At 64.7% G+C, this 115,343-nt stretch carries 104 protein-coding genes and 1 pseudogene (2 of these 105 running past the window's edge); 74 read left to right on the top strand and 31 right to left on the bottom strand.

Going from position 1 to position 115,343, the window contains the following annotated elements:
- From hydA to IVB23_RS06790, 13 genes are all read left to right on the top strand, one after another.
- Positions 1-507, top strand: partial view of a dihydropyrimidinase gene (gene hydA / locus IVB23_RS06850; RefSeq protein WP_247803028.1) — the end only. The gene continues 963 nt to the left of window position 1, outside the view; 507 of the gene's 1,470 nt are visible here — the last part of the coding sequence; its start codon lies beyond the left edge, outside the window; it ends in the stop codon at positions 505-507.
- Positions 508-523: 16 nt separating this feature from the next.
- On the top strand, positions 524-1,498 hold the full coding sequence (locus tag IVB23_RS06845) for an NAD(P)-dependent oxidoreductase (RefSeq protein WP_247803027.1): 975 nt from the start codon (positions 524-526) through the stop codon (positions 1,496-1,498).
- Position 1,499: 1 nt separating this feature from the next.
- Entirely contained in the window at positions 1,500-2,249 is a 750-nt protein-coding gene (locus tag IVB23_RS06840; RefSeq protein ID WP_247803026.1) for an SDR family oxidoreductase, read from the top strand.
- Positions 2,246-3,682 carry an NAD(P)/FAD-dependent oxidoreductase gene (locus IVB23_RS06835; protein ID WP_247803025.1) on the top strand — a complete coding sequence of 479 codons (1,437 nt, stop codon included), beginning with the start codon at positions 2,246-2,248 and terminating at the stop codon, positions 3,680-3,682. The genes IVB23_RS06840 and IVB23_RS06835 overlap by 4 nt, the downstream gene beginning before the upstream one ends.
- 97 nt (positions 3,683-3,779) lie before the next feature.
- Positions 3,780-5,399, top strand: a complete 1,620-nt coding sequence (locus IVB23_RS06830; RefSeq protein ID WP_247803024.1) for an ABC transporter substrate-binding protein — start codon at positions 3,780-3,782, stop codon at positions 5,397-5,399.
- Positions 5,400-5,427: 28 nt separating this feature from the next.
- Positions 5,428-6,462 (top strand): ABC transporter permease, encoded by a 1,035-nt coding sequence (locus tag IVB23_RS06825; RefSeq protein WP_061883192.1) that lies wholly within the window; start codon positions 5,428-5,430, stop codon positions 6,460-6,462.
- Entirely contained in the window at positions 6,459-7,307 is an 849-nt protein-coding gene (locus tag IVB23_RS06820; RefSeq protein WP_131870041.1) for an ABC transporter permease, read from the top strand. The genes IVB23_RS06825 and IVB23_RS06820 overlap by 4 nt, the downstream gene beginning before the upstream one ends.
- Positions 7,304-8,974, top strand: coding sequence for an ABC transporter ATP-binding protein (locus IVB23_RS06815; protein WP_061883190.1), 1,671 nt, complete (start codon positions 7,304-7,306; stop codon positions 8,972-8,974). The genes IVB23_RS06820 and IVB23_RS06815 overlap by 4 nt, the downstream gene beginning before the upstream one ends.
- Positions 8,975-9,114: 140 nt before the next feature.
- On the top strand, positions 9,115-10,719 hold the full coding sequence (locus IVB23_RS06810; RefSeq protein WP_247803023.1) for an ABC transporter substrate-binding protein: 1,605 nt from the start codon (positions 9,115-9,117) through the stop codon (positions 10,717-10,719).
- A 17-nt stretch (positions 10,720-10,736) separates the two neighbouring features.
- A complete protein-coding gene (locus IVB23_RS06805; protein ID WP_061883188.1) occupies positions 10,737-11,678 on the top strand; it encodes an ABC transporter permease in 942 nt (313 codons plus the stop codon).
- Positions 11,675-12,598 carry an ABC transporter permease gene (locus tag IVB23_RS06800; RefSeq protein WP_197968251.1) on the top strand — a complete coding sequence of 308 codons (924 nt, stop codon included), beginning with the start codon at positions 11,675-11,677 and terminating at the stop codon, positions 12,596-12,598. Before IVB23_RS06805 ends, IVB23_RS06800 begins: the two co-directional genes overlap by 4 nt.
- A gap of 49 nt (positions 12,599-12,647) precedes the next feature.
- Complete coding sequence (locus IVB23_RS06795; protein ID WP_247803022.1) at positions 12,648-13,637, top strand: ABC transporter ATP-binding protein; 990 nt, start codon at positions 12,648-12,650, stop codon at positions 13,635-13,637.
- The gene (locus tag IVB23_RS06790) at positions 13,634-14,626 is read left to right on the top strand and encodes an oligopeptide/dipeptide ABC transporter ATP-binding protein (protein ID WP_247803021.1); all 993 of its coding nucleotides are present in this window, start codon (positions 13,634-13,636) and stop codon (positions 14,624-14,626) included. Before IVB23_RS06795 ends, IVB23_RS06790 begins: the two co-directional genes overlap by 4 nt.
- Positions 14,627-15,054: 428 nt before the next feature.
- Here the strand turns inward: IVB23_RS06790 and IVB23_RS06785 are convergent, their stop codons facing one another.
- The 11 genes from IVB23_RS06785 to IVB23_RS06735 all read right to left on the bottom strand — a co-directional run bounded on the left by IVB23_RS06785 (position 15,055) and on the right by IVB23_RS06735 (position 25,939).
- Positions 15,055-15,342 (bottom strand): YciI family protein, encoded by a 288-nt coding sequence (locus IVB23_RS06785; RefSeq protein ID WP_247803020.1) that lies wholly within the window; start codon positions 15,340-15,342, stop codon positions 15,055-15,057.
- 76 nt (positions 15,343-15,418) lie between these two features.
- Positions 15,419-16,393, bottom strand: coding sequence for a sugar ABC transporter substrate-binding protein (locus IVB23_RS06780; protein ID WP_061883183.1), 975 nt, complete (start codon positions 16,391-16,393; stop codon positions 15,419-15,421).
- A 42-nt stretch (positions 16,394-16,435) separates the two neighbouring features.
- The gene (locus tag IVB23_RS06775) at positions 16,436-17,413 is read right to left on the bottom strand and encodes an ABC transporter permease (protein ID WP_197968247.1); all 978 of its coding nucleotides are present in this window, start codon (positions 17,411-17,413) and stop codon (positions 16,436-16,438) included.
- The gene (locus tag IVB23_RS06770) at positions 17,410-18,360 is read right to left on the bottom strand and encodes an ABC transporter permease (protein ID WP_247803019.1); all 951 of its coding nucleotides are present in this window, start codon (positions 18,358-18,360) and stop codon (positions 17,410-17,412) included. The genes IVB23_RS06775 and IVB23_RS06770 overlap by 4 nt, the downstream gene beginning before the upstream one ends.
- Positions 18,353-19,876 (bottom strand): sugar ABC transporter ATP-binding protein, encoded by a 1,524-nt coding sequence (locus tag IVB23_RS06765; protein WP_247803018.1) that lies wholly within the window; start codon positions 19,874-19,876, stop codon positions 18,353-18,355. The genes IVB23_RS06770 and IVB23_RS06765 overlap by 8 nt, the downstream gene beginning before the upstream one ends.
- 10 nt (positions 19,877-19,886) lie before the next feature.
- Entirely contained in the window at positions 19,887-21,281 is a 1,395-nt protein-coding gene (locus tag IVB23_RS06760; protein WP_247803017.1) for an FAD-linked oxidase C-terminal domain-containing protein, read from the bottom strand.
- 55 nt (positions 21,282-21,336) lie between these two features.
- Positions 21,337-22,221: an intradiol ring-cleavage dioxygenase gene (locus IVB23_RS06755; protein WP_247803016.1), complete on the bottom strand. Its 885-nt coding sequence runs from the start codon at positions 22,219-22,221 to the stop codon at positions 21,337-21,339.
- 15 nt (positions 22,222-22,236) lie between these two features.
- Entirely contained in the window at positions 22,237-23,139 is a 903-nt protein-coding gene (locus tag IVB23_RS06750) for an NAD(P)-dependent oxidoreductase (protein ID WP_247803015.1), read from the bottom strand.
- Between the two features lie 21 nt (positions 23,140-23,160).
- Positions 23,161-24,534, bottom strand: a complete 1,374-nt coding sequence (locus tag IVB23_RS06745; RefSeq protein ID WP_247803014.1) for an amidohydrolase family protein — start codon at positions 24,532-24,534, stop codon at positions 23,161-23,163.
- 5 nt (positions 24,535-24,539) lie between these two features.
- Positions 24,540-25,619: a maleylacetate reductase gene (locus IVB23_RS06740; protein ID WP_247803013.1), complete on the bottom strand. Its 1,080-nt coding sequence runs from the start codon at positions 25,617-25,619 to the stop codon at positions 24,540-24,542.
- On the bottom strand, positions 25,616-25,939 hold the full coding sequence (locus IVB23_RS06735; RefSeq protein WP_197968239.1) for a Dabb family protein: 324 nt from the start codon (positions 25,937-25,939) through the stop codon (positions 25,616-25,618). Before IVB23_RS06735 ends, IVB23_RS06740 begins: the two co-directional genes overlap by 4 nt.
- A gap of 107 nt (positions 25,940-26,046) precedes the next feature.
- On the opposite strand from IVB23_RS06735, the gene IVB23_RS06730 reads away from it, so the two are divergent.
- Positions 26,047-26,970, top strand: coding sequence for a LysR family transcriptional regulator (locus IVB23_RS06730; RefSeq protein ID WP_197968238.1), 924 nt, complete (start codon positions 26,047-26,049; stop codon positions 26,968-26,970).
- Positions 26,971-27,025: 55 nt separating this feature from the next.
- Here the strand turns inward: IVB23_RS06730 and IVB23_RS06725 are convergent, their stop codons facing one another.
- The 3 genes from IVB23_RS06725 to IVB23_RS06715 all read right to left on the bottom strand — a co-directional run bounded on the left by IVB23_RS06725 (position 27,026) and on the right by IVB23_RS06715 (position 31,348).
- Positions 27,026-28,558: a hypothetical protein gene (locus IVB23_RS06725; protein ID WP_247803012.1), complete on the bottom strand. Its 1,533-nt coding sequence runs from the start codon at positions 28,556-28,558 to the stop codon at positions 27,026-27,028.
- A gap of 29 nt (positions 28,559-28,587) precedes the next feature.
- On the bottom strand, positions 28,588-29,763 hold the full coding sequence (locus IVB23_RS06720; RefSeq protein WP_247803011.1) for a glycosyltransferase family 4 protein: 1,176 nt from the start codon (positions 29,761-29,763) through the stop codon (positions 28,588-28,590).
- Between the two features lie 238 nt (positions 29,764-30,001).
- On the bottom strand, positions 30,002-31,348 hold the full coding sequence (locus IVB23_RS06715; protein ID WP_247803010.1) for a polysaccharide biosynthesis C-terminal domain-containing protein: 1,347 nt from the start codon (positions 31,346-31,348) through the stop codon (positions 30,002-30,004).
- 464 nt (positions 31,349-31,812) lie between these two features.
- Between IVB23_RS06715 and IVB23_RS06710 the strand changes: the two genes are divergently transcribed.
- On the top strand, positions 31,813-33,036 hold the full coding sequence (locus IVB23_RS06710) for an NAD(P)/FAD-dependent oxidoreductase (RefSeq protein ID WP_247803009.1): 1,224 nt from the start codon (positions 31,813-31,815) through the stop codon (positions 33,034-33,036).
- 24 nt (positions 33,037-33,060) lie between these two features.
- Here the strand turns inward: IVB23_RS06710 and IVB23_RS06705 are convergent, their stop codons facing one another.
- On the bottom strand, positions 33,061-34,197 hold the full coding sequence (locus IVB23_RS06705) for a GNAT family N-acetyltransferase (protein WP_197968233.1): 1,137 nt from the start codon (positions 34,195-34,197) through the stop codon (positions 33,061-33,063).
- 655 nt (positions 34,198-34,852) lie between these two features.
- Between IVB23_RS06705 and IVB23_RS06700 the strand changes: the two genes are divergently transcribed.
- From IVB23_RS06700 to IVB23_RS06650, 11 genes are all read left to right on the top strand, one after another.
- Entirely contained in the window at positions 34,853-36,013 is a 1,161-nt protein-coding gene (locus IVB23_RS06700) for a transporter substrate-binding domain-containing protein (protein ID WP_061883168.1), read from the top strand.
- Positions 36,010-36,675, top strand: a complete 666-nt coding sequence (locus IVB23_RS06695; RefSeq protein WP_061883167.1) for an ANTAR domain-containing protein — start codon at positions 36,010-36,012, stop codon at positions 36,673-36,675. Before IVB23_RS06700 ends, IVB23_RS06695 begins: the two co-directional genes overlap by 4 nt.
- Positions 36,676-36,685: 10 nt before the next feature.
- Positions 36,686-37,939 carry an urea ABC transporter substrate-binding protein gene (locus IVB23_RS06690; RefSeq protein WP_247803008.1) on the top strand — a complete coding sequence of 418 codons (1,254 nt, stop codon included), beginning with the start codon at positions 36,686-36,688 and terminating at the stop codon, positions 37,937-37,939.
- A 93-nt stretch (positions 37,940-38,032) separates the two neighbouring features.
- Entirely contained in the window at positions 38,033-38,905 is an 873-nt protein-coding gene (locus IVB23_RS06685) for a branched-chain amino acid ABC transporter permease (RefSeq protein WP_061883165.1), read from the top strand.
- A 15-nt stretch (positions 38,906-38,920) separates the two neighbouring features.
- Positions 38,921-39,985, top strand: coding sequence for a branched-chain amino acid ABC transporter permease (locus tag IVB23_RS06680; protein ID WP_061883164.1), 1,065 nt, complete (start codon positions 38,921-38,923; stop codon positions 39,983-39,985).
- Complete coding sequence (locus IVB23_RS06675) at positions 39,985-40,701, top strand: ABC transporter ATP-binding protein (protein ID WP_061883163.1); 717 nt, start codon at positions 39,985-39,987, stop codon at positions 40,699-40,701. Before IVB23_RS06680 ends, IVB23_RS06675 begins: the two co-directional genes overlap by 1 nt.
- On the top strand, positions 40,694-41,422 hold the full coding sequence (locus tag IVB23_RS06670; protein ID WP_061883162.1) for an ABC transporter ATP-binding protein: 729 nt from the start codon (positions 40,694-40,696) through the stop codon (positions 41,420-41,422). The genes IVB23_RS06675 and IVB23_RS06670 overlap by 8 nt, the downstream gene beginning before the upstream one ends.
- Positions 41,423-41,455: 33 nt before the next feature.
- Complete coding sequence (locus tag IVB23_RS06665) at positions 41,456-42,445, top strand: acetamidase/formamidase family protein (RefSeq protein WP_061883161.1); 990 nt, start codon at positions 41,456-41,458, stop codon at positions 42,443-42,445.
- Positions 42,446-42,458: 13 nt separating this feature from the next.
- The gene (locus tag IVB23_RS06660) at positions 42,459-44,198 is read left to right on the top strand and encodes a nitrilase-related carbon-nitrogen hydrolase (protein ID WP_247803007.1); all 1,740 of its coding nucleotides are present in this window, start codon (positions 42,459-42,461) and stop codon (positions 44,196-44,198) included.
- A gap of 33 nt (positions 44,199-44,231) precedes the next feature.
- Positions 44,232-44,993 carry an SDR family NAD(P)-dependent oxidoreductase gene (locus IVB23_RS06655; protein WP_247803006.1) on the top strand — a complete coding sequence of 254 codons (762 nt, stop codon included), beginning with the start codon at positions 44,232-44,234 and terminating at the stop codon, positions 44,991-44,993.
- Between the two features lie 172 nt (positions 44,994-45,165).
- Positions 45,166-46,161: a tripartite tricarboxylate transporter substrate binding protein gene (locus IVB23_RS06650; protein ID WP_247803005.1), complete on the top strand. Its 996-nt coding sequence runs from the start codon at positions 45,166-45,168 to the stop codon at positions 46,159-46,161.
- Positions 46,162-46,410: 249 nt separating this feature from the next.
- Here IVB23_RS06650 and IVB23_RS06645 read toward each other — a convergent pair whose 3' ends face one another.
- The gene (locus IVB23_RS06645; RefSeq protein ID WP_247803004.1) at positions 46,411-46,647 is read right to left on the bottom strand and encodes a hypothetical protein; all 237 of its coding nucleotides are present in this window, start codon (positions 46,645-46,647) and stop codon (positions 46,411-46,413) included.
- Positions 46,648-47,076: 429 nt separating this feature from the next.
- Between IVB23_RS06645 and IVB23_RS06640 the strand changes: the two genes are divergently transcribed.
- Positions 47,077-48,432 carry a c-type cytochrome gene (locus IVB23_RS06640; protein ID WP_247803003.1) on the top strand — a complete coding sequence of 452 codons (1,356 nt, stop codon included), beginning with the start codon at positions 47,077-47,079 and terminating at the stop codon, positions 48,430-48,432.
- 210 nt (positions 48,433-48,642) lie between these two features.
- On the top strand, positions 48,643-49,995 hold the full coding sequence (locus IVB23_RS06635; protein ID WP_247800268.1) for a transposase: 1,353 nt from the start codon (positions 48,643-48,645) through the stop codon (positions 49,993-49,995).
- A 108-nt stretch (positions 49,996-50,103) separates the two neighbouring features.
- Here the strand turns inward: IVB23_RS06635 and IVB23_RS06630 are convergent, their stop codons facing one another.
- A complete protein-coding gene (locus tag IVB23_RS06630) occupies positions 50,104-52,074 on the bottom strand; it encodes a 4Fe-4S binding protein (protein ID WP_247803002.1) in 1,971 nt (656 codons plus the stop codon).
- 197 nt (positions 52,075-52,271) lie between these two features.
- Here IVB23_RS06630 and IVB23_RS06625 point away from each other — a divergent pair, with 197 nt between their 5' ends.
- From IVB23_RS06625 to IVB23_RS06580, 10 genes are all read left to right on the top strand, one after another.
- On the top strand, positions 52,272-52,979 hold the full coding sequence (locus IVB23_RS06625; RefSeq protein ID WP_247803001.1) for a biotin/lipoate--protein ligase family protein: 708 nt from the start codon (positions 52,272-52,274) through the stop codon (positions 52,977-52,979).
- The gene (locus IVB23_RS06620) at positions 52,976-53,515 is read left to right on the top strand and encodes a DUF6505 family protein (RefSeq protein WP_247803000.1); all 540 of its coding nucleotides are present in this window, start codon (positions 52,976-52,978) and stop codon (positions 53,513-53,515) included. The genes IVB23_RS06625 and IVB23_RS06620 overlap by 4 nt, the downstream gene beginning before the upstream one ends.
- Positions 53,512-54,519 (top strand): DUF6352 family protein, encoded by a 1,008-nt coding sequence (locus tag IVB23_RS06615; RefSeq protein ID WP_247802999.1) that lies wholly within the window; start codon positions 53,512-53,514, stop codon positions 54,517-54,519. Before IVB23_RS06620 ends, IVB23_RS06615 begins: the two co-directional genes overlap by 4 nt.
- Positions 54,516-55,034: a DUF3305 domain-containing protein gene (locus IVB23_RS06610; RefSeq protein WP_061882041.1), complete on the top strand. Its 519-nt coding sequence runs from the start codon at positions 54,516-54,518 to the stop codon at positions 55,032-55,034. The genes IVB23_RS06615 and IVB23_RS06610 overlap by 4 nt, the downstream gene beginning before the upstream one ends.
- On the top strand, positions 55,031-55,642 hold the full coding sequence (locus IVB23_RS06605; protein ID WP_247802998.1) for a DUF3306 domain-containing protein: 612 nt from the start codon (positions 55,031-55,033) through the stop codon (positions 55,640-55,642). The genes IVB23_RS06610 and IVB23_RS06605 overlap by 4 nt, the downstream gene beginning before the upstream one ends.
- Before the next feature lie 129 nt (positions 55,643-55,771).
- Positions 55,772-56,551 carry a molecular chaperone TorD family protein gene (locus tag IVB23_RS06600; RefSeq protein ID WP_061882043.1) on the top strand — a complete coding sequence of 260 codons (780 nt, stop codon included), beginning with the start codon at positions 55,772-55,774 and terminating at the stop codon, positions 56,549-56,551.
- Positions 56,552-56,580: 29 nt separating this feature from the next.
- Positions 56,581-56,790, top strand: coding sequence for a twin-arginine translocation signal domain-containing protein (locus IVB23_RS06595; RefSeq protein ID WP_061882044.1), 210 nt, complete (start codon positions 56,581-56,583; stop codon positions 56,788-56,790).
- Positions 56,791-56,803: 13 nt separating this feature from the next.
- The gene (locus tag IVB23_RS06590; RefSeq protein ID WP_197965454.1) at positions 56,804-59,746 is read left to right on the top strand and encodes a formate dehydrogenase subunit alpha; all 2,943 of its coding nucleotides are present in this window, start codon (positions 56,804-56,806) and stop codon (positions 59,744-59,746) included.
- 13 nt (positions 59,747-59,759) lie between these two features.
- Positions 59,760-60,356, top strand: a complete 597-nt coding sequence (gene fdh3B, locus IVB23_RS06585) for a formate dehydrogenase FDH3 subunit beta (RefSeq protein WP_027571966.1) — start codon at positions 59,760-59,762, stop codon at positions 60,354-60,356.
- A gap of 40 nt (positions 60,357-60,396) precedes the next feature.
- The gene (locus tag IVB23_RS06580; protein ID WP_247802997.1) at positions 60,397-61,398 is read left to right on the top strand and encodes a formate dehydrogenase subunit gamma; all 1,002 of its coding nucleotides are present in this window, start codon (positions 60,397-60,399) and stop codon (positions 61,396-61,398) included.
- A gap of 26 nt (positions 61,399-61,424) precedes the next feature.
- On the opposite strand, the gene IVB23_RS06575 is transcribed toward IVB23_RS06580, so the two are convergent.
- A complete protein-coding gene (locus IVB23_RS06575) occupies positions 61,425-61,628 on the bottom strand; it encodes a hypothetical protein (RefSeq protein ID WP_245312161.1) in 204 nt (67 codons plus the stop codon).
- A 490-nt stretch (positions 61,629-62,118) separates the two neighbouring features.
- On the opposite strand from IVB23_RS06575, the gene IVB23_RS06570 reads away from it, so the two are divergent.
- Positions 62,119-64,431 carry a TonB-dependent receptor gene (locus tag IVB23_RS06570; RefSeq protein ID WP_247802996.1) on the top strand — a complete coding sequence of 771 codons (2,313 nt, stop codon included), beginning with the start codon at positions 62,119-62,121 and terminating at the stop codon, positions 64,429-64,431.
- A gap of 34 nt (positions 64,432-64,465) precedes the next feature.
- On the opposite strand, the gene IVB23_RS06565 is transcribed toward IVB23_RS06570, so the two are convergent.
- The 4 genes from IVB23_RS06565 to IVB23_RS06550 all read right to left on the bottom strand — a co-directional run bounded on the left by IVB23_RS06565 (position 64,466) and on the right by IVB23_RS06550 (position 68,518).
- Positions 64,466-65,476: a patatin-like phospholipase family protein gene (locus IVB23_RS06565; RefSeq protein WP_247802995.1), complete on the bottom strand. Its 1,011-nt coding sequence runs from the start codon at positions 65,474-65,476 to the stop codon at positions 64,466-64,468.
- Positions 65,477-65,512: 36 nt separating this feature from the next.
- A complete protein-coding gene (locus IVB23_RS06560) occupies positions 65,513-65,746 on the bottom strand; it encodes a DUF3551 domain-containing protein (protein WP_061882049.1) in 234 nt (77 codons plus the stop codon).
- A gap of 232 nt (positions 65,747-65,978) precedes the next feature.
- Positions 65,979-68,216, bottom strand: a complete 2,238-nt coding sequence (gene glgX / locus IVB23_RS06555) for a glycogen debranching protein GlgX (RefSeq protein WP_247802994.1) — start codon at positions 68,214-68,216, stop codon at positions 65,979-65,981.
- Between the two features lie 20 nt (positions 68,217-68,236).
- Entirely contained in the window at positions 68,237-68,518 is a 282-nt protein-coding gene (locus IVB23_RS06550) for a DUF3606 domain-containing protein (protein WP_061882051.1), read from the bottom strand.
- 184 nt (positions 68,519-68,702) lie between these two features.
- On the opposite strand from IVB23_RS06550, the gene treZ reads away from it, so the two are divergent.
- Positions 68,703-70,562, top strand: a complete 1,860-nt coding sequence (treZ, locus tag IVB23_RS06545; protein ID WP_247802993.1) for a malto-oligosyltrehalose trehalohydrolase — start codon at positions 68,703-68,705, stop codon at positions 70,560-70,562.
- Here the strand turns inward: treZ and IVB23_RS06540 are convergent.
- Entirely contained in the window at positions 70,559-71,977 is a 1,419-nt protein-coding gene (locus IVB23_RS06540) for a cytosine permease (RefSeq protein ID WP_247802992.1), read from the bottom strand. The two genes, treZ and IVB23_RS06540, sit on opposite strands and share 4 nt — an antisense overlap.
- A gap of 265 nt (positions 71,978-72,242) precedes the next feature.
- Complete coding sequence (locus IVB23_RS06535; protein ID WP_247802991.1) at positions 72,243-72,737, bottom strand: MarR family transcriptional regulator; 495 nt, start codon at positions 72,735-72,737, stop codon at positions 72,243-72,245.
- Positions 72,738-72,920: 183 nt separating this feature from the next.
- Here IVB23_RS06535 and IVB23_RS06530 point away from each other — a divergent pair, with 183 nt between their 5' ends.
- The 10 genes from IVB23_RS06530 (at position 72,921) to IVB23_RS06485 (ending at position 83,834) form a co-directional block, all read left to right on the top strand.
- Positions 72,921-74,198 (top strand): amidohydrolase/deacetylase family metallohydrolase, encoded by a 1,278-nt coding sequence (locus IVB23_RS06530; RefSeq protein ID WP_247802990.1) that lies wholly within the window; start codon positions 72,921-72,923, stop codon positions 74,196-74,198.
- A 9-nt stretch (positions 74,199-74,207) separates the two neighbouring features.
- On the top strand, positions 74,208-76,601 hold the full coding sequence (locus IVB23_RS06525) for a xanthine dehydrogenase family protein molybdopterin-binding subunit (RefSeq protein ID WP_247802989.1): 2,394 nt from the start codon (positions 74,208-74,210) through the stop codon (positions 76,599-76,601).
- Positions 76,598-77,434: an FAD binding domain-containing protein gene (locus IVB23_RS06520; protein WP_197965462.1), complete on the top strand. Its 837-nt coding sequence runs from the start codon at positions 76,598-76,600 to the stop codon at positions 77,432-77,434. Before IVB23_RS06525 ends, IVB23_RS06520 begins: the two co-directional genes overlap by 4 nt.
- Positions 77,431-78,618 carry a 2Fe-2S iron-sulfur cluster-binding protein gene (locus IVB23_RS06515; RefSeq protein ID WP_247802988.1) on the top strand — a complete coding sequence of 396 codons (1,188 nt, stop codon included), beginning with the start codon at positions 77,431-77,433 and terminating at the stop codon, positions 78,616-78,618. Before IVB23_RS06520 ends, IVB23_RS06515 begins: the two co-directional genes overlap by 4 nt.
- Positions 78,619-78,692: 74 nt before the next feature.
- Positions 78,693-79,847 carry an ABC transporter substrate-binding protein gene (locus IVB23_RS06510; RefSeq protein WP_247802987.1) on the top strand — a complete coding sequence of 385 codons (1,155 nt, stop codon included), beginning with the start codon at positions 78,693-78,695 and terminating at the stop codon, positions 79,845-79,847.
- 270 nt (positions 79,848-80,117) lie between these two features.
- A complete protein-coding gene (locus IVB23_RS06505) occupies positions 80,118-80,990 on the top strand; it encodes a branched-chain amino acid ABC transporter permease (protein WP_061882058.1) in 873 nt (290 codons plus the stop codon).
- Entirely contained in the window at positions 80,987-82,030 is a 1,044-nt protein-coding gene (locus tag IVB23_RS06500) for a branched-chain amino acid ABC transporter permease (RefSeq protein WP_061882059.1), read from the top strand. The genes IVB23_RS06505 and IVB23_RS06500 overlap by 4 nt, the downstream gene beginning before the upstream one ends.
- A complete protein-coding gene (locus IVB23_RS06495) occupies positions 82,030-82,812 on the top strand; it encodes an ABC transporter ATP-binding protein (RefSeq protein ID WP_061882060.1) in 783 nt (260 codons plus the stop codon). Before IVB23_RS06500 ends, IVB23_RS06495 begins: the two co-directional genes overlap by 1 nt.
- Positions 82,805-83,509 carry an ABC transporter ATP-binding protein gene (locus tag IVB23_RS06490; protein ID WP_061882302.1) on the top strand — a complete coding sequence of 235 codons (705 nt, stop codon included), beginning with the start codon at positions 82,805-82,807 and terminating at the stop codon, positions 83,507-83,509. The genes IVB23_RS06495 and IVB23_RS06490 overlap by 8 nt, the downstream gene beginning before the upstream one ends.
- Positions 83,481-83,834, top strand: a complete 354-nt coding sequence (locus tag IVB23_RS06485) for a Rieske (2Fe-2S) protein (RefSeq protein WP_061882061.1) — start codon at positions 83,481-83,483, stop codon at positions 83,832-83,834. The genes IVB23_RS06490 and IVB23_RS06485 overlap by 29 nt, the downstream gene beginning before the upstream one ends.
- A 123-nt stretch (positions 83,835-83,957) precedes the next feature.
- On the opposite strand, the gene IVB23_RS06480 is transcribed toward IVB23_RS06485, so the two are convergent.
- A complete protein-coding gene (locus IVB23_RS06480) occupies positions 83,958-84,818 on the bottom strand; it encodes an alpha/beta hydrolase (RefSeq protein WP_247802986.1) in 861 nt (286 codons plus the stop codon).
- Between the two features lie 323 nt (positions 84,819-85,141).
- On the opposite strand from IVB23_RS06480, the gene IVB23_RS06475 reads away from it, so the two are divergent.
- From IVB23_RS06475 to IVB23_RS06450, 6 genes are all read left to right on the top strand, one after another.
- Entirely contained in the window at positions 85,142-86,374 is a 1,233-nt protein-coding gene (locus tag IVB23_RS06475) for a branched-chain amino acid ABC transporter substrate-binding protein (RefSeq protein ID WP_061882063.1), read from the top strand.
- A 109-nt stretch (positions 86,375-86,483) separates the two neighbouring features.
- Positions 86,484-87,431, top strand: coding sequence for a branched-chain amino acid ABC transporter permease (locus IVB23_RS06470; RefSeq protein ID WP_247802985.1), 948 nt, complete (start codon positions 86,484-86,486; stop codon positions 87,429-87,431).
- Positions 87,428-88,726: a branched-chain amino acid ABC transporter permease gene (locus IVB23_RS06465; RefSeq protein ID WP_247802984.1), complete on the top strand. Its 1,299-nt coding sequence runs from the start codon at positions 87,428-87,430 to the stop codon at positions 88,724-88,726. Before IVB23_RS06470 ends, IVB23_RS06465 begins: the two co-directional genes overlap by 4 nt.
- On the top strand, positions 88,723-89,472 hold the full coding sequence (locus tag IVB23_RS06460; RefSeq protein WP_061882066.1) for an ABC transporter ATP-binding protein: 750 nt from the start codon (positions 88,723-88,725) through the stop codon (positions 89,470-89,472). The genes IVB23_RS06465 and IVB23_RS06460 overlap by 4 nt, the downstream gene beginning before the upstream one ends.
- Entirely contained in the window at positions 89,472-90,167 is a 696-nt protein-coding gene (locus tag IVB23_RS06455; protein WP_247802983.1) for an ABC transporter ATP-binding protein, read from the top strand. Before IVB23_RS06460 ends, IVB23_RS06455 begins: the two co-directional genes overlap by 1 nt.
- A gap of 96 nt (positions 90,168-90,263) precedes the next feature.
- Positions 90,264-92,318 (top strand): acetoacetate--CoA ligase, encoded by a 2,055-nt coding sequence (locus tag IVB23_RS06450; protein ID WP_247802982.1) that lies wholly within the window; start codon positions 90,264-90,266, stop codon positions 92,316-92,318.
- A 151-nt stretch (positions 92,319-92,469) separates the two neighbouring features.
- Here IVB23_RS06450 and IVB23_RS06445 read toward each other — a convergent pair whose 3' ends face one another.
- Together IVB23_RS06445 and IVB23_RS06440 are read right to left on the bottom strand one after the other, a co-directional pair.
- Positions 92,470-92,856 carry a hypothetical protein gene (locus IVB23_RS06445; RefSeq protein WP_247802981.1) on the bottom strand — a complete coding sequence of 129 codons (387 nt, stop codon included), beginning with the start codon at positions 92,854-92,856 and terminating at the stop codon, positions 92,470-92,472.
- Positions 92,857-93,124: 268 nt separating this feature from the next.
- Positions 93,125-93,370 carry a hypothetical protein gene (locus IVB23_RS06440; RefSeq protein ID WP_131869978.1) on the bottom strand — a complete coding sequence of 82 codons (246 nt, stop codon included), beginning with the start codon at positions 93,368-93,370 and terminating at the stop codon, positions 93,125-93,127.
- 230 nt (positions 93,371-93,600) lie between these two features.
- Between IVB23_RS06440 and IVB23_RS06435 the strand changes: the two genes are divergently transcribed.
- From IVB23_RS06435 to IVB23_RS06410, 6 genes are all read left to right on the top strand, one after another.
- Entirely contained in the window at positions 93,601-93,780 is a 180-nt protein-coding gene (locus tag IVB23_RS06435) for a hypothetical protein (protein WP_247802980.1), read from the top strand.
- Positions 93,781-93,854: 74 nt separating this feature from the next.
- Complete coding sequence (locus tag IVB23_RS06430) at positions 93,855-94,532, top strand: response regulator transcription factor (RefSeq protein WP_061882070.1); 678 nt, start codon at positions 93,855-93,857, stop codon at positions 94,530-94,532.
- Between the two features lie 16 nt (positions 94,533-94,548).
- On the top strand, positions 94,549-95,973 hold the full coding sequence (locus IVB23_RS06425; RefSeq protein ID WP_247802979.1) for an ATP-binding protein: 1,425 nt from the start codon (positions 94,549-94,551) through the stop codon (positions 95,971-95,973).
- 151 nt (positions 95,974-96,124) lie between these two features.
- Positions 96,125-97,093, top strand: coding sequence for an RNA polymerase sigma factor RpoH (gene rpoH, locus IVB23_RS06420; protein WP_247804781.1), 969 nt, complete (start codon positions 96,125-96,127; stop codon positions 97,091-97,093).
- Between the two features lie 119 nt (positions 97,094-97,212).
- Positions 97,213-100,395, top strand: a complete 3,183-nt coding sequence (locus IVB23_RS06415) for an efflux RND transporter permease subunit (protein ID WP_247802978.1) — start codon at positions 97,213-97,215, stop codon at positions 100,393-100,395.
- Complete coding sequence (locus IVB23_RS06410; RefSeq protein WP_247802977.1) at positions 100,392-101,678, top strand: efflux RND transporter periplasmic adaptor subunit; 1,287 nt, start codon at positions 100,392-100,394, stop codon at positions 101,676-101,678. Before IVB23_RS06415 ends, IVB23_RS06410 begins: the two co-directional genes overlap by 4 nt.
- On the opposite strand, the gene IVB23_RS06405 is transcribed toward IVB23_RS06410, so the two are convergent.
- The 3 genes from IVB23_RS06405 to IVB23_RS06395 form a co-directional block, all read right to left on the bottom strand.
- Complete coding sequence (locus IVB23_RS06405) at positions 101,635-102,276, bottom strand: hypothetical protein (RefSeq protein ID WP_247802976.1); 642 nt, start codon at positions 102,274-102,276, stop codon at positions 101,635-101,637. The two genes, IVB23_RS06410 and IVB23_RS06405, sit on opposite strands and share 44 nt — an antisense overlap.
- A gap of 423 nt (positions 102,277-102,699) precedes the next feature.
- Positions 102,700-102,933 (bottom strand): hypothetical protein, encoded by a 234-nt coding sequence (locus IVB23_RS06400; protein WP_082822188.1) that lies wholly within the window; start codon positions 102,931-102,933, stop codon positions 102,700-102,702.
- A 232-nt stretch (positions 102,934-103,165) separates the two neighbouring features.
- A complete protein-coding gene (locus IVB23_RS06395; RefSeq protein WP_061882075.1) occupies positions 103,166-103,408 on the bottom strand; it encodes a hypothetical protein in 243 nt (80 codons plus the stop codon).
- 416 nt (positions 103,409-103,824) lie between these two features.
- Between IVB23_RS06395 and IVB23_RS06390 the strand changes: the two genes are divergently transcribed.
- From IVB23_RS06390 to cydB, 12 genes and pseudogenes are all read left to right on the top strand, one after another.
- The gene (locus IVB23_RS06390; RefSeq protein WP_247802975.1) at positions 103,825-104,877 is read left to right on the top strand and encodes a catalase family peroxidase; all 1,053 of its coding nucleotides are present in this window, start codon (positions 103,825-103,827) and stop codon (positions 104,875-104,877) included.
- A complete protein-coding gene (locus tag IVB23_RS06385; RefSeq protein WP_247802974.1) occupies positions 104,874-105,437 on the top strand; it encodes a cytochrome b/b6 domain-containing protein in 564 nt (187 codons plus the stop codon). Before IVB23_RS06390 ends, IVB23_RS06385 begins: the two co-directional genes overlap by 4 nt.
- Positions 105,438-105,546: 109 nt before the next feature.
- Positions 105,547-106,047: a DNA starvation/stationary phase protection protein gene (locus IVB23_RS06380; protein WP_061882077.1), complete on the top strand. Its 501-nt coding sequence runs from the start codon at positions 105,547-105,549 to the stop codon at positions 106,045-106,047.
- A gap of 35 nt (positions 106,048-106,082) precedes the next feature.
- Positions 106,083-106,709 (top strand): histidine kinase dimerization/phosphoacceptor domain -containing protein, encoded by a 627-nt coding sequence (locus tag IVB23_RS06375; protein ID WP_061882078.1) that lies wholly within the window; start codon positions 106,083-106,085, stop codon positions 106,707-106,709.
- A gap of 183 nt (positions 106,710-106,892) precedes the next feature.
- A pseudogene (locus tag IVB23_RS06370) lies at positions 106,893-107,491 on the top strand (HdeD family acid-resistance protein).
- 3 nt (positions 107,492-107,494) lie between these two features.
- Positions 107,495-108,331 carry a formate dehydrogenase accessory sulfurtransferase FdhD gene (fdhD, locus tag IVB23_RS06365; protein ID WP_247802973.1) on the top strand — a complete coding sequence of 279 codons (837 nt, stop codon included), beginning with the start codon at positions 107,495-107,497 and terminating at the stop codon, positions 108,329-108,331.
- A gap of 105 nt (positions 108,332-108,436) precedes the next feature.
- The gene (locus tag IVB23_RS06360; protein WP_247802972.1) at positions 108,437-109,030 is read left to right on the top strand and encodes a YoaK family protein; all 594 of its coding nucleotides are present in this window, start codon (positions 108,437-108,439) and stop codon (positions 109,028-109,030) included.
- A 143-nt stretch (positions 109,031-109,173) separates the two neighbouring features.
- Positions 109,174-110,625, top strand: a complete 1,452-nt coding sequence (gene fumC / locus IVB23_RS06355; protein ID WP_247802971.1) for a class II fumarate hydratase — start codon at positions 109,174-109,176, stop codon at positions 110,623-110,625.
- Positions 110,622-111,026, top strand: a complete 405-nt coding sequence (locus tag IVB23_RS06350) for a hypothetical protein (RefSeq protein ID WP_247802970.1) — start codon at positions 110,622-110,624, stop codon at positions 111,024-111,026. Before fumC ends, IVB23_RS06350 begins: the two co-directional genes overlap by 4 nt.
- 41 nt (positions 111,027-111,067) lie before the next feature.
- On the top strand, positions 111,068-112,609 hold the full coding sequence (gene mqo, locus IVB23_RS06345; RefSeq protein ID WP_197965484.1) for a malate dehydrogenase (quinone): 1,542 nt from the start codon (positions 111,068-111,070) through the stop codon (positions 112,607-112,609).
- A gap of 19 nt (positions 112,610-112,628) precedes the next feature.
- The gene (locus IVB23_RS06340; RefSeq protein WP_247802969.1) at positions 112,629-114,029 is read left to right on the top strand and encodes a cytochrome ubiquinol oxidase subunit I; all 1,401 of its coding nucleotides are present in this window, start codon (positions 112,629-112,631) and stop codon (positions 114,027-114,029) included.
- 2 nt (positions 114,030-114,031) lie between these two features.
- Entirely contained in the window at positions 114,032-115,018 is a 987-nt protein-coding gene (gene cydB, locus IVB23_RS06335) for a cytochrome d ubiquinol oxidase subunit II (protein ID WP_197965485.1), read from the top strand.
- Positions 115,019-115,120: 102 nt separating this feature from the next.
- Here cydB and IVB23_RS06330 read toward each other — a convergent pair whose 3' ends face one another.
- On the bottom strand, positions 115,121-115,343 hold the 3' portion of the coding sequence (locus IVB23_RS06330) for a cupin domain-containing protein (RefSeq protein WP_061882086.1). Its footprint extends 1,025 nt past the window's final position; 223 of the gene's 1,248 nt are visible here — the last part of the coding sequence; its start codon lies beyond the right edge, outside the window — the gene reads right to left on this strand; its stop codon occupies positions 115,121-115,123.

The raw sequence follows: 115,343 nt of genomic DNA, 5'->3' as shown, positions 1-115,343 counted from the left end.
CCGTATCGCTATGACGAGACCGGCAAGCTCCGCGCCGGTCCCAATCCGAACTTCAAGCAGGTCGCCAACGGCCTGCCGGGACTGGAGCTGCGGCTGCCGCTGTTGTTCGACGCGATGGTGTCGAAGGGACGCTTGGGCCTCGAAAAGTTCGTCGAGCTGACCGCGACGGCGCCGGCAAAGATCTACAATCTGCATCCGCGCAAGGGCTCGATCGCCGTCGGCGCCGATGCCGACATCGCGATCTGGGATCCGAACCGCGAGGTCACGATCGCGGACGAGATGATGCATGACCTCACCGGCTACACGCCGTTCGCGGGCCGCAAGCTGAGGGGCTGGCCGGTGTCGGTATTATCGCGCGGTCGCGTGATCATCGAGGGCAACAAGTGTCTCGCGAGCGCGGGCAGCGGAAGATTCCTGGCGCGCAGCGGCGGCGAGGCGGCGAAGCCGACCGGCCGGCTCGTCGCCGACATGGATCCGGAACGGAACTTTGGGGCAAAACTGCTGTGATGGCGGATCGCGCGCGATGAAGATCGTCATCTTCGGCGGCACCGGCTTTGTCGGCCTCAACCTGGCGGAGGCGTTGCTCGCGCGCGGCCACGACGTGACGCTGTATGATCGTTCGCCGCTGCCGCCGGCCGCGCAGCGATCCCTGCTGGATTTTCGGGAGCGGCTCCGAATCGTTCAAGGCGATATCACCGACGCGGCCGGTATCGATGCCCTCATCGCTGAAGGCTGGGACGCAATCGTGCTGGGGGCGGCCATCACCGCCGGGGATGATCTCGAGAGGGCGTCGCCCGCGCGCGTTCTCGAGATCAACGTCATGGCGCAGATCCCGATCCTGCAAGCGGCGATCCGTCACGGCGTTCGCCGGGTCGTCAATCTGTCCTCGGCGTCCGCCTATGGCGCCGCAGGCCAGCGTCATCAAGTCCTGGACGAGGAAACGGCCTGCGATCCCGTCTCGTTCTACGCCATCAGCAAATTCACCTCGGAGCGCTCCGTCGCGCGCCATGCCGAGCTCTTTGGCGGCGATTTCCTCAGCGTGCGGCTGAGCGCCGTGTTTGGCCCGTGGGAGCGGGCCGGCGCTGTGCGCGATACGCCCAGCCTCCAATTCCAGATCCTGGCGGCGTTCGCCCGCGGCGAGCCGGCGATCATGCCGGGACCAGGCCTTAAAGATTGGACCTACGCGGTCGACGCGGCCGAGGCCGTGGCTGTGCTGATCGAGGCCGAGCGGCCACGCCATCGTCTCTACAACATCTCCAGCGGCGCGGCCTGGTCGGCGCTGCAATGGGGCGAGGCCTTTGCGGCACTTCATCCCGGCCTGCACTGCCGGCTGGCGGTGCCCGGAGAAAGCACGGTTATCAAGCTCCACGGGGGCGATCGTGCGCCGCTCTCGGTTGCACGGATGTCCGACGAATTCGGTTGGCGCGCGCGGTTCGGCTGCGCGGAGTCCGCTGCCGCGATGAGCGCCTGGTGGGTGCAGCACAAGGAGGGGATCTGACATGCGGCTGCAGGGACGCACCGCCATCATCACCGGCGCGGGCTCGGGCATTGGCCGCGCCAGCGCAAAACTGTTTGCAGAAGAAGGAGCGCGTCTCGCTCTGGTCGATCGCGATGCCGCGGGGCTCCAGGAAACGCTTCGCCTGCTGGGCGAAGCAACGACGCATGTCGGCGACGTCGGCGATGCCGCATTCGCCGAGACGGTCGTCGGTGACGTCGTGGCCCGGCACGGCCAGCTCGATATCCTGATGACGGCCGCGGGCTTCTCCTGCGGCGGCACGGTGCTGACGACGAGCCCGGAAGACTGGGATGCGGTGTTCCGCGCCAATGTCGGCGGCACATGGCTGTGGGCGCGGGCGGCGGTGCCGCAGATGCAGCGGCAGAACAGCGGCTCGATCATCACGCTGGCATCGCAGCTCGCGATCGCCGGCGGCAGGGGCAACAGCGCCTATATCGCTGCCAAGGGCGCGATCGTCAGCCTGACCCGGACGATGGCGGTGGATTTCGCAACGGACGGCATCCGCGTCAACGCCATCGCGCCGGGCGCGATCGATACGCCGATGCTTCGCCGCAGCTTCGCCCGTCACGCCAATTCAGAGGAAGTGCGCGAGGCCTCGCGCAACCGGCACGCCATGAAGCGGTTCGGTCAGGCGGAGGAGATCGCCCAGACCGCGCTGCATCTCGCCAGCGATGCGTCCTCGTTCACGACCGGCACCGTGATGGTGGTCGACGGAGGCTGGCTCGCGGCATGAGTGAGGCGCTCACCCAGCTCGAAGCGGACGTGCGCGCCGATCTCGCTCGGATCGCGCATCCCGGTGCCGCATGGCTCGAACCGAAGACCGGGCCGGACGGCAATCCTGCGCTGGATGTGCTCATCATCGGCGCCGGCCAATCCGGCATCGCCATCGGCTTCGGCCTGATGCGCTCCCGCGTCAGCAACATCCTGCTGATCGACAAGGCCGAGGAGGGCAAGGAGGGCCCGTGGCTCACCTATGCCCGGATGCCGACGCTGCGCAGCCCGAAGGATTACACCGGGCCCGATCTCGACATCCCGAGCCTCACCTACCAGTCCTGGCACGAAGCCCGGTTCGGCAAGGAGAGCTGGCAGACGCTCGATCTGATTCCGCGCGCGCACTGGGCCGAGTACCTGCTCTGGCTGAGGCGCACGATCGGCTTGCCGGTATGCAACGGCTGTGAGCTCCTGGAGATTGCGCCAGCGGCCGACGGCCTGCTCGCCGCGCGCGTGAAGCATGCCGAAGGGACGGAGACGCTTTATGCGCGCAAGATCGTGCTGGCGACGGGGCAGGAGGGTATGGGCGGCTGGATGATCCCGGAGCAGCTAGCGCATCTGCCGGCGAGTTCGGTCGCGACCGTCGCCGACGCCATCGATTTCGAAAGCTTGCGCGGCAAGCGCGTGGCCGTGATCGGCGCCGGCGCCTCCGCCTTCGACAATGCGGCCACCGCGTTGGAGGCGGGTGCTGCCGAGGTGCACCTGCTGTGCCGCCGCGCGCAGATCCAGGTGATCCAACCCTATCGCTGGCTGACCTTCCGCGGCTTCCTGCGCCATCTCAGCGATCTCGACGATGCCTGGCGTTGGCGCTTCATGCGCAAGGTCCTCGAGATGCGGGAAGGATTTCCGCAACCAACCTATGACCGCTGCGCGCGTCACGCCAATTTCACCTTGCACGAGGGTGCGCCGATCGAAGCGGCGCACCAGACAGGCAAAGCCATTGAATTGCAGACGCCGCGGGGCGTCATCATTGCCGATTTCGTCATCTGCGGCGCAGGCATCGAGATGGACTTTGCCGGCCGCGGCGAGCTCTCGAGATTTGCCGGCAATATCGCCACCTGGGCCGACCGCTACCAGCCGCCGGACGACGAACGCAACGAGCGGCTCGGCCGCTTTCCCTATCTCGCCGATGACTACGCCTTCACCGAGCGCGTGCGCGGCAAGACGCCGTGGATCTCGGACATCCATCTCTTCGCCATCGCCTCGACCATGAGTTTTGGTCCATCGGGATCGTCGATCAACGCGATGACCACCGCAGTGCCCAAGCTCGTGAATGGGCTGACGCGCGGCCTGTTCCGCGCCGATGTCGAGCGGCACTGGGCTTCGCTCAGCGCCTACGACGTGCCGCAGGCGGTGGTTGCGCGGCCGGCGCGAAAGACGGAGGAGCAGCGATGATCATCCATGCCCCGCCGCAGCGAAGATTGGCGCGCAACTTGCTTCTTTCTTGACCAGCCTTGGCGACCTTCCTGTTCGACAATTCAAGGGAAAACGAATGCGTTTTGTGTCTTTCAGATCCGCGACCACGATCCTCGCCACCACCGCGCTGTTGCTGATCGCGACCGCGCCGTCGCATGCGCAATCCAGGGCGGAAACGCTGCGCTATGTGACCGGCGCATCGGTCAACACGCTCGATCCAAACATCCCCGGCGCGACCCGCGAGTCCTTCGGGCTCAGCATGAGCACTTACGATCGGCTGGTGTCGTTCGGTCGCAAGCAGCTCAACGGCAAATGGGTGTTCGATCTCGACACTATCAACGGCGAGCTCGCCGAATCCTACGACGTCAGCCCCGATGGCCTGAAGATCACCTTCCGCCTGCGCAAGGACGCCAAGTTCCAGGACGGCTCGCCCGTGACGGCGGACGACGTGAAGTGGTCGCTCGACCGCTGCGTCACCGCGCCGATCCTAGGCAAGGCGCAGCTGCTGACGGGATCGCTCACCTCGGCCGACCAGTTCAAGGTGATCGATCCCCTGACAATCGAGGTGACGCTGCCGAAGCCCGACAAGCTGGCGCTGCCGAATCTCGCCACTGTCTATCCGATGATCATCAACTCGAAGCTGGCCAAGGAGCATGCGACGGCGGACGATCCGTGGGCGATGGCCTGGCTGAAGGAACACACCGCCGGCAGCGGCGCCTATGTGATCGAGAGTTTCAAGCCCGGCGAGCAGGTGACCCTCAAGCGCAACGAGGCCTGGAATCGCGGTTCTCCCGACCGGCCCGCCTTCTTCAAGCGCATCATCGTGCAATCGGTGCCGGAGCCGGCGACCCGCGCCAATCTGGTCGAACGCGGCGATGCCGATATCGTACTCGATCTGCAGGCGAGCGACGTCCAGTCGCTCGAAGCCAAGGGCAAGCTGAAGGTGGTCTCGACGCCGCAATACAACGCGATCACCTACGTCTCGATGAACAACCAGATACCCCCCTTCGACAACGTCAACGTCCGCCGCGCCATCGCGTTCGCGCTGCCCTACGAGGACATGTTCAAGGCTGCCTTGTTCGGCCGCGGCATGCCGCTGTACGGCGCCAGCTGGCCGGACGGCAAACCGCTGAACGGAATCTATCCGTTCCAGCAGCCGGTCAAGCTCGACCTCGACAAGGCAAAGGAATATCTCAAGACCGCCGGATTCCCGGAGGGCTTCTCGACCACTTTCAGCTTCAATGTCGGGTGGGCCTCCCAGGCGGAGCCGATGGCGGCGCTGATCAAGGAGTCGCTCGGCAAGATCGGGATCAAGGTCGACATCCAGAAGCTGCCTGACGCGCAGATGTCGACGCTGATCAACGAGAAGAAGCTGCCCTTCTTCACCGAAGGCATCGTCGCTTGGCTGCCTTCGACGGACTACTTCTACCGCAACTTCTATACCGGCAATCAGCGCTGGAACTACTCGTCGATCAACAATCCCGACCTGGTCGCGATCGCGCAGGGAGCCCGCTTCGAGCCGGACAAGGCCAAGTACGAGGAGGCCGGCCGCAAGCTCAATGCGATGCATTTCGACCTGATGCCGCAGATCATGCTGTGGCAGCCAAATCAGGATGCGGTGATGGCGGCCACCGTCGAAGGCTACACTTACGAGTTCCACCGCCAGGTCGACTATCGCAACCTGAGCCGCAAGTAGCTTCCGAAAGCAGGAGAGGTGCCGAAAAGTGAAGACCGGTCTTGGTGCAACGATAGTGAGAGCGGGCAGGCGGCTTCTGTCGTCGCTGCCGGCATTGTTCGGTGTGCTGGTCTTCACCTTTCTCCTGATGCGCGTCCTGCCCGGCGACCCCGCGGTATTCTTCGCCTCGGGGCCCAATGCCGGCAAGGAGGAGATCGAGCAGATCCGCAGGCAGATGGGGCTCAACAAGTCGGTGCCGGAGCAGCTCGTGTTTTATCTCTCCGACATCGGCCACGGCAATCTCGGCCGCTCCATGATGACGGGACAGCCCGTGCTCAAGGACCTGCGCGAGCGGCTGCCGGCCTCGCTGGAGCTCACCTTTACCGCGCTCCTGATCGCGCTGATCGCGGCGGTGCCGCTCGGCGTGGTCGCGGCCTTGCGGCCCGGATCGATCGTCGACCATGGCGTGCGGCTGTTCTGCGCGCTCGGTGTCTGCGTGCCGACCTTCGTCTCGGGACTGCTGCTGATCTACGTCTTCTACTATCTGCTCGGGCTCGCGCCTGATCCGACCGGGCGGATCGACGTCTTCACCTCGCTGCCGCCGCAGCACACCGGTTTTCTCTCCATCGATTTCCTGCTCGCGGGCGATTTCGAGGGCTGGTGGGCGGCCTGCAAGCAGTTGGTTCTGCCGGCGGTGAGCATGGCCCTGTTCGTGATTGCGCCGCTGGCGCGGATCACGCGCGCGTCGATGCTGGTCTCGCTCGGCAGCGATTTCGTGCGCACCGCGCGCTCGGTCGGATTGTCCTGGCGCAAGGTGGTCGTGACCTACGCGCTGCGCAATGCGATCCTTCCCGTCATCACCATCGCCGGCATCGTGTTCTCGACCATGCTGGGTGCCAACGTGCTGGTGGAGAAGGTGTTCTCCTGGCCGGGCGTCGCCTCCTACGCGCTCGATGCGCTGCTGTCCTCCGACTATGCGCCGGTGCAGGGCTTCGTGCTGCTGATGGCCAGCCTGTTCGTGCTGGTCAATCTCGTGGTCGATATCTGCTACGGCATCGCCGATCCCAGGGTGTCGATCGAATGACCAGTGCAACCCTTCGCCACTCGGTCTGGATCCTGCGCGGCAATCCGCTCACGGCCGTCGCTGCGGCCGGGGTGACGCTGTTCGTCCTGGTCGCGATCTTCGGACCGTGGATCGTGCCTTACGATCCCGTAGCCTCGAACGTCTCGGAGGCGTTGCAGCCGCCGAGCGCGACGCACATTGCCGGTACGGACCAGCTCGGGCGCGACGTGTTCAGCCGTCTCATCATCGCCGCGCGGCTCGACCTTGCCATCGCGGTCTCCGCGGTCGGAATCTCCTTCGTGATCGGGGCCGTCGTCGGCGCATTCTGCGGCTATGCCGGCGGCCGGCTCGATCGCGCCGTCGGCCGTTTCGTCGATGTGATGATGGCGTTCCCGCTGTTCGTGCTGGCGATGGCGATGGTGGCTGCGCTCGGCAACCGGATCGAGAACATCGTGATCGCGACCGCGATCATCAATCTTCCCTTCTACATCCGCTTTGCACGGGCCGAGGTCAACGTCAGGCGCAATGTCGGCTGGGTCGAGGCCGCACGCGCCTGCGGCGAGAGTCATTTTTCCGTGGTGCTGCGCTTCCTGCTGCCGAACATCCTGCCGGCGATGGCGGTGCAGATCTCGCTCAATCTCGGCTGGGCGATTCTGAACGCGGCGGGCCTGTCCTTCATCGGCCTCGGCGTCAAGCCGCCGACGCCGGAATGGGGCATCATGGTCGCCGAAGGCGCGCGCTTCATCTCGACCGGACGGTGGTGGCTGGTGGCCTTTCCGGGCCTCGCGCTGATGATGGCGGTGCTGTGCTTCAATCTCCTCGGCGACGGGATGCGGGACATTCTCGATCCCCGGATGCGCACATGAGCGAGGACCTGCTCAGGATCGACGACCTCCACGTCGCCTTCTCAACGCGGCGCGGAATGGTCGAGGCTGTGCGCGGCGTGACGCTGACCGTCAAGGCCGGCGAGATGCTCGGCCTCGTCGGCGAGAGCGGCTCGGGCAAGTCGGTCACCGGCTTTGCGACGACGCGGCTGCTCGATGCCGCCGGGCGCGTCACCGGGGGCAAGATCCTGTTTCGCGGGCAGGACGTCACAAAGCTCAGGGGCGATGACCTCCGCCAGCTCCAGGGCGCCGCGATGTCGATGATCTTCCAGAACCCGCGGGCGGCGCTCAATCCGATCCGCGCCATCGGATTGCAGATTGCGGATGCGATCCTCACGCACAAGCGCATCTCGAAGGAGGCCGCGCGCGCCGAGGCGCTGGACCTGCTGCGCGCGGTCCAGATCCGCGATCCCGAGCAGCGGATGAACGCCTATCCGCACGAGCTCTCGGGCGGCATGTGCCAGCGCGTCATGATCGCGATTGCGATCTCCTGCAATCCTGCTCTGCTGATCGCCGACGAGCCGACGACCGGGCTCGACGTGACCACGCAGAAGGTGGTGATGGATCTCCTGGCGGACATTGCCGCCGCGCGAGGCATGGCGACGATCTTGATCACGCATGACCTCGGCCTCGCCGCGCGCTATTGCCGCCGCATCGCCGTGATGGAGCGTGGCCGCATCGTCGAGGAGGCGAGCCCCGGCAAGCTCTTCAGCGCGCCGCAGCACGCCTATACGAGGCGCCTGGTCGCGGCATCGCCGACGGCGACGTCACGGATCGAAGACCTCGTGACTGAGGAGGAGAGAGAGCGTTACAACGCCGTTCTCGACAAGCCACGGCCGGTGCTGCCACATGGCACACCGCCGCTGCTGGAAGTGCGGAAGCTCGCGAAGCGCTTCGACCAGGGCTCCGCCGCGGTTGCCGACTTCTCGATGACCATGGCCGGCGGCGAGAGCGTCGGTCTGGTCGGCGAGTCCGGCTCCGGCAAAAGCACGACGTCGCGGATGATCTGTCGCCTGATCGACCCGAGCGAAGGCGACATCGTGTTCGACGGGCAATCGATCGGCCACGTGGCGTCGCGTGATTTTCACCGCTCGCCGCTCCGCAAAGACATCCAGATGGTCTTTCAGGATCCGAACGAGAGTCTCAACCCGCGCTTCACGGCGTTCGATTGTATTGCCCATCCCTTGATGCGGCTCGACGGAATGCGCACGGGTGAGGCGCTGCGTCAGCGTGTGGAAGAATGCGCGCAACGGGTTGGACTGCCGCTTGATCTGCTGCCGCGGTTTCCGCATCAGCTCTCCGGCGGGCAGAAAGCCCGTGTCGGTATCGCTCGCGCCATCGCCTGCCGGCCGCGGCTCCTGGTGCTGGACGAGCCGACCGCCGCGCTCGACGTTTCCGTGCAGGCCGTGGTGTTGCAGCTGCTCGACCGCCTCAGGCGCGAGAACGACATCGCGCTGCTGTTCGTCAGCCACGATCTCAACGTGGTGCGCATGCTCTGCGACCGCACCATCGTGCTGCGCAATGGCGGCATCGTCGAGCAGGGCGAAAGCCGGGCGCTGTTCGACAATCCGAAGACCGACTACACGCGCAAACTGGTCGAGGCGATCCCGCACATCGAGACCGGACCGACGCTGGCGGCCGCTCTTTGAAGCCTGGACCGGCCAAAAAGAGCGATGTGATCCGACTGGCGAGGCCCATTAGTGGCATACCATTTGCTTGCAAATGGGCTCGGTTTCACTTGCCCTTTGCCAATGAATAGCTGGCATCACGGCGTTTCTGGGAGGACTTCATGGATCGCAGGACGGTATTGAAGGGACTGGCGGGCGCGGGCGGTCTGGCATTGACGGGAGGCCTGTCGGCCCCGGCGATCGCCCAAGGCGCGGCGGCACGCACCCTGCGTTTCGTGCCGCAGGCCAATCTCGCCAATTTCGACCCGATCTGGGGCACGCAATATGTCGTGCGCAATGCCGCTGCGATGGTCTGGGACACGCTCTACGGCATCGATTCCTCGTTCCAGCCGCAGCGGCAGATGGTCGAGTCCGAGGAAGTGACCGACGACGGCACGACCTGGACGTTCAAGCTGCGGCCCGGCCTCAAGTTCCACGATGGCGAGCCGGTGCTCAGCAAGGACGTCGTGGCAAGCCTGACGCGCTGGTCGGCGCGCGATCCGATGGGCCTGATGATCAAGGCGCTCCAGCAGGAGCTCACGGCCGTCGACGACCGCACGTTCAAGTGGGTGCTGAAGCAGCCCTTCCCGAAATTGCTCTACGCGTTGGGCAAGAACAATTCGCCTTGCGGCTTCATCATGCCGGAGCGCATCGCGCAGACCGATCCATTCAAGCAGATTTCTGAATATATCGGCTCCGGTCCGCTGAAGTTCGCCAAGAGCGAGTGGGTCCCCGGTGCGAAGGCCGTGTTCGAGAAATTCGCCGACTATTCACCGCGGCAGGAGAAGTCGTCATGGCTGGCCGGTGGCAAGCAGGTGATGGTCGACCGCGTCGAGTGGGTGATCATGCCGGATCCGGCAACCGCGGCGGCCGCGTTGCAGAACGGCGAGATCGACTGGTGGGAGAACCCGATCGCGGATCTCGTTCCAGTTCTGAAGAAGAACAAGAATATCAGCGTCGATATCGGCGATCCCCTCGGCAATATCGGCTCGTTCCGCATGAACTTCCTCTATCCGCCGTTCAACGACGTCAAGGCGCGGCGCGCGGTGCTGATGGCGCTCAGCCAGGAAGACTACATGCGCGCGATCGTCGGCGACGACAATTCGCTGTGGAAGCCGCTGCCCGGCTACTTCACGCCGGATACGCCGCTCTACACCGAAGTGGGCGGCGATATCCTGAAGGGCAAGCGCGATCTGGACGCGGCCAAGAAGCTGCTCGCCGAGAGCGGCTATTCCGGTCAGCCGGTGACGTGCCTGGTGGCCCAGGACCAGCCGATTACCAAGGCACAGGGCGACGTCACCGCGGATCTGCTGAAGAAGCTCGGCATGAATGTCGACTTCGTCGCAACCGATTGGGGTACGGTCGGCTCCCGCCGCGCGCAGAAGACGCCTCCGGGACAGGGCGGCTGGAACATGTTCCACACCTGGCACGCAGGCGCGGATTGCGTCAATCCGGCTCCCTACACCGCCATTCGTGCTAACGGCGACAAGGCCTGGTTCGGCTGGCCCACCAGCGCGGCCACCGAAAAGGAGGTCGCCTCGTGGTTCGAGGCCAAGAACCTCGACGAGGAGAAGGCCGCCATCGGCCGCCTCAACAAGGCGGCGATCGATGACGTCGTCTACGCGCCGACCGGTTTCTTCCTGAGCTACACCGCGTGGCGCAAGAACGTCTCCGGCGTTGCCAAGGGACCGCTGCCGTTCTTCTGGAGCGTGTCGAAGTCCGCATGATCGTGCGCTGAGGCCAGATGCTCTCCTACATCCTCCGTCGCATCGTCGCGACCTTGCCAGTCATGGCGATCGTCGCGCTGTTCGTGTTCAGCCTGCTCTACATCGCGCCGGGCGATCCGGCCGTGGTGATCGCGGGCGACCAGGCGAGTCCGGAGGATGTGGAGCGCATCCGGCAGAGCCTCGGCCTCAACCGGCCGTTCCTGGTCCAGTTCGGAAGCTGGGTCTGGCGCATCCTGCACGGCGATCTCGGTACCTCTATCTTCACCAATCTGCCGGTCTCGGCGATGATCGGGCAGCGTCTCGGTCCGACGCTGTCGCTGATGATCGTCACGCTGCTGCTCACGATCGTGGTGGCGGTGCCGCTCGGCGTGGTGGCGGCGTGGAAGGCCGGCAGCCTGATCGACCGCGTCATCATGGGCTTTGCCGTGTTCGGATTCTCGCTGCCCGTGTTCGTGGTCGGTTACATGCTCGCCTACGTCTTCGCGCTGGAGCTCGAATGGCTGCCGGTGCAGGGCTATACGCCGCTCGCGCAGGGCTTCTGGCCGTGGCTCGAGAACCTGATCCTGCCGGCGATCGCGCTCGGCTGCGTCTATATCGCGCTGGTCGCACGCATCACGCGGGCAGCCATGCTCGAAGTGCTGCAGCAGGACTATGTCCGCACCGCCAAGGCCAAGGGACTCGGGCAGGGCGGCATCCTGTTCATTCATGCGCTGAAGAACGCGGCGGTGCCGATCGTGACCGTGATCGGGATCGGCATCGCGCTCCTGATCGGCGGCGCGGTCGTGACCGAAAGCGTGTTCGCGATCCCCGGCCTCGGCCGCCTCACCATCGATGCGATCCTGCGCCGCGACTATCCGGTGATCCAGGGCATCGTGCTGCTGTTCAGCTTCGTCTACGTCCTCGTCAATCTGATGATCGACGTCGTCTACACGCTCGTTGACCCGAGGATCCGCTATTGACCGATACCACCGTCAATCCGCAATCGCTTCCGGCCGGTCTCGTCGTCGCGCCGCAGCTGCCCGAGATCCTGCGGCCGGTCGTAATCCGGCGCGGCCTCGTCGGCCTCCTGCGCGGCCATCCGACGGTCGCGATCGGCGGCGCGCTGCTGCTGACGCTCGTGCTGATCGCGGTCTTCGCGCCTTATCTCGGCACGGTCGACCCGACCGCGCTCGCGCCCGCCAAGCGCACCCGGGCGCCGTCGGCCGATTTCTGGTTCGGCACCGACGTGCTCGGCCGCGACATCTATTCCCGCGTGCTGTTTGGCGCGCGCGTTTCGCTCACGGTCGGCCTGTCGGTCGCGATCTTCGCATCTGCGGCGGGTCTCGCCATCGGCATGATCGCCGGATTCATCCGCTGGGCCGACGGCATCCTGATGCGGTTCATGGATGGCCTGATGTCGATCCCGCCGATCCTGCTCGCGATCGCGCTGATGGCGCTGACGCGCGGCAGCGTCGGCAACGTCATCCTGGCGATCACCGTTGCCGAAATCCCGCGTGTCTCGCGCCTCGTGCGCAGTGTGGTGCTGTCGCTTCGCGAGCAACCCTATGTGGATGCGGCCGTGGCCTGCGGCACGCGCTCTCCAATGATTATCCTCCGCCATATCCTGCCCAATACGGTTGCGCCGATGCTGGTGCAGGCGACCTATATCTGCGCCAGCGCCATGATCACCGAGGCGATCCTGTCCTTCATCGGTGCCGGAACGCCGCCGACCATCCCGTCCTGGGGCAACATCATGGCCGAGGGCCGCGCACTGTGGCAGGTGAAGCCCTACATCGTGTTCTTCCCGGCGGCGTTCCTGTCGGTCACCGTTCTCGCGGTGAATTTGCTCGGCGACGGCCTTCGCGATGCGCTCGACCCGCGCATGGCCAAGAGTCTGTGATGTTGCAAGAGTCTGTGATGTTGCCTGTGATGGATCGAGGCTGATCGCGATGGCTTTGCTCGAAGTCGAGAACCTCCAGACCCATTTCCGCACCCCCAGCGGCGTCAACCGCGCGGTCGACGGGGTGTCCTTCCATGTCAATGAGGGCGAGACGCTCGCCATCGTCGGCGAGTCCGGCTGCGGCAAGTCGGTGACCTCGATGTCGCTGATGCGACTGATCCCGGAGCCCCCGGGCAGGATCGCAGGCAGCATCCGCTTTGCGGGCAGGGATCTGCTGCAGCTGTCCGATCGCGAGATGCGCGCGATCCGCGGCAATGACATTTCGATGATCTTTCAGGAACCGATGACCAGCCTCAATCCGGTCCTGACCGTCGGCCGCCAGATCCGCGAGACCTTGATGATCCATCAGGGTCTCGACAAGCAGGCGGCGGAGGCGCACGCGGTCGAGATGCTGACGCTGGTCGGCATTCCCGAGCCGAAACGCCGCGTGCGCGAATATCCGCATCAGCTGTCCGGCGGCATGCGTCAGCGCGTCATGATCGCGATCGCGCTCGCCTGCAATCCGAAGCTTCTCATTGCGGACGAGCCGACAACCGCGCTCGACGTCACGATCCAGGCGCAGATCCTGAAGCTGATGCTGGACCTGAAGCGCCGGGTCGGTGCTGCGATCATCCTCATCACCCACGATCTCGGCGTCGTCGCCGAGATCGCCGAGCGTGTCATGGTGATGTATGCCGGCCGCAAGGTCGAGGAGGCGCCGGTGGCCGAGCTGTTCCGTTCGCCGCGTCATCCCTACACACAAGGTTTGCTTGGCGCGGTGCCGCGGCTCGGCTCCTCGCTGACGGGCACGGCAAGACGGCTCGCCGAGATTCCCGGGCAGGTGCCGGATCTCCGCAAGCCGATCACCGGCTGCGTCTTCGCCGGCCGCTGCGCGCTCGCGACCGATCTCTGCCGGCAATATGCGCCGGGGCTGGAGGAGAAGGGCCCCCGCCACGTCGCCGCCTGTCATTACGCCGCCAAGGGAGCCATCGCGGCATGAGTCCTCCGCTGCTCCAGGTCAACGACCTCAAGAAGCACTTTCCGGTCAAGAGCGGCCTGTTCGGCCGCAAGTCCGAATTCGTCTATGCGGTCGACGGCGTGTCGTTCGAGATCGCGCGAGGCGAGACCCTGTCGCTGGTCGGGGAGTCCGGCTGCGGCAAATCAACGGTCGGCCGCGCCATCCTGCGGCTGTTCGAGATCACCTCGGGGCAGGTCATCCTCGACGGCCAGAGGATCGACGACGCCGCGCCGAGCACGATGCGCCAGATGCGCCGGCGCGTGCAGGTGGTGTTCCAGGATCCGTTCTCGAGCCTCAATCCGCGCATGCGCGTGCGCGACATTCTCGCCGAGCCGATCCGCAATTTCGGCCTCGCCAAATCTGCGGAGGATCTCGAGGTTCGCGTCACGTCGCTGATGGACACCGTGCGCCTGCCGCGCGAGGCGCTGAACCGCAGGCCGCACGAATTCTCCGGCGGCCAGCGTCAGCGCATCGGCATTGCGCGCGCGCTTGCGGCCGAACCTGAGCTGATCGTGTGCGACGAGGCGGTTTCCGCGCTCGACGTTTCGGTCAAGGCGCAGATCGTCAATCTGCTGCAGGATCTCCAGAGCGAGTTCGGCCTCGCGCTGCTGTTCATCAGCCACGATCTCGCGATCGTCGAGCACATGACCCATCGCGTTGCGGTCATGTATCTCGGCAAGATCGTGGAAGTGGCGCCGCGCCGGGAGATCTTTGCCGCGCCAAGGCATCCCTACACCAAGGCGCTGCTCTCGGCGGTGCCGCTGCCGGAGCCGGGGGCGCAGCGCAATCCCATCATCCTCAAGGGCGACGTGCCGAGCCCGATCAACCCGCCGAACGGATGCCGCTTTCACACCCGTTGCCCGTTCGTCTTCGACCGCTGCCGGACAGAGGAGCCGATGCTGCGTTCGACCGGAGCCGAGCAGTGGGTGGCGTGCCATCTCGAAGAGGCCGCGCCGGCCATGAGCAGTTGAGGGATCTGAAGCCAGTTCGCGTCGAGTTAGTCGCGCCAACGCTTGGGATCGCCTGTGGCCGTCCTTCGAGACGCCCGCCAACGGCGGGCCCTCAGAATGAGGACCGAGTGCGTTGCTCTAGTTTCAACGAGCACCGATGCCGCTTAGCCTCATCCTGAGGGCCCGCCGGAGGCGGGCGTCTCGAAGGACGAGGCGCGCGCTCAGCTCGCGCAAAGCACCATATGCGATTGCTCTGACGGAGGACGGGACTGACATCGGGTGATGATGGCATTATGCTCCTGTTTTGCCCGACGAGTCAAAATCACCGCCGATCCGGGGCGGTATCGGCCTCGGATGCGAGGCCGCGCGATGCATCGGAAATTCGTAAGCGAAAACAAGCCCCGCTCTACTGTGCATGGGGTTGTTTTCGCACTTTGTCGTCGCGGGCCTCAACCCTGCCGGCGCAGGAAGCCGGTGATCGTCACCTTGTCCCAGATCCCGGCCGCGGCAAACGGATCGGCGCGATTGAAGGCCTCGACCTCGGCCCGGCCCGGCGCCTCGATCAGGAACAGGCTGCCGATCATGGCCTGGCCGTCATCGGAGACCAGCGGTCCCGACATCACGATCTTGACGCCGAAGCGCGAGGTATCGCTCAGGAAGGCCTTGTGCGCGTCGTAATTGGCAAGCCGCGTGGGCAGCGCACCGGTGCGGTCGAGGGCGTGAATGGCGAACAGCATGATGGTCTCCGTTTCTTGCTTCAGTTCTTGGGACGGCCGCGGGGGCGGCCGTCCGGACTCGACGTGATCGGGTGGTCTACTTCGCGCCGAGCTTGCCGGCGTCCTCGAAGGTCGGACAGGTCCGCTGCTCCAGCGGGACGTCGAACGGCTGGTAATTGGCCTTGGTGATGACGGTCGGCTTCAGCACGATCTCGCTGATGACGGGCTGATTGCGCAAGGAGCGGATCGCCATCATGGTGCCGAGACAACCTTGCGCAAAGCCGTTGTAGTCGCCGCTCGCCAGCAGCTTGCCGGACTTGATCGCGTCGATCGCCTCCTTGGTGCCGTTGATGCCGATCACCTGGGCCTTGCGATTGGCCCCGTCGAGCGCCTCGATCGCGCCGACCGCCATGGCGTCGTTGGCGGCGAGCACGCCGTCGATCTGCGAGTTCGACTGCATCAGGTTCTCCATCACCTGGAGCGCCTGGAGCCGCTGATAGTTGCCGGGCTGGGAGGCCAGCAGCTTGGCGCCCGGATTCTCCTTCAGCGCGTCGTTGAAGCCGCGGACGCGGTCGACATTGGTCAGCGAGCCCTTGACGCCCTCGATGATGACGATGTTGCCCTTGCCGCCCAGCGTCTTCAGCAGGAAGCGCGCGGTCTCCAGCCCGAGGCTGTAGTCGTCGGCGCCGACGAAGGACAGGAACTTGCCGCCGGCTGAGCGGTCGGTGATGTTGACGACCGGGATCTTGGCTTCGTTGATCTTCTCGACGCCCGGGACCATCGCCTTGTAGTCGACCGGCGTGAACACGATCGCGCTCGGCTTCTTCACCACGACGTCCTCGATCTGGCTGAGCTGCTCGGGGATCGAGTCCGGCTTGGTCGGGATGTACTGAAGCGTCTTCGCGTTCAGCGTCTTCGCCATGTTGTCGGCGCCGACCCGCACCGTCTGGAAGAACGGATTGGTCTGGTTCTTGGTGAAGACGGCGATGGTCTCGCCGTCGGCGCGCGCCCCGGTGGTGAACGCGGCCGCCATCAGCAGCGGCAGCGTCAGATAGCCAAGTTTCTGTTTCATGTTGCCTCCATCCCTCGTTGTGCTTGTTGGAACTTCAAGAACTCATTGCGCGCGGCGGCGGGTCTTCATGTCGAGCCAGACCGCGAGAATGACGATGACGCCGGTGACGAGCGGCTGCCAGTTGGCGCTGACCGAGAGCAGGTTCATGCCGTTCAGCACCAGGGTGAGGATCAGCGCGCCGATGAAGGTGCCGAACACGGTGCCGACGCCGCCGAACAGCGAGGTGCCGCCGATCAGCACGGCCGCGATCGCGGGCAGCGTCAGGCTCTCGCCGATGTCGGCCTCGGCCGAATTGAGCCGCGACAGGAAGATGATCGAGGCGAGCCCGGCCATAGTGCCCGAGACCGCATAGACCAGCAGCAAGCGCCGCGCGACCGGGATGCCTGAGAGCCGCGCCGCGACCGGATTGGCGCCGATCGCATAGATCTCCTGGCCCCAGATCGTGCGTTGCGCGAAGAACGTCCCGATCCCGAGGAAGACCAGCAGCAGATAGACCGGGATGGGCAGGCCGAACAGATAGCCGCTGCCGATCTGGCGGAAGCCGGCCGGGAAGCCGTGCAGGGTCTCGCCCGCCATGTACCAGTAGGTGAGGCCGTTCAGCACCCAGAGCATGCCGTAGGTGGCGATGAAGGAGGGGATGCGGAGCGCAGTGACCATGATGCCGTTGAGCAGGCCGACGATGCCGCCGCAGGCAAGGCCGGTGAGGATGCCGAGCGCCGGCGAGCCGGTCGTGTGGATCACGGTCCCGGCGATACAAGCGGACAGCGCGACATTGGCGCCGACGGACAGATCGAGGCCGGCGGTCAGCACCACCAGCGTCAGGCCGGAGGCGATGAAGAAGGTCAGGCTCGCCTGCCTGAGCACGTTGAGGATGTTGCCGAGGCTCAGGAAGGAATCGCTGAGCACGGCGAGCACCGCGCAGATCAGGAGCGCGGCGAGCAGGCGGTAAAACACCTGGATCGCATCCTGCGAGAGGAACGAGCGGGGCGGCGCGATGGCGTCCTTGGTGATGTCGGTCATGTACGGCTCCTGAGGCCGTCGAGGAACAGGGCAACGATGACGAGCACGCCGACACTTGCGACCTGCACGGAGGACGGCAGCGAGATCAGGTTGAGCCCGTTGCGCAACACGCCGACCGAGAGGACGCCGAGCAGCGTGCCGAGCAGCCAGCCATTGCCGCGCTCGAACGAGGTGCCGCCGACGGCGACGGCCGCGATGGCATCGAATTCGAGGCCGAGGCCGGCGGTGGGGTGACCGGAGTTCATCCGCGCGGTCATCAAGAGACCGGCGATGCCCGCCATGGCGCCGCCGATCGCGTACACCGCGATCAGGAGCCGGTTTGGCGAGAGACCGGCATAGCGCAGCGCCTCGCGGTTGCCGCCGAGGGCGAAGATGTAGGTGCCGAACCTCGTATGATAGAGCAGCACGTGGAAGACCGCGTAGGTCACGAGCGCCATCACGATCGGAACGGGGATGCCGAGAAGCGTCGCCGAATAGATGTCGCGCACGCTGTGGGGAATGCCGACGACGCTCTGGCCGTCGCTGACGATCAGCGACAGTCCCTGCGCCATGCCGAGCGTGCCCAGCGTCGCGACGAAGGGCGGAATGCCAACGATCGCGACCAGCCAGCCATTGGCGAGGCCGAAGGCCGTGCCGACCATCAGGCCGGCCCCGAGGCCGAGCAGCATCGACTTGGTCGCGAGCGACACGATGGCGACGCAGAGCGAGGTCAGCGTCAGCACCGCGCCCATCGACAGGTCGAGCCCCTCGGTCATGATGATCAAGGTCATCGGCAGCGCGAGCATGGTCAGGATGGTCGACTGCACCAGCACGTTGGAGAGATTGGCGACCGACAGGAAGCCGGGCGCGATCACGCTGAACAGCGCGATCAGCAACACCAGCACCATGGCAACGCCGGGAATACGTTGCAGCGGATTGGGCTCCGAGACGATCGCGGCTTCACGCATGATGCATCCCCAGTCGCACGATATTCTCCTCCGTCAGTTCGCTGCGCGTCAGGTGCCCGGCAATGCGCCCCTCGCGCATCACATAGGCGCGGTCGCAGACATGGCAGATCTCGACCTGCTCGGACGAGATCATCAGGGCCGCCGCGCCTTCCGCGACGAGGCGGTCGATCAACGCAAAGATCTCGGACTTGGCGCCGATGTCGATGCCTCGCGTCGGCTCGTCGAAGATGAACAGCTTTGAGCCGGCCGCGAGCCACTTGCCGATCACGACCTTCTGCTGATTGCCGCCCGAGAGCAGGCCGACGGTCTGGCGCGCGCTCGGGGTTGCGATGCGGAGCTGGCGGATCAGCCCGTCGGCGGTGCGCTGTGCTCTGCGCTGGTCGAACAGCCCGCTCGGGAACAGCCTGCGCAGCGCCGACACCACCAGATTGTCGCTCACCGAGCGCAGCAGCGCCAGGCCCTCGCTCTTGCGGCTCTCCGGGATCAACGCGATGCCGCGGCGGGCGGCGAGGTCCGGCTCGCCGGAAATGGTCTTGCCGTCGAAGATGATCTCACCTGACGTCACGGGATCGGCGCCGAAGATGGCGCGCGCGACCTCGCTGCGGCCGGAGCCGACCAGCCCGCACAGGCCGACGATCTCGCCCCGGCGCACCTCGATATTGATGTCCGAGATGCCGGTTGGCGCGGTCAGACCCTTGACCTCGAGCAGGAGGTCGCCGGGCTTGTCGGCAAAATGCCGCGGATAGGTCATGTCGACGTTGCGGCCGACCATCATGCGGACGAGCTGGTCCGGCGTGACGTCAGCGGGACGGACGCCGTCGATGCGGCGGCCGTCGCGCAGCACGGTGATGCGATCGCCGAGCGCGAACACCTCGGCCATGCGGTGCGAGATATAGACGATGGAGACGCCGTCCGCCTTCAGCCGAGCAATCAGCGCAAACAAGAGCTCGGTCTCGCGGTCGGAGAGCGCCGCGGTCGGCTCGTCCATGACCAGGATACGGGCGTTCTGGCTGATCGCTTTCGCGATCTCGACCATCTGCTGCTGCGCCACGCCGAGCTTGTCGACGGTGGTGGAGGGATCGATGTCGAAGCCGATCGAGTCGAGCACGCGCCTCGCATCAGCCAGGATCTTGCGGCGGTCGATGGTACCGGGGATGCGGCCCTTCGGCTCGCGTCCCAGGAAGATGTTCTGGGCGATGTCGAGATGGGGGACCAGCGAGAATTCCTGGAAGATCACGGCAATGCCGAGCTTCTGCGCGTCCGCGGTGGAGTTGATCGCGACCGTCTCGCCCTTGTAATAGAACTCACCGGCGTCGGCGCGGTAGGCGCCGCAGAGCACCTTCATCAGGCTCGATTTGCCGGCGCCGTTCTCGCCCAGCAGCATGTGGACTTCGCCGGGGTAGACGGCAAAGGACACGTCATCCAGCGCCTTGACGCCAGGAAACTCCTTGCTGATGCCGCGCAGCTCCAGCAGCGGCGTGGGTGAGGTGACCTCGATCGGGAGCGCGTCGCTCATGACTTTGCACTCATGCCTTGGCTCCGCCTGAAAAGATCTTTCCAGGGTTCATCAGTCCATTCGGATCGAGCGCGGTCTTGATCGACCGCATCACGTCGACGGCCTCGCCGAGTTCGTCGGCGAGATAATCGATCTTGCCGAGCCCGATGCCGTGCTCGCCGGTGCAGGTGCCGTCCATGGCGATGGCGCGGGCGACCATGCGGGCCTGCAGCGCCTTGGCGCCTTCGGTCTCTTCTGGTTTTGTCGGGTCGATCAGGATCAGCATGTGGAAGTTGCCGTCGCCGACATGGCCGACGATGGGAGCGGTGAAGCCCTGCTCGTCCGCGTCGCGCCGCGTCTCGGTGAGGCATGCCGCCAGATTCGAGATCGGCACGCAGACATCGGTGATCACCGCGCGTGCGCCGGGACGCAGGCCGAGGCCGGCATAGAGCGTGTTGTCGCGTGCGTGCCAAAGCCGGCTGCGATCTTCCGGCGCCTTCGCCCAGGCAAAGCCATGGCCGGCATGATCGGCGGCGATGGCCTGCGCCGCTTCGGCCTGCTCGGCGACGGAGGTCTCCGAGCCGTGGAATTCGAAGAACAGGGTGGGCGCCTCGCGATAGCCGAGCTTGGCGTAGGCATTGATGCCCCGCATCATGACGTCGTCGAGCAGCTCGATGCGCGCCACGGGGATCGCGGACTGGATCACCGAGATCGCGGTATCGACGGCATCGTGCAGGGTGTCGAAGCTGCACACCGCGGCCGAGATGGCCTGCGGCACCGGATGCACTTTCAGCGTGATCTCGGTGATGACGCCGAGCGTGCCTTCGGCGCCGACGAACATGCGCGTCAGATCATAGCCGGCGGCCGACTTGCGCGCGCGCCGGGCGGTGCGGATCACGCGGCCATCGGCCAGCACGACCTCAAGCGCCATGACATTGTCTTTCATGGTGCCGTAGCGCACTGCCATGGTGCCGGAGGCGCGCGTCGAGGTCATGCCGCCGATCGAGGCGTCGGCGCCGGGGTCGATCGGGAAGAACAGGCCGGTATTGCGCAGCTCGGCATTGAGCTGCTTGCGCGTGATGCCGGGCTGTACGACGACATCCATGTCGCTGTCGTGCACTGCGAGAACCTTGTTCATGCGCGCGAAGTCGAAGCAGACGCCACCGGCGACCGCGGCCGCGTTGCCTTCGAGCGAGGTGCCGGCGCCGAACGGAACCATCGGCATGCCCGCGCCGGCGCAGAGCTTGACGATGTCCGCGACCTCCTGCGTGGTCTCAGGGAAGACGACGATATCGGGCGGCAGGCTCCGATAATGCGATTCGCTCTGCCCGTGCTGATCGAGCACGCCGCGCGCAACGCTCGCACGCTGGCCGATCATGCCGGTGAGGCGCTCGGCCAATATATCCGTGCTGACCCGCGGTCCCATCCTTAAGCTCCCGTCTGCTCCCTGCTGCCGGACTCTTGTTGGTCCGTAGCCCAGCTTAAGCGGCTCTCGCGTTGCTCGCGACCTGCTTTAGGCCGAAATCGTAGTTGAGATGAAAATACTCGGTGTCCACCATGCGACCATCCGGCGCACGGCCGGCGGGGCGGCGGACGAATTCCCGGATCAGGCTGTCCTTGACGCCGAACACCACGTCGCTGTCGAGATATTGGTCGCCGGCAACGAAGACGTGCGTCACCAGCTGCTCGAAACCTGGCGCTGAGATCATGAAGTGCACGTGCGCCGGGCGCCAGGGATGGCGTCCCTGCACCTCGAGCATCTCGCCGACCGGTCCGTCATGCGGAATCGGATAGGCCGCCGGCTTGATCGACCAGAAATGGAAGCGGCCGTTGGCATCTGTATGGAAGCGGGCGCGCATCGCGAGATCGCCGATCTTGTCGAGCTGCTGCACGTCGTAATAGCCGTCATCGTCCGAATGCCAGACGTCGACCACGGCGCCCGCGAGCGGCTTTCCGTCGGCGGTCGAGACGGAGCCGGTGACCAACATTGGATCGCCTTCCATAGGGCCGGAGATATCCGCGCCGCTGTCTTTTTCCGGGGCTGCCTGAACGAAGAACGGGCCGAGCACCGTGGTCTCGGTCGCGCCCTCCGGCACCGGATGGTTGATGGCATCGACCAGCATGGAGACGCCGAGCGTGTCCGACAGCAGGATGAACTCCTGGCGCTTGTCGTCGCACATGTGCCCGGTGCGGGTCAGGAAGTCGATGCCGTATTCCCACTCCTTCTGGGTGGGCCGCACCTCGCGGACGAAGGCGTGAAGGTGGCGCACCAGCGCTTCGCTGACTTGCTTGATCCGCGGGTCGGTTGCGCCGGCGATCCGCTCCAGCACCGCATCCGTGATCGTGTTTTCGTTGAAGTTACGCATGCAGGCCTCCGTTGATCACAGCTTCGGCTCGCCGAGGCCGGACAGCCGTTCGAGATGCTTGACGGTCGCGATGAAGTCGGTGTCGCCGTCGCCCTGTGCGACCAGCGAGCCATAAGTCTCGCGCACTTGGGCGGCTAGCTGGAGCGGCACGCCGACAGCGTGGCCGGCGCCGAGGATGAGGTCGAGATCCTTGGCCATCTGCTTGCAGGAGAATGTGGACTCGAAATCGCGGGTCCGCAGCGGCGCTGTCTTGTACTTCACCATCGGCGAGGCAATCGCGCTGTCGTCGAGCACCTTCAGGATGTCCTGCCAGGCGATGCCGCCCTTGCGCGCCAGCGCCAGGCTCTCCGCCATCATCGCGGCCGACACCGCGATCATCAGGTTGACGGATAGTTTTGCGTAGCGGGCTTCCTCTGCCGGCCCCAGATAGGTCTGGGCGCGGGTGAAGGCGGCGAACAGCGGCTTCGCGCTTTCGAAGGCGTCCTTCGGCCCCGACACGAAGCAGGTCAGCGCGCCGGTGTGGACGATGCTGGCATTGCCGGAGACCGGCGAACGGAGATAGGAAATACCGCGCGCCTGCGCCGCGGCCGCAACTTCGGTCGACGCCTCGACGCTGACGGTGCTGGTCTCGATCAAGACGGCTTCGGGCGTCATCGCGGCGATGAGGCCGGAGGGGCCGAGCAATGCGCCGCGTAACGCCGCGTCATCGGGCAGGGACGTGACAACGGCCGGCTTGCCGCTCACGGCGGCGGCCGGCGAAGCTGCAACCGATACGCCGAGTGCGCGTGCCTCGTCGAGCCGTGCGGCACTCTGATCGAAAGCGGTCACGGCATACCCGGCCTTGATAACGAGCGCCGACATCGGCAGACCCATCTTGCCGATCCCGATGAAAGCAACATTCCTGGAAGCGTTAGTCATTGTTCTTGTCCAATGGCGCTGCTAGGCAGCGCGTCCCTGTCGTTCGATGTCCTGCACCAGCCGCCGGCCGGATTGCGCCAGCTGCTCCTTCTTCGTCTCCAGTCCCTCGGCCAGCAACCGGCCGTTACGTTTCTTCCAGGCGCCGCCGATCATCACGGCCTCGATGTTGGCGAGGCCCGTCTGCATCACGACGGTGGCGATGGGATCATGCACCGGGACAAGATTGAGATCGGAGGCGTTGATGATGACGAGGTCGGCGAGCTTGCCCGGCGTCAGCGAACCGATCTGCCTCTCGCGGCCGAGCATGCGCGCGCCTTCCATCGTGATCCAGCGGAGCGCTTCACGCACGGGGATCGTGGTCGTTGCCGGAATGGTGCCGCTCGTTTGTCGCGACGCCGCATTGTCGAGCGCCCGCTGCATCGAGAGCGCAACGCGGGCGGCAGAGAAGAGATCGCCTGCCAGCACGGATTCGAGATCAATCCCGATCGTCGGCCGAACGCCGCGCTTGAGGAGGCGTCCGGTGATCGGGAAGCCGTGGCCCTGGATCATCTCGTTCTCAGGCGTCACCGAGAAGGACACGCCGAGATCGATCATCCGGTCCAGGAGTTCATCGGGCAGATCGTTGCCATGGACGATGTTGACGCCCGCGCCGACGAGGCCGGCCTCGATCAGCTTCTCCCAGCCGCCCGGCGTCTTGGCCGGACCGCCGCCCTGATGCATCGATGCGATCAGGTTCAGCTCCCGCGCCAGGCGGAAATCGTGCATGGCGACGTCGAGCGTCGAATAATGCGGACCCAGGATCGCGAGCCCGAGCGTGACGAGGCCGTCGCGGTCGGCGAGGGGACCTGCGAGCAGCCGCTCGACCTCACGGCGCGGATGCGGGATCTCCGAGAAATGCGGCTCGCCCGGTTTCGGCTCTGGCTTGGGCGAGCCGTGGAAGAAGGCGGCACGGATGCCGCTCTCGATCAGGCCGCGCACGGCGGCATCGGTGTGAGCAGGCGTCGGATTGTTGTGGCACCAGTCGACCAGCGTGGTGACGCCGTGGTGGATCTGGTTCAGCGCGCCGACCAGTGTCGCGCTATGGATGTCTTCGGGCCGGAACACGGTCGCGAGCCCGGCATGCATGCGGCGGAAATATTCGAGCAGCGTCCAGTTCGCGGCATAGCCGCGCAAGCCCGTCTGCCAGGTGTGCATGTGCGCGTTGATCAGGCCGGGGATGACGATGCGCCCGGCGCCGTCGACGATTTCGGTCTCGCCGGCACCACTGCCGAGGTCGATCGACGGGCGCACGTCGACGATCCGGCTACCTTCGACCAGCACATCGCCGCTCGAAAGGTCGCCGATCGCGTCATCCATGCTGATGACGGTGGCCGATTTGATCAATGTGCGCCGCATCGCTTTCACGCCGCCGCTTTTGCAGTGCCCGGCGGCTCGCCGGCCCAGGCGCGTGCAATCAGGTCGCGGATGGCGTTTCGCTCGAGCGGCCGCGGATTCCAGTAGGCATTGGTGACGGCGAGGTCGGCCGCCTTGTCGATGCCGCTTTGGGGCATGCCGATATCACGCAGTGCGACCTTCGCACCCAGCCGCTTCGCAAGTTCGAAAAGCCCCTGCGACGGGTCTGCAGCGCCGATCGCGCGCGAGATGCGCGCCATCGCGTTGGGCACGGCCGGTGCATTGTAGGCCAGCGCGTGCGGCAGCACGATCGTGTGCGTTTCGGCGTGCGGCAGGTCAAAAGTGCCGCCGAGCGTGTGGCAGAGCTTGTGATGCAGCGCCATGCCGACGGTGCCAAGGCAGACGCCGCACAGCCACGCGCCGTAGAGCGCCTCGGTGCGGGCCTCGCGATCGTCGCTTTTCGCGGCAATGGCGGGCAGGGCTCGCGCCAGCGCGCGGATGCCTTCTTCCGCCATCAGCGACGTCACGGGATTGGCATCGCGCGCGTAGAGCGCCTCGACCGCATGCGCGATCGCGTTGATGCCGGAGGTTGCGGCGAGGCTCGCCGGCAGCGTCAGCGTCAGCTCGACGTCGTAGATCACCGTCTCCGGCAGCACGGCCGCATCGCGGACCGTGGTCTTCAGGCCGTTCTCGGTCTGCCCGACGATCGGTGTCATCTCGGAGCCGGCATAGGTGGTGGGGATGCAGAGCTGGTTGATGCCGGTGCGCAAGGCCAGCGCCTTGCCGAGGCCGGTGGTCGAGCCGCCGCCGAGCGAGACGACGCAATCCGCCTCGCACGCCTTCAGCGCCGCGAGCGCCCGTTCCGTGACCTCGACCGGCGTGTGCATGGTCGCGCCGGAAAACAGGCCGGCATAGAGCGGGCCGAGCGCGGCGCCCAAGCTCTTGCCTTGCGCCTCCTGCTGCGCCGTCGTCAGCACCAGCGCGCGTCTGCCGCCGAGCCGCTCGACCTCGGCCCTGGCGGAAGCCAGCGTTCCGCTGCCGAACACGACGCGGCAGGGCAGGTTTTCGTAGGTGAACGAGCCGATCATGCGCCGGTCTCTTTGATGGGATAATCGACCTGGAAGCGCCCGATCCGCAAGTCGCCCAGCGCCTCGCGGACGCGCAGATGTTCCGGATGGTTGGCGTAGGCGGCAAGCGCCGCCTGGTCGGTGAATTCGGAGAACAGCACGACGTCGCAGGCGTAGTCGACAGCGCTGACATCCATGCCGACTTCGATATGGGTGAGGCCATCGATCCGGCCCTTGAGGCCCTCGAACAGGGACTTGACCTTGACCCGCGCCGCGGTGCGCTCCTCGGGGGTGTCCCCGCGCAGCCGCCACATCACGATGTGCCTGATCGGGCCCGACATTTCCTGATTTCCTCGCCTGCAATTGTGCTTTGTTGGTGCCATTTTGCCTTGCAGAAAGCGGAAATAAAGGTCAAAATTTGTAAGTCTCTTTTCCTTATTTCGCAAAAATGGACCGGCTGCTCCAACTCGAGGTCTTCTCCAAAACCGCTGAGCTCGGCAGCCTTTCCAAAGCTGCCGAAATCCTTCGGATGTCGAACGCGGCCGCGAGCCGTCATCTCAGTGCGCTGGAGGAGCGGCTTGCGGTGCGGCTGATCGAGCGCAACACGCGCCGGCAATGGCTGACCGAAGCAGGACAGGAGCTGCTGCAGCGTTGCAGCACGCTCCTGAACGAGCTCGCCGAGGCCGAGGACGCGGTTTCCGACCGTGCGCTGTCGCCGAAGGGCATGCTGCGCGTGACGAGCTCGCTGTCCTTCGCGATGATCTACCTCGCGCCGATGCTGCCTGCCTTCCGCGCGCTCTATCCTGATCTCAGCGTGCAGATCATCAGCGCAAACCGCTATCTGGACTTCATCGAGGCCGGCATCGACGTCGCGATCCGCACGCGCGAGCACGAGCCGGATTCAAACATCGTCGTCCGCCGCATCGGCCAGATGCACCGCGTGCTCGCGGCGTCGCCGGCCTATCTGGAGAAGCATGGCCGGCCGGAGCACCCGGCCGATCTCGCACGCCACAATATGCTGATCTACAATCTCGCCAACGATCCCTATTCGCTGCGGCTCAGCCAGGGCAGCACGACGCAGACCATTCGGATCGCGCCGACGCTCGACAGTAATGACGGCCAGATCATCTGTGGCGCAGCCCGTGCCGGGTTAGGCATCCTGATCCAGCCGCTCTATATCGTGCAGAGCGATATCGCGGCCGGTCGGCTGGTGCCGGTCCTGATGGGCTGGGAGCTGCCTCTGCTCACCATGAACATCGCCTATCAAAACCGCGTCAGGCTGCCCGCCAAGATCAGGGTCTTTTCCGACTTCCTGGTCAGCCACATCCGCGAGCATTCGCAGCCCGGCATCTGGATCGACGCGGCGAAGTGAGCGGGCAACCCGAGAATTCGGGTCGCCGTGGGCGGATCGGCGAGCGAAACGCAGATCAAACAGCCGAACTCGGGCTGGTTCGCGCAGACACGAGCGTCGACGGAAAGTGACTCGCGAACGCGCGCGTCTTGGGTTGGACGCGCGATCCGTCGATCACTTCGAGCCGGCCGCAGCGGTTCAAGGTATGCAACTTCCTGCCGGGCCATAGCGGTCCGGGCTTCAGAGAGTGGCGGACGATCTGCTTGAACGCCGTCGGCGACAGTTCGACCACCTCTGCCAGAGCGAGCGCTGCGCCGTATCCGTCGGCACAATCCTGGACCGGTCGCCACAATTTGCCATTGAGGGTGACGAAATTCCCCGCCGGCCGCGTGCTTGCGCGGTCGATCAAGACCGGATTGCTGGCGTGGGGCAACCAGGGCCCCAAGAGGCGGTCGGCGTAGTAGATCGCCAGCGAATCCGAATAGCCACCCGCTCCGTCGCGCCAGGCGCCGAACAGATAGTGCAGGCCGTTGTGCCGCGTGATCGTGGCGTCGGCCAGCTCGAGGCCGGAAAGGAGCGTCGCATATCGCTCCCATATGTCCGGAAACCGAACGCATTTGTAGAGGGCGACGTCCCCGCGCGTCGAACTCTCCGGGATCATCCATAGCTCGCCATCGTCTTCGATCAGAAACGGATAGGAGAGGTGCCAGGGCTCCTCCAGCACGGGCATCACCTCGCCGACCGGCCCCGCGTCACTGAACTCGATCGCCGAAATGATGCCTTTTCCGACGCGGTGATCGAGATCCTCGAAGAAGACGAACGTGCGTCCCTGCCACGTGATCGGAAACGGATCGGCGTAGAAATGGTTTCCAGGATCTCCCAGCACGTTCCAGCCTGGGCCGGACAGATCTCCGGTCTGCCAGACGCCTCCGCCGTCATTGAAGCGCCATCCGATATGCCAATGCGGGGCATAGCAGCAGAGGCGATAGATCTCCTTGGCGATCGATGCGGCAAGGCCGCGAGCGACATAGCCGACGGGTTCGCGGCGCAAGCCATTCCCGGCGGGGCGCGCCAGTTGCGGCACAATTCGCGGTCTTCCCGACAGGACCGCCGCCACCATGGTCAGGGTTCGCGCCATGACGGTTTCGAGCGCGCCGCTGAGGCCCGCGGCAATCTCTCCGGATGGGTGGCCGCGGTCGAGGACCGAACCATCGACCTCGTTGACGATGTCGATCACGGGCAGGTCGCCGGCGAGAATGGCGGCGAGGGCGGCATTTTCGCCCGCAACCCCGTTGAACAGCGGACGCAGATACAGCCGGGCAGAGCAGTCCGGATCCCGCTCGGCGCCCGTAAAATCGACGATCACGTCGGCTGCGCTGCAAGCCTGCGCCCCTTCGGGAACGATCTTCAGCCTGTCTGCGCCGCCATGTTTGCCTTTGCGCAGCACCGCGCGTTCGAGCTCGAACAGGGCGTCGAGGCCTGCGGGCCGCGGCTCCGCCGTTGGCGCCCATACGATTTGAACCGGCACGTCCCGGCCGTCGATCGACAGCGTCTCGCGGGCCATCCATTGCCGCGCGTACTCGCGTTCACAGCGAAACTCGATGATCATGTCGAGCCAATCTGTTTCAACGGATCATGTCAAATGACCTGCTCGAGAATACGAACGTATTCGTCAACCATCGCATCTACCGAATAGCGCAGTCGCAGGCCTTTGGCGTTTTGTCGCAGTTCGTCGCTCAGGTGCTTGTCCGTCAACAGCGTGGAGACGGCTGCGGAGAGCTTCGCATGATCGGAGGCATCGACGAAAAGCGCAGTCGGTCTCCCTTCGTAGGACAACACTTCGCGCAGGACGGGAAGATCGGTCACGACCGAGGGAACACCGGCATTCGCGGCCTCGACAGCGGCCAGACCGAAGGTTTCGGCCTGTGTCGGAAAGACGAACACGTCCAGGCAGGCCAGGAAGTCCGCCATCCGGCTGGGAGGAATCTCCCCGAGCCAATGCAGTCGGTCCGAGACGCGCAAGTCGCTCGCGAGCTGTCTCAGTCGGGCCTCGTCGGCGCCCTGGCCGGCAAGCGCAAGGCGCCAGGATGGCTGATCCGGCAACAGGCGTATCGCCAGATCGAGCCGCTTGTGCGGATGCAGCCTTGCTGCGCAGCCAAGCAGGACGCAGTCCGGCGGCAGGTTGAACCTCTGTCGTGCAGCCTCCTTCGACAGCGTGAGGGCCTTGTCGTCGAAGCCGTGCGGCACATGCACCATGCGCGACCGGTAGGCCGCGGGGTAGCGCGAATATTCGCGCTGCATGTCCTTCGAATTGAGCGTGATGCAGTCGAAGAAGCCGAGGCTGCCCATGACGATGTCGGCGGTGCGGACCGGCCAGCTCATCGACATTGCGGATGAAACCTGATTTGCGACAACCGGTGCACGGCTGACGAGGCGCGTCACGCCACCGCCGATGACGTTGCCGAAATGCTGGAAGGTCAGGACTGCGTCGGGCCTCGTGGCCCTGATATGGCGGCCGAGCGTCCGCAGCATCTGCAGCAGCGCTACCGGATTGCCCGGCCGGCTCTGCGCGCAGTAGAGCGTATCCGGCGGTTCATCGAAAGAGTCCGATTTGCGGAAGAAGAATAGATTGGTGACCCGGTAGCCGCGAGCGGTGAGCCCGGCGCCGAGAAGCCGCGAGATTTCCTGCGCACCGGCGTTCTCGGCCTGGGTTTGCGCGAGAAGCACGTGCGGTTTCGGCCCGCCGTGGCCTGACCGCGCCAAAGCCGTCGCGCTCGTCTCGCCCAATTCCTTGTTCGGCTGATAGTGGAGCACGAATCCCGACCTGCTAAAGAAACGAAATCTTCACCTTCTTAACTCCGTACCTATCATGCGGGTATCGCCCGGACATCGGCTAGCGACAAACGGAGTTAATGCGAGGCCTTTGCAACCACATCGTTCGCTCGGCATTTCAGCTGTTTCCCCGACGGTGCCCGGCGAGTGCGTTAACCAATCGGTCTTGCACGCTGCCGGCGCGTGCCTGCGGATTCCCCGAGCCGCGGCCTGATGACATCTAATCGCTCGAGTCCGCGCCGCGAACTGCATAGTTGCTGCGACTCGAAGCAGAGAAGCGCAAGAGCACGAGGACCGAAGGATCCACCCCGGATCGCCGGCGGCAGAGGATATTCAGGGCAATGGTCGCGAGCGCGAGCGACACCGTCGCCGAAATCGCCGCGCCAAGCACCCCGAGCCAGGGAATGAGGACGATAAATCCCACGAGCCGCAGCGCGACGTTGGCCGCAACAACCGGCACATAGATTCGTTCATGGCCGGTCAGCTGCAGGATCGCAGCAGACGGGCCGCCTGCCGCCTGGATGGCGGTTCCGATCGCGAGCACGATCAAGACCGAATGCTGCGCGGTGAAATGAGGTCCGAACAGGTTGAGGAGATAGGGGCCGCCGATCCAGATGGTGACGAGGCCGGCGATCACGCAAAGTGCGGTCACTTCCGCCATCAACCGCAAGGTCCGCTCGAACTCCCGGTGGTTCTTGCTGAAATACAGCGACGGCAGCCGGCGCGCGCCGAAAGTGTACAGCGCTGCGGACAGCATGGCGAAGATGTTGGCAAGGCGCGAAGCGGCAAAGTAGATTCCTGCAGTCGCCGGATCCAGCATCCAGTAGACCAGAATGACGTCGAAATACTGATTGGCGGCTTCAAGGATGGATGCGAGCCAGAAGTGAAGGGCGCTCGATCGCCAGCGGGACGTCTCGGTGCGCGCCGGCGTACCGCGCAAATCCGGCAGCACTCGCGCGATCGAAATGATCTGCGCCGCCAGGCCCACCGACATCGCCATTGTCATCACCGCGAACAACTCGGCGGGATCGAGCTGCCGATGGCCGAGCAGCATGGCGAGCAGGAACAGGACGACGATGACACGCCAGAAGAACTCGCGATTTCCTTCGCCCATGAGAATGCTGACCAGCGAGCGAGCGATCTGGCTCCCAAGCATCACCGCGGCGTTGACGGCCGTGTAGGCCGACACCGCGAGGATCAGCAGCCACCAGTCGCCTCTCATGCTTGCCGCGATGGCGATCCCGGCGATCACGATCAGCATTGCGACCGAGGCAATCTTGAAGCTCGATAGGAGGACACCTTTGGTGAGGTCCGGCCTCTCGCTGACCTGATACTCGTTGAGGAAGCGCACCAGCAGGGATTCCTGGCCGACCAGCCCCAGGACGGCTGCGATCTGGGCGACCGAGAGCCAGGTCGCAAAGATGCCGAAGCCGTCGGGCGACATCGTCCGTGCCGCCAGCGAGAACAATGCAAACGCGAGCACGCCGCTGCCAACCTTGAGAAGGATGGTCCCGGCAACTCCGCGCGTGACATCGCGCCGCATGAATTGGAGGATGGCTTCGATCATGGAGGTTTAAGGGGGTGCGCTCCCCTGAAGAGACGAGTTCCGATACCGGCGACAACCTAGCATGCTGCAACGGCGCGAGTGTTAATGGACGAGATGCAGGATCTCGCCGGCCGCGACGATATCGCGGCTACGTCGGCTGCTTCACTCTGGAACATCGTCGTCCTCATTGTCCCGGTTGGTGCAAAGTCCCGCTCGACCGACTGACGGCTTGGCCCCGCATCGACGACCGAAGAAGACGAGATCGGCCTTTCGAGTGCGGAATGGCGCGCGAGATCGGTCGCCGGGATGTCGGAACCCGGAATCTACGGAGCATATCGAGCAAGACGCGTGCCGGAACGGCAACAGCGCGCCCGCCGCTTCCGGTCATTAACCTCAATCTTCGGAAATGATCGCACTTGGCTCCGCGATGCGACATCAGGCTGGAGAGTTGCACTGGAACCGCCGTTAACCTGGGAGCCGAAGCCATGACGACGGATGGAGCCGTGACCGAGCCAATCGATGAGGGCGAGACGGCAACGATCGTCTCCGACATCGTCGTTGTCGGCGGTGGCCTTGCGGGATCGCTTGCGGCGGCCGTGCTGGCGCGGGGAGGGCATCGCGTTGCTCTCGTCGACAAGCGCGCGATCTATCCGGACGAATTCAGGGTCGAAAAGATCGGCGGCCATCAGCTGGAGCTGTTTCGCAAGCTGGGCTTTCTCAACGCGCTCGAGGACGTCGCCTGTCGATATGACCAGGTGCTCAATATCCGGGAGGGCAAGGTGGTCGATGTCAGCGTCGGCCAGGCCTACGGATTCCCCTATGCGGATCTCGTCGCCATGGCGCGTCGCCAGATCCCCGATCCATCCCACCTGATCGTCGACGAGGTCACTGCGATCAGCAGCAGCGACGATGTCCAGCATCTCGAGCTGGCCTCCGGACGGCGCGTCACCGCACGCCTCGTTGTTCTGGCCACGGGCATGGCGGGAGTTCTCGGTTACAAGCTCGGCATCAGGCGGCGCGTGCTGGCCGAGCGCCATTCGGTTTCGTTCGGCTTCACGATTGCCCGCCACGACGGCACTCCGTTCGATTTCGAGGCGCTGACCTGCTACGGCGAACGTACGGCGGATGGCATCGACTATCTCAGCCTGTTTCCGGTCCGTGCCGGCATGCGGGCCAATCTCTTCATGTTCCGCGATCCGACCGCCCCGATCATGCGCGAGTTGCGTCGCGAGCCGGAGGCGACGCTCTTGCGCCTGCTGCCGGGATTGCGGGACTACCTCGGCGATTTCCGCGTGATCGACCGGGTCCAGAACTGGGTGATGGATCTGACTGTCGTCGAGGGGCATCTCCAGCCCGGCGTCGTGCTCATCGGCGATGCGTTCCAGACCAACTGTCCCGCCGCCGGCACGGGTGTCGCCCGCCTGCTGGTGGACATCGACCGTCTTTGCACCGAGTACGCGCCGCGGTGGCTCATGACCCCAGGCATGGGCCTGGAGAAGATCTCGCAGTTCTATTCCGATCGCGACAAGATCGCGGCTGACCAGCAGTCGCTGAAGATGGCGCGCTTCCGCGAGGCTCTGACGTCCCGCAGCGACATCGGCTGGGACGTACGGCGACGGTTGCACTTCCTGCGGCGCAGTCTGACACATCGCGTCGATCAGATGCGCCCGGGTTGGCTCGGGCGTGTCCGCGGCGCGTTGCGCGCCTAGTTCTGCCCCTTCGTCTGCCGTCGGTCAACGCGTGGGAGTGGGGGTGCGCGCGGGCTGGAGCCTCAAATCCGATAGCCGCTTGGCCGCCAGCTTGAGCCAGGGAGCCTGCTTCAGCGCGAAGAGGGCGATGGCGCCTGCAGCGCTGCCGGCCTGCGTGACCGCCCACATCGGCGAGGGCTGCCCGCCGAACAATTTCTTGTATGGCTCGTCGCCAATGGTGAAATCGAGCGTCTGATCTCCGCGCTCGATACAGTCCCGCGCCACCTGCTCGAACATCAGCGCGCCGAGGGACTGGCTCTTGTAGCCGGCGATGTCGAAGGCGCTCATGATGACGAGGAAGTCGCCCCGATGGCATAGGCCGAGCACGGCGGCAATCACCTCGCCGTCCATCTTCATGGCGTAGAGGCGGACAAAGGAGCCGAGGCCGCCAAGCGCGACGGCGGAATAGAAGTCGTAATATTCGGAGCGCTGCAGCAGGTCTCCGTCGCCCTGTGCGCGAAAGCGCGGACCCCGGAACTTCCTCATGATGTCCAGCGCCTCGAGCACGGACGCGCTGTCGGCGCAGCACGAGAAGCTCAGCGCGCCCTTCTTCTCGAGTTGACGGCGTTTCTTTGCGAGCTCCTTCTGATAGGAGCGATCGAGCGTGCTGGCCCGCCATTGCTCGAACGGCGCGACGAGAACCGTCGCGTAGGCATTGGTGTCCATCGCTACGCGGCGGGATGCAGCCAGGAGGTCTTCGATCGGAAGCCGTCCGTCGGGCAGCTTGACCATTCGGAGCAGATCGAAAGGACGGACAAGGCGCCGAATCTGCGCGCACGCAGCCGCGTCGTCGAGCAGTTGCGAGAACACGTCCGGGCTGCAAACCGGCGCCAAATAGTCGGAAACGCGGAGGTCGGCGAACTCGACGGTTCGTAACGGACCGCGCCGGATCCGGAGCAGGGGCAGCACCATCGCAAGGGCGCCCGTCGCGCGGTGGCGGACCACGACGATCAGAGGGGTTGCGCCCGTTTCCGGCGCGAGCCTGGTGTAGAGGCCATGCAGCCAGACCGGATGCTGGAACGCAGTGGCGGCCGAGCGATCAAACAGCTCTGCATATTCCGGAGACAGAAAGTCGAACGACTGCTCGACGACGATGTCGAACGTATTGCTAAGCTTGTTCATGAGCAATCAATGAAACCAGGTCGATTTCGCGAGCGTCGATCGCGCCTGGCCGGGCTTATAGCAAGGTCGTTACGGGGCAGACACCGGCAGCGTGCGATTTGCATTAATGCGTTCAGCGACGTTCGTATCGTTACCAAATTCTTAAAATGCCGGAGGTGCATGGGCCCGGGCTGAGGATGAGATCGTGCGCGGCCGGCTCGATGCCAGATGACGCTCAGCCGGCCGGAATTCACACCCGGCGAATTCGAGCGCCGGCAGAGATGCCTGTCGCCCGTAGCGGGAAGTGCCGACGACTTGGCTTGGCACGGATCCATCGGCAGCTTCGACCGTGCAACCTTCGATAGCGCACGTCAGGCCTGAAAGCAGGACGTCGGGCGTGCCGTCATGTCGACGGCGCATCGACGCGTGGGCTCGGATCGGATGCACAGTTTTGCTGCACCACGATACGAATCGTAGCAGCTTTCGCTGCAATAACGCGCTTGACTTCGTAACTGATCTCAACGACCGTGCTAGACAAGCGTTGGGCAGTTCAGCCCGTCAACGCAGCGAGTTTCAACCATTTCCAACATCGCGCGGATTTTCGCGTGCTCGGTTGGCGGCGAGGGCGCCCTCGGCTTAACGGCCGATGGGCGCCTTTTTCATTTCGGGACGAGTGATGGCGCGGACGACATACCGGATCGGCGTAATGCTCTCGACGACGGGGTCCTATAGCGTCGTCGCGCGATCGATGCTAAATGGGGCGCTGCTCGCCTTTCGCGAGATCAATGCGAGCGGTGGCGATATTGCGCTCGAGCCGGTGGTCGTGAATCCGTCCGGCGACCTCGCGAGCTATCGCTCGCTCAGCCTCGAGCTGCTCGGCTCCGGCGTCCGACATGTGGTCGGCTGCTACACCTCGTCGAGCCGCAAGGAGGTGATCCCGTGCTTCGAGAAGCTCGACGGACTGCTGTGGTATCCCTCTCACTACGAGGGATTCGAGAGCTCCGATAATGTCATCTACACCGGCGCCGCGCCGAACCAGCACGTGCTGCCACTCGTCGACTACCTGGCATCCCGCCTCGGTTCGCGTGCCTTCTGCGTCGGCTCGAATTACATCTGGGCCTGGGAAAACAACCGCATCTTCCGGGAGGCACTGACTGCGCGCGGTGGCACCGTGCTCGCCGAACGCTATCTCTCCGTCGGCGACACCGAGGTCGATCAGGTGATCGCCGCAATCATCGACCAACGCCCCGGCTTCGTCTTCAACAATCTGATCGGCACCAGCGCCTATGCGTTCTTCCGGGCGTTCCGGGCCGCCTGCCGCGCGCGCGGCATCGATCAGGCCGCGGAAATCCCGGTCGCGAGCTGCACGCTGTCGGAGCCGGAATTGCCGGAGATCGGCCCGGATGCGATCGATGGGCATCTATCCTCGAGTGTCTATTTTTCTTCGCTGAACTCGGCGGAAAACGGCGCCTTCATTCGCGCCTATGCGACGTCCTTTCCGGACGGACCGGCCTCGTCGGCGGATGCCGAAGCGTCCTACATCGCCGTCAAGCTGCTCGGAGCCGCCTTGTCGCAGGCCGGCACCGACGACGCCCGGACGGTCCGCGCCGCCGTGGCGGACCAGCGGCTACATGCGCCGCAAGGCGAGGTCCGCATCGATCGCCAGACCTTCCATGCCTGGCTCACGCCTCGGATCGGCCGGTCGACAGCCAACGGACAGTTCGAAGTGCTGCTGGAATCGCGCGAGCCGATTGCGCCGGATCCCTATCTCGTTCAGTCGTCGCCGCGCTTTGCCAGCGCAATGCGCTCTCCACATTTGAAGGTGGTGCAATCATGAGCTCTCGACTGCTGCAGAACTTCAAGGGCGGCCGTGCCATCGTCGTCACCAGGCGAGGAGGGTGGGAGAGCGCGCTCGAAACGACACTGGCCAAGCTCGGCGTTTCCACGGAGTACCCGGAGATCATCGACGGTCGCGCCCAGATCGATGTTGCGAGTCTGCAGGCCGACCGTGACATCCTGTTCATCGACGGCGATCTCGAAGGCGCCGTCGCCATCGAGGTCAATCCTGCCTCGCGATTGCCGCCGGCGCCGGTGATCGGCCTCGTTGGCGTCGAAGCGCCGAGCCGGCTCAAGGCGCTGGTCAATCTGGGCGCGACTTCATTCCTGCGCAAGCCGGTGCATGGCGGCGCGGTCTACACGTCCCTGTTCATGGGCATCAACCAGTTCCTGCTGCGCGCCGAGATGTATGAGCGCTTGCAGGGTCTCGAGGAGCGCCGCCGCGGCCGCCGCGCGGTGATCCGGGCCGTCATCCTGCTGATGCGACAGGAGGGCCTCGACGAGGAGGGTGCTTATTCCCAGCTCCGCCGCGAGAGCATGCGCGCGCGGCAGAACATGGAACTCTATTGCGAGGAGTTTCTGAGCAGGCGGGCGAAGCCGCCCGACACGTCCAGCCGCACGACCGGCATTACGCTGCAAGGCGGCAACAAGCAGGCCATCTAGGAGAAGCAAAATGAGCAAGTCTGTATTGCGGGGGCTGCGCGCCGCAGCCCTCACGGGGACGCTTGTCCTCGGATCACCCCTTGGATCACACCTGGCGCTCGCGGCAGAAAACCCGATCAAACTCGGCGTGCTCGAGGATCAGTCCGGCGACTTCGCAGCGGCCACGATCGGCAAGGTTCACGCCATCCAGCTCGCCGCCGAGGAGATCAACAAGGCCGGCGGCATCATGGGCAGGCCGCTGGAGCTCGTCGCTTACGACACGCAGTCCGACAACACCCGCTACCAGGAGTTCATGCGGCGAGTGCTCCAGCGCGACAAGGTCGATGTCGTCTTCGCGGGCTTCTCTTCGGCCTCGCGCGAGGCGTACCGCCCGATCGTCGATCAGTTCAACGGCTTTGCCTTCTACAACAACCAGTACGAAGGCGGTGTTTGCGACGGCCACATGATCGTCACCGGTGCCGTGCCCGAACAGCAGTTCTCGACGCTCATTCCGTACATGATGGAGAAGTACGGCAAGAACGTCTACACGCTCGCCGCCGACTACAATTTCGGCCAGATCTCGGCGGAGTGGGTCCGCAAGATCGTCAAGGAGAACGGCGGCAAGATGGCCGGCGAGGAGTTCATCCCGCTCGGCGTGTCGCAATTCTCGCAGAGCATCCAGAACATCCAGAAGGCCAAGCCGGACTTCGTGGTGACGCTGCTGGTCGGCACCGCGCAGGCCTCCTACTACGAGCAGGCGGCCTCCGCCAACGTCAACCTGCCGATGGCCTCTTCGGTGAACGTCGGGCAGGGCTACGAGCACAAGCGCTTCAAGCCGCCGAGCCTGAAGGACATGTTCGTCACCACCAACTACATCGAGGAGATCGACTCGCCCAAGAGCAAGGAGTTCTACGCCAAGTTCAAGGCCAAATTCCCGAGCGAGCCTTATGTGAACCAGGAGGCGGAGAACTCCTATCTTGCCGTCTATCTCTACAAGCAGATGGTGGAGCGCGCGAAGTCGACCAAGCGCGAGGAGATCCGCAAGGTGATCGCGCTGGGCGACGTCTGCATGGATGCGCCGGAAGGCAAGGTCTGCATCGACCCGAAGAGCCAGCACATGTCGCACACAATCTATCTCGCCAAGGTCGGCGCCGATCACTCGATCTCCTTCCCGAAGGTCTGGGAGGACATCAAGCCGTACTGGCTGGGTGACGCCGGCTGCGATCTCACCAAGAAGGATCCGATGGCCCAGTACACGCCATCGAATCCGCCGCCGAAGCCCTGACCGGCGGCTGATCGCCCCGGCGCTTGCGGCGCGCTGGGGCGGTCACGGACATCTGCGCGGCGACGCCGCATCCTCCCACATCCTGGTTGATTCATGGACATCGCGACCCACGTATTCTCGGCGCTCTATCAATTCGGCGACGCCTTCGCATTCCTGGTGCTCTCGGCCTGCGGGCTCGCGGTGATCTTCGGTATGATGGGCGTGATCAATCTTGCCCATGGCGAGTTCATCATGTGCGGCGCCTACGTCACCGCCGCGACCGTGCATGCGGGCCTGCCGCTGCCGCTGGGAATATTGGCCGGCACGCTCGTCTCGGCTCTGGTTGGGGTCGTGGTGGAGCTCGCGGTCATCCGTCATCTCTACGACCGGCCGCTCGACACCATCGTCGCCACCTGGGGGTTGAGCCTGATCGCCACGCAGGGCACGCTGATCATGGTCGGCTCGACCATGGCGGGCGTCGGTACGCCGTTCGGCAGCTTTCAGGTCGGCGACTACTCATATTCGATCTATCGCATCGTGCTGTTCTGTGCCGCACTCGGCGTACTCGCCGCCCTCTATGCGCTGTTCAACTGGACGCGGTTCGGCGTGCTGGCACGCGCCACCATCCAGGTGCCGCATATGGCGGCCGCGCTCGGCGTCGACACGCGCCTGGTCTACAGCCTCACTTTCGCCTGCGGGGCAGGGCTCGCCGGACTTGCCGGTGGCCTCTATGCGCCGACCATGACGCTGGTGCCGACCATGGGCGCCACCTTCATCATGGAGGCCTTCGTCACCGTGGTGATCGGCGGCGCCGACGTCTTCCTCGGCACCGCACCGGCCGGCGGCGTGCTTGCGGTGGTGAAGTCGGTGATGACGTCCTGGCAGGGACAGCTGTTCGGCCAGATCGGTCTCTTGGTCGCCGTCATCATCGTCGTCCGGGTGTTGCCGAAAGGCATTTCCGGCTTCGTGCTGCGCGAGCGCACCTGACGGAGTGATGGCGTCGTGACCGGTCTCCTTGCAATGTTCCGCCGTCTCGAAGGCCCGCAGACCGTCGGTCGCGGTCCGGCCTTCTGGGGCCTGTTCGCACTCGTGCTCGCTGCCGCACTCGCCTATCCGCTGTTCAGCGACGGCTACACGGTTGGCAACACCGTCTACTTCTTCGTCTGGGTCTTCATCGCGCTCAGCCTGTGCCTGATCTGGGGCTATGGCGGCTCGCTCTCCTTCGGCCAGACCGCCTTCTTCGGGATCGCGGGTTATGGCTATGGCGTCCTTACCATCAATTTCGGCTCCGCCTACGGCTTCACGCTGCTGGCGCTGGTGATGGCGGTGGCGATCGCCGCGCTGTTCGCGGTCCTGCTCGGCTATTTCATGTTCTTCGGCCGCATCGCCGGCGTGTTCCTCGGCATCGTCACGCTCGCGGTGACCCTGATGCTGGAGCGCTTCATGGCACAGACCGCGGGGCCGGAATGGCACATCGGCAGCGCGCGGCTCAACGGCTTCAACGGCATGAGCGCGATGCCGCCGCTGACCATCCCCTGGCCGGGTGAGCCGATCGTGCTGTTCGCCGATGTCGGGCTCTACTACCTCGTTCTCGGCCTTCTCGTCTTCGTCTATCTGGCCTTGCGGATCCTGATGAATTCGTCTTTCGGCAACGTCATCGTCGCGATCCGCGAGAACCCGGAAAGGGCGGAGATGCTGGGTTACGACATCCGCAAGTACCAGCTCATCACCTTCGTCATCGGCGCCGCGCTCGCAGGGCTCTCCGGCGTGCTCTACACGGTGTGGGGCCAGTACATCACGCCGTCGAGCATGGGCATGACGGCCGCGGCGCTACCGCTGATCTGGGTCGCGGTCGGCGGCCGCAGCGACCTGACGTCGACGGTGATCGGCACGCTGGTGGTGCTCGCAGCGTTCCAGGCGCTCACGATCTATGGCAGCCAGTACGCGCTGGTCTTCATGGGTGTGCTGCTGGTGCTCACGGTCCTGATCGCCCCGAACGGTCTCGTGCTCGGGGTGATGAACTGGCTCGGCCGCATCGCCGCCCGCTTCACGCAGAGGGCCGGCTGATGTCGCTGCTCGAACTGCGTCAGCTGAACAAGCATTTCGGCGGCCTGCACGTCACCAATTCCGTGGATCTCACGCTGCAGGCCGGCGAGATCCATTGCCTGATCGGCCCGAACGGCGCCGGCAAGAGCACGCTGTTCCGCCTGATCCTCGGCGAGCATCATCCCGGCAGCGGCGACATTCTCTTCGCCGGCGAGAACATCACGGCGCTGAAATCCTTTGCGCGGATTCACCGCGGTCTCTCGGTCAAGTTCCAGGTGCCCGGCGTCTTCAAGGGCCTGTCGGTCCGCCAGAACCTCGAGATCGCCCTGCAGAGCCGGCATCGCGGCGCTGAGCTCGAAGCGGAGATCGGCCGGCTGCTGACCTTCCTCGGGCTGCAATCGGAGCAGGCGCAGATCGCCGGCAATCTCAGCCATGGCCAGAAGCAATGGCTCGAGATCGGCATGGCGGTCAGCCTGAAGCCGCGCCTTCTTCTGCTGGACGAGCCCACCGCCGGCATGTCGCCCGAGGAAACCCATATGACCGGCGAGATGGTGCAGCGGCTCAATGCCGACGGCATGACGGTGCTGGCGATCGAGCACGACATGGCGTTCGTCCGGCAGGTCGCGCACCGCGTCACCGTGCTGCATCTCGGGCAGGTCTTCGCGCAAGGCTCGATCGACGAGATCGTGGCCGACGAACGCGTGGCGGCGATCTATCTGGGGCAGGCCCATGCTTGATCAGCCGCGCAAGGAAGTCATCCTGTCGACCCTGGGCTTGCGCGCCGGCTATGGCGGCAAGCCAGTGCTCCAGGGCCTCGAGATCGAGGTGCGGGAAGGGGAGATCGTCGCCGTCATCGGCCGCAACGGCGTCGGCAAGTCCACGCTGATGAAGAGCCTTATCGGGCTCGTGCCGGCGATGAGCGGCTCGATCGTCTATCGCGGCGAGGCGGTGGAGCTTCTTCCCGCGCACAAGCGGGCGCGCCTCGGCATGGGCTATGTGCCGCAGGGGCGCGACGTGTTTCCGCGGCTGACCGTCGGCGAGAACGTCGCGGTCGGCGCAGCGATCAAGGGCGGCGGCATTCCGGAAGCCGGCCGGCGCAAGATCGTCGAAGCCTTTCCGATCCTCGAAGAGCGTTGGCATCAGCGCGCCGGCACCATGTCCGGCGGCCAGCAGCAGCAACTCGCGATCGGACGGGTCCTGATCGCCGACCCGAACCTCATCCTGCTCGATGAGCCCTCGGAGGGCATCCAGCCCAACATCGTCCAGGACATCGCGCGCAACATGGTCGAGCTCAACCGCAGGACCGGGGTGACTATCATCCTGGTCGAGCAGAATCTCGACATGATCCGCGCCATGGCGCAGCGCTGCTACGTCATGGACAAGGGACGCATCGTCGCCAACCTCGATCGCGCGGCGCTCGACGATGCGGCCGAGATGCGCCGTCACCTCGCGGTTTGAAGACCTACGCCAACGACAGAAGGAGAAAAGCAAATGTCCTGGCAGAAAGACTCCATCATGGCCCGCAAGGGCGTCGCCAAGGGCGAGCGCGGCACCGGCTACACGATCACGGAAAGCGAGCAGGGCAAGTACCACTATGTCTACGGCCCCTATGTGAAGCCGGTGCTGACGGTCGATCCCGGCGCCGTCGTCTCAGCGGAGACCCATGACGCGTTCGAGGGCGCCATCAAGAACGAGACCGACAGCCCGTCGAAGATCCTCAACTTCCCGTTCCTCAATCCGCAGAACGGGCCGATCCACGTCAACGGCGCCGAGAAGGGCGATACGCTCGCGGTCTATATCGAGAGCATCGTGCCGCGCGGGCCGCAGCCGCGTGGCACCACGGTGATCATGCCGGAATTCGGTGGGCTGGTCAGTACGGGCAACACGGCGCTGCTCAATCCGGCGCTGCCCGAGCGCGTCAAGAAGCTGGAGATCGACGCCAAGACCGGCACCAAATGGAACGACAAGATCACGCTGCCCTATGAGCCGTTCATCGGCACCATCGGCACCTCGCCGGAGATCGAGGCGATCTCGTCGCTGGTCCCGGATTACTATGGCGGCAACATGGATCTGCCCGACGTCGGCGTCGGCGCCATCATCTACCTGCCCGTCAACACAAAGGGCGCGCTGCTCTATCTCGGCGACTGCCATGCGGCGCAGGGCGACGGCGAGCTCTGCGGCGTCGCCATCGAGCATCCGACCGTGACCACGGTGCAGGTCGACCTGATCAAGGGCTGGACCATCGCCTGGCCGCGGCTGGAGACCAAGGACTTCATCATGACCATCGGCTCGGCCCGTCCGATGGAAGATGCAGCCCGCATCGCCTATCGTGAGCTCTGCCGCTGGATGGCGGCGGACTACGGTTTCGACGAGATCGATGCCTACATGCTGCTGACCCAAGCCGGCCGGGTGCGTCTCGGCAACATGGTCGATCCGAAATATACGCTCGGCGCTTCCATCAAGAAGTCCTATCTCGGTTGAGGCCAGCCAGCTCATGTCCACCGTGCACAAGGTCGCCACCGTCCAGTTCGAGCCGATCATGTTCGAGAAGGAGCGCAACATCGCGCGCCTGCTCGAGCTCTGTGAGCAGGCGGCGGCGGCCGGCGCGAAGCTCATCGTCACGCCGGAAATGGGAACCACGGGCTATTGCTGGTTCGACCGTGCCGAGGTTCGGCCCTTTGTCGAGCGGATTCCGGGGCCGACCACCGACCGGTTTGCGGCGCTGGCACGCAAGCATGACTGCTACATCGTGGTCGGCATGCCTGAAGTCGACGAGGACGACATCTATTTCAACTCGGCCGTGCTCGTCGGGCCCGATGGCATCGTCGGCCGCCATCGCAAGACGCATCCCTATATCTCCGAACCGAAATGGGCGGCGGCGGGCGACCTGCACAATCAGGTCTTCGACACGCCGATCGGACGGATCGCGCTCCTCATATGCATGGACATCCATTTTGTGGAGACCGCGCGGCTGATGGCGCTGGGGGGCGCGGACGTCATCTGCCATATCTCCAACTGGCTCGCGGAGCGAACGCCGGCGCCTTACTGGATCAGCCGCGCGTTCGAGAACGGCTGCTACGTGATCGAGAGCAACCGCTGGGGTCTCGAGCGCACCGTCCAGTTCAGCGGCGGGAGCTGCGTGATCGCGCCGGATGGCCAGGTGATCACGGTCCTCGACAAGGGCGACGGGGTCGCACTGGCCGAGATCGATCTCGATATCGCGCGTGCGCGCCGCGTGCTGGGCGAGCCTGTCTTCCGTCAACGCCGGCCCGAGCTCTATCCGGAACTGCTCACCGACACCTTCAGCTGGAATCCGCGCGATTTCTTCGGCCTTTACGGCCACGAGCCCTGGCCTGAAGGCGTGCGCTCGCGCATTGCCGCGGCCCAATTCGCACCCAGTGCCGATGGTGCGCGAAATCTCGAGGCGATCGCGAATCTTGCGCGGCAGGCCAAGGCGGACGGCGCGGCGCTCGTCGTATTCCCGGAACTCGCGGTCACCGGCCTCGCAGATCCCGTGAGATCGGCGCAGCCGATACCGGGCCCGGCCACGGAGAGCCTGCACGCGCTCGCTGCGCAGCTCCAGATCCACATCGTCTGTGGGATGGCCGAGCGCGCGGGCGAGGCCGTCTATAACAGCGCCTGCCTGATCGCGCCGGATGGAGAGATTACGCTCTATCGCAAGACGCATTTGACGGAAGAGGAGCGGAGCTGGGCTGCGGCGGGCGACGACTGGGCCGTGGTCGACACGCCGATCGGGCGAGTAGGCCTCTTGATCGGCCACGATGCGGCGTTTCCGGAAGCGGGGAGGGTGCTCGCACTTCGCGGCTGCGACATCATCGCGTGCTGCGCGGCGGTCAAGGGTCCCTTCGGTTCGCCGCATCCGGGGACATCCGTTGCGCAACCGGCCCCGATCCCGACCGGCGCCGATCCGCATCATTGGCACCACTTCCGGGTCCGCGCCGGCGAGAACAACGTGTTCCTGGCGTTTGCCAATGTCTTCGATCCCGAACACGGCTATCCCGGCCTGAGCGGCGTGTTCGGCCCCGATACGTTCGAATTCCCGCGCCGCGAAGCGATTGCAGCGGACGGCACGAACCTTGCTATTGCTCTGGTCGACACCACCAATCTCGACAGCGTCTATCCGACCAACGTGGTGCGACGAAAGGACCTCGTTTCGATGCGGATGCCTCACAGCTATCGAGGGTTGGTCAGGGCAACGGTAACTAACCATTGAACGTGTGAATCTACTGGGAAGAAGGAGCCGATCATGGATCTAGGACTTGCGGGCGCCAAGGTTCTCGTCACCGGCAGCACCAAGGGGATTGGCCGTGCGATCGCGGAGACCTTTGCCGCCGAGGGCGCAAGTCTCGGCATCTGTGCGCGCAATCAGGCGGACGTCGACAGCACCGTTGCAACGCTCAAGAGCAAAGGCGTCGCGGCCTTCGGCGCTGCGGTCGACGTTTCCGATGGTGCAGCGCTGAAGACCTGGGTGGTCGACATGGCGACCAAGCTGGACGGAATTGACGTCGTCGTGGCCAATGTGAGCGCGCTCGCCATCGGGCAGGACGATGAAAGCTGGGCCAAGGAATTCTCGACCGACATGATGGGCACGGTCCGGCTGGTGAACGCGGCCATGCCTTATCTGGAGAAGAGCCGTGCCGGTGCGATCGTCGCCATCTCCAGCGTCTCCGGGCGCGAGGTCGATTTCGCGGCCGGTCCCTACGGCACGTTCAAAGCCGCCATCATCCACTACACGCAGGGTCTCGCCAATCAGCTCGCACACAAGGGCATCCGCGCCAACACGGTTTCGCCGGGCAACACCTATTTCGAAGGCGGTGTCTGGAACACCATCAAGGACAACAACCCCGAGCTCTACAAGGCGGCGCTTGCGCTCAATCCCACCGGCCGGATGGGGACGCCGCAGGAGATGGCAAACGCGGTCGTATTTCTCGCAAGTGGCGCCGCCAGCTTCATCACAGGAACGAACCTCGTCGTCGACGGTGCCCTGACGCGCGGTGTGCAATTCTGAAGGCGCGAGCGCTGAAACGCAAATCTGTCACCCGTGTCATGATTGACCGTGTGATCGCAGGGCCGGCGCGGCCACTGCTGCCCGCATTGTGCAGGGCAGCGATCTCTCCGCGTGGATTTTCGGGACCTCTCATTCGTGCAAGATAGCGAGCTCGGTCCCGAATACGCAGACGATGTCCCTTCTCTCACGGCGAGAATTGCTCGATGCGGCGGCGCGTCTCACGGCGCTGGCTGCCTGGCCCGGCGGTGCGACCGCCGACGACTATCCCTCCCGCTCCATCAAGCTGATCATTCCCTATACGGCTGGCGCCGCGGGTGATCTGATCGGCCGTCCCTGGGCCGACAAGGTCGCGCCGCTGCTCGGCCCGGTCCATGTCGAGAATATCGGGGGCGCCGGCGGTGCGATCGGCTCCGCCGCGGTGGCGCAGAGCGCTCCCGACGGCTACTCGCTTCTGCTCGGCAATGGCAGCACGAAGGTGACGATTCCGTTGTCCTCGGCGCAGCCTGCCTACGACACGATTCGCGATTTCCGTGCCATCTATCGGCTGATTACCAGCACGCTCGCATTCGCGGTTCATCCGTCCCTGCCGGTGAAGGACCTGCGGGAGCTGGCAGCGTTCGCCAAGGCGAATCCGGGCGGGCTTTCCTATGGCACTCCGGGGGTCGGCACTGGCAATCATCTCGTCGGAGAGATGTTCAGGCAGCAATCGGGTCTTGCGGCGGATTTGATCCACGTCCCTTACCGGGGCATGGCGGCCGCCACCAACGACCTCGTCAGTGGCCAGATCAACTCGGTCATTGCGGTGGTCTCGAGCCAGAACCTGCAATTGCACTTTGCGGGCAAGCTGCGGCTGATCGCCGTGACGAGCGACCGGCGGCTGAGCGGTGCGCCGGAAGTTCCGACTGTGATCGAATCCGGCATGCCCGGCCTCAGATATGCCGGCTGGTTTGGCCTGTTTGCTCCGAAAGCAACCCCGGATGTGATCGTGGCGCGGATCGCCGCGGCGACCCGCACGGCAATGGCTGATCCTCAATTGCAGGAAAGCTATCGTTCGCAGGGTCTGGAGCCGGACATCGATTCGGGCCCCGACAAATTCCAGCGCCTCGTCGAGGACGAGCTCGTCCGCCTGGCTCCCATCGTCAAGTCGATCGGGCTCAAGCGCGACTGAGCGCATCTCAGAGTCGTACCGCGGACGTAGCAAACGCCTGAGCGACGGGCTCCTGGACTCGATTCAGGATCTCCATTCCCGCAATCGCGATGACCAGAGCCGCGACGCAGCCAAGTAAAAAAGCCTTCATCCTCAGCCTCCCCGATTTGGAACATCAAGCCATCTATACGACGCTACATATCGCGAGCAAGCGCGTCGATCGCGCCAAGGCATCCGTGGCAAGGCATCCGTGGCAAGGCATCCGCGATCCTATGGGCTCTTGAACACGGGATCGGCGGAAAACGCACTGCCCATCAAGCCAAGGGACTGAAGCCCGGCGCTGTTCGAATCGACTTCCAGGATTGCGAGCAGCAGCGCGAGCACGACGGCAACGAGGAGGAGGAAACGGGAGGCTTCTCGCGCGGCGGGATCTTGCAGGCCATCAATGCCGCCAAGAACGCGTAGCCGCGCAATCATCCGCAGAATTGGCCCCGTTCGCCCCTGCATGCGGTCTTCCTTGACGTGAGCAGGCAGAGTCTAGTGTTCGGCCTGTCGGCATTCAAGCGGCGGACGTACGAGGTGGGCTGTTGCGGTGCACGGTTCGGAACGGAAGCAGGCCTTGCAAGTTTCTTGCAAGCCTGGTGAGCGTATCGGAGGACCCTGCGTGACATTATCGAGAGCGATTTTGTGCTTCGCAGCACTTTGCCTTGTTGAAAGCGCCATGGCCCAGCCTGCGCAAACCAACTCACCGGCGAGGCAAACTCCACCCGAAGACAAGGGCCAGGCACAGCCGCAAGGTTGGACGGGCCCAATCAATACAGGTTCGGGTGGTGCGCCGGCGGAAAGTCCCCAAGGCCAGAGTCCGCCTGGAATGCAGGCCGCGCCGGCGGGATCCTCCAAGACCACCACGGAACCGGCCAAGTAGACCGGTCCGGGATGTTCATTTCGGCCGCCTGTTCTGGCAGTCTTGAGAATGCGAACGTCAAGCAGGGCCGGCCGGAAATGAACAGATCACCTTTGTGCGCGAAGGTGGCCGTAGCGTTGTGGGCCATCTTTGCCGGATCATCCGTGCACGCCGACATGGTCGGACACGGTGGCCCAATTCGGGCTCTTGCCGTTTCCCCGGATGGGGAGGACCTTCTCTCCGGCAGCTTCGACACGGCAGTCATTCGCTGGTCGCTCAAGACGGATACTGCAGAGCAAGTGCTGCGGTATCATGCCGGTGGCGTCAATGCCGTTGCCTTTCTGAAGGACCGCCGCCTGATCACGGCCGGCGCCGACGCACGCATTGCGGTATGGACGGCGGGCCGGGTGGAGCCGGACCGGGTGCTGGAGGGACATATCGCTCCGATCGCGGCGCTTGCTGTGTCGCCCGACGGGGCGCTGCTCGCATCGGCGTCATGGGACCGGACGGTGCGGCTCTGGTCGCTGTCGGACGGCACGTCGCGCGTGCTCGAGGGGCATACGCAGAACGTCAACGGCGTCGCTTTCGCGCCGGACGGCGGGCTTGTCAGCGTTGGCTACGATCTTGCGCTGCGCATCTGGCGTTTGCCGGATGGCCAGCCTGAAATCGTGACTTTGCCGGCGCCGCTGAACGCCGTGGCGGTGGCGCCGGATGGTGAAATCGTCACAGGCGCGGTCGATGGCAGGCTGCGCATGCTGACCAAGGACGGCAAGGTCAGCGGTGAGGTCGCGGCCAGCCCGACACCGGTGGTGGCCTTGACGATGTCGGGGGACGGCGCGTTGATCGCTGCGGCCGGCATCGGCGGCACAGTGGCGATCATCGATCGCAAGTCGCGCAACCTGCTGCGCACGCTGGTCGGGCCGGGGCCGCCGGTGTGGTCGGTCGTCTTCCTTTCGGATCGCGAGACATTGATGACGGGTGGTGCGGACGGCAGGATCAGGCGCTGGAATGCGCGCACCGGCGATCCCATCGGCTTAGGTCTGATCGGCACACCCGCCGATCCGCTCGCCGCCTATGCCGGCGATCATGGCGCCGATGTCTTTCGGGCGTGTGTTGCCTGTCACACGCTGTCGGACAAGGAGGTGCAGCGTGCGGGTCCGACACTTGCGGGACTCTACGGCCGCAGGATCGCTTCGCTACCGGGATATCGCTTCTCCGATGCGTTGAAGACGATGGACATCGTCTGGACGCCGGAAACGGTCGCAAGACTGTTCGAAATCGGGCCGAATGCCTACACCCCCGGAACCAAGATGCCGGAGCAGCGCATCGGCTCGGCCGAGGACCGACGCGCGTTGACCGACTTCTTGGGCCGCGCAACATCGCGATAGTTGCCCCTTCTGCCCTTGGAAGATATTCGCTTCGTCTAGGGCATGTACTCATTAGTCGGCTGTCGGCCTGACGTCCGGTTTACGGCCAGCATCGGCCGAAGAGCGGATGGCCTCCGAGGTCGCAGATGGGCCGATTCTGTTGAAAAAGGCAGCGGTTGCGACGCAGAGGTATCAGTGATTCAGTCTGTCTAATTGGCAGGACTGAAGATCATGATGGGGCATCGGCAAGTCGAACAGGCTGCGTTGTTCTATGAGTTCTCACTCGAAAGGCACATCCCCGCCGACCACTTGCTCCGGTCGATCGATAGATTTGTCGACCTTGAACAGATTAGGCAGGACCTGGCGCCCTTCTACAGCAGTATCGGTCGACCTTCGATCGATCCCGAGCTGATGATCCGGATGCTCCTGATCGGCTACTGCTTCGGCATCCGGTCGGAGCGGCGCCTGTGCGATGAGGTTCACCTCAATTTGGCCTACCGATGGTTCTGCCGGCTCGGTCTGGATGGGGCGGTGCCGGATCATTCGACCTTCTCCAAGAATAGGCATGGCCGCTTCCGGCAGAGCGATCTCTTCCGTCGCGTGTTCGAGAGCGTGTTGGGCCGCTGCATCAAGGAACGACTGGTCGGCGGCGAAGGATTTGCCGTCGACGCGAGCCTAATCAAGGCCGATGCCAATCGGCAGAAGGGGATCGAAGGCGACAGGGGACTTCCGCCGGAGGCTGCCGGCCGAGCGATCGATGAGTATCTGGCTGTCCTCGATGATGCCGCTTTCGGAGCTGCGACCGAGGTCACGCCGAAGTTCGTGTCGCCCTCCGACCCGGCGGCACGCTGGACGGGGGCGCATGGTGGCCAAGCCTTCTTCGCCTACTCGACGAACTACCTGATCGACGTCGAGAACGCGATCATCGTCGATGTCGAGGCGACGACGGCAATCCGGCAGGCGGAGGTGTTGGCCGCCAAACGCATGATTGAGCGCTCGCTCAAACGGTTCGATCTCTATCCGAACCGGCTCCTCGGTGACAGCGGCTACGGCTCGGCCGAGATGCTTGCCTGGCTGGTCTATGAGCACGGCATCGAGCCGCATGTTACAGTCTTCGACAAGTCCGCCCGCACAGACGGGATATTCTCGCGCGATGACTTCACCTATGACCATGCCGGGGACCTCTACCGTTGTCCCAGCGGTAAAGTTCTTACCACGACTGGAACGCTGGTGAATGATGGCGCCACCATGCTTTACCTCGCCAGCAAGCATGATTGTGATCGCTGCGCATTGAAGTCCCGGTGTTGCCCTAAGCAGCCTTCACGGAGGGTGCCGCGCTCGATCTACGAGGGCGCTCGCGACATGGCGCGCCAGATCGCAAGATCATTGGAGGGCCGCACTTCGCGCCGGCTCCGCAAAAAGATCGAGATGCTGTTCGCGCACCTCAAGCGCATTCTCAAGCTCGACCGTTTACGTCTACGAGGCCCAAACGGCGCGCGCGACGAGTTCATCCTCGCAGCCACCGCTCAGAACCTTCGAAAGATGGCCAAGCTGATCCCGATACCCACCCCGAGGCTCGCATAGAGGCCGGTAGAGCGGTTCGGCCACATCGCGACGGAGCCATTACAACGAAATACTGCCGGCCTTTTTCAACGGAATCCGTTGGTGAGCCGACATCTATGAGTACATGCGCTAGTCCTTGCCCTCGCGCTGGCGCAGATAGTCATCCGTCGTCCGCGGCGGCGTTCGTTCCGGAACGCCCTTGAACGGATCGAATTGCTGTTCGCTCATGACGATGACGCGGCAGTCCGCGCACATCCTGAGCGCCTCGATCCGCCGGTCGCCGGCCGGGTACATCCAGTGCCGGCCCTCGAGCTTGGCAGCGATGCGGTCGATCGTGCTCTTGACGCCGAAGGGCGTGCCGCAGCGGACGCAGAGTGCGGGCTCCTCTTCCTTGATGATCGCCGCGGGAGCGCGCGCCGCGCGGAAATCGATCTGCGGCTTGAGGCTGATGACTTTTTCCGGACAGGTGCTCTCGCACAGGCCGCACTGCACGCAGGCATCCTCGACGAATTTCAGCACGGGCCGCTCGGGATCGTCCCGCAGCGCGCCGGTCGGGCAGGCCGAGACGCAGGAGAGGCACAGCGTGCAGCCATTGGTGTCGACGGTGATTGCGCCGACCGGCGCACCCTGCGGCAAGGCGATCACGTCGACCGGCTGCGGCGCCAGCCGATGCAGCTCGCTCAGGGCGAACCGCAAGAGGTCGCGCCGCTTGCCGACGGTCCTGAAGGTCGCCGGCGTCGCGACCGCAGTGAGCGTGCCGATGTCAGTCAAATGCTCGCCCAGCGCATCGGGGTCGTCGGTTTCGATGGTGGCGAGGCGACGGCCCGCAAATCCAAGGCCGCCGAGGATCGCTTCGGCCATCGCGATCGTCTGCGACAGTCCGGTCACATCGTGGCGCGGCTTGGCACGGAGCAGGAAGCGCACAGCCGATACGCCATGGGCGAAGGCGCCGACGATCGCTTCCAGCCCCAGCTGTGTGAGCTCGTTGACCGCAAAGGGAAGCACGTTCGCCGGCAGGCCGTCGCCATGCCGCGCGAGGGCGTCGATCAGGGGCGTGCCGTGCGGGCTGTCATGAAAGAGCAGCACCGCATTCGCGCCACCGGCCTCGCGATAGGCGAGCAGCATGGCGCGGATTTTCTGGAGCTGCGCATCGGCTGGAGGCAGCGTGTAGGATACCGCACTGGTGGGGCAGGCAGCCGCGCATTGGCCGCAGCCCGCGCAGATGTTCGGATCGATTGCGACATGATCGCCGACGGGGGTGATCGCCCCGGTCGGGCAGAGATCGAGGCAGCGATGGCAGCCGGTGCGCTTCGAGCGCGAATGTGCGCAAAGCGCGGGCGCGACGTCGACATATTTCGGCTTGTCGAAGCTGCCGACGAGATCGCGCGCGGTCAGCACGGCGCGGAGCACTGCGGCGGGATCTTTCGTGTCGGCGCGCAGATAGCCGTCGCGCAGGTCGTGAGCGGGAAACAGCGGCAGATCGCCGGAAAGATCGAGGATGACATCGCAGCGCGAGGTGACTCCGCTTCGCGGCGGGTCCAGCACGAAGCGATCGCGCGAGGAGGGACGGGGACGCGCATAGTCGTCGATCACAAGCTCGAACGCGCCGAAATGTCCCGTCGCGGAGCGGATCGTGCCCTTCACGACCGGAAAGACCGTTGCAGTTGGCAACACCGTGTCGTCGAGCTGCTTCAGCATCACCGTGACGTCGAGGTGATCGGCAAGCAGGCGGCCGGCCTCGATCGCGGCCTCATCGCGCCCGTAGATCAGGATCACGCCCTCGCTCGACAGGGTGACGAGCGGATAGTCCGGGGCCGGGATGGCGGCGGACGCGAGCAGGGCGGCCATTTTCGCACCGGCGCGCGCGCCGTCGCGGGACCAGCCGGCCGTTTCGCGGATGTTGACGAAACTGATCGCATCAGCCCGTTCACCGGCCTCGTCCGAGAACTGCGCTGCCTGCTGCGTGCAGGCGACCGTCAACACGCCGTCTGCCGCGGCGGTCTTGCGGAAGTGATCGAGCTCCGCGCCGCAGAGGTGGCGAAAGCCCTTGACCTCGCTGTTCGGGCATCCGCGCCGGATCGCAGCCACGTCGAGGGACATCGTGTCTTCGCACGAGCAGATCAGGACGGTCTTCGACGGCTGCTCCAGGTTAACCCCTCCGCCATTCGGACGCCGACGACGGACTCGCGCCGGCCCTTCGCCTCGTATAGACATTATCCATCGGGAAGAAAAGGAAAGCGGAGGACGGCCTGTCGTCGACCCCAGTCAACCATGTTTCCCTGGCGGAACCTATTCACTTGCCGCCGCCGTTCACGTTGGTGCGATTGCGCGAGAGCGGAGATGCCTTTGCCCATGCATGCCGCATCGCACCGGAGGCCGGTGCCGGCACGCTGGTCTATGTCGGGCGCTTCGACCTCGCAGAGTTCGCCGTGGTGCTGGAGCCGGCCGAGCCGTTGCGCAGCGCGCGCCGCGCCTTTTACGCCGGCATGGTCGCTCTCACCGATGCCCTTAGTGCCTATGCGCCGCCGAGCAAGCCGATCACGATCAATTGGCCGGACGCGGTCAGGATCGACGGGGGCCTGGTCGGCGGCGGACGGTTGGGTTGGCTTACCGGAGCTGACGAGGACGCGCCGCCGCCCTGGCTGGTGTTCGGCGCCATGATCCGGACGGTTGCCATGAACGATGACGATCCGGGCGTCCACCCGCTGGCCTCGGCACTCGACCAGGAAGGTTTTGGCGAGGCCGGCGCGGCGCAGATCACGGAGAGCTTTGCCCGGCACCTGATGCTGGCGCTGGATGGCTGGCGGGTCGACGGCTTTGACAGCGTCGCGCGCGACTATCTCGCTCGGATGCCGCGCGAAAGGCAGACGGTTCAGCGCATTGACGATCGCGGCGATGTCCTGACGCGCCGCATCGGGACGGATCGGGTTCAGCGAAGTGATCTCGTGCAGGCGCTCGCGACGCCGTCCTGGCTCGATCCGGCCCTCGGAGGACCGCGCCTGTGAAACTCCTGCGCACCATCGCGCTCGATCCCTCCGACACCTTCGTGTTCGACGTGGCGGCGGAACCGGGCGAATGGGCCGTCTCAGGCGCTTTCCGCTTCTGGGATCACGACGCTGCCAGGCTCGAGGGCAAGGCGCGCGCGGCGTTTCGCGGCGGTTTCCTCGGGGTGCAGTCCTGGGGCTGGTCGACGCTGGCGCAAATCGTTCCGGCAACCGAAGACGATCGTCGCGGCCTGGTCGATCTCCTTGCCAGGCAACTCGTCGATCGCTTCGGTGCTCCGGACATCGCGGCGGCGAAGACGGCCGCGGAAGAGGAGGTCGCGTTCGCGCAGTCGCTCTGCAGCCATCCGATCAGCTCGCTCATTGCAGTGCACCGCACCTCGAGCGACGGCGACGTCCGCGAGTCGTTCCGCCGGCTGCAGCTCCGGGAAGGGCAGGGGCATAGCAAGGCATTCTCGTTCATGGAAATCGAGGACGAGGACCAGCCTGACGGCGATCTCAGGATTGCGGATCTGGGGCGGGAGCCGACCGTCCGATGAACGATTTCTGGATCGCCTGTGGTCATCACCTGCTCGATCGCGACGAGGGCGGCGGGCTCCGTGTCACGGACGAGTTCCTGAAGGCCTATTTTGCCCGCCCCGAGCTGATGCCGCCCGAGGACGCGTGCCCGGTCGAACGCCGGCTGCACCGCGAATTGCTCGCCGACCCGCGCCAGGCGGTCAGCGCCGGCGAAATCGCCGGGATCGTCGATGCCGATGCCCGGGAGAATTGGCAGTTCGTGCTGGCGTTCCGCGATCTTCTGTTGCGGCATCCGACGCTCGAAGCCGCCTATCTTGCATCGGTGAGATCGGGCGCGAACGATTTGCCGCCGCTGTTCGTCAACCAGCTCGTTCACGTCATCCTGCGGAATGCGCTCGATGGCTGCGACGACCCGTTCGTGCTGCGCGCGGCCGAATTGTTCTTCCGGACCCAGCGCATCCTGCCGCATGAGCAGGCCCTGTTGCTCGGAGACGAGGAGGTCGTTGGAGGCCGGAGCCCGACCCCGGTACTCTCTCTGATGTCGATGCTGGGCGCCACCACCGATGCCGTGGTCGAGGTGTTGGGCGAGGAAAATGCCGAGGCCTATTGGCAGCGCAGCGACCAGTTCGACATGGCCCTTGACCTTACGGCCGGCGGCCGCGGGCCGGTTGCCCTGGCGCAGGCGATGACGCGCTGGGTCTACCATCTGCTCGGTATCGACGTCGTGATCGAGCCGCTGCGCGCGCTGCACGAGGCAAGGCTCACCTGGTATGTCGGGCTCGATGCCGACGCCACGAGGCTCGGCGACCGGCTGTGGCACGGCGAAGAACTCGGCGAGCGCGACGCCGATCGCGTCCTCGCGCTGTTCCGCCTGACGTTTGCGGATTCAGGCAGCGCTCTTGACGATGTCGGGGGTGAACCGGTCTACCTGATCCTGTCGATGACGGCGGATCAGAAGCTCCGGATGAAGCCACAGAATCTGCTGACCGGGCTGCCGGTTAAGCACCTGGAGATGGCGACATGAGCCCTGCGGCGTTGCCCACCCTCTCGATTGCCGTCGGCGTCGTGGTCGAGCGGCGCTCGGCTGACTCGCCGTGGGTCGATTTCATCTGGCGCGGAATTGCCGTCCTGCCGGACAAGCCGGTGATGACACCGCCGTGGACCGTGCTTCGCGAGCAGGACGGCACGACGCTGTTTTATGCCGGAAGCGCGACCGTCGATCTCTATCCCTCCGAGACGGCGCGCTATCGCGACAATCTCGCCTCCGGCAGTCCGAGCGTCTGGATCGTGCTGTCGCCCTCGGACGGCGCCTGGCCCTATGCCGTCACCGCGGTGACCGCCGACCCCGCCGAGGGCGAAGGCTTCACCGAAGCCGCCGACAATCTCGTCGAGGCCGTGCCGATGCCGGAGGTGCTGCGCGAAGCGATTGAAAGCTTCGTGGCCGAGCACCATGTCGAGCGGGAATTCGTCAAGCGCAAGCGGCGCCGCGCCGACCCGGAGGCACTGGCACGGCGCGAGCATGAAGGCGGACAGGAATGAGTGAGGAGGAGTTCCTTGCACGTTGGTCCCGCCGCAAGCGCGAATCGCGAGCGGAGCCGGCGAAGCCTGCCGCGGCGCAGCCCGCGCCGCCGTCCGAGGTCACGGAGGACGAGGCTGAGTTCGATCTATCGAGTCTGCCGTCGATCGACGAGATCAATGCTGCGACCGACATCACGGCCTTCCTCGGCAAGAGGATTCCTCGGGACTTGAGCCGTGCGGCCCTTCGCCGCGCCTGGGCGACCGATCCCGCCATTCGCGACTTTGTGGGGCTTGCGGAGAATGCATGGGACTTCAACGATCCGACTGCGATGCCGGGTTTTGGCCCGCTGGATTGCTCCTCGGAGGAGTTGGCCGCATTGGTCGATCGCATTGTCGGCGGAGTGCGGGAGGCGGCCCAGTCCCTTGCCGAGGCATCGATTGAAAGCGGGGATTCTCCGGCGGATTCGCAACAAGCCGATGTGGCACTTGTTTCCAATGTCGTTGAGCCGCCCGATGAGACGCAGCAGCCGACAATCCCTGCTGCAGTGCAACCGACAGTGGGCGAAAGACCTGCGGATTCCGCGGAGCCGGTGAGGTCCCGCACGCATGGTGGTGCACTGCCGCGGTGAACCACGACCAAAGACTATAGGTACAGGCTATGGCAGGCGATTGACCGGCGCTGGAACCGGGATTACGCTGTCTACTGCTTTGTAACAAAAGCGATAATCAAGCAGACGGGACTTGGATGGGAGGTCCACGTGCGTGATGACGGGCTTGATCGCGCGATCGACGCCGCAGGCGGCATCGCTCAACTTGCGCGCAAAATAGGCATCAGTCAGCCCTCCGTGTCGAATTGGACTCGCGTGCCCGCACAACGGGTGGTTGCAGTCGAGACTGCCACCGGCGTTTCCCGGAATGATCTGCGGCCAGATCTCTACAATGAGCAAGCCGTCCCAGCGAACCTCATCGATCCCGTCGATGCTGCGCGCGCGCAGGAATATGCGCTGCTGGCAACGTTGCTGTCCGCGCCGCCGTCGAAACGCCTGCTCGATCAGCTCGCCGCGCTCAGCGGTGACGCGACGCCGCTCGGGCGCGCGCATGAGGCGCTGGCCGATGCGGCTTCGAGCGCCGTCGCAGCGCAGGTCGAGCGCGAGTATTTCGATCTGTTCGTCGGGCTCGGCCGCGGCGAATTGCTGCCCTATGCCTCCTATTATCTCACGGGCTTCCTCAACGAACGGCCCTTGTCGCGCCTGCGCGGCGACCTTGCGACGCTCGGTATCGCGCGGGTAGCCGACAATTCCGAACCCGAAGATCACGCCGCCATCCTGTGCGAGATCATGTCCGGCCTTGCCGACGGCCGCTTCGATGCCTCGCCCGAGGCGCAGCGCGCCTTCTTCGAAAAACATGTGTCGCCCTGGATGGGGCGGCTGTTCGCCGACATCGAGAGCGCCGGGGACGCCCGTTTCTATCGAGCGGTCGGCGCGCTCGGCCGCACCTTTATCGAAATCGAGACGGAAGCATTCACATTCGCCAACTGACCGAGGCGCCTTGGTCCGGGAGAGCTGCGATGAGTGACGAGACGAAAGCAAAGGTCGGACGCCGCGATTTCCTTCGCAGGGTCGGCTTGGGCACGGCCGGTGTCGGCGCGACGCTGGCGACACCGCTGGTCGGGTCCGCGCAGGCGGACAGCGAGAGCAACGATGAGAAGCGCAAGGCGCGCTACAAGGAATCCGAACACGTGAAGACGTTCTACCGCGTCAATCGTTATCCGGCCTGAGAGGGAGGCTGCCGTGCTTATCAAGCGAACACACCAGCGTTCCGATCGCCGAGGCTCCGTAGCCGAATCCCTTGCGGGCCATGCCGCGGGACTTGATCGCCGCACCTTCCTGCGCAAATCCGGTCTGGCGGGCGGCGCTCTCGCAGCGCTCGGGGCCATGCCGGTCGTCAGCGTGCGCAAGGCGGAAGCGGCCGCTGCCGGCCCGCTCGCGGCCGGCGCCATCGCCAAGAAGAGCATCTGCACGCATTGTGCAGTCGGCTGCACCGTGACGGCGGAAGTGCTCAACGGAGTCTGGATCGGGCAGGAGCCGAGCTGGGATTCGCCGATCAACCGCGGCTCGCATTGCGCCAAGGGCGCTTCGGTGCGCGAGCTCGTGCACAGCGATCGCCGCCTGCGTTATCCGATGAAGCTGGTGAACGGGCAATGGACGCGTGTGTCGTGGGACATTGCGGTGAACGAGATCGGCGACAAGCTGCTCCAGGTTCGCGAGAAGTCGGGCAGCGATTCCGTCTACTGGCTCGGCTCGGCCAAGATGACCAACGAAGGAGCCTACCTGTTCCGCAAGCTCGGTGCGTTCTGGGGCACCAACAACACTGATCACCAGGCGCGGATCTGCCACTCCACCACCGTCACCGGCGTCGCCAACACCTGGGGCTACGGCGCGATGACGAACAGCATCAACGACATGCGCAACTCCAAGACGATGCTGTTCATCGGCAGCAACGCCGCGGAAGCACATCCCGTCAGCATGCAGCACCTGCTGGAATCCAAGGAGCTCAACAAGGCGAACTTCATCGTCTTCGATCCGCGCCTGACCCGCACCGCGGCGCACGCCACCGAATATGTCCGGATCCGTCCCGGCACCGACATTCCCGTGCTCTACGGCATGATGTGGCACATCCTCAAGAACGGCTGGGAGGACAAGGAATTCATCGCCCAGCGCGTCTACGGCTTCGACGACCTGCGCAAGGAGGTCGAGAAGTGGAACCCGCAAGAGGTCGAGCGCGTCACCGGTGTGCCCGCCGCGCAGCTCGAGCGCGTCGCCAAGACGTTCGCGACGGTCAAGCCCGCGACCATCATCTGGTGCATGGGCCAGACCCAGCACACGGTCGGCACCGCCAACGTGCGGGCGAGCTGCATCGCGCTGCTGATGACCGGCAACGTCGGAAAAGCCGGGGCCGGCGCCAACATCCTGCGCGGCCATGACAACGTGCAGGGCGCGACCGACGTCGGCCTCGATATCGTGACGTTGCCGTTCTACTACGGCCTTGCGGAGGGCGCCTGGAAGCACTGGTCTCGGGTCTGGGAGGTCGACTACGACTATCTCGTCTCCCGCTTCGACGAGAAGAAGCTGATGGAGACGCCAGGCATCCCACTGACGCGATGGTTCGATGCTGCGCTGTTGCCGAAGGCCGATGTCGCGCAGAAGGACAACGTCAAGGCCGTATTCGTGCAAGGCCACGCCAGCAACAGCATCACGCGCATTCCGGAGTCGCTGAAGGGCCTGAAGGCGCTGGAGCTGTTGGTGATCGCCGACCCGCACCCGACCACCTGGGCATCCCTGGCGGTCGAGGCGGGACGCAAGGATGGCGTCTACATCCTGCCCGTGGCCACGCAGTTCGAATGCACGGGATCGCGCGTCGCCTCCAATCGCTCGATGCAGTGGGGCGAGCAGATCGTCAAGCCGATCTTCGAATCCAAGGACGACCTCGAGATCATCTATTTGCTGGCGAAGAAGTTCGGCTTCGCCGACAAGATGTTCAAGAACATCAAGGTCGAGAACAATCTTCCGGTCGCCGAGGACGTGCTGCGCGAGATCAACCGCGGAAGCTGGTCGACCGGCTACTGCGGGCAGTCGCCGGAGCGCATCAAGGCGCACATGAAGAACCAGCACAAGTTCGACCTGGTGACGCTACGTGCGCCCAAGGACGATCCGGAGGTCGGCGGCGATTATTACGGCCTGCCTTGGCCGTGCTGGGGCTCGCCCGAGGTGAAGCATCCCGGCTCGCCGCTGCTCTACAACAACAATCTGCACGTGATGGACGGCGGCGGCGCGTTCCGTCCGCGCTTCGGCATCGAACGCGAGGAGAAGCTGCCGGACGGCACGACGCGGAAGGTGAGCCTGCTCGCCGACAAATCCTTCTCCAGGGGCTCGGAGATCGAGGACGGCTATCCCGAGTTCACGCTGGCAAGCCTGAAGAAGCTCGGCTGGGACAAGGATCTCACCGAGGCCGAGATGGCGACGATCCAGAGGGTCAACCCGGCCAATCCGGATGCGGTGTCCTGGGCGGTCGACCTTTCCGGCGGCATCCAGCGCGTCGCGCTGAAGCACGGTTGCGTGCCCTTCGGCAACGGCAAGGCGCGCATGAATGCGTTCGGCCTGCCGGACCCGATCCCGGTACATCGCGAACCGATCTACACGCCGCGCGTCGATCTCGTCGAGAAATATCCGACCCTGCCCGACGCCAAGCAGTTCCGCCTGCCCAATATCGGCTTCTCGGTGCAGAAGGCGGCGGTGGAAAAGGGGATCGCAAAGCAGTTCCCGCTGATCCTTTCCTCGGGACGCCTCGTCGAATACGAGGGCGGCGGCGAGGAAACCCGCACCAATCCATGGCTCGCCGAATTGCAACAGGACATGTTCATCGAGATCAGCCCGGCTGATGCCGCCGATCGCGGCATCAAGGACGGCGGCTGGGTCTGGGTGAGCGGTGCCGAGAACAATTCACGTGCCAGGATGAAGGCGCTGGTGACCGAACGCGTCGGCAAGGGCGTCGCCTGGATGCCGTTCCATTTCGGCGGCTGGCTCGGCGGCAACGACCTGCGCAAAAATTATCCCGCCGGCACCGATCCGATCGTGCTGGGCGAAAGCGCCAACACGATCACGAGCTACGGCTACGATCCTGCGACGGGCATGCAGGAGCCGAAAGTCACGCTTTGTCAGATCGTCGCAGCCTGAGAGGAGCACGCACATGGCTCGGATGAAATTTCTCTGCGACGCCGATCGCTGCATCGAGTGCAACGCTTGCGTCACCGCCTGCAAGAACGAGCACGAGGTGCCCTGGGGCATCAACCGGCGGCGTGTCGTCACCATCAACGACGGCAAGCCGGGCGAGCGCTCGATCTCGATGGCCTGCATGCACTGCACGGACGCGCCCTGTGCGGCCGTTTGCCCGGTGAACTGCTTCTACACCACCGCCGATGCCGTGGTGCTGCACTCCAAGGACCTCTGCATCGGTTGCGGCTATTGCTTCTACGCCTGCCCGTTCGGCGCGCCGCAATATCCGAAGGTCGGGAACTTCGGCTCACGCGGCAAGATGGACAAATGCACCTATTGCGCCGGCGGTCCGGAGGCCGACGGCAGCAAGGAGGAATACGAGAAATACGGTGCGAACCGGCTGGCCGAAGGCAAGCTGCCGCTGTGTGCTGAAATGTGCTCGACCAAGTCGTTGCTTGCGGGCGACGGCGAGATCATTGCGCAGATCTACAAGGAGCGCGTCATGAAGCGCGGCTATGGCTCGGGTGCGTGGGGCTGGAAGACCGCATATCGCGAGACAATCGAGTCCTGACGTGGGCAGCCGAAGGGCGCGCAAGACCGGGGAGGACGTGATGGCGTCGTTTGGAAGGTTCATTCGTCTGGCGTTCGGCGTCTGGGCGCTGCTTCTTTTGGTGACGGCGGTGCCCGCGAGTGCTCAGCAGGTCAACCCGACCGCGAGCGCGGTCAAGGAGCAGCAGCTTCTGCAGGAGCTCAACCGCATTCAGGGCCGCGTCAGCATTCCCGATCAGCGCTCCGGCGTTCTCGAGCAGCCGCAGGGACGGGAATGGCGGGAATTCCGCAATGTGACGCTGCCCTGGATCGGTGGCATTGCGATCCTCGGCATGACCGCGGCCATCGTGATCTTCTATCTCACCGTCGGGATGGTGCGTCTCGAAGCCGGACGGTCCGGCCGGACCATCGTACGCTTCAACGCCTTCGAGCGGTTCGTGCACTGGCTGACGGCGACCTGCTTCATCGTGCTGGCCATTTCCGGGTTGAACATCACGTTCGGCCGGCCATTGCTGCTGCCGCTGATCGGTTTCGAGGCTTTCTCGGAATGGTCGCAATGGGCCAAATACGCGCACAACTATCTGAGCTTCCCGTTCACCATCGGCGTCGTCCTGATCTTCCTGATGTGGATCGGAGGCAATATCCCGAGCAAGGTGGATATCGAATGGGCGAAGCGCGGCGGCGGCCTGATCGGACATGACCATCCGCCGGCCTACCGCTTCAATGGCGGCCAGAAGATGATCTACTGGATCGTCGTGATCGGCGGCGGACTCGTCGCAGCGTCCGGCTACGCGCTGATGTTCCCGTTCTACGGCACGGGGATCGAGGGCATGCAAATGGCCCAGATCGTCCACTCGATCGTCGCGGTCCTGTTCGTCGCGGCGATGATCGGGCACATCTATATCGGCACCATCGGCATGGAAGGCGCGTTCGAGGCCATGGGCTCGGGCGAAGTCGACGTCAACTGGGCTCGCGAGCACCACAGCCTCTGGCTCGACGAGCAGAAGGCGCGAACCGGACCGAACGACGGGCAACCGCGCCCCGCAACGGCCGCGGCCGAATAAGCGGAGTCCGACGCGGGCGCTTCAGCCTACTGAGCCGGCTCTTTCGCAAACAAGACGGAGCGGTCCTGCAGCTCCTGCTCGGGCAGCTTGTTCGCCTGGCCTGTCTGCATGTCTTGAATGGACGCCATGCCGTGCTGACCGAACTGGAGAACTGCATGCGACCTGAACAGGTTGCTGGCCGCACCGGCGAGAAGCATGGCTGCAATGAGGGAAAGCATGAGGGGTTTCATGCGCATCTCCGTCTGCCATCTCCACCCGGCACGACGAATACATCCGGATTGTCCAGCCGCATGTGATCCACTTCACAGCGATCGGTTCCACGACCGTTGAAACGGACCTGTTCTGGAGGCGGCCGCACTTGCGGCATCAACATGCAATCCATCCTCAGATCGGATGGTGCGGCGGGCATGTCCGTGAGCCCCTGCCAGCCGTCAACTTGCTCGTCAGGGTGGATATCAGCTTGCCAATAGAAGCGCTCCGTCCCGCCCCGGCGTGGTCAAGGGCCGGCGCGGAATTCCTCCATGAGAGCAGCCATTTGGCTTCCGTTCTCGTCGGCGTTCGGCCGTGAGGTCGAAAGTGGTCCGGCTCTTGCTCTTGTCAGTATGAGAAAGTTTGATAAACGTCATACTGTGAAGGCGGGGCTGATGGAGCGAGTGGCGAGGCGGAATTTGCGGGCGGTCGAGCCTGGGACTGCCGGGACGAAGGTTTTGGAATGCGCCGATGCGATTGAGACGGCCTAAGTCCGGCCGTCGTGGCGGCGCGCTGACGGCACTCTCGGCCCTGGCGCTGCTCGCGGATGACGGCCGCGCCCTTGCGCAGAGCAATAGCGCCGCACGCGAGCTGCCGCCGGTCCAGGTCAGTGTCAGCGAGACGCCGGGGCGCAAGAGGCCGGCCGCATCGCGCCGCACCGGCAGGCCGGCTGCGGCCAGTCACCGCATCATCCTGTATCCTGCACCGACGCAGGCGTCGGATGCGCGCAGTGCCGGCTCGGGTGCAAAGGGCGAGCCCGGCATGGCCAGCGAGATCACTGTCTCCGGCGATGAGATCAACGCGCGCCCGGTCTCGCGGCCGGGTGAGGTGCTCGAAGCCGTCCCGGGTCTGATCGTCACGCAGCATTCCGGCGAGGGCAAAGCCAACCAGTATTTCCTACGTGGCTATAATCTCGACCACGGCACGGATCTTGCGATCACGGTCGACGGCGTCCCCGTCAACATGCGCACCCACGCGCACGGCCAGGGTTATGCCGATCTCAACTGGCTGATCCCGGAAACCATCGCCGCCATGGACGTGCGCAAGGGGCCTTACTTCGCGGACGAAGGCGACTTCGCCTCGGTCGGAAGCGTTCATATCGGCCTGATCGACCGCACCAGGAGACTCGCGCAGGTGACGGTCGGCAGTTTCGGCTATCGCCGCCTGCTCGGCATGGACTCCGCAAAAGTCGGTGACGGTTCGCTGCTGGTGGCTGGCGAAGTTGGGACCTACAACGGCCCGTGGGACAATCCGGACAATGTGCGAAAGCTCAACGGCCTCGTGCGCTACAGCCAGGGCACCGCGACCGACGGCCTGTCCGTCACCGGCATGGCCTACGTCAACAGATGGAATTCGACCGACCAGGTGCCGCAGCGCGCGATTACGGGTGGCTTGCTCGACCGCTTCGGCTCGGAGGATCCGACCGACGGCGGCAACACCAACCGTTTTGCACTGTCGGGCCGCATCGCGCAGAGCGACGATCTCGGGTCGTGGAAGGCCAATGCCTATGTGGTGAAGAGCCAGCTCGACCTCTTCAACAACTTCACTTACTTCCTCGACGATCCCGTGCTCGGCGACCAGTTTCACCAGCACGACGACCGCCTGATGGCCGGCGCCAACGTCTCGCGTACGCTGAACGGTTCATTCGCGGGCCTGCCGACGCAGACCACGGTCGGCCTGCAATCGCGTTATGATGCGATCGACCTCGCGCTGACCGACACTTTCCAGCGCGGCTTTCTCTCCAATGTCCGCAGCGACAAGGTCGGCGAGGGCAGCGTCGGGGTCTATGCCGAAAACACGGTGCGCTGGACCGATTGGCTCAGGACGACGCTGGGCTGGCGCGGCGACTATTATGCCGCTGATGTCACCTCGCTGTTCAACACCGCCAATTCCGGCCGCGCCGACGCCGCGCTCGGCAGCCCGAAATTCAGGATGGTGCTTGGTCCGTTCAACCAGACCGAATTCTTCCTCGGTGCCGGCTACGGCATGCATTCGAACGACGCCCGCGGCGCGACCACGACGGAAGATCCGACCGATCCCGCGACAAGGCTCACGCCGTCGCCGCTGCTGGTGCGCACCAGAGGCGCGGAGGTCGGCGTCCGCAGCAGGATCGTTGCGGGCCTCGACACCTCGCTCAGCCTCTTCATCCTGGATCAGGATTCGGAGATCCTGTTCTCCGGCGATGCCGGCGATACCTCGGCAACCCGCGCCAGCCGCCGCTACGGCTTCGAGTGGACCAACCATTACCGACCAAGGTCCTGGATCGACATCGACGCCGATCTTGCAATGACGCATGCGCGGTTTCGCGGCTATGACAGCGAGCAGGCGGAGGTCTATGCCTCGCTTGCCGGCTATCCCGAGGCGCAGATCGGCAATGCCCCAGGCAACTACATCCCGAACGCACCGGCGATGGTGGCGTCAGCCGGCGTCACGCTGGGCGAGAAGACCGGCTGGTTCGGAACCGTGCGTTGGCGCTACCTGGCCTCGAGCCCGCTGACCGAAGACAATGCGTTCCGCTCCTCTGCGACCAGCCTCTTCAACGGCCGCCTCGGCTATCGCATCGACAATGGCTGGCGCATCCAGCTCGACGTGCTCAACCTCTTCAACACGAAGGCGAACCAGATCACCTATGCCTATGGGTCGCTGCTCAAGACCGACTCGCTCTACAATCTCTGCACATCGGGCACAGCGCCGACGGCAGTCTGTCAGAACGGCGTGATGGATTACGTGCTGCACCCGGTGGAGCCGCTGACGTTCAGGGTCACTGTGGCGGGGACGTTCTAAGAGCAGCTCGCTCCCTGCCCGTTGAGAGACATCGCTATGGCCGCCGCACGCTGCAGATTCCGTTCGGGATCGGGGCGAGGCTTGCGGCATATTGCATGTCCAGAAAGCCGGCCCGCCAGCGCTGCGCCATGGCTGCCTCCGACAGATCGAACGACTTTTCGGGACCAGCTTCCTCGCGGCCCGGGCGATAGCTCAGGAGATAGACCTCGTCGTCGTAATCAAGGTCCTGAAGCTCGGCGCGGAGCCGACGGGCTTCCAGGGCGTAGCCAAGGCGCTGGAAGGTCTGGTTGCCGAAGGTCAGGTCGCTCTTGCGTTCGGCCGCAGCCTCGAGCCCGTCCGGGACCTTGCCGTCGCGCGGAAAGAGATCGATGACATACAGGCGGAGTGGGCCCGCAGTTTCCAGGATCGGGTCGAAAGGCGCGTTCAGCGCGAACCCGCCATCGCCGAGCCACCGGCCGGCGATCTGCACCGGAGCGAATTCAGGGAGGAATCCGCAGCTGGCCAGGATATGGTCCATTTCGATCCGCTGCGACGACGAGTCGAACAGCACGGCATCGCCGCTTTCGAGGTCCGTGGCGCAGATCGTGATGCGCGGATCGCCGCCGTTCAGGCGTCCGAAATCGATCAGCTGGTGGAGGCGTTCGCGGGTCGGGCCGAGATCGTAAAGGCCGCCGAAGTGAGATGCCGGGATCGGGAGGCGGGGATGGAAGAAACCGGCATGACCGAGGAGGCGAGTGTTGATCGAGCTGAACCAGGCGAAGAGATGGCGGCCGGCGTTCGGTATCGCAGGCGCGCGATCCGTCCCGTGCCAGTAGCTCCGCAGGTTACGCAGCCGATCGCCGCTCGGGCTTCCCGCGATCAGTGCCGCCGTGATGGCACCTGCCGATGAACCGGTCACCCAGTCGATCGGCGATCGAAGAGAGCTGAGCGCTTCAAACACGCCGGCATGATACGCACCGAGGCCGAGACCACCGGAGAAGGCGACAGCGGTGAGCGGAAGCTCGGCTGCCATTGCGCCGCCCGGCTCGGCGCCACGATCAGGCAAAACCGCCTCCGCTTGCCAGCCTGGACGTCAGGCTGATCACCGGTATCCTCTGTAGTGGCGCGCATAGGCGTAGCGGGGATTGATGCCGCAATAGGCGTTCGTTCCCGATGCGGTTGCCATGCACTGCGCGTAACTGGCGAACTGGCAGTTGCCCGGATAGCCCCAGATCCGGCCCTGGAGGCAGTAGCGGTCTTGCGCCACCGCGGCGGTCGAAAAGCCGAAGCTCGTCAGGATCGACAGCGCGGCGGCAGCTATCAACAAAGGTCTCATCGAAACCTCCAATTTCGACAATGAACGCGGCCCGTGACCGGGTGTTCCAAGCTGATCAGTCCTCCGCCTCGGAGGCTTCACCATGCCTGGTCCCAGCACCCCGCAGTCCATGGCGTGCTGCGGACGACAGTCTAAAGCATAATCGGGAAAAGTGCGCAGCGGTTTTCCGAAAAGATCGTGCTTGAACAACAACCTGGAGCGTGATGACGATTCATCCTCATCGCATCGCGCTTCAGCCCGGAAGAGGTGTGTCGGCGATGTCCAGCAGGGCGCCGAGACCCTGCCGCAGGCGGCGCGTCGCGATGTTATCGTTGGCAAGGCCCAACGTCAGCAGGGATCGCCCGGTCACCGCGTAGGCGTGCCCGAACTCGAATTCGGCCATGGGCGCGTCAGGCCGATTGGTGTCGATCAGGCCCAGCCAGCTGCGGCCGTCGGTGACCTCCGGCAGGGTGAAGTTCACGACGTCGTGGTGCGCGTTGTAGACCAGCAGCATGGTCGCATCCGAGCCCCGGCGCTTGATCCCGGTCTCCTGCGCGCGGCCGTCGAGCAGCATCCCGAAGCATTTGGCATTGCCGTCCTGCCACTGCTCCGTCGTCATCTCCTCGCCGGAGGGCGAGAGCCAGGTGACGTCCTTGACGTCGAGCTCCTCGTTGTGCGAGCCGACCAGGAAGCGGCTGCGGTAGAGGATGGGAAAGGCCTTGCGGGTGGCAATCAGCTTGCGCACGAACTCGCGCAGGCTGCGGCCGTTCGCGGTGATGCCCATCCAGCTGAGCCAGGTGGTCTCGTTGTCCTGGGCGTAAGCATTGTTGTTGCCGTTCTGGGTGTGCCCGAACTCGTCGCCGGCGAGCAGCATGGGCGTGCCGTGCGACAGCAGCATCGTCGCCAGCAGATTCCGCTTCTGGCGCTCGCGCAAGCCGGTGATCTCCGGATCGTCGGTCGGCCCTTCGACACCACAGTTCCAGGAATGGTTGTTGCTGTGACCGTCGCGATTGTCCTCGCCATTCGCCTCGTTGTGCTTGTCGTTGTAGGAGACGAGATCGTTCAGGTTGAAACCGTCATGGGCCGTGACGAAGTTGACACTGGCCCAGGGCCGCCGCCCGCGCTTGTTGAAGAGGTCGCCGGATCCCGATACGCGCTTGGCAAAGTCGGCCAGCGTGCCCGGGTCGCCCTTCCAGAAGGCGCGCACCGTGTCCCTGAACTTGTCGTTCCACTCGGCCCAGCCGGGCGGAAACTGGCCGACCTGGTAGCCTCCGGGACCGATGTCCCAGGGCTCCGCGATCAGCTTGACGCTGGAGAGCACGGGATCCTGGCGGCAGGCATCGAGGAAGCCGCCGCCTTCATCGAAGCCATAGGGTTCGCGCGCAAGGATGGTGGCGAGATCGAAACGGAAGCCGTCGACCCGCATCTCAGTGGCCCAGTAGCGCAGGGAATCGGCGACGAGCTGAAGCACGCGCTGATGCGAAAGATTGACGGTGTTCCCCGTGCCGGTGTCGTTGATGTAGTAGCGCTTCTGGTCGGGCAGCAGGCGGTAGTAGCTGGCATTGTCGATGCCCTTGAACGACAGGGTCGGGCCGAGCTCGTTGCCTTCCGCGGTGTGATTGTAGACGACGTCGAGAATGATCTCGATACCATGGGCGTGAAACTGGTTGACCATGGCCTTGAACTCGTTCGCGGCCGGCGTCTTGAGGTAACGCGGATCAGGCGCGAAGAAGGCGATGGAATTGTAGCCCCAGTAGTTGCGCAGGCCTTTCTCGACGAGATAGCTGTCGTCGACGAAGGCGTGGATCGGCAGCAACTCGGCGCTGGTGATGCCCAGCGAGCGCAAGTAAGCCGGGACTTCCGAATGTGCCAGGCCCGAGAACGTGCCGCGGTCGGCTTCCGGCACCAGCGGATGCAGCTGGGTAAACCCCTTGACGTGCATCTCGTAGACGATCGTCCGCTCCCAAGGCACTTCCGGCTTGCGCGATGCGCCCCAGGTGAAGGCGGGATCGATCACGCGGCACTTCTGCATCAACGGCGCGCTGTCGCGTTCGTCGTAGGAGAGATCCTTGTCGGCATCGTCGAGCCGGTAGCCGAACAGCTCCGGTCCCCAGCGGAGCTGGCCGACCAGCTGCCTGGCGTAGGGATCGAGCACGAGCTTGTTGGGATTGAAGCGGTGGCCGGCGTCGGGCTCGTAAGGGCCATGGACTCGGTAGCCGTAGACCGTCCCGGGGCGGGCGGAAGGCAGATAACCGTGCCAGACTTCGTCGGTATATTCGGGAAGCTCGATACGCTCGAGCTCAGTTTCACCGGTGTCGTCGAACAGGCAGAGCTCGACCTTGGCGGCGTGAGCCGAAAACAGCGCGAAATTGACGCCGAGCCCATCCCAGGTGGCGCCCAGCGGGAATGGTCTGCCCTCGGTGATCCGGGTGCGGCGCAGGCTCGAGGCCGCCCGCGTCAGGGCATCGTCCGACTGTACTGTTTGATCCATCCTTCCCCCCGAATAGCCCGTCAGGACGTCGTCACGGTTGCCGCGACCTCGGTCGTGACCGGCTCGCCGGCGCTGGCCGAAGTGATCAACGCGGCGGCAGGCACAGCGACCGGCTTGGTCAGCACCTTGGCCCTTTGCAGAGCTGCCTCCTTGCTGATGGCCGGGATCGAATTGCCGATCCGCCCGACGATCGCGGTGAGCTCTGCGTCCGATAGTCCAAGGCGCTTCTTGAGCAGGCGCACCTGGGCGCGGTCGGTCACGTCGAGCTTGTTACGGATGGTCTGCGGTCTCGGGCGGCGCATGGCGGCGGCTCCTGTCTGGAACGCTAACCGTTGCGCCAGTGATTCCGTTCCCTGCATGCTGCAAATGTCCGGCGTCGCCGCCACCGAGGAACGAACGCTCATGGCTCCGCTTTGTCGCCCCGACGCTTGCAAGCGATCTTGAAGCATGCCGAGGCGCAGGGCATGCAGGCGAAAGGGGACGGGCTTGAGGCAAACACTGGGAACGGCCGAGCAGAGCCGGCGCCACGGCCCACAGGTCCTCGATCATGGGGTCTCGTTCAACCTGTGGGCGCCTACGGCCCGATCGGTCGAACTGCTCGAAGTCGGCCAGCCGCCCCGCGGGATGCCGCGCGACGACGACGGCTGGTATCAACTGCTGAGCCCGACCGCGCGTGCCGGCACGCGCTATCAGTTCAGGATCAACGAAGGTCTCGTCGTTCCCGATCCCGCCTCGTTCTTCCAGCCGGACGACGTCGGTGCGCCCAGCGAGGTGATCGATACGGCTGCGCTGAGGGACCCGGTTCTCTACCCGGGCCGTCCCTGGGCGGAGGCCGTGATCTACGAGCTGCATGTCGGCACCTTCAGCGAGGAGGGCACCTATGCCGGCGTCGAGAAGAGGCTGTCTTATCTGCGCGATCTCGGCATCACCGCCATCGAGCTGATGCCGCTCAACGACGTCCCCGGCCGGCACAATTGGGGCTATGACGGCGTGCTCCTGAACGCGCCGAATGCCCGCTACGGCCGGCCCGAGGATCTCAAGCGGCTGCTGCGGGCCGCGCATGCCCTCGACATCATGGTTTATCTCGATGTCGTCTATAACCATTTCGGGCCGCAGCTGAACTATCTGCATCTTTATGCGGAGAACTTCTTCACGGCGCGCCACACCACGGGCTGGGGGCCTGCCGTCAATCTCGAAGGACCCGACGGCGCTTTCGTGCGCGGGTTTCTGATCGAGAATGCGTTGATGTGGCTGCGCGATTATGGCTTTGACGGGCTGCGGTTCGATGCGGTCCACGCGCTGAAGGACGATTCCGAGCGGCATTTCCTGATCGAGCTGGCCGAGACCGTGCGCAGTCAGCTCGGGGGCCGGCACGTCTATCTGATGCTGGAGAACGAGGCCAATCAGGCGCACCTGCTCGCGCGTTCGCAGGGACGGGCGAGGTATTACGACGCGCAGTGGGGCGACGATTTTCACAACGCGCTCCACGTCCTGCTCACGGGCGAGGACGAAGGCTATTACCGGGCGTTCGCAGACAAGCCGCTCGAACATCTCGCGCGATCCCTGACCGAGGGCTTTGCCTATCAGGGCGAAGTCTTTCCTCTGCACCAGGAGCCGCGCGGCGAGCCGAGTGCTGATCTGCCGCCCGAAGCGACCATCTTCTTCGCCCAGAACCACGACCAGGTCGGCAACCGCGCCTTCGGGGAACGGCTGTCCCGATTGGTCGATCCGGACAGGCTGGAGCTCGCGCTGGCCCTGGTGCTGCTGAGCCCGCATATTCCGATGCTGTTCATGGGTGAGGAAGCCGCCGCCGACACGCCCTTCCTGTTCTTTGCGGACTGGACGGGCGAAGCTGCCGAATTGACGCGGGAAGGCCGGCGCAAGGAGTTTTCGCATTTCAAGGCTTTCGCAACTCCCGAAACGCGCGCCAGAATTCCGGACCCGTGCGACGAAGGAACCTTCCTGGCCTCAAAGCTGGACTGGACCAGCATCGAGCAATCGCCTTCCGGCACCAGGTTCCGGGCGCTGACGGCGCAGTTGTTGACGGTGCGGCGCGAGAAGATCGTGCCGCTGATCAAACGTGGGTTCGTTTCGGCGCAGCGACAATTGTTCGGCACGGATCCCCGCATGGGCGGCGTGGATGTGCGCTGGCACACGGAGCAGGGCGACGTTTTGCAGATCGCCGCCAATTTCGCCGACCACGAGCTCCCCATGCCGCCGCTGGTCGAGGGCGAAAGCCTGTGGCGATTGCGCCCTCATGTCGCCGGAGGACTTGGGCCCGGCGACATGATCGTGCGGTTGGCCGCAAGCGCTGACGAAGAGACGAGGTCAGCGCTCTGCGGCTAGCTGCCGGCACGGCTCGCGACCGCCGGTGTGGGCGAGGTCGCGAACTTGCCGAGCCCGAGATAGACCAGGCCCGCCACACCGATCCCGAACAGCCAGCTCAGATCGGCGCCGCCGAGAAGATTGATCGAGATCGGCCCCTGCAGCGCGCTGACGAGGCCGTCCTGCACCAGCCATCCGGAAACGAGGCCGGCGAAGAACGCGATCATGCCGGCCCAGTTGATGTCGCCATAGGCGCTGCTCTCCGGCGACCGGTAGAGCTCGGCCACCTCGATCTTGCCCTTGCGCTTGATGAAGAAGTCGGCGAGCACCACGCCGGCCCACGGGCTCATCCACAACAGCAGGCTGATCATCCAATGGTCGAACGCCTTCGCGAACGACGGCGCGAAGATGAAGTAGAGGGTAACCAGATAGCCGGCGACGCCGACGATGACGGTGAGCCAGAAGCGCGAGAGTTTCAGCCCCGCGCTCAGGGCCGCCAGCGCCGCCGAATAGACGTTGAGAATGTTGGTGGCGATCGGGCCGTGCAGCACCATCAACAGGACCAGGATGCTGACGGGACCGCCGAACACCGCGCTGACCATCTTGGCAGGGTCGGTGTCCAGCGTCGTCGAGGCAATGGTCGCGCCGAGAATGCCGAGCCAGACTGTCGGCACGAACATGCCGACATAGCTGTACCAGAACACGGCCTTCGATGGCGTGGAGCGCGGCACGAAGCGCGAATAGTCGGAGGCCCAGGTGACCCAGGAAATCCCCCAGCCGACGCCGATTGCGGTCATGAGCATCGTCAGCATCGCAAGATGCGCGCCGGGCGGCAGCGAGGTGGTCAGGCTCCAGTTGACGACGCCGGGCCGCGTCCAGGCCAGCACGCTCATCAGCACCATGATGGCGATGGTCGGCGGCACCGTGTACTTCTCGAAGGTGCGGATCGCGTAGAAGCCGTAGACGCCGATCATCACCTGCACCGCCATCACCAGCGTGATGACGACGAGCTCGATCAGCCAGGTGTCGGGAATACCGAACTGGCCGAGGATGCCCATCGAGACCTTGACCGGGAAATAGGTGTTCACGCCGATCCAGCCCAGCGTCATCAGGAACATCAGGATGCTCGGCAGGTAGGCGCCGCGGACGCCGAAGGCGGACCGGCTCAGCACCATCTGGTTGACGCCGGTCTTGTGTCCCATCACGGTGAAAGTCGCGAAGATCGCGCAGCCGACGATGTTGCCGAGCACGATGACCGCGATCGTCTCCATCAGGCCGAGCTTGAGGATGATGCCGAGCGCGCCGAGCGCCCAGTTCACCGGCGCGATGTTGGCGCCGGCCCAGATCCACATCTGCTGCGGCCCGCTGGAGTCCCGGTCCGCGTCGGGAATTGGCTCGATGCTGTGAATATCAGCGCGAAGTTCGGAATCCGTCATGACATCCCCCAATACGAAGCACGCTTCGCATCACCGCAGCATAAATCGTGCCATGGAATTGCGGGGCGGCCGAGCGGGCGGGCGTCGATGCCGGGGGTCATGCGCGTCGCGCCGGATGCGATTGCGTTTTCAAGCGTTGGCCGATCTTGCGCGAGCGTACGCTTCGGCATGTCTGCCGCGCCGGCGAGAGGCGGGCGATGTTGCTCGGCCGGGCAGCGGTACGATGATAAATTGAGCAGCCGAACTCAAAAGCGCAGCACTGTTCCTAATCGAATACGGCAGCAGCGCTGTCGCGACTGGGATGGCCGGCCACGATGCGCTGCATCATGTCGATGAAAAGCGCCTGCTCCCGCTGGCTCAAATCGCCGAGCGTCGCACGATGCGCCTGTCGCGCTGCGCCCTCGATCTTGACCAGCAGCGCGGCTCCGGCCGGTGTCAGTCGGCACAGCCGGGCCCGGCGATCGTCCTTGTTCACCGCGCGCTCGACGAGGTTTCGGGCGGCGAGCCGCTTCAAGGCGCCGGTCGTCGTGGTGCGATCGAGGGCGATATCGGCCGCCAAAGTGGTCTGATCGGCGGTTTCACGCACCGCCAGCGCCGAAAGCAGGCTGTATTGCAGCGGCGTGACCTCGAATTCGCCGCAGGCCTCCTGAAACAGCGCGACGTGGATCTGGTGCAGCCGGCGGATCAGATAGCCGGGCCGTTCCGACAAGGGCCAGGGGCGGTGCCTCGTCCCGCCGCGACGTGTCTTCGCCTGCCGCAATGCACACTCTCCCAAGCCGAAACCCTGCCGCGCTTAGCTCGATTCGAGTGCGCCTGCCACATCAGGATCATGGCACGATGCTTGCTTTTGTCAAAATGCGAAGCATGCTTCGTAATGTCAAAATACGAAGCATGCTTCGTAATTCGGGCGAAGCCGTCGCCCGCGCGAGAAGAGGAGAGCATCATGTCCGTCACTGCCAGCTTCGACCTTCTGCTGCGATGTGGTCGCGTGATTTGTCCGGCCTCCGGCGTCGATGGCATCAAGGACGTCGCCATCCGCAACGGCAAGATTGCTGCGGTCGCGTCCGACATTCTGCCGACCAGCGCCAGGGAGGTCGTCGACGTCGGCGGCAAGCTGGTGCTGCCCGGGCTGATCGACACGCACGCCCATGTCTATCAATATGTCTCCGGCCGCTTCGGCATGAATCCCGACATGGTCGGCGTGCAATCGGGTGTGACGACGCTGGTCGATCAGGGCGGTCCGTCCTGCATGACGCTGCCGGGCTTTCGCCATTTCATCGCGGAAGCCTCGGCCTCGCGCGTCTATGCATTTATCTCCGCCTATCTCGTCGGCGGCCTTGAGGGACACTTCTATCCGCAGCTCTACAGCCCCGATGGCGTCGACATCGACGCGACCGTGAAGGCGGCGACGGCCAATCTCGACATCGTGCGCGGCATCAAGGCGCATGCCGAGATCGGCGGCTTCGCGCGCTGGGGCATTCGCGTCATCGAGATGGCGGCGGAGATCGGCAAGCGCGCCGATCTGCCGGTCTATGTGCATTTCGGCCAGCTCTGGGGCCTGCCCGAGAGCGGCGCCAATGGCGAGGATGCCGACACGATCCTGACGCGCGTGATTCCGCTCCTGCGCGAGGGCGACATTCTCGCCCATCCCTTCACGCGCCATCCCGGCGGCTTCGTCAATCGCGAGGGCGAGGTGCACCCGGTGATTAGGGCCGCGCTCGACCGCGGCCTGAAGGTCGACGTCGGTCACGGCAGCCATTTCTCCTACCGGCTGGCAAAGAAGGCAATCGCCGCCGGCATCGTTCCGACTACGCTCGGCGCCGACATCCACGGCTACAACACCCATGTGCCCGCGCCGGCGGGAACGCCGGACCAGCATGAGGATGAGGAGAATCATCCCTTCGCCGGACAGGCCAAGTTCAGCCTTGTCCAGGCGATGAGCTCGATGATGGCGCTCGGCCTGTCGCTGGAGCAGGTGGTGCCGATGGTCACCTCCAATCCCGCCAGGATGCTCGGCCGCAGCGGGGAGATCGGTGCGCTCAAGGTCGGCATGGATGCCGATGTCTCCGTGCTCTCGGAGCAGAACGGCCGCTTCGTCCTCACGGACAACGAGAAGAACGAGGTGATCGCCGAGCGCCTGCTGCAGCCGGCGTTCTGCCTGCGTGCCGGCACGCGCTTCGACGCGGTCGCGCCGATCCTGCCTCAAGCTGTCGCGGCATAAGGGCGGGCGGTGAAGGAGAACGCCGGCGTGCGCAACGAGCGAGAATTTCCTTCGGGCAAGTCCGGGCAGGGCGTGGGCGCGCGGCTGCCTCGGAAGGAGGACGACCGCCTGATGCGCGGCCGCGGCCAGTATGTCGCCGATATCAGGCTCGCCGGCCTTCAGGACGTCGCCTTCGTGCGCAGCCCGCTGGCGCATGCACGCATCCGCGGAATTCATGTGCCGGAACGCCATCGCTGCAGCGTGTTCACGGCGGCCGATCTCGACGGCATCAAGCCCATCCGCGCGGTCTCGGGGCTTCCCGGCTTCAAGATTTCCGAGCAGCCGGTGCTCGCAACCGGCAAGGTGCGGCAGGTCGGTGAGCTCGTCGCGATGTGCCTCGCGCCGACACGCGCCGAAGCGGAGGACATCGCGGCGTCCGTGACGTTGGATCTCGAAGAGCTGCCGGCGGTCTACGACATGCTGAAGGCGCGCGAGCCCGGTTCGGCGCTGGTGCACGAGCATTGGGGCGACAATGTCTTCCTCGAAACCAACTATGAGGTCGACATCTCGGCTGCGCTGGATGCGCCGATCAAGGTGACGCGCGAGATCTCAACCGCGCGGCAGTGCATGTCGCCGCTCGAAGGCCGCGGCGTGGTCGCGACGTTCGACCGGCGGCTCGATCAGCTCACGCTGCATTCCGCGGCGCAGATGCCGCACATCACGCGCAGTGGTCTTGCCGAATGCCTCGGCATGGAGGAGGGCCAGATCCGCGTCATCTCGCCCGACGTCGGCGGCGGTTTCGGCCACAAGGGCATTTTGCTGCCCGAAGAGGTCTGCCTGTCCTGGCTGACGATGCAGCGCGGCCATCCGGTGCGCTGGATCGAGGATCGCCGTGAGCATCTCGTCGCCAGCTCCAATTGCCGCGAGCACCATTACAGGATCACGGTCTATGCCGACCGCGACGGCACGCTGCGCGGCATCGATTGCGAGGCGACCGTGGATTCCGGCGCCTACTCGTCCTATCCGTTCTCGGCCTGCCTCGAGGCCGCCCAGGTCGCGAGCATCCTGCCGGGTCCTTACAAGATGCCGGCCTATCGCTGCCGCACCTTCTCGGTCGCCACCAACAAGTGTCCGATCCTGCCCTATCGCGGCGTGGCGCGCACCGGCGTCTGCTTCGCGCTGGAATTGATGCTCGACCTCGTGGCGGCGGAGGCCGGGCTCGAGCCCGGCGAGGTCCGGCTGCGCAATCTGGTGCGGCCGGAGCAGATGCCGTTCGACAACATCACCAGGAAGCATTTTGACAGCGGCGACTATCCGGAGGCGATGCGGCGCGCGCTCGCCGCAATCGACTTCGACGCCATCCGCGCGAAGCAAGGCCGAGGCGAGGCCGACGGCCGCCGTCTCGGCGTCGGCGTCTCCATCTATTGCGAGCAGGCCGCGCACGGCACCTCAGTCTATTCCGGGTGGGGCATCCCGATGGTGCCGGGCCATGAGCAGGCCTCGGCCCGGCTGACGCCCGATGGCGGCCTCGAATTGCGCGTCGGCGTGCATTCGCACGGGCAAGGCATGGAGACCACGCTCGCCCAGGTCGCGCATGAGATCCTCGGGGTGGATGTCGCGAAGATCCGCATCATCCTCGGCGATACCGCGATGACGCCCTATTCGACCGGCACCTGGGGCTCGCGCTCGATGGTGATGGCGGGCGGCGCGGTGGCCACCGCCTGCCGCGAGCTCGGCGAACGTGCCCGGCGCATCGGCGCCAAGCTGTTGCAGCATGATCCGGCCTCGGTGGTGTTACAGAACGGCGAGGTGCGCGGCGTCAACGGCAGCGTCAGCCTGAAGGCGATCGCCCATACCTGGTATCGCCGCCCGCAGGATTTACCTGCCGACGTCGATCCAGGCGGGCTTGAGGTGACGCAAGGCTACAAGCCGGTGCGCGACAGCGGCACCTTCAGCTACGCCGCGCATGCGGCGGTGGTCGCGGTCGATCCTGATCTCGGCGAGGTCGAGATCCTCGACTACGTGATCGTCGAGGACGGCGGCGTGCTGGTCAATCCGCTCGTCGTCGACGGCCAGATCTATGGCGGCCTCGCGCAAGGGATCGGTACCGCGCTGTACGAAGAAATGCCGTTCGACGCCTCCGGTCAGCCGTTGGCGACGACGCTCGCCGATTATCTGCTGCCGGGCCCGACCGAGGTCCCGGCCGCGCGTCTCGACCACATGGAGACGCCGTCGCCCTATACCCAGTTCGGTGTGAAGGGCATCGGCGAGGGTGGGGCGATCGCGCCGCCGGCCGCGATCGCCAACGCCGTCAACGACGCGCTGCGCCCGCTCGGCGTCGAGCTGATGCAATCGCCGATCACGCCGCACCGGATCGTCGCGGCCGTGCTGGCCGCACGTGCGGCCGAAAGGAGTGCGGCATGAAGCCCGCTCCCTTCGCCTATGAACGCCCACGCGATCTCACCACCGCGCTCTCGATGCTGGCAGCCGGCAGCGGCTCGGCGAAAATCATCGCCGGCGGCCAGTCGCTCGGGCCGATGCTCAATCTGCGGCTGGTGCAGCCGGAGCTGATCGTGGATATTTCCGGCTTGGCCGAACTCAAAAGCGCGGAGATTTCCGGCGGCGAGCTCGTGCTCGGGGCCCTTGTCACCCATGCCGATATCGAAGACGGGCGGGCGGCCGACGTGACCCGCGGCGCCATGCGCGGCGTCGCCGCCAACATCGCCTATCGCGCCGTGCGCAACCGCGGCACGATCGGCGGCTCGCTCAGCCATGCCGATCCCGCCGCGGACTGGATTTCGGCACTTGCCGCTTTGGGCGCACGCGTGACGCTGCGCAGTCTTGCCGGTGTGCGCGCGATGCCTGTCGAGACGTTTGTGGTAGGTGCGCTGGAATCTGCGCTGCACACGGGCGAGATCGTCGAGGCGGTCCATGTGCCGACGCGATCGGCCTCGGCGCATTGGGGCTATGCCAAGAGCTGCCGCAAGACCGGCGAGTTCGCCCATGCCATCGGCGCGGTCCTGATCGATCCCGCCGCGGCTTCGGCGCGCATCGTGATCGGCGCGATCGACACGACCCCCATTGTCATCACCGACGCTGGCGAGCTGTTCGGCGGCCGCGTCACAGCCGACTACAAGCCGCGCTTCGATGTCCGCGTTGCCGACGCCCTTCTGGCCAAGGCCGGCATCGACGATGCCGCGCAACGCCATATCCATGTCAGCGTGCTGAGGCGCGCCGTCCAGGAGGCCGCGGCATGAGCACGATCGCGCTTCACGTCAATCGCCGCGCTGTGGAGCTGTCGGCCGAGCCACGCACCAGCCTTGCCGATTTCGTCCGCGACAAGCTCGACCTGACCGGCACCCATCTCGGCTGCGAGCATGGCGTCTGCGGCGCCTGCACCGTGCTGCTCGACGGCGTGCCGGCGCGCTCCTGCATCACCTATGCGGCGGCCTGCGAGGGCGCCGACGTCACCACGATCGAGGGTCTCGACGAGGACGAGGTCACGACCGAGCTGCGCGCCGCCTTCACCCGCGAGCATGCACTGCAATGCGGTTATTGCACACCGGGGATGCTGGTCTCCGCCCGCGACCTGGTGCTGCGTCTGCCCGATGCCGACGAGCGGCGCATTCGCGTCGGTCTCAGCGGCAATCTCTGCCGCTGTACCGGCTATGTCGGCATCGTGCGCGCGGTGCAGTCCGTGATCGAGGCGAGGCGTGCGCGTAATGTCGCGCCGCTCGCCGACGGTGGCAGGACCGTCCTCGGTCCGGCCGGCTCGGGGCGAGCTGAATCCGGCCGCTACGACCCGCAGCCTGCGCACACGGTGGCGGCTCCGGCGTCCGAGGGCGTCGCGCGCGGCACCATTCCCGATTTCACCCCGGCGACCGTTCTCGACCAGCGCTTCACGCTGCCGCACGCCCCGGCGAAGGTGTTCGCGATGTTCGACGATATCGCGGGCATCGCCGCCTGCCTTCCCGGCGTGTCGCTGACATCGCCGCCGCGGCCGGAGCGCGTGGAAGGATCGATCCGCGTTAAGCTCGGGCCGATCGCCGCGGCCTTCGAGGGGGCTGCGCGCGTCGCGCGCGATCCCGCGACGCTCTCCGGGCGCATCGTCGGCATCGGCACCGACCACCGCAGCCATTCGGCGACGCAAGGCGAGATCCGTTATCGCCTGCTGCCGCTCGAAGGCGGTGCGGCGACCGCGGTCGAGCTGTCGATCGGCTACGCGCTCACGGGAATGCTGGCCCAGATCGGCCGTCCCGGCCTGGTGCGGGATCTCGCCCGGCGCCTGGTCGCGGAGTTCGCCGCCAATCTCGATCGCCACATGTCCGGCGTGCCGTTAGGGCCGGGGACGCCGGCGGAGCTGAGCTTCTGGTCGATTGCGTCGGACGTTTTGCGCGCACGGATCGCCCGCATCTTTGGCCGCCGGAGCGAGGCGGGGTGACGGTGTGCTCGCACACCGGAAGTGACGAAGCCTGGACTGCATAGACATCAACAGCGTTGGATTGGAGAGACAACATGACACGAGCACTCGGACTGGTTCAGACAATCGCGCTGGCGACGGCCTTGTTCGGTGGCGCCGCGGAGGCGCAGACCATCAAGATCGGCGTCAACGAGCCGCTCACCGGCGCGTTCGCGGCGTCAGGCACTTACGTCGTCAACGGCGCCAAGATCGCCGCCGACGAGATCAACGCCAAGGGCGGCATCCTCGGCAAGAAGATCGAGCTCGTGATCGAGGACAACAAGAGCAACCCGACCGAAGCTGCCGCCGTCGCCGAAAAGCTGATCACCAGCGACAAGGTGCCGGTGCTGATGGGCGCCTGGGGCTCGAGCCTGACGCTCGCGGTGATGCCGAAGCTGATGGAATACGAGACCCCGATGGTGGTCGAGACCTCGTCCTCGGGCAAGATCACGACGACGGGCAATCCCTTCATCTTCCGCATCTCGCCGCCCTCGGCGGTGGAAGCTGCGGCGTTCAAGGGCATCGTCGACAAGCTGGCGCTGAAGAAGGTCGATTTCCTCGTCATCAACAATGACTGGGGCCGCGGCACCGCCGAGGACTTCAGCAAGATGATGAAGGAGAAGGGGATCAGCATCGGCCTGGTCGAGACCATGGACCAGGGTGCGCAGGACATGAGCGCGCAGCTCTCCAAGATCAAGAGCTCGGATTCCGAGACGGTCATCGTCACGACCGCGGTCGACCAGCTCACCCTGATCTTCAAGCAGGCCGCGGCGCTGGGCCTGAAGAAGCGGATCATCACCACCGGCGGCTCGCAGAATCCGGATCAGATCATCGCCCAGGCGGGAGCTGCCGCCAACGGCACCATGCATCTGACGACCTTCCTGCCCTGGTTCCCGGACAAGACGCCGAATCCGGAAGCGACCAACTACTTCATCACGGAATGGAAGAAGCGCGGCTTCGACTTCGCCGGCTGCACCGAGAGCTTCCGCGGCTATGACGGCATCCGCACCGCGGCGGCCGCGATCGAGAAGGCCGGCAAGGCCGAGCCCGCCGCGATCAAGGCCGCGCTCTGGCAGATCAACATCAAGGGCCTTAACGGCGACATCGTGTTCCGCAAGTCCGGCCCCGAGGGCAAGGAGAGCGGGCAGAGCCAGCCGAACGTCTATCTCATCGAGATCAACGACGGCAAAGTCGGGATGAAGACGCTTTAAGTCACCGGCAGGGCAATCGCATATGGTGATGTCTCCCATACGGCGCATCCTTCGAGACGCCCGCCTCCGGCGGGCCCTCAGGATGAGGGCGGAGTGTGTGGCGGCTGTTTTGGCGGGCACCGGTACCGCTTAGCCTCATCCTGAGGGACCGCGTAAGCGGTCGTCTCGAAGGACGAGGCGCGCGCCCGGTCTTTCAAGAACGCCATATGCGATAGCCAATAAAATCACTGGGGCGGCCCTCGCCGCCATCCAGAACAGACGGGAACAGCCTTGAGCGAATTTCTCCAGCATCTGATCAACATGCTCGTGCTCGGCGGCACCTATGCGCTGCTGGGCATCGGGTTGACCTTGATCTTCGGCATCATGAACGTCGTGAACTTCACGCATGGTGTGCTCTACACGTTCGGGGCCTACATCATGTTCATCGTGGTGCAGCAGCTCGGGCTGAACTTCTTTCTCGCGCTGCCCGTGGCCGTGCTGGCCGGATGGCTGCTCGGGGCGGCCATCGAGCTGACATTGCTACGACCGCTGCGCGGCTCCGACATCGACACCACGATGCTGGTCATGATCGGCGCCTGGATCGCAATGCAGTCCGGCACGCTGTGGATCTGGGGCGGCGTCGCCAAATCAGTGGCAACGCCGTTTCCGGAGGCGCCGCTGGTGCTCGGTCCGGTGTCGGTGTCCTGGCTGCGGCTGTTCGTGCTCGCCGCCGCGGCGCTTCTGATCCTCGTGACGTATCTGCTGATCAACAAGACCAGCCTCGGTCGCGCGATGCGGGCGACATTCCAGGATCACGACACGGCCTCGCTGATGGGTGTCAACGTGGACATGATCTACACCTCGACCTTCGCGATCGGCTCCAGCCTTGCGGCCGCGGCGGGCGCGCTGCTCGGGCCGGTCTACGTCATCTTCCCGCAGATGGGAGACCTCGCCGCCGTCAAGGCCTTCGCCATCGTCATCCTCGGCGGCCTCGGCAACATCACCGGCGCCGTGATCGGAGGCTTCATCCTCGCCCTGGCCGAAGAGCTCGGCGCCGGCTACGTCTCGTCGGGCTATCGCGATGCCATGGGCTTCCTGATCATCATTGCGGTGCTGATCTTCCGGCCGACGGGCCTGTTCGCGCGCGCGGAGCGCGTCGGATGAGGATTGCCATCACCATTCTCGCCGTTGCAGCGCTTGCCTCGGTCCCGCTCTGGCTACGCGATCCTTATCTGCTGAATGCGCTGATCACGACCGGGATCTTCGTCATCGGTGCGATGAGCCTCAATTTGCTGCTCGGATTCACCGGCCAGCTCAGCCTCGGTCACATCGCCTTCTTCGGCATCGGCGCCTATGTCAGCGCGCTGACGTCGCTCGGCTTCGATGTCGGCCTGCCCGGAGACGTGCGCCTGGTCCACGCGCCCTGGCCGCCGATCGTGGGCTTCGTGCTGGCGATCATCATTGCTGGATTGTGCGGCTATTTCGTCGGGCTGCTCTCGTTCCGCGTTCGCGGCGCCTATTTCGTCATCGTGACGATTTCCTTCGCCGAGGTCGTCCGGCTGGTTGCGCTGAACTGGGTCGAGCTGACGCAGGGGCCGCTGGCGCTGACCAACATTCCCTCGATCGCGCTGCCTTTGCCGGGCTTTGGCGAGCTGACGCTGCGCACCAAGCTGCAGAACTACTATCTCGTGCTGGTCGTCGCGCTCATCGCCTATCTCCTGATCGCGCGCCTCGTTCACTCGCATTTCGGCCGCGCGATGCGCGGGTTGATGGAGAACGAGACGCTGGCGGTCTCCGTCGGCATCGACGTGACCAGGACGCTGACGATCGCAGCCGTGATCTCGGCCGCGATCGCAGGCGCAGCCGGCAGCCTCTATGCCCACTACATCCGGATCATCGACCCCGAAGTGTTCGCCTTCATCAACACCGTCACCATGGTGATCATGGTCATCACCGGCGGCAAAGGCTCCCTGGCCGGGCCCGTCGTCGGCGGACTCATCTTCGGAATGCTGCCGGTCGCGCTCCGTCCGGTGATGGCGCCGGAAGCGCAATGGATTGCCTATGGCGGCGTGCTGATCGCCATCCTGTTCGTGCTGCCGCAGGGCATCGTGCCGTCACTCGCACTGCGTTTGGCGAAGCGGCGACGGCGCCGGTCGCCGGCGCCGGTGACTCTCGCGGAAACCGCTGCCAAGGAACCAGCGTGATGACGGCGCGCAGCATTGCCATGACCATCGACCAGGTCGCCGTCCGCTTCGGCGGGCTGGTTGCGATATCCGACATGAGTTTCACCGTAGGCGAGGGCGAGATCGTCAGCCTGATCGGGCCGAACGGCGCCGGCAAGACCACCGCCTTCAACGTCATGACCGGCTTCCTGACGCCGAGCGCCGGCCGCGTGACCTATCGCGACACTGCGCTCGCCGGTTTGAAGCCGCACCAGATCGCCGATCTCGGCCTGATCCGCACCTTCCAGCGCACCAGTGTATTCCCCAACGACACCGTCCACGACAATCTCCTGATCGGGCTGCATCGACAGGGCCGCGTCCGGCTGATCGACGCCATTCTCGGCCTGCCCGGCGCGCGCGTCTCGGAGCGCCGGCTGCGGCAGCGGGCGGGTGAGCTGCTGGAATGGGTTGGGCTCGAACGCCGCGCGCACGATGCCGCGGGCTCACTGTCCTACGGCGAGCAGCGTCTCGTCGGCGTCGCACTGGCGCTTGCGGCAGAACCGTCGATGCTGCTGCTCGATGAGCCGGTGTCCGGCATGAATGCCTCGGAAACCCATCGCTTCGTCGAATTGATCCGCAGCATCCGCGACCGCGGCATCACCATCCTCCTGGTCGAGCACGACATGCCGATGGTGATGACGGTCTCTGACCGCATCGTCGTGCTCAACTATGGCCGCATCATCGCGGAAGGGACGCCCGATGTGATCCGCAACGATCCGGCGGTCATCGAGGCCTATCTCGGACATGGAGCGGGACGTGCTTGAGATTCGCGAGATGGTTTGTGGCTATGGCGGCGTCACCGCGCTGCGCGGCATCTCGCTGGACGTGAAGGCCGGCCAGCTGGTCGCGCTGATCGGTGCCAACGGCGCCGGCAAGAGCACGACGTTGCGTGCGATCTCCGGGCTGGTGCCGCCGCGCTCCGGCCAGATGCGGTTCGAGGGCATCGACATCACCGGGGCGAGGCCCCCGCGCGTGTTGGCGAGCGGAATCGCGCATTGTCCGGAAGGGCGGCGCGTGTTTCCGCACATGACCGTCGAGGAGAATCTCGACATGGGGGCTTACCTCCGTCGCGGTTCGGGCGAGATCGCGGCCGACCGCGACCGCATCTATACGGAATTCCCGCGGCTTGCCGAGCGACGCCGGCAGGCGGCGGGCACGTTGTCCGGCGGCGAGCAGCAGATGCTCGCGATCGGGCGTGCGCTGATGTCGCGACCGCGGCTGATCATGTTCGACGAGCCATCGCTCGGGCTTGCGCCCAACATCGTCGAGCGCACCTTTGCGATCATCCGGGCCATCCGCGATGCCGGCACCACGGTGCTGCTGGTCGAGCAAAACGCCTTCGCCGCGCTGGAGATGTGCGATCATGCTTATCTGCTCGAGAACGGCCGCATCGTGCTGTCCGGCGCCGGCAGCGAGCTGATCGCGAACGAGCATGTGCGCAAGGCCTATCTCGGTGGGTGATGGCGCCGGGTGGATTGACGTCTGCGATCTCGACCGGCTGAAGGCGGAGGTGATCGTCCGCGTCGCCGGGCGCGACCTGCTCGTGATCTGGAACGAGGGCAATGTCGTTGCCTGCGAACGTGCGTGCCCGCACGAACAGGCGGATCTGGCCTTGGGGCAGGTGAGCACGGGGCGGCTGTATTGCCCGCGTCACGCGGCATCGTTCGATTTGCGCGATGGGGCAATCACCGCGGGATGGCCGAGCCCGCCGCTGCGGCTTTATCCGGTGCGGATCACGGGCGAGCGAATCTGGATTGAGATGCAGGGGCGGCAGCCGGGGCGATGATGACATCATGCCCCTGTTTTGCCCGACGAGTCAAAGCGATCACGACGGTGTCGATTGGTCTTCGAAAAAATTGCCTTTGAAAACAACGGGGTCTCTACTGTGCATGGGGTTGTTTTCGTAGCTTTAATCCAGCAATCGCCGAACAGCGTCCACGAGTATGCCGTCCGGCCGGCGCAGTGCCTCGAGAATGGTGAAATGGTCGGCGCCTTCGACCGAGATGAGCTTGCCCGGCGCTCCCGCCGCCACGCGCTTGTCGGAGAGATCGATTGAATCACAGACGAGCGCCGGCAGCTCGTTACTGCCATAGGCGATGTCGAGGCGCTTCTGGGTGACGGGCAGGCGCAGCGGCGACAGCGTGGCGATCTCCTGGTCCGTCAGCTTCAGCGCGTCGTTCAACCCCGTATCGCGGATCGGCGCGAGATCGTAGACGCCGGAGAGCGCGAGCCCCGCATGGACACGCGGATGATCCAGCGCCATCGCAGCAAGGTGGGCGCCGGCGGACCAGCCCGACAGCACGACCGGCCCGGCAACGCCGTAGGACGCACCATGTGCGGCGAGCCAGTCGAGCGCGCGCGGGATCTCGCCGACGATATCGGTCAGCGACACCTCGGGCGCCAGTGAATAGCCGGGGATGGCAACCGACCAGCCATGCGCAGCGACGCCTTCGACCAGCATGGCGAATAATTCGCGCGAATTGCGCTGCCAATAGCCGCCGTGCAGGAACACCAGGCAGGGCGCATCCGGCTTGGCGGCGGGGTAGAGGTCGATCTTGTTGTTGGCCCGCTCGCCATAGGGCAGGTCGAGGTGGGACTTCAGCGTGCCCCGCAGCCGGCTGGAGGCTTCGTTGCGCTCGGCGATCAGGGCCACGCTGTTCTTGACCGCCGCGTTGTTGTCATAGGCGGCATTGCGTTCTGCCTGCGACAGCTCGGACCATTTGTCACGGGGGTCGAGCGACCGAATCGTCGAACGCGCGTTCTCAGCCATGAAACTCTCCGTTGCGGCCCTGGACGACACTCTTGTCGATTTGGCCCGGCCAGTCACCCTCTATTGAGCTGTTGGATCAACCGTGTCCAGCCTTGGACAAGACGGCTCGGCATGCCGGCTGCGGGGCAGGTCGGGCGCGCGACGACCGGGAACATTTGGTCATGGGGCTACCCGTGCTTTTACATTTTGTCGTACCTGCGGCCGCAGCTATGTCGGAGCGAGCTTGTCAGCCCGAGTTTATTCTGCTCAGTGTCCGTCCAAACCGTGCATGCGATCCACGCATGCATGCATCGACTAAAGTCGACAATCAGTGAGGAAACATTATGCGTAGACTGATTTTGGCCGCCGCCGTGATCGCCCCGATGCTCGGCCATGCGGCACGGGCGGAGGATACCGTCAAGATCGGCTACATCGATCCACTCTCCGGTGGCGGCGCCAGCGTGGGTGAGGGGGGTCTGAAGACATTCCAGTACCTGGCTGACGAGCTCAACGCCAAGGGCGGCATCCTGGGCCGTAAGGTCGAGATCGTGCCCTTCGACAACAAGACCAATCCGCAGGAGGCCCTGGTGCAAGCCCAGAAGGCGATCGACGCCGGGGTTCGCTACATCACCCAGGGCAATGGTTCGTCCGTCGGCCTGGCGCTCGAGGATTTCGTCACGAAGTACAACACGCGCAATCCCGGCAAGGAAGTGCTCTACTTCAACTATGCGGCCGTCGATCCGGCCATGACCAACGAGAAGTGCAGCTACTGGCACTTCCGCTGGGATGCCAGCTCCGACATCAAGATGGAGGCGCTGACGAACTACATCAAGGACGTCGCTTCGATCAAGAAGGTGTACCTGATCAACCAGGACTATTCGTTTGGTCAGTCGGTACGCAGCGATGCGCGCAAGATGTTGACGGCGAAGCGGCCTGATGTCCAGATTGTCGGCGACGAACTGCATCCGCTGCTCAAGGTCACGGACTTCTCGCCCTACATCGCCAAGATCAAGGCTTCCGGTGCCGACAGCGTCATCACGGGCAACTGGGGTCAGGACATCGCGCTGCTGCTCAAGGCCGCCGCTGATGCTGGTCTGAAGGTCAATTGGTACACTTACTATGCGGGTGGCGCCGGTGGGCCGACCGCGATCAAGCAGACGGGTCTCGACCATCAGGTATTCCAGCTGACGGAAGGTTTTGCCAATTCGGGCCACCAGCCCGCGATGGATTACGAGAAGGCCTTCCGTGCCAAGGTCAACATGTCGCTTTGGTATCCGCGTGCGGTCAACGAGATGCGCATGTTCAAGGCCGCGGCCGAGAAGGCCAACTCGGTTGAGCCCGTGAAGGTGGCGGCGGCGCTCGAGGACCTGAAGTTCGAGGTCCTGGATGGCGGTACCGGCTTCATGCGCAAGGACGACCATCAGTTCTTCCAGCCAATCTACATCTCCTCCTTCGGCAAGCTTGCCGCGAACGAGCCGTTCGACGAGGAGAACACCGGCTGGGGCTGGCACCTGGTCAGCAAGGTCGATACCCCGCAGGCCATGGTCACCACGACCTGCAAGATGACGCGACCGTAAGGGCCATACACGCCGCCGGCCCGCGGCACTCTCGTCGCGGGCAGGTGGCGGCCGAAATGCTTCCTGGATGGAAACCGGGGCCCTGCCCCGGATAGTTCACGAGTACGCTGTGCTAGAACTCATTGTCATTTCGACCCTGAACGGTGTGCTGTTCGGCATGCTGCTGTTTCTGCTGTCGAGCGGGCTGACGGTCATCTTCAGCATGATGGGCGTGCTCAACTTCGCCCATGCCAGCTTCTACATGCTCGGCGCCTTCTTCGGCTTTCAATTGACGAAATGGATCGGGTTCTGGCCGGCTTTCGTGCTCGCCCCGCTCCTGGTCGGCGCGATCGGCATGGCGGTCGAGCGCTACGGACTGCGCAACACGCACAAGCATGGACATGTCGCGGAATTGCTGCTGACCTTTGGCCTCGCATTCGCGATCGAAGAGGTCGTCGCAATGATCTGGGGCAGGAGCCCGGTCGACTATCGCGTGCCGGCGCTGCTTGACTTCCCAGCCTTCACGATCTTCTCCACCAATTATCCCGCCTACAAGATCTTCATGCTCGCAGTATCGGTGGTCATCTTCGTCGCGCTTCTGCTGGTGCTGAGGCGTACCAGGGTCGGCCTGATCGTGCAGGCGGCGCTGACGCATCCTCACATGGTCGGACACCTCGGCCACAATGTGGGGCGCGTGTTCATGGTGGTGTTTGGTGTGGGCAGCGCGCTCGCAGGCCTTGCCGGTGTCATCGCGGGACCGGCGCTGGTGACGCAGTCCGACATGGCGGCCGCGCTCGGGCCGATCCTGTTCGTGGTCATCGTGTTCGGCGGCCTCGGCTCCTTGCCCGGCGCCTTCGTCGCCTCGCTCGTCATTGGCCTGGTGCAGACTTTTGCAGTGGCGTTGAATGGCTCGCTGGCCAGCGTCTTCGGTCCGCTCGATTCGGCGGGAGGACCTTCCGCTCTTTCCGACATCTGGAACGTCACAATCGCACAGGTCGCGCCGATCATTCCTTATCTTCTGCTGGTCATCATCCTGATCGTTCGCCCCATGGGCCTGATGGGGACGCGCGAATCATGACTACGGCAACGACATCGGTATCGGGACCCGCAGCGAACGCGGCCGGCGAGAACCTGCGCTTCTACGGCGTCTGGCTGGCCGGCGTGATCGTCCTCATCGTGCTGCCGCTGGTGTTCTCGTCCGGCGGCTCCCTCACGTCCTTCAGCCTGATCGGGATCGCGATCGTGTTCGCGCTCTCTTACAACGTCCTGCTTGGACAGACCGGATTGTTGTCGTTCGGCCATGCCGTGCACTACGGTCTCGGCGGCTTCACGGCCTGCCATGTGATGAACGCGATCGTCTCCCACGGCTGGCCGATCCCGCTTCCGTTCATCCCATTGTTCGGCGGCCTCGGTGGCCTCGGGTTCGCTATCCTCGTCGGCTGGCTCATGACCAAGCGTGCCGGCACCGTGTTCGCCATGATCTCGCTGGGCATCGGCGAGCTGGTGGCGTCTTCGTCTCTGATCCTCCGGTCGGTCTTCGGCGGCGAAGCCGGCATCACGACGGACCGCACAGCGCTGCCGCGCATGTTCGGCTGGACGTTCGGGCCGCAGATCCAGGTCTATTATCTGATCGCGTTCTGGCTGGTGGTCTCGGCGATCGCGATGTACGCACTCACCCGAACCCCGCTGGGGCGGATCAGCAATGCCGTCCGTGACAATCCGGAACGAGTCCAGTTCATCGGCTACGATCCTCACGTGGTTCGTTATCTAGCCTATTGCTTTGCAGGATTCTTCGCCGGCATCGCCGGGGGGCTTGCCGCGATCAGCTTCGAAATCGCGAATTCGGCCTATCTCGGCGCGATCCAGTCCGGCCTGGTGCTGTTCGCAACCTTCATCGGCGGTACCGCCTATTTCTTCGGACCCATTCTCGGCGCGATCCTGGTGACCTATCTGCAGCTCGGGCTGACCAGCGTTACCAGCGTCTGGCAGCTCTATTTCGGCATCATCTTCATCGGCATCGTGATGTTCTCGCCCGGCGGCATCGCCGGGCTCGTGATGATGCACCGGCCGCTCCTTCGCGCCGAATCGTTATGGACGGTGATTCCGTCCTATCTCGTCGCGATCGTGCCGACCGTGGCGCTCGCTTGCGGCGTCATTCTGGTGATCGAGACGATCGCGCGTCATTCCGGCGGGGAGGCCAGTGCGATCAACCTGTTCGGCATCGCCTTCAATCCCAAGTCTCCGGCCACCTGGATTGCCGCAGCGGTTCTCGTGGCCGGTGGTTTCGTCATCGCGCGATTGACGTGGCGGCGGGTTGGCGAAGCGTGGGATCGGGCGGCCACGGTCGCGCGTGATCGGGGGTATCTGGCATGACTGCAGCCATCGAAGTCCGCGCCGTCGAGAAGCGCTTCGGCAACGTTGGCATCATTCGCGACCTGAACCTCAGCATCGCGCAGGGCGAACGGCACGCCATCATCGGTCCGAACGGCGCGGGGAAGTCGACGACGTTCAATTTGATCAGTGGGCATATCAAGCCGACTTCGGGTGAGGTCCGGCTCAATGGCGACGTGATCTCCGGCCTGCAGCCGTTCGAGATCAACCGGCGGGGGCTGTCGCGCTCGTTCCAGGTCACCAACGTGTTTGCCCGCATGACGGTCTGGGAAAACGTCCGCTCCGCCGTGCTGTGGGCCACCGGGCATCGCTACGCGTTCTGGAAGAACGTGGACAGCCTGCCTGAGGTGCGCGAGCGGACGGCGCGGATTCTCGAAGACATTCACCTCACGCATCGCCGCGACGTTCCGGCCGGCCTGTTGACATATGCCGAGCAGCGCGAGCTGGAGATCGGCATCACGATCGCAGGGGGCGCTACCGTCGTCATGCTCGATGAGCCGACCGCTGGAATGAGCCACGCCGAGACGGAGCGCGCGGTGTCGTTGATCCGGCGCCTGACCGAAGGGCGAACGCTGGTCATCGTCGAACACGACATGAGCGTCGTGTTTGGCCTTGCCGACCGCATCTCGGTGCTGGTTTACGGTCATATCATCGCCTCGGGCACTCCCGAGGAGATCCGGCGCGATCCGAAGGTCAGGGAAGCCTATCTTGGCGAGGAGGCACACTGATGCTCGAAGTCAGGAACCTCCACGCCTATTACGGCAAGAGCCACATTCTCCAGGGCGTTGACCTCGATGTCGCCGCTGGCGAAGTGGTGAGCCTGCTCGGCCGCAACGGAGTCGGGCGTTCGACCACGGTCAAGGCGATCATGGGCGAGGTCGTTCCGCAGGGCACGATCCGCTTCAAGGGCAAGGACATTGCGGGCCTGCCGAGCTACAAGATCGCGCGCCTCGGGCTCGGCTACGTTCCCGAGCATCGCGACATCTTTCCGAGCTTGACGGTGCGACAGAATCTTTTGCTCGGCATCAAGGACACGCGACGACCGGGCAAATGGCGGCTGCAGGACATGCTCGACATGTTTCCCAACCTCGCCGCGCGCGCCGACGCGCCTGCTGGGGTCCTCTCGGGCGGCGAGAAGCAGATGTTGACGACATGCCGCACGTTGATGGGTGATCCTGATCTCATCATGATCGACGAGCCGACGGAGGGGCTCGCGCCGCTGATCGTGCAACAGGTGGGAGACCTCCTCGTCCGCATCGCGCAAGCCGGGGTCGCGATCCTGCTCGTCGAGCAGAAGCTATCGATCGCGATGCGCATCTCGAAGCGCGTCTACATCATGGGACACGGTCGCGTGGTTTTTGAAGGCACGCCGGACCAACTCAGGGCGAACGCGGCGGTTCGCCAGGAGTGGCTCGAGGTTTGAACCTATTGTGAGACGGATCGTTCAACGGGTGCAACAGCGCACACGTCCCGAGTTCGGCTGCAGCTCTCGCAATCCATGAACCTTCGGAATTTGATGATGGCAGCTCCCTACGTTCCTCAAATGGCCCTGTATCGTCAATGGCTCGGGGATACGCGCGGCCTTGTCTTCTCGAGCTACGAAGAGATGCGGCAATGGTCGGTGCGCGATCTCGACGGGTTCTGGCGCAGCATTTGGGACTATTACGATCTGCAATCTCCGACGCCGTTTGCCGCCGTGATTGCCGAGCGCAAAATGCCGAATGCGGTGTGGTTTCCCGGCGCGCAGGTGAATTACGCCAGGCAGGTGTTCCGGCATGTCGCGGCAGCAGACGCAGCCGGGCTGCCCGCCATCGTCAGCGGCGGTGAGGACGGCAGTCTCACGGAGACGAGCTGGCCGGAGCTGCGGCGCAAGGCAGCGGCGCTCGCGCTCGATCTGAAGGACAAGGGCGTGTGCCCCGGCGACCGCGTCGCGGCCTATCTGCCGAATATCCCCGAGACCATCGTTGCGTTCCTGGCGACAGCCAGCATCGGCGCAATCTGGAGCGTCTGTGCGCCCGACATGGCGGCGCCTGCGGTGATCGACCGCTTCAAGCAGATCGAACCGAAGGTGCTGATCGCCTGCGACGCCGTCACTTATGCCGGCCGGCGGCATGACCGTCGCGACGTCGTCGGCGAGCTCAGGCGGTCCCTGCCGACCGTCGAGCACGTCATCCTGCACAGCGAAGCCGGCGCAGCTGCGGCACCGGACGCGCTGCTCTCCGACATTCTCGCCAGAACGGGCGCGGCCATCGATGCCTTCGAGCCGATCTGGCTGCCGTTCGATCATCCGCTCTGGATCGTCTATTCCAGCGGCACGACCGGCCTGCCGAAGCCGATCGTGCACGGCCATGGCGGCATCATCATCGTGGTGCTCGCGCTTCTGGGGCTGCACAACGACATCGGTTGCTCCTATCACCAGAATTCCTTCGGCGAACGCTATCACTGGTACAGCTCGACCGGCTGGATCATGTGGAACAGCCAGGTCGGCGGCCTGCTCAGCGGGACCACCTGCTGCATCTTCGACGGCAGCCCGGCCGGCGCGAAGGACAAGCCGGACTGGACCACGCTGTGGCGCTTCGTCGCGCAATCGAAGTCGACCTTCTTCGGGGCGGGCGCGGCGTTTTTCGCGAACTGCGCCAAGGCCGAGATCGACCTTGCTGCCGCCGGCGATCTTTCGCAGCTGCGTTGCCTCGGCTCGACCGGCTCGCCCCTTAGCGCCGACACGCAGGCCTGGTTCAACGCGCGCTTCGCTGCGTTGTCGAAGACGAACGGCAGCAAGGCGCAGGCTGACATCTGGTGGGCGAACATTTCGGGAGGGACCGATTTCGCCGGCGCCTTCATCGGCGGCAACCGCGAGCTGCCGCAGACGCCGGGCGCCATGCAGTGCCGGCTGCTGGGCGCGGCCGTGGAGGCTTTCAACGAACAGGGGCACGCCGTCATCGACGAGGTCGGCGAGCTCGTCTGTACCGAGCCGATGCCGTCGATGCCGCTCTATTTCTGGAATGACGAGGGTGGGGCGCGCTATCGCGCGAGCTATTTCGAAACCTATCCGGACGATTTCGACGGCAGCGGGCGCGGTCCGGCGTGGCGACACGGCGACTGGCTCAAGGTCAATCCGGATGGCTCCTGTATCATCTATGGCCGCAGTGATGCCACCATCAACCGGCACGGCCTGCGCATGGGTACGAGTGAGCTCTATTCCGCAATCGAGTCGCTGCCCGAGGTGCTCGACTCCCTCGTCGTGGATCTCGAATATCTCGGCCGCGACAGTTACATGCCGCTGTTCGTTGTGTTGCGCGACGGCATTGCGCTCGATGCGGCGATGCAGGCGAAGATCAACAAGGCGATCGAGTCCAGCCTGTCACGGCGCTTTCTGCCGAACGAGATTTTCGCCGTCGCCGAGATTCCGCGGACGCTGTCCGGCAAGAAGCAGGAACTGCCGATCAAGAAGCTGCTGCTCGGCCAGCCCGTGCAGAAGGTCATCAACAGGGAAGCGATGGCCAATCCCGGCTGTCTGGATTGGTATCTCGATTTCGCAGCGATGCACCTGAAGAGGGTCGCAGGAGCGGCTTGACCGCGATGGGTACGGCATCTGCGACCACTGCGCAGGCACGCCGAGGAGTGGTTCCACCCGTAGGGTGCTGTGTGGACTTCGCGCGCGCAGTTCGAGCGATCCGGGCCGCGAGCTTGCGTGGTCCGGACCGATCGGCGCGGTGCACGCGGACCTAGCTGCAGCTCAGCGGCAAGGGTTGGGCCGGATGCAGCTCGTACCAGTCATAGCAATCCGGATAGCCGTAGAATCCATATCCGGACCGGAAGCGGTCAAGACGGTGAAACGCGTGCTGCCGGAAGCCGCCGGCTGCGACATGATGGCCGAAGCCGAGGTGCTCGCCGCCGAATCGGGCTCCGCCGCCGAATCCGCCGGCATGTCCCATGCCGCCGAAATGCGCGCCGCCACCGAAGCCCATGTGGCCGCCGCCAAAGCCCATATGTCCGCCTCCGAAGCCACCGCCGCCGTGGCCACCGCCACCGCCGCCATGTGCCTCGGCCGTTCCGACCGCCAGTGCTGAGGCAAGCGCCACTGTCGCCATGATCATCAATGCTCGTTTCATGAGGGGCTCCTTTCGTGTCCGGATGCCCGGCGGCCAATGCCGTCGCCTCAGCGTCGTGCCGCCAGCAAATCCTGTCTGGAAGGGAAGATAGGAAGGTCGTGCGGCAATCCCACTGAATTCGATTTCAGGAGCGGGGCGCTGCGCATCGGCGAGGTGATCCGCCGACGCGATTACCGAGCGTGGACGGGGTCAACGTCAGGCTCGACCCCATCGTGAAAGGCGGCGGCCGAGCGACGCACTCGCCCGGCCGGCCGCGACGTCGTCGGGATCAGAAGCTGCCGGTGCCCGGCTCACAGGGAACGTTGTTGCCGGTCCACGGCGCCGTCGCAAACGCGCCGACACGCGGCGCTGGAACGCAGCCGCGGCCGGTCTGATAGACCGACCCGTACGATGCAACCGGATCGGCTTGCATTGCGGATGGGCGGACGTCGGTATGGCGCTCCCGCGCCATGGCGGGTCCACCGAGCATGGCGACTGCGATCAGTCCGGTCGACAAGAGCTTGAGAGTGGTCATTTGGCTTCTCCTTTGATGAAAGCTGGCAGTCCAAGCCGGCCTGTGAAGGAGGTGCGGACGAACGCGCGGCGGCAAAACGCACGAATTGCTCACCCGTGTTCAATGGACCGTGATCCCGTCCTTGCCGGCAAGCACGATCGTGCAAACTCGCAACGTTTCGATCCTGGCGCGTAACAGCAGCCTCGCTGAAGACATATCTGCTGGAGCGTCCCGCTGCATGGAGATGAGAGATGATCACTGCGACAGCACATTCGATCGCCTTCGCGCCGCCGCCAGCAGTGACCGTGCTGCCGGGCGCTCTGAAATGCAATTTAATGGTGCTTTATCCCACGCAGGATTACTTCTGTCGCGAGACAGCGGTGCGTCGCATGCCGGTCCTGCCTCGCGTGTTCGGCCCGGGCGGGCATTGAACATGTCGTCGCAGATCACCGAGCCCATGCTTCGCCGCCGGTCTCGAGGCCTCGCGGGACGTGGAACCAGCACAATGACGCGGATTCTCCTGATCGAGGATGATGCCGAGACCGCCGACGCGATCGTGGCCGAACTCACCGAGCGCGGGTTCGAGGTGCGATGGGCGCCCGACGGAATCGGCGGTCTCGATCGGGCGCGTGAATCGTCTCCCGATGCCCTGATCGTCGATCGCATGCTGCCCGGAATGGACGGGCTGACCGTCATCGAGGCCTTGCGCAAGGACCAGGTCAGGACGCCCGTCCTGGTGCTGAGCGCGCTCGGCGCGGTCGACGACAGGGTGCGCGGGTTGCGCGTCGGCGGAGACGACTATCTCACCAAGCCGTTCGCGCTGATCGAGCTCGTCGCCCGGGTGGAGGCGTTGCTGCGGCGTCCGATCGACAGCCGCGAGACCACGTTGTGCGCCGGGCCGCTGGAGCTCGACCTGATCGAGCGGACCGCGCGGCGAGGCGAGCGCGAGATCGATCTGCTGCCGCGCGAATTCCGCCTGCTCGAATACATGATGCGCCGAAGCGATCAGCTGCTGACCCGGGCGATGCTGCTCGAGGAGGTCTGGAACTACAAATTCGTTCCGGCAACCACCAATCTCATCGACGTGCACATGGGCCGCCTTCGTCACAAGGTCGACGGCCCCGGCGAGACGCAGCTGATCCACAACGTTCGCGGCTCCGGCTTCGTGCTGCGAACTCGTTAACAGGTTCGGCGGATCGATGCGCCAGATTCAGTTCATTCGTTCGAACACGTTCCTGTGGGCCGCGGCGATAGCAGCCACGCTGGCGTTGTTCGTCGCCGCCCTGTTCGCCTTCATCTACTGGAAGATCGACGACTACCTGATCATGCGATCCGACCGCATGATTGCAACGCAGCTCAACTTCATGGCCGAGCTGCCGCCCGGCCGTCTCATCGACGCGATCTCCGATCATCTCAAGCAGGATTCGCGAGGCGTGCAATATGCCGGCCTGTTCGATGCCGCAGGGACCCGGCTTGCCGGCAACATCGCGCGATTGCCATCAAAGCTCGATTTCGGCGGACCGGTCCGGAGCGTGCGGCTCACACGGGACGGGCCGTCGGCGGTCCACGATGCCGTCGTCAAGGCCGCGGGCAGGCGGCTCGGCGACGGCCACATCCTCGTGATCGGGCGGAATGTCGATGAGACGCGCGAGATATCCATCGTCGTCGGACAAGCGCTGCTGCTCGGCCTGCTGCCGGCATTCTGCCTCTGCCTGCTGGCCGGGGCCTGGCTGAGCGTCCGCGCCCAGAGGCGCGTGGAGCAGGTGAACCAGAGGGTCCAGCGTATCGTGGCCGGCGATCTCCGCGAGCGGCTCCCACAGACCAACGCGGACGATCCGTTCGCGCGGCTGGCCAGGATCGTCAACGGCATGCTCGACGAGATGGAGACCACGATCAACGCGCTGGCAGGTGTCGGCAACGATATCGCTCACGATCTCAGGACACCGCTCACGCGAGCCCGCCTGGCGCTGGAGCGCGGGCGCACACATGCGGCCACGCTGGAGGACCTTCAGGACATCGTGGACAAGGCAATGGCCGGAATCGACCAATCGCTCGCAATCATCACTGCGCTGCTGCGCCTGGCCGAAATCGAGAGCAGCAGCCGTACGGCCGGCTTCGGCGATGTCGCGCTCGACGAGATCCTGCGACGGGTGTGCGACGTCTACGAACCCATTGCCGAAGACAAGGATATCGACATCGACGTCGAGATCGACCGCAAAGTGCAGGTGCGGGGTGATCGGGACCTGCTGTTCGAGGCGGTTGCCAATCTCGTGGACAATGCCGTCAAGTTCACCCCCGCGGGCGGACGAGTGACGCTCGAGCTGATGTCGGACGACAGGGCCGCGCTCGTGCGCGTGAGCGATACCGGCCCTGGCATCGGCGAGTCGGAGCGCGAGGCGGTGCTGCGTCGGTTCTATCGCTCCGACAAGATGCGCAACACGCCGGGAGTGGGACTGGGACTGAGCCTCGTCGCTGCGATTCTGAAGCTGCACGGCTTCTGCCTGACCATTTGCCCAGCACCCGGCGGACGGGTGGAGATCCTCGCCACGACGGGCGCGATATCACACGAAGCCGCGGCATCGGCGCCGGTTCGTTCGCTTCACGCGAGCCTCGCGCCGATGTGACCGCCGATGCCACGTGCGAGACGTGCGAAGCGGAAAGAGCGGTGGGATCTCTGAAAGCGAATTCAGGCTTGTTAAGTGCAGTTTACTGGCGCCGTCAGTCGGAGGCTTCTTACGTTCCGCTTGCCGGTTCGAATGGGAGCAAAAGATGCCAATGCGACATGCGGGTTTGAGCAGGATCGATACGGCTGAGCCGGGCAGGCGTACGGCGGCCGCTGTGTTCAATGCGTATTCCTCGGTCATCGGCCGGTACGACCTGCTCGAACGCGAGCAGGAGCAGCAGCTTGCGCGTCGCTGGCAGGAGACGAGGGACGGCGACGCCGCGAACGCGCTCGTCACGAGCCACCTCCGGCTCGCCGCCAAGGTCGCGCGGAGCTACAGGGGATACGGCCTTCCGTTCGCCGATCTCATGGCCGAGGCCAATCTCGGGCTGGTGATTGCCGCATCGCGGTTCGAGCCCGACCGAAACTCGCGATTTTCCACCTATGCGACGTGGTGGATCAAGGCCGCCATCCACGAATACATCCTGCGCTCCTGGTCGCTGGTCAAGATCGGAACAACGGCCGCTCAAAAGAAGCTGTTCTTCCGGCTTCGCGGCGAGATGAGAAAGGCCGGCCAGGGCGGGATGGCGCGGCTTACCCCCGATGTCGCCGAGGCGATCGCCACCAAGCTCGAAGTTTCTGCGCGCGAAGTGATGGAGATGGATTGCCGCCTGCACGGCGACCTATCGCTGAATGCGCGGGTTGGCGGCGACGAGCAAGGTACCGAGTGGGAGGCCTTGCTTGTGGACGAGGCGAGCGACGCTGAGACCGTCCTTGCCGATCAGGATCAGATGGAACATCGGACCGATGCCCTGCGCATTGCGCTGAATGGCCTCACGGGCCGCGAGCGGCGCGTGCTGGAGGCAAGGCGGCTGGCGGAGCATCCCCCGACGCTCGATCAGCTCGCCCGCGAGCTTTCGATCTCCAGCGAGCGCGTCCGGCAGATCGAGATTCGCGCCTTTGCAAAGGTCAGGCGTGCCGCCATCCGTGCCACCCTGGAGCCCGCGGCCGCCCGCGGACAGGGCGGCGCGCGGTGTCGTCTCTGTCGCCATCCACCCGTCCCGACACTATCTCGAGCGTGAGGCGTTCGGATCGACGTGAACGATCGAGAGGTCACGATGCTGAACTCGATTTCATTTGAACGGTCAAGCATCGTCGCCATCTGAAAATTTCCCGCAACCTGCTCGAAGTAGTTGTCTCCATGGGAATTGTCCGCTTTGCGCTCCGGTTTCCGCACACATTCTATGTGCTCGCGGCGCTGATCCTGTTTCTGGGCGGCATCTCGGTCTGGTCGATGCCGACGGATATCTTTCCCGAGATCCGCATCCCCGTCGTCACCGTCATCTGGAGCTATACCGGCCTCTCGACGCCGGAGATGGAGCAGCGCGTCTCCACGTACAGCCAGTATTCGATCAGCGCCAATGTCAGCGGTATCAAGAACATCGAAGCGCAGACGCTCAACGGCCTGTCGGTTCAAAAGATCTACTTCCAGCCGGACGTCAATCTCGATCTCGCGATCTCGCAGATCGTATCGGCAACGAACGCCATCCGCGCCCTGATGCCACCGGGCATTCAGCCGCCCGTGATCGTGCAGTTCAATGCGTCGAGCGTGCCGGTCCTGCAGCTCAGCCTAGAGTCCAACAAACTGAACGAGCAGCAATTATACGACTTCGGCATCTATCGGATCCGGCAGCAATTGGCGCCCGTTCCGGGGGTAACGCTGCCGACGCCTGCGGGCGGCAAATATCGCCAGATCATGGTCGACATCGACCCGAACAAACTCTCGTCGCGCGGATTGACGCCGCTCGACATCGTCAATGCGGTTAACACCCAGAACCTGACGCTGCCGACCGGAACGGCGAAGATCGGCGATACCCAGTACACCGTGCGAACCAACGCGACGCCGGCCTCGATCAAGGATCTCAACATGATCCCGGTCAAGTTCGCGAACGGAGCGACGATCCTGCTGAAGGATGTCGCCCAGGTTCGGGACGGATCGCAGGTCCAGCAGAATATCGTGCGCGAGGACGGTCACCGCTCGGTTCTGCTCAGCGTGATCAAGAATGGCAACGCCTCGACGCTTGCCGTCGTCAACGGGGTCAAGCAGGCCTTGAAGTCGATTCGGGCGTCGGCGCCGGCCGGGCTGAAGATCAGCGAATTGTTCGACCAATCGGTCTTCGTCACCCACTCCGTCGACGGTGTGCTGCGCGAAGGCGCGATCGCGGCCGGTCTCACGGCGCTGATGATCCTGGTATTTCTGGGATCGTGGCGGTCGACGCTCGTGGTCCTGATCTCCATCCCGCTCGCGATGTTGTCCTCGCTCATCGTGCTCCATTTCCTCGGCGAGACCCTCAACACCATGACGCTGGGTGGGCTCGCGCTCGCAGTGGGCATTCTGGTCGACGATTCGACGGTGACGATCGAGAACACGCATCGGCTCTGGACCGAGGAGGGGATGCCGCTGTCGGAAGCGACGCTGCACGGTGCGGCCGAAATCGCCGTACCGACGCTCGTCTCCACGCTTGCCATCAGCTGCGTCTTCACCTCGGTCATATTCCTCGAAGGACCGGCGCAATACCTCTTCACGCCACTCGGCCTTGCGGTGGTGTTTGCCATGCTGGCGTCGTACGCGCTGTCGCGGACTCTCACGCCGATCACGATCGGTCTGCTGCTGAAGGGCGAGCGGCGCCATGGCGAGGGCGCGAGCTCGTCCGGCATGTTTTCGCGCGCATCCGCCGCGTTCGAGCGCGGCTTCGAGCGCCTGCGCGATGGCTATTCCGGACTCCTGACGACCCTGCTCCAGAGCCGCAGCATCGTGCCGATTGCTGCCGTGCTCGTGCTGGCGCTCGGGGCCGTCATGTTCGTCTACGTGGGCAGGGATTTCTATCCCCTGATCGACGGCGGTCAGATCCAGCTCCATGTTCGTGCGCCAGCCGGGACCCGGATCGAGCGCACCGAGGCCATCTTCCAGGCGGTCGAGGACAAGATCCGCGAAGTCATTCCGGACCGGGATCGCGGGCTGATCGTCGACAATATCGGCTTGCCGGCGCGTCCCTACAATCTGGCCTTCACCGACGGATCGACGATAGGAGTGAACGACGGCACGATCCTGGTATCGCTTAAGGACGGCCACAGGCCGACTGCGGATTACGTCAGGAAGCTGCGCCAGGTCCTGCCGGCGGCATTCCCCGAGGACGTCTTCTATTTCCAGGCGGCGGATATCGTGACCCAGATCCTGAATTTCGGCCTGCCGGCGCAGATTGATGTCCGCACAGTCGGTTACGGCGCCAACAACCTGTCCGTGGCAAAAGAGCTGCAAAAGAGCCTGGCGGCCATTCCGGGAGTCGTCGACGCGCATCTTCAACAGGAGGTCGACGCTCCCGCGTTCTACGCCGACATCGACCGCACAAGGGCCGCACAGCTGGGGCTCAATGCCAGCACGGTGGCGACCAACATCAATGTCAGCCTCAGCTCGTCCGCCCAGGTCTCGCCGAACTTCTGGACCGACCCGACGTCGGGCATCCCTTATTATCTTGCCGTTCAGACGCCGGAGTACCGGGCCAACTCGCTCAACGCACTTGAGAACACGCCGGTGTCGGCCTCGTCGGCTGCAAGCGGACAGACGGTGCCTGGGCTGCTCAGCAATGTTGCGACCTTCAAGCGAGGGACTGTACCCACCAATTTGAACCAGGCGAACGTTCAGCCGGTGTATGACGTCTATGCGAGCGTGCAGGGGCGCGATCTCGGCAGCGTCTCGGCCGATATCGACAAGGTCACGTCGACGCTTCAGAAGCAGCTCCAGCCGGGAAATTCGATTGAGGTTCTGGGGCAGATCCAGAGCATGCGTCAATCGTTCCGCGATCTCGGGATCGGGCTGCTGTTTGCCGCCATCCTGGTCTATCTGCTGATGGTCGTGAACTACCAGAACTTCGGCGACCCCTTTGTCGTCATCATGGCGCTGCCCGCGACTTTATGCGGTATCGTGACGATGCTGTTCATCACGGGGACGACTCTGAACGTGCCTTCGCTGATGGGTGCGATCATGGCCGTCGGCGTTGCATCGGCCAATTCCATCCTGCTCGTGACCTTCGCGCGTGACGCGCAATTGGACGGGCACACCGCGTTCGAGGCCGCGCTGAGCGCGGGCCGCACGCGAATCCGCCCCGTGCTGATGACGGCTGCCGCGATGATCGTGGGCATGATCCCGATGGCGATCGGAGGCCCGGGCGAGGAGCAGAACGCGGCGCTCGCCCGTGCCGTGATCGGCGGGCTGCTGTTCGCAACGCCGACGACATTGCTGATCGTGCCCTATCTCTTCGCCTGGCTGCGCAAGCGCAACGACGGCAAGCCTCACCACGGCGTGTTCGAGGAGTCACCGGAATGAGCGATGTTCGCGTGCGGACCAACAGCCACGACGTGAGTGATCGGCCCGATGCGGAAAGCGGCCGCATCGTGGAGCTGCCCGGCAAGGAGGCGCGACCGCGCCGCCGCTACGGCGGCGTATGGCTCGGCGGCGCCATGGTCCTGCTCCTTGCCGGCGGTCTCGGCGTGGGCGGCTGGCGGCACTATCAGGCCGCACGCGATCTGGCTGTATCGGCAGAGCAGATCAGGACCGCCGTTCCGGAGGTTCGGGTGGCGACGGTCCGCGCCAGCCCCGAGATCACGAAGGTCACCCTGCCGGCGACGACGACGGCATTCGAGGCGGCGAACATCTTCGCACGGGCCAGCGGCTACATCGAGAAGCGCTATGTCGACATCGGCGATCACGTGAAGAAGGGCGATCTCCTGGCGGAGATCACCGCGCCGGAACTCGACCAGCAGATCGCGCAGGCGCAGGCGACGCTGGCGCAGAACCAGGCGGCGTTGCAGCAGGCACAGGCGAGCCGGGAGCTTGCCGACGTCACCAATACGCGGGACAGTAATCTGGTCAAGCAGGGCTGGTTGACGGCCCAGCAGGGCGACAACGACCGTCTTACCTTGCGCGCCCAGCAGGCGGCCGTGGGCGTCGCCCAGTCGAACATCACGGCACAAGAGGCGCAGATTCGCGTGCTTCAACAGGAGAAGGCCTATCAGCGCGTGGTGGCACCGTTCGACGGTGTGATCACGCAACGCAACGTGGACAATGGCAGCCTCGTTCAGGCGGGATCGACCTTCATGTTCACGCTGATGCATTCGAACGTGATCCGAACGCAAGTGTTCGTGCCGCAGGACGAGGCCTTCGGCGTCGCGCCGGGCGTCGAGGCGGAGATTCACGTTCCCGAGATCCCGGACCGGGCATTTCCAGGGAAGGTCACGCGCATCGCGACCGCGTTGCAGCCGGGAAGCCGAACGCTGCTGACCGAGATCGACGTGCCCAATCCCGACGGCGCGTTGAGTCCCGGCATCTACTGTACGGTCGAACTGTCGATCCCGCGCAAGACGCCGTCGATGTCGGTTCCCGCCGATGCGCTGGTCTTCGACCAGAACGGCCTTCATGTCGCAGTCGTGCGCAACGGCACCGTTCACTTGCAGAAGGTCTCGATCGCGCGAGATCTCGGCACATCGGTGGAAGTGCGCGAGGGCGTGAAGCCCGGCGAGCAAGTCGTGCTCAATCCGGCAGTCAATCTGGCGGAGGGCAGCCAGGTCACCATTCGCAAGAATGAGACGAGCGAGGGGAGCCAGACATGATCCGGATCGCTTGCGCAGCGCTCGCCGCCGTGCTGCTCGGCTGCCCCGCGAGCAAAGCCCAGGTCGCAACAACCGGCAGCACGGCGATGAGCTTGCCGACCGTACCGGGCGCGATCGTCACCTCACCGCTCAATAGCCCGGGTCCGTTCTCCGCAACGACCGTGCAAGGCGTGCCCGACACCACGCTGGCACCCGTTCCGCTCGCTTCGGATCCGACGACGCCGGGGACAGTGGTCGTCTGTGCGCCACCATCGACATCTCCGACGTCGGTGCCGACAATGCCGACTGCATCGACTACGGGATCGCCGACGGCGGGCAATGTTGCTCCAATCATACCGCTCATGGGACAAAACGGGAGCTCGATCGGGACAATTTCCGCGTTCGCGCCGTCAGGGACTGGGGTGTCGGTGGCGTGCAGTTCAACGCCAGGCGGGGTGGTGGCGAGCTCTGCGAGTTTGCCGCTCTCGATCCCGCAAGTGCAAGCCGGGCCGCCCCCGGGTACGATCCCGGTCGTCATCAGCGGCGATGTCGGAACGGGCATTGATCCAAATGCTGTCGTCGCGCCCAGTCCCAACACCTCGACCTGCGCGGAAAGCATGACGATGAATCTGGCATCTCCTGCGACAGTGCTACCGGCCAACGCGTCAGGTGCGGCGCCAACGCCCGGAGTCTCGCCAATCTTGCCGCCGGGGTGCTGAAGGGGCAGCCGTGCAGCGCCGATCGCCTTATCGCCATGTCGCGACCATCGCGACAGAGGATGGATGCGTCATACGAAACGATCGTCGTCGCTCTGCCGGGCGGCGGCAATCATTCCTGATGTCGGCACCTCCATCGCCCGTGCAGCGGCGGTGACAGAGCGGACGACTCGAGAGTTGTCGATCGAATTGGAGGAATGACAGCATGAGGAGCTGCCATTCCTCTTTTTCGCGTAAGCCAAAAGGACCCGAGACGCGCAGCGGCCTGCTTCAGTTCAGCACACGCAATTGCGCTCTGCCGAAGCAGCATTGTCCGGCCGGTGCGCTCAATAGCCGGACTTGGGCTCGCAGGGCGGGCGCCGCCACGGGGCAGATGCATAGGCGCCGACGTCCGGAGCCCGCGTGCAACCGCGCTTGGAGGTAACCGGAACACGTTGAGCCGACGCGTAGGCATCGGCATTCGTCCGCCGCGCGTTCGTATTGCCTTCACGCGCCATCGCCGGGGAAGCAACCATGGCCGCAGCGATCAACCCGGCCGAGAACAGCTTCAGTGTAGTCATCGCACATCTCCTTGACAAAGCGACGCCGGGAACGCCCCGGCTCGCGCGTCAGACATGTGCATGCGTGCGCCGGATCGGAAGTATCAATTGAACGATCATTTTCGTCGTTGCACGAAGGGATGCATGCACATCCACGCCGCGGGTACGCCGCATCGCGCGGTCGTACTCCGTTCCAGTCGTGAACGATGGTCATCTGGATCTGGTAGTTGTACTTGATTGCTCGTCCGGCTTGTCATCGGCGCCAGTGGTGGTTGCGAACCTGAACCGCGCCAAACACGGGAGCCGCGCCACCGGGGCGCTCGAGTCCCATTCGTCCTGCCGGGGTCAACGCGCCACCATTCAGCACGTCGCGGTCGGGATACATCGAGGCAAAGGTTGCGGGCTCCTGGTCGGCGAAGGACCAGGCGGCGGAGGCCGACGACACTGTCGCAGCTGAGATCAGCACCGAGGCGATCAGGATCTTGAATGCATTCATAGCGAGTCTCCATTGCTTTCTCGTGCGGAGAGTCGCTTGGCGGGGATCGCTGCTCGGCTGACGGCGTTTCCAGAATTGTATTCTATGTTGAGATATATAGGCCGCTTTGTTCGCAAAGCCCGTGATTGTGCATCACTGTTGCGAGAAGGCGATGGCTTTCGCCAGGTACTTGCCGGCGAAGACTGCACGCGACCGCGCGGCGACCCGACGTCGGTTGATGCCGGGAAGGCCCGAAGCCGCTTCACGTGCGATATCGGTGGTGACCTTATCGGATAGGCCCGCCGTGCCTTCACGAAATTGACGGTGCGTTTGGGAAGATTGGAATAGCGACGGTCCGCTAAGTTGGCTTCCTGTCATTGAGCGGTGAGCTGCGCGCTTTCAAGCGCCGGGCGGCCGCCGCGTTGCGAGAGGACTTGATGAACCAGCCAGGCAGAGTAGAGCGTTCGAGCCTTGGATGGCTCGTTCTGATTGCCGCCGTGGTCGGCGGCAGCGCCGCCGCCTTTGCATATACCGCGGGATGGCTCACGCCCGGGCGTCTTACGCCGGATCGCATGATTGCAGCGTTGACGCCTCCGAGCGGCCCGCCGCTGGGGCACCGGCGGAATCATGCCAAGGGAATCTGCTTCACCGGCATGTTCGAAGCGAACGGAAATGGTGTCGAGCTGTCCCGCGCCAAGGTGTTCGTGCAGGGCCGCTATCCGGCTCTGGGCCGTTTCAATCTCGGTACGGCCGATCCGAACGCGGTGGACGCGACCGTGCGCGTCCGTGGCCTGGGCCTCCAGATATCGGCAGCGGACGGAGAGGAGTGGCGAATGGCGATGATCAACCCGCCATTCTTTGCGGTATCCACGCCTGACGCGTTTCACGACCTACTGGTTGCGGCCGGCAAGAAGGATCCGGAGGCGATGAAGACGTTCATCAGCGCAAATCCGGAGTTCGCCGCTTTCGCAGCCTGGGCCAAGGCAGCGCCCTGGACCGGAAGCTACGCGGAGGACTCGTATAACAGTCTCAACAGCTTTGTCTTCACGAACGCGAAGGGCGACGAGCACGCTGTGCGGTGGTCGCTGGTGCCCACGGCAGCGCCGACTTCCATCGCGCAGGCGGAGCTGGAGAAGCGCGGCCCGAATTTTCTCGAGCAGGAGATCACGAACCGGGTGCGGTCGGCGCCGCAACGGTGGACCATGGTCACCACGGTGGCCGATCCGGGCGATCCCACCGCTGATCCGAGCAAAGCCTGGCCGGAGAACCGGCGCAAGGTCCAGGTTGGAACGCTGGTCGTGCAGCGAATTGAACCCGAGCGGGATGGGCCATGCCGCGACATCAACTTCGATCCGACCGTGCTGCCGCAGGGAGTCCGGGTGTCGGACGATCCCTTCCCGGCGGCGCGCTCGTCCGTCTACCGCAAATCCTACGATCTTCGCGCAGCCGAAGCCAGCGACTATCCGAGAACCGAGGTTGCCAAGCCATGACCAATGCCCCGCAACACTTCGCCCCGATCCAGCGGCTGCTGCACTGGCTGATGGCGATCTGCATCATCGCCATGCTCTTCATCGGTGTAGGCATGGTGTCCTCCGTGGCTCAGAAATACCTGCCGCTCATCCTGATCCACAAGACGCTCGGCGTTGCGCTCCTCGTGCTCGTCCTCGTCAGGCTGGCGTTGCGGTTTCATTTCGGCGCACCGCCATTGCCGGCCGACCTTCCGCCGGCGATGAAGCTGGGAGCGCGATTGTCGCATCTTTTGCTCTATGGCTTCATGATCGTCATGCCCTTGCTAGGTCTCGGCATGCTCTGGGCTGCGGCCTATCCGGTTGTCCTGTATGGCGGGATTCGGATTCCGGCGTTGCTGCCGCAGAGCGACCACGCGCACACGCTGTTTTGGAATGCGCATGTCTATCTGGGGCTCGCGTTCTTCGCCCTGGTGCTGCTGCATCTGGCAGCGGCGCTGTTCCACGCCCTGATCCGTCGCGATGGCGTGTTCGCGACGATCTCGCCTCTGCCGCAGCGGCAGCGGATGAAGCCGACCGAATGAGTCACCGCGCGCCTGTGGGCGTGCAATCCGGGAACGATGCTTCGGCACGGAAAGACCGGCTGCCGCCCTTGAGCCAAAGATTGTCCACTTTCCAACAAGGATGCCAACCATGACAAAAGCAGACCTGCAAGGCCCGACCGATCTGGGAGCCAATGCGAACCGGGATGTTCCTGCCGCGTTGAGAGCGCTGCTCGCCGACGTCTTCGCGCTGTACCTGAAGACGAAGAACTTCCATTGGCACGTATCTGGCAGTCATTTTCGCGACTACCATCTCATGCTCGATGAGCAGGCCGAACAGATCTTCGCCATGACCGACGATATCGCCGAGCGCGCGCGCAAGATCGGCGGCACCACGCTGCGATCGATCGGTCACATCGCCCGCGAGCAGCGCATTCTCGACAACGACGCGGACTATGTCGATCCGCTGGATATGCTGGCCGAGCTGCGCAGCGACAATCAGCAGCTGACACGGGAAATGCGCCGGGTCCACGAGCTCTGCGACGAATATGACGATGTCGCCACCGCAAGCCTGCTGGAGAACTGGATCGACGAGACGGAGCGGCGGATCTGGTTCCTGTACGAGACCGGGCGGAGCGGTGCGAATTCGTAAGAAGGCAAGCCGTTCGGCCGGGAGGCGTGTGAAGGATGAGCAGTCTCTCGGAGCTATCGCCGGATAGCGGCACCAACGCGGAGCGCTTGTTGCTGCGCGAGCTGGCCCATCAGATCGAGGGCGAACTCGTGTCAGTGATCGAGTTGCTGTCGGAGGCTACCGGTCGCTGCGAAGGCACGGAGGCGAGAGCGATACTCGCTTCCGTGCAGGATCGACTGGAAAGCCATGTGTGCCTCCACCACGCATTGCAGATGCCCCAGTTCGCCACGACCATCGATCTGGCCTCCTATCTCCGGCAACTGTGCAGGTCGATCAGCCGGTCACGGCTCGAATATGAAAGCATCGCGCTTTCGCTCCTGCTCCAGCCGCTCAAGGTGAGCTCCGAGCGTTGCTGGCTGCTGGGCATGATCGTCTTCGAACTGATTACCGCCTCGGCGCGTCACCTCTCCCTCGATGGGGCCGGCGCCATCCGGCTCGAAGTCTGGGGAACGGCAAGTTCGGTCACGTGCTGCATCGTCGACAATGGGACAACCGCCGAAGGCCGGCCCGGGCTCGACCGTTCCATCCTCGATATGCTCGTTGCGCGTCTGAATGGAACGATGGACATCCGCCTCGGACCCGACGGGACCAGGACCGTCGTCGAGATCCCGCGTCGGGCCTAGCGCGGTCTCGACGCGCGGCGACGGGAAGCTTCCCGTTCGTGCCCCGCAAGCTCACCGCGCCAACGCTCCGCATCGTGCAGATCAACAATATCGTCGTTTTTGCGAAAGATGGTGCGGGGGCCCGCTTGTACGCTTTCTCCCATCCATGACCGGGAGAGCGGTCATACGTGCGAGGGTGAAGCCATGGCAGATATGTCGAACTCGAAGGCGTCGCTTGGAAGAGCCATCCACGCGATCAGCGGAAAATGGGGCTGGTTCGTTGCTCTGGGCGCAGGCGAATTGGTCCTCGGTGGCATTGCGTCCGCAAACCTGATGGCCGCCAGTCTCGCCTCCGTCCTGGTCATTGGCGCCACCATGGCTGTCGCCGGCGTCTTCCAGATTGTGCATGCCTTCTCGGTGCGCGCTATGGGGGATTCCTGTTCTGGCTGCTCGCGGGCGTTGTTTACGGCGCGGCCGGGATCATCATCCTCTTTGATCCGGTCCTGGCCTCGTTCACACTGTCTCTCGCGGTGTGCGCCTTCCTCGTCGTTGCCGGTGTGATGCGGTTCTGGGCAGGCTTTCATATGCGACCGGCTGCGGGTTGGCGCTGGATCGTCGCGGCCGGTGTTCTGACGTTCTGTGTCGGCGTCATGCTGGTGGCGGCTTGGCCCGCGATCGGCCTTTGGCTGCTCGGTGCGATGCTGGTGGTCGACCTGATCTTCCAGGGCTGGGGTTTCATTGCATTCGGGCTGGCGCTCAGGAGCCGGGCGTCCCGCCACTCGGCCCAGCCGGCGACGGTGTGAGCCATGATGACGGGATCGACTTTCACGCGGCACTCGGAGATTGCCTGGCGCGGCGGCCAGACGCGGTCGACCTCTCGGCTGATCGCCGAGGAGACGGCCATCGCGCTCACCTATAACGGCTCGACCCATGCCGTGATGATGGGAACGCCCGCCGATCTGGAGGACTTCGGCATCGGCTTCAGCCTCACCGAAGCCATCGTAGGACGAAAAGACGAAATCAGGAGCATCGATCTGATTCCGAACGAGCTGGGCGTCGAGGTGCGGATGTGGCTCGATGGCGACTGCTCGGCGTCCCTGGCGGCCCGCCGCCGTGCCATCAGCGGTCCGGTTGGGTGTGGGCTATGCGGTATCGAAAGCCTTGAACAGGCGCGCCGTGCACCCTCGCGGGTGAAAGATCGTAACATTGTCTTTCGCGCACGGGATCTGCTGGACGCGATGCAGGCCCTGTCTCCGCTCCAGACATTGAATCAGCACACGCGATCCGTTCATGCGGCGGCGTTCTGGACGCCGCGCAGCGGCATCGGTCCGGTCCGGGAGGACGTTGGCCGGCACAATGCTCTCGACAAGCTCGCGGGTGCGGTCCTCCGCGACGGCGTTTCGGCCGGCGAGGGCGCCGTGCTCCTGACGAGTCGCGTCTCGGTCGAGATGGTGCAGAAGGCGGCGATGATGGGCGTGCCGGTCGTCGTGGCCGTATCCGCTCCGACCGCGCTCGCCATCCAGACTGCGAAGGAAGCGGGCATCACGCTCGTGGCGATTGCCCGCGACGACGGATACGGCGTGTTCACACACCCGCGACGCGTTTTGCTGCCCGACGAGGCCGCGCCGCGCCTCGGGTGTTAACCTCGCGGGCCGACCAGTATGACGACGCAGGCCGCATCTGCGGCGCCGGGAGCGGAGCCACGCGTCACAGCCCATGCGCCGGAGCGATCGCTCCTGGTTGCATCCATGCTGACCATGTCCGGCGGATTCCTCGATGCCTTCACCTGGCTCTCGCTCGGTGGTGTGTTCGCGAGCTCGCAGACCGGCAATGTCGTCTTCCTTGGCATCGACGCCCTGTCCGGGCAATGGCCGCGGGCGGCGGACCATCTGCTGCCGATCGTCGGATTTCTTCTCGGCGCCTGGGTGGCGGTCCGTGTCCAGGCGCCGCTGTGTTGTCTCATGGCGCATATTGCCTGCCTCGCGGCGGCGATGCTGCTGCTGCACCGGATCCCTGATCCGATCGCCATCTTCGGAATATCCTTTGGTATCGCGCTGCAGTCCGCCAGCTTCAGGCACGTCGAGCGCTGGGGCTATCTCTCGGTCACCGTGACCGGCAACATGCTGCGCGCCATCGATCAATTCGTGTCGACATCCGATCGCGACGCCTCGCGTGGCGGCGCGGCCATGCTCGTGCTCTGCCTGATGTTCCTGTTCGGCGCCGTGGCCGGCGGTTATGCGACGAAGCGGCTGGATGCGGCCGGCCTTGCCGTGCCGATCGCATTGTCGAGCTGTGTGCTCCTGGTGTGCTTGCGGAATCGGCACTGGCGCGACACCGGCTGATCGGTCTCCCGGACATGCGCCGACGCACCATGCCATTCGGAAAAGGGACGTTCGCTCGCGGTAGCAGGCGCGCTGCGCGCGGTCTATGATTTCCAGCAAGCGCCGGAACGGCGGCGCCGACATCAACTGCCAGAGAGGCAAGAATGAACGACCTCCGCAAAGAGACCGACAGCCTGGGTGAAGTGAGTGTTGCCGCGGACAAGCTCTGGGGCGCGCAGACGCAACGTTCGCTCGAGCATTTCAGCATCGGCAGGGACCTGATGCCCCGCGAAATGATCCAGTCCTACGCGATCTTGAAGAAGGCGGCCGCCAACGCCAATTACGCAGGCGGTCGGCTCGACGGCAAGATCCACAAGCTCATCGTCCAGGTCTGTGACGAGATTCTCGCGGGCCAGCATCACGACATGTTCCCGCTTCACGTCTGGATGACGGGCAGCGGAACGCAGTTCAACATGAACGTGAACGAGGTGATCTCGAACCGGTGCTGCCAGCTCGCGGGCACCGCGCTCGGCAGCAAGCTGCCGGTTCATCCGAACGATCACGTCAACATGTCGCAATCGTCGAACGACAGTTTCCCCTCGGCCATGTATATCGCGGCCGCGCTGAACGTGACGGAACGGCTCGTTCCCGCGGTCGAGGCGCTGCATGACGCGACCGCGGCAAAGTCGAGCCAGTGGGACGATATCGTCAAGATCGGCCGGACCCACATGCAGGATGCGACTCCGCTGACGCTCGGGCAGGAATGGTCGGGTTACGCCGGCATGCTCGCCGACGATCTGACGCGCATCGGCGACGCGCTCAAGGGCGTCTTCCGGCTTGCGCTCGGTGGCACGGCCGTTGGTACCGGGATCAACGCGGCGCCCGGCTTCGCGGAGGCCGTTGCGGCCGAGATCGCGCAGTTGACGGGCCTGCCGTTCGTCAGCGCGCCGAACAAGTTCGCGGTGCAGGGCGCGCATGACGCGCTGGTGCAGCTGTCCGGCACGCTGCGGACGCTCGCCGGCTCGCTCTACAAGATCGCGAACGACATCCGCCTGATGTCATGCGGTCCGCGTGCGGGGTTTGCCGAATTGCTGATCCCCGAGAACGAGCCCGGCTCGTCGATCATGCCGGGCAAGGTCAATCCGACACAGGCGGAAGCGCTGACGATGATCGCCGTGCAGATGATGGCGAACGACGTCGCCGTCGGGTTCGGTGGCGCCGGCGGCTATCTCGAAATGAACGTCTACAAGCCCCTGATCATCCACAACATCGCGCAGTCAATCACCATCCTGGCCGACGGCTGCACGAACTTCCGTACATTCCTCGTCGAGGGCACCGAGCCGAACCGCAGGAAGATTCAGGAGTATGTCGAGAAGTCGTTGATGCTCGTGACCGCGCTGGCGCCGGTGATCGGCTACGACAAGGCGTCGCGGATCGCGCATTACGCGATGGACAACGATCTCACGCTGAAATCCGCGGCGCTGAAGCTCGGCTTCGTGACCGAGCCGGAGTTCGACCGCATCGTGGATCCCGCCAAGATGGTCAGACCCTATGTGGCCGAGATCAAGGTGCCGCTCGCAATCGGCTCGGAAGCCGGAAAAGGAGAGATACGATGATCCGCTGTGTGCGTCTATGGACCGGAGAGGACAATAACTCGCATTTCGAGGAAGGTATCCTCGAGCTCGAGCCCGGCCAGCGTGGCGACTTTCTGACCGGCAAGATCGATGCCGTCAGCGTCTCCTTCCAGGAGACGGAATCGGGCGGCGCTTTCGCCTGGCACACCGCGCCGATCCGGCAACTGGTGATCACGCTGAGCGGAACGCTCGATTTCCAGACACGTGACGGCCACAACTTTCTGATTCACCCCGGCAACGTCCTCCTGGCCGAAGACACCGCTGGCTCGGGGCATAGCTGGAAATTGACCGACGATTCGTCCTGGCGCCGTGCCTATGTGGTGCTGCGGCCGGGAGCGGACGTGCCGTTCCGCGCCAAGGGACAGCAACCGGCGCGAGCCTGATCGAGACATCCGAACAGCAACACCCAATGAAGGGAAAGACCATGTCAGCAGTGTCCGACCGCGAAACCGACGTCGTCCTCATCGGTGCCGGCATCATGAGTGCCACCCTCGGCGCCTTTCTCAAGGAGCTCGAGCCCTCCCTCTCGATCCAGATGCTGGAGGTCCTCGGGGATTGTGCGCTCGAAAGCTCGGACGCGTGGAACAATGCGGGCACCGGGCATGCGGCCAATTGCGAGATGAACTACACGCCGGAGAGGCCCGACGGCAGCGTCGATATCTCGAAGGCGCTCCAGGTCAATGTCGAGTTCGACCTGTCGCGGCAGTTCTGGTCCTATCTCGTCGGGCGCGGCGCGATCGCCGATCCGCGATCCTTCATTCATCCCGTGCCGCACATGAGCTTCGTGCACGGCGTCGACAACGTCGCCTTTCTCAGGAAGCGGTTCAAGACGATGGCCGCCCATCATTGCTATGAGGGCATGGAATACAGCGAGGATCCGACGAAAATCGCCGAGTGGGCGCCGTTGGTAATGGATGGCCGCACCGGCGGTGATCCCGTGGCGGCAACGCGTATCATCACGGGGACCGACGTCGACTACGGCTCACTGACGCATCTTCTGGTCCGTCATCTCGTCGGACAGCCGGGCTGCGCCGTGCACTACAAGAGCTGTGTCACCGATCTCGCTCGCGAGCAGGACGGTCGCTGGCGCATCGAGGTGCGCGACACCGACAGCGGCGAGACGCGGTCCGTCCGCGCGAAGTTCGTCTTCATCGGTGCCGGTGGCGGTGCGCTGCCGCTGCTGGAGAAGTCCGGGATTCCGGAAGGACGCGGTTATGGCGGTTTCCCGGTCAGCGGCATCTGGCTGCGCTGCGATGATCCGGAGATCAACCGGCGTCATCATGCCAAGGTCTACGGCAAGGCCGCGGTCGGCTCGCCGCCGATGTCGGTGCCGCATCTCGACACGCGCGTGATCGGCGGCCAGCGCTCGTTGTTGTTCGGCCCCTATGCCGGCTTCTCGAGCAAGTTCCTCAAACATGGCTCGCTGCTCGACCTCTTCGAGTCCATCCGTCCCGCGAACGTCAAGCCGCTGCTTTCGGTGGCGCGCGACAATTTCGATCTGACCGAGTACCTGGTCGGGCAGGTGCTGCAGTCCGAGAGCCACCGTCTGGCGGCGCTCGACGAGTATTTCCCGAAGGCAGACCCGAAGGACTGGAGGTTGCAGGTGGCGGGCCAGCGCGTCCAGATCATCAAGCCCGATGTCACGCGCGGCGGGCTGCTCGAATTCGGCACTGAGCTCGTCGGCGCGGACGATCATTCGCTGGTCGCCCTTCTCGGCGCCTCGCCGGGCGCCTCCACCGCGGCCTTCATCGCCATCAGCGTGCTGGAGAAATGCTTCGCCGGCGAGCTGACGGCAAGCGCCTGGCTGCCGAAGCTGAAGCAGATCATCCCGTCCTATGGCGTATCGCTGATCGATGACGCGGATTTCTGTCGCCAGATTCGTGCAGCGACGGCGGAGGTGCTCAAGGTCGACAACATCCCGCCGCCGGCCGCGCAGGCGGCGGCGGCGCCCCCGGCACGGGCGTGATTGGAGAGGAGGCTTCCCAATGGATCCGACGGCGCTTCTCCTGTCGCGGCTGCAGTTCGCGTTCACCATCTCGTTTCACATCATCTTCCCGGCGTTCACGATCGGGCTTGCCGCCTGGCTGACCGTGCTCGAAGCGATGCACCAGTACAGCGGCAGGCCAGTGTACCGGACGTTGTTCGAGTTCTGGCTCAAGATCTTCGGTGTCGCCTTCGGCATGGGCGTCGTATCGGGCGTCGTGATGGCGTTCCAGTTCGGAACGAACTGGAGCGTGCTGTCCAAGATGTCGGGGCCGATCCAGGGCCCGCTACTGGCCTACGAGACGTTCACCGCCTTCATGCTGGAGGCGGGTTTCTTCGGTATCCTCATCTTCGGACGGCCTAGGGTACCGCCCTGGTTCTATCTGTTCTCGACCGCGATGGTCGCGCTTGGAACCACGCTGTCGGCGTTCTGGATCATGGTCAACAACAGCTGGATGCAGGTGCCGACCGGCTATGTCCTGCAAAACGGCCAGTTCGTGCCTGACGATTGGGCACAGATCATCTTCAACCGGGTGGTCTGGGTCAGGTTTCCGCACATGCTGCTCGCCTCGTATCTGACGGGCGCGTTCTGCGTGGCGGCGACCGGCGCGTGGTATCTGCTGCGCCGGACCTATCGGGCCGAGGCGCATGTGATGCTGCGCATGGGTCTTGCGCTCGCGGCGGTGCTGCTTCCGCTGCAATTGTTCATCGGGCATCTCGTCGGCGACTACGTTCACGATTACCAGCCGGCCAAGTTCGCCGCGATCGAAGCGCGCTGGCATGACGAGCAACCGGCTTCGGAGGTGCTGATCGCGATCCCGGACTCGAGCACCGAATCGAACAGATATGCGATCTCGATCCCGGTGCTCGGCAGCATCATCGCAAGCATGAGCCTGAGCTCGAAGGAGGTCGGCCTGAGCAGCTTCGCGCCGCAGGACCGCCCGCCGGTGGCAATCCCGTTCTTTGCCTTTCGCATCATGGTCGGCTGCGGCTTCGTGATGCTGGGGCTTGCCTGGCTCGGGACCTGGCTCGGGCTCAAGCATCGGCTCGAGCGCAGCCGCTTGCTGCTGTGGGGCATCTTCCTCAGCTTTCCATTGCCCTGGATCGCCATCCTCACGGGCTGGTACACCGCGGAAGTCGGCCGCCAGCCATGGACGGTCTATGGCGTGCTACGCACGGCAGATGCCGCGACGCCGTTCCTGACCGCGTCGGCCGCCACGGCTTCGCTGATCCTCTTCGTCGCGGTCTATGCCTTCATCTTCTCGTTCGGAACCTATTACATCTATCGGCTCTTGCGCGCCGGACCGGCGGGACTCAGCGGCAAACCGCTGGACGTTCCCGTGCCCAACCGGCCGATGTCGCTCGCCGACAGAATGCCGACAATCGTCGAGGCGGGAGAATAGCCATGGTGACGTTCTGGGTTGCGCTTCTTGCCATCAGCATCCTGATCTATCTCCTTCTGGACGGTTTCGACCTCGGGGTTGGGATGCTATGCGGCCTCGCACGCAGCGAGGCGAAGCGGGAGACGATGCTGCACACGGTTGCTCCGGTCTGGGATGGCAACGAGACCTGGCTGGTCGTCGCGGGCGTGATCATGTGGGGCGCGTTTCCGCTGGCATATGCCACGGTGATGTCAGCCTTCTATATCCCGGTTATCGTGATGCTGCTCGGATTGATCCTCCGCGGCGTTGCGTTCGAGTTTCGCAGCAAGGCGCTCCGTTCGCGCTGGATTTGGGACGTCAGCTTCGTCGCGGGCTCGTTCGCTGCCAGCTTCATGCAGGGCGCGATGGTGGGCGCCCTGGTCGAAGGACTTCAATTCTCCAACGGCGACTACGTCGGCGGGACGTTCGGCTGGCTCACCGCCTTTTCCGCCCTGTGCGGGATTGGACTCTGCTTCGGATATTCGCTGCTCGGCGCCTGCTGGCTGGTGCGGAAGTGCGATGGTCTCGTTCGGGACGCCGCGCGGCGCCAGATCCCGCCGCTGGCGATCGGCGTCCTGATGTTCCTGATCGTCGTCTTCGCCTATGCGCTTGCCGAACATCTGCCGATTCTGCAGCGCTGGACCGACCGGCCCTATCTGTTCTTGTTTCCGCTCATCGGGGCCGGTGCCGCTGCCGTGCTCGCCACGAGTGTCCTGCGCCACGACGATTACTGGCCATTTCACATGGTCGCGCTGATCTTCGCGGCGGCGTTCGGCACGCTCGCCCTGTCATTCTGGCCCTATATGATTCCGTTCGTCCTGACGATCGACGAGGCCGCGGCGCCTCATGCAAGTCTCGCGTTCATGTTCTGGGGGGCCGGCCTGTTCGTCTTTCCGCTGATGCTGCTCTATGTCGCGGTCGGCTACCGCGTCTTCCGCGGCAAGTCTGTCCAGGCCGTCGACCACTACTGACGGCCAGACGGCTCGAACTTGCCGCGGAACTACAGCGGACACGAAGAAAGGCGCCGTTGCCGGCGCCTTTCGCGTTGAGGAGCTCTCGTTGAACGGCTTCCTTCAGGACTTGGGCATGACGCCGGGACTGTTGTCCGGCCATTTCGCGATCAGCTTCTCGTCGATGTTGAAATGCTGGGCGACGAGCTTGGGCGGTGTGTGCGTCAGCCAGTTGGTGAGCGAGACCTCCTCGTAGCGCGGCGCACGGAACACGCCGACGAACTGCAGCTCGGTATCGCCGACATTCTCGACATAATGGCCGAGATTGCGCCGGACATAGCCGATG

Source organism: Bradyrhizobium sp. 191 (assembly GCF_023100985.1).
In the GTDB taxonomy this organism is placed as follows: Bacteria; Pseudomonadota; Alphaproteobacteria; order Rhizobiales; family Xanthobacteraceae; genus Bradyrhizobium; species Bradyrhizobium diversitatis.
This window is presented reverse-complemented; position numbering and strand designations above follow the sequence as displayed.

Bases quoted from the DNA above. Each gene is read 5' to 3' on its own strand.
- IVB23_RS06845 (WP_247803027.1), top strand. From the start codon at position 524: ATGAAGATCGTCATCTTCGGCGGCACCGGCTTTGTCGGCCTCAACCTG.
- IVB23_RS06840 (WP_247803026.1), top strand. From the start codon at position 1,500: ATGCGGCTGCAGGGACGCACCGCCATCATCACCGGCGCGGGCTCGGGC.
- IVB23_RS06835 (WP_247803025.1), top strand. From the start codon at position 2,246: ATGAGTGAGGCGCTCACCCAGCTCGAAGCGGACGTGCGCGCCGATCTC.
- IVB23_RS06830 (WP_247803024.1), top strand. From the start codon at position 3,780: ATGCGTTTTGTGTCTTTCAGATCCGCGACCACGATCCTCGCCACCACC.
- IVB23_RS06820 (WP_131870041.1), top strand. From the start codon at position 6,459: ATGACCAGTGCAACCCTTCGCCACTCGGTCTGGATCCTGCGCGGCAAT.
- IVB23_RS06815 (WP_061883190.1), top strand. From the start codon at position 7,304: ATGAGCGAGGACCTGCTCAGGATCGACGACCTCCACGTCGCCTTCTCA.
- IVB23_RS06810 (WP_247803023.1), top strand. From the start codon at position 9,115: ATGGATCGCAGGACGGTATTGAAGGGACTGGCGGGCGCGGGCGGTCTG.
- IVB23_RS06805 (WP_061883188.1), top strand. From the start codon at position 10,737: ATGCTCTCCTACATCCTCCGTCGCATCGTCGCGACCTTGCCAGTCATG.
- IVB23_RS06795 (WP_247803022.1), top strand. From the start codon at position 12,648: ATGGCTTTGCTCGAAGTCGAGAACCTCCAGACCCATTTCCGCACCCCC.
- IVB23_RS06790 (WP_247803021.1), top strand. From the start codon at position 13,634: ATGAGTCCTCCGCTGCTCCAGGTCAACGACCTCAAGAAGCACTTTCCG.
- IVB23_RS06785 (WP_247803020.1), bottom strand. From the start codon at position 15,342: ATGCTGTTCGCCATTCACGCCCTCGACCGCACCGGTGCGCTGCCCACG.
- IVB23_RS06780 (WP_061883183.1), bottom strand. From the start codon at position 16,393: ATGAAACAGAAACTTGGCTATCTGACGCTGCCGCTGCTGATGGCGGCC.
- IVB23_RS06775 (WP_197968247.1), bottom strand. From the start codon at position 17,413: ATGACCGACATCACCAAGGACGCCATCGCGCCGCCCCGCTCGTTCCTC.
- IVB23_RS06770 (WP_247803019.1), bottom strand. From the start codon at position 18,360: ATGCGTGAAGCCGCGATCGTCTCGGAGCCCAATCCGCTGCAACGTATT.
- IVB23_RS06765 (WP_247803018.1), bottom strand. From the start codon at position 19,876: ATGAGCGACGCGCTCCCGATCGAGGTCACCTCACCCACGCCGCTGCTG.
- IVB23_RS06760 (WP_247803017.1), bottom strand. From the start codon at position 21,281: ATGGGACCGCGGGTCAGCACGGATATATTGGCCGAGCGCCTCACCGGC.
- IVB23_RS06755 (WP_247803016.1), bottom strand. From the start codon at position 22,221: ATGCGTAACTTCAACGAAAACACGATCACGGATGCGGTGCTGGAGCGG.
- IVB23_RS06750 (WP_247803015.1), bottom strand. From the start codon at position 23,139: ATGACTAACGCTTCCAGGAATGTTGCTTTCATCGGGATCGGCAAGATG.
- IVB23_RS06745 (WP_247803014.1), bottom strand. From the start codon at position 24,534: ATGCGGCGCACATTGATCAAATCGGCCACCGTCATCAGCATGGATGAC.
- IVB23_RS06740 (WP_247803013.1), bottom strand. From the start codon at position 25,619: ATGATCGGCTCGTTCACCTACGAAAACCTGCCCTGCCGCGTCGTGTTC.
- IVB23_RS06735 (WP_197968239.1), bottom strand. From the start codon at position 25,939: ATGTCGGGCCCGATCAGGCACATCGTGATGTGGCGGCTGCGCGGGGAC.
- IVB23_RS06730 (WP_197968238.1), top strand. From the start codon at position 26,047: ATGGACCGGCTGCTCCAACTCGAGGTCTTCTCCAAAACCGCTGAGCTC.
- IVB23_RS06725 (WP_247803012.1), bottom strand. From the start codon at position 28,558: ATGATCATCGAGTTTCGCTGTGAACGCGAGTACGCGCGGCAATGGATG.
- IVB23_RS06715 (WP_247803010.1), bottom strand. From the start codon at position 31,348: ATGATCGAAGCCATCCTCCAATTCATGCGGCGCGATGTCACGCGCGGA.
- IVB23_RS06710 (WP_247803009.1), top strand. From the start codon at position 31,813: ATGACGACGGATGGAGCCGTGACCGAGCCAATCGATGAGGGCGAGACG.
- IVB23_RS06705 (WP_197968233.1), bottom strand. From the start codon at position 34,197: ATGAACAAGCTTAGCAATACGTTCGACATCGTCGTCGAGCAGTCGTTC.
- IVB23_RS06700 (WP_061883168.1), top strand. From the start codon at position 34,853: ATGGCGCGGACGACATACCGGATCGGCGTAATGCTCTCGACGACGGGG.
- IVB23_RS06695 (WP_061883167.1), top strand. From the start codon at position 36,010: ATGAGCTCTCGACTGCTGCAGAACTTCAAGGGCGGCCGTGCCATCGTC.
- IVB23_RS06690 (WP_247803008.1), top strand. From the start codon at position 36,686: ATGAGCAAGTCTGTATTGCGGGGGCTGCGCGCCGCAGCCCTCACGGGG.
- IVB23_RS06685 (WP_061883165.1), top strand. From the start codon at position 38,033: ATGGACATCGCGACCCACGTATTCTCGGCGCTCTATCAATTCGGCGAC.
- IVB23_RS06675 (WP_061883163.1), top strand. From the start codon at position 39,985: ATGTCGCTGCTCGAACTGCGTCAGCTGAACAAGCATTTCGGCGGCCTG.
- IVB23_RS06670 (WP_061883162.1), top strand. From the start codon at position 40,694: ATGCTTGATCAGCCGCGCAAGGAAGTCATCCTGTCGACCCTGGGCTTG.
- IVB23_RS06665 (WP_061883161.1), top strand. From the start codon at position 41,456: ATGTCCTGGCAGAAAGACTCCATCATGGCCCGCAAGGGCGTCGCCAAG.
- IVB23_RS06660 (WP_247803007.1), top strand. From the start codon at position 42,459: ATGTCCACCGTGCACAAGGTCGCCACCGTCCAGTTCGAGCCGATCATG.
- IVB23_RS06655 (WP_247803006.1), top strand. From the start codon at position 44,232: ATGGATCTAGGACTTGCGGGCGCCAAGGTTCTCGTCACCGGCAGCACC.
- IVB23_RS06650 (WP_247803005.1), top strand. From the start codon at position 45,166: ATGTCCCTTCTCTCACGGCGAGAATTGCTCGATGCGGCGGCGCGTCTC.
- IVB23_RS06645 (WP_247803004.1), bottom strand. From the start codon at position 46,647: ATGCAGGGGCGAACGGGGCCAATTCTGCGGATGATTGCGCGGCTACGC.
- IVB23_RS06640 (WP_247803003.1), top strand. From the start codon at position 47,077: ATGTTCATTTCGGCCGCCTGTTCTGGCAGTCTTGAGAATGCGAACGTC.
- IVB23_RS06635 (WP_247800268.1), top strand. From the start codon at position 48,643: ATGATGGGGCATCGGCAAGTCGAACAGGCTGCGTTGTTCTATGAGTTC.
- IVB23_RS06630 (WP_247803002.1), bottom strand. From the start codon at position 52,074: ATGTCCCTCGACGTGGCTGCGATCCGGCGCGGATGCCCGAACAGCGAG.
- IVB23_RS06615 (WP_247802999.1), top strand. From the start codon at position 53,512: ATGAACGATTTCTGGATCGCCTGTGGTCATCACCTGCTCGATCGCGAC.
- IVB23_RS06610 (WP_061882041.1), top strand. From the start codon at position 54,516: ATGAGCCCTGCGGCGTTGCCCACCCTCTCGATTGCCGTCGGCGTCGTG.
- IVB23_RS06605 (WP_247802998.1), top strand. From the start codon at position 55,031: ATGAGTGAGGAGGAGTTCCTTGCACGTTGGTCCCGCCGCAAGCGCGAA.
- IVB23_RS06595 (WP_061882044.1), top strand. From the start codon at position 56,581: ATGAGTGACGAGACGAAAGCAAAGGTCGGACGCCGCGATTTCCTTCGC.
- fdh3B (WP_027571966.1), top strand. From the start codon at position 59,760: ATGGCTCGGATGAAATTTCTCTGCGACGCCGATCGCTGCATCGAGTGC.
- IVB23_RS06580 (WP_247802997.1), top strand. From the start codon at position 60,397: ATGGCGTCGTTTGGAAGGTTCATTCGTCTGGCGTTCGGCGTCTGGGCG.
- IVB23_RS06575 (WP_245312161.1), bottom strand. From the start codon at position 61,628: ATGAAACCCCTCATGCTTTCCCTCATTGCAGCCATGCTTCTCGCCGGT.
- IVB23_RS06570 (WP_247802996.1), top strand. From the start codon at position 62,119: ATGCGATTGAGACGGCCTAAGTCCGGCCGTCGTGGCGGCGCGCTGACG.
- IVB23_RS06560 (WP_061882049.1), bottom strand. From the start codon at position 65,746: ATGAGACCTTTGTTGATAGCTGCCGCCGCGCTGTCGATCCTGACGAGC.
- glgX (WP_247802994.1), bottom strand. From the start codon at position 68,216: ATGGATCAAACAGTACAGTCGGACGATGCCCTGACGCGGGCGGCCTCG.
- IVB23_RS06550 (WP_061882051.1), bottom strand. From the start codon at position 68,518: ATGCGCCGCCCGAGACCGCAGACCATCCGTAACAAGCTCGACGTGACC.
- IVB23_RS06540 (WP_247802992.1), bottom strand. From the start codon at position 71,977: ATGACGGATTCCGAACTTCGCGCTGATATTCACAGCATCGAGCCAATT.
- IVB23_RS06530 (WP_247802990.1), top strand. From the start codon at position 72,921: ATGTCCGTCACTGCCAGCTTCGACCTTCTGCTGCGATGTGGTCGCGTG.
- IVB23_RS06520 (WP_197965462.1), top strand. From the start codon at position 76,598: ATGAAGCCCGCTCCCTTCGCCTATGAACGCCCACGCGATCTCACCACC.
- IVB23_RS06515 (WP_247802988.1), top strand. From the start codon at position 77,431: ATGAGCACGATCGCGCTTCACGTCAATCGCCGCGCTGTGGAGCTGTCG.
- IVB23_RS06510 (WP_247802987.1), top strand. From the start codon at position 78,693: ATGACACGAGCACTCGGACTGGTTCAGACAATCGCGCTGGCGACGGCC.
- IVB23_RS06500 (WP_061882059.1), top strand. From the start codon at position 80,987: ATGAGGATTGCCATCACCATTCTCGCCGTTGCAGCGCTTGCCTCGGTC.
- IVB23_RS06495 (WP_061882060.1), top strand. From the start codon at position 82,030: ATGACGGCGCGCAGCATTGCCATGACCATCGACCAGGTCGCCGTCCGC.
- IVB23_RS06485 (WP_061882061.1), top strand. From the start codon at position 83,481: ATGTGCGCAAGGCCTATCTCGGTGGGTGATGGCGCCGGGTGGATTGAC.
- IVB23_RS06480 (WP_247802986.1), bottom strand. From the start codon at position 84,818: ATGGCTGAGAACGCGCGTTCGACGATTCGGTCGCTCGACCCCCGTGAC.
- IVB23_RS06475 (WP_061882063.1), top strand. From the start codon at position 85,142: ATGCGTAGACTGATTTTGGCCGCCGCCGTGATCGCCCCGATGCTCGGC.
- IVB23_RS06465 (WP_247802984.1), top strand. From the start codon at position 87,428: ATGACTACGGCAACGACATCGGTATCGGGACCCGCAGCGAACGCGGCC.
- IVB23_RS06460 (WP_061882066.1), top strand. From the start codon at position 88,723: ATGACTGCAGCCATCGAAGTCCGCGCCGTCGAGAAGCGCTTCGGCAAC.
- IVB23_RS06455 (WP_247802983.1), top strand. From the start codon at position 89,472: ATGCTCGAAGTCAGGAACCTCCACGCCTATTACGGCAAGAGCCACATT.
- IVB23_RS06450 (WP_247802982.1), top strand. From the start codon at position 90,264: ATGGCAGCTCCCTACGTTCCTCAAATGGCCCTGTATCGTCAATGGCTC.
- IVB23_RS06445 (WP_247802981.1), bottom strand. From the start codon at position 92,856: ATGAAACGAGCATTGATGATCATGGCGACAGTGGCGCTTGCCTCAGCA.
- IVB23_RS06440 (WP_131869978.1), bottom strand. From the start codon at position 93,370: ATGACCACTCTCAAGCTCTTGTCGACCGGACTGATCGCAGTCGCCATG.
- IVB23_RS06435 (WP_247802980.1), top strand. From the start codon at position 93,601: ATGATCACTGCGACAGCACATTCGATCGCCTTCGCGCCGCCGCCAGCA.
- IVB23_RS06430 (WP_061882070.1), top strand. From the start codon at position 93,855: ATGACGCGGATTCTCCTGATCGAGGATGATGCCGAGACCGCCGACGCG.
- IVB23_RS06425 (WP_247802979.1), top strand. From the start codon at position 94,549: ATGCGCCAGATTCAGTTCATTCGTTCGAACACGTTCCTGTGGGCCGCG.
- rpoH (WP_247804781.1), top strand. From the start codon at position 96,125: ATGCGACATGCGGGTTTGAGCAGGATCGATACGGCTGAGCCGGGCAGG.
- IVB23_RS06415 (WP_247802978.1), top strand. From the start codon at position 97,213: ATGGGAATTGTCCGCTTTGCGCTCCGGTTTCCGCACACATTCTATGTG.
- IVB23_RS06410 (WP_247802977.1), top strand. From the start codon at position 100,392: ATGAGCGATGTTCGCGTGCGGACCAACAGCCACGACGTGAGTGATCGG.
- IVB23_RS06405 (WP_247802976.1), bottom strand. From the start codon at position 102,276: ATGCTTTCCGCGCAGGTCGAGGTGTTGGGACTGGGCGCGACGACAGCA.
- IVB23_RS06400 (WP_082822188.1), bottom strand. From the start codon at position 102,933: ATGACTACACTGAAGCTGTTCTCGGCCGGGTTGATCGCTGCGGCCATG.
- IVB23_RS06395 (WP_061882075.1), bottom strand. From the start codon at position 103,408: ATGAATGCATTCAAGATCCTGATCGCCTCGGTGCTGATCTCAGCTGCG.
- IVB23_RS06390 (WP_247802975.1), top strand. From the start codon at position 103,825: ATGAACCAGCCAGGCAGAGTAGAGCGTTCGAGCCTTGGATGGCTCGTT.
- IVB23_RS06385 (WP_247802974.1), top strand. From the start codon at position 104,874: ATGACCAATGCCCCGCAACACTTCGCCCCGATCCAGCGGCTGCTGCAC.
- IVB23_RS06380 (WP_061882077.1), top strand. From the start codon at position 105,547: ATGACAAAAGCAGACCTGCAAGGCCCGACCGATCTGGGAGCCAATGCG.
- IVB23_RS06375 (WP_061882078.1), top strand. From the start codon at position 106,083: ATGAGCAGTCTCTCGGAGCTATCGCCGGATAGCGGCACCAACGCGGAG.
- fdhD (WP_247802973.1), top strand. From the start codon at position 107,495: ATGATGACGGGATCGACTTTCACGCGGCACTCGGAGATTGCCTGGCGC.
- IVB23_RS06360 (WP_247802972.1), top strand. From the start codon at position 108,437: ATGCTGACCATGTCCGGCGGATTCCTCGATGCCTTCACCTGGCTCTCG.
- fumC (WP_247802971.1), top strand. From the start codon at position 109,174: ATGAACGACCTCCGCAAAGAGACCGACAGCCTGGGTGAAGTGAGTGTT.
- IVB23_RS06350 (WP_247802970.1), top strand. From the start codon at position 110,622: ATGATCCGCTGTGTGCGTCTATGGACCGGAGAGGACAATAACTCGCAT.
- mqo (WP_197965484.1), top strand. From the start codon at position 111,068: ATGTCAGCAGTGTCCGACCGCGAAACCGACGTCGTCCTCATCGGTGCC.
- IVB23_RS06340 (WP_247802969.1), top strand. From the start codon at position 112,629: ATGGATCCGACGGCGCTTCTCCTGTCGCGGCTGCAGTTCGCGTTCACC.
- cydB (WP_197965485.1), top strand. From the start codon at position 114,032: ATGGTGACGTTCTGGGTTGCGCTTCTTGCCATCAGCATCCTGATCTAT.